The sequence below is a fragment of the Streptomyces sp. NBC_01352 genome (genome assembly GCF_036237295.1).
In the GTDB taxonomy this organism is placed as follows: domain Bacteria; phylum Actinomycetota; class Actinomycetes; order Streptomycetales; family Streptomycetaceae; genus Streptomyces; species Streptomyces plumbiresistens.
In genome coordinates this window covers 6,782,497-6,897,839 of record NZ_CP108354.1, presented here as the reverse complement: position 1 = coordinate 6,897,839, position 115,343 = coordinate 6,782,497, and the positions used below count along the sequence as shown (strand labels likewise).

Here is a 115,343-nt window from a genome sequence, read left to right as displayed (position 1 = left end):
TTCGGGACGGTGCCCTGGGCCGCGGGGGTGGTCGGGGTGAGCTTGAGTTCGGCCGCGTCGACCGCACCGCCGGTGGCGGTCGTGGTGTCGGCGCCGCTGCAGGCCGCCGTGAGCAGGCCGGTGGCGACGAGGGCGGCGGTCACCGCCGGCCGCTTGTTTCTGTTCATGTGCGTGGACTCCTGTGTCAGTTGAGGCTGTCGTCGCCGTGCGGGCCGTCGTAGAGGTTCCAGGGCAGGTGCTGGTAGTCGCGGTCGCAGGGGGTGCCCGCGGTCACGTGGTAGTCGCCGGTGGTCAGGTCGACGCAGGAGGACACGAGCGTGGTCCAGTGCTCCACGGCGGGCCTGCGGGCGTCGGGGTGGGTGCACAGGGACTCGGGCAGGCCCAGGTGGTCGGACATGGCCTGCTTGATCAGCTTGCGGGACTCGTCGGGGCCGGTGGAGCCGCGCAGGGCGCGCAGGCCCTGTTCGGCGCGGGGGACGCGGACCAGGGAGTCCGGGGAGAGGGGGCGGTAGTCGGCGGCGATCGCCGCGGGGACGCCCGCCTGGTAGTGGTTGCCGTGCACGAGCAGGCCGTCCGTCGGGTGCATCCAGCCGTGTCCGGCGGGCGTGGTCTCCAGGTCGACGGCGTAGCCCTCGCGGCAGGTCAGCAGCGCGTTGGAGGCGATGTGGGCGCGGGTGCGGCACAGCACTTCGAGGGCGTCGGTGATGGCCGGCTGGTCCAGGACGCTGCGGCGTACGACGGTCTGCGGCAGGCCGACGGCGTCGCTGAACCGGCCGCCGAGGCCGTTGGCGTTGAGCGCGATCCCGGCGGAGCTGGCGCCCTGGCGGCCCACCTGGCCCGCCTCCACCTGCATGATCAGGGTGGGGGCGGGCGGCTGGACGATCCGCAGCATGACGACCGTGTCGCCGACCGCGGCCCGCCAGTCCCAGTTCTGGCCGGCCCAGACATGGCCGTCGCCGCTGGCGGGGCCGTAGGCGGCGAAGGAGGTGCAGCCCTCGGCGGGCTCCTCGGGGACGTGGGTGTCCATCGCCGCGAACGAGTTGTCGTAGAGCACCTCGCCGCGGGCGTTGAGGGCGAGGACGTCCAGGAGCGTCACCCCGGCCCCGTCGGCGATGCCCCGCATCTCCTCCAGCAGGTGGGGCGCGTACGAGCCGACGGGCTCCTGCCAGCGGGCGGCGCGGGCGGTGACCTGGTCCCAGGTCAGCCCGGCGGAGTGACCGAAGGCCTCCTCGTAGTAGGCGAGCGCGGCGTGCAGTTGGGGGCGTACCGCCTCGCCGTACTGGCGGCCGCGCTCGGTGGGGGTGCCGGAGATCTCGACAAGGGGCAGGGTGCGGGGTGCCATTCTTCTCCTCGCGGTGGAGAGCCACTGGTGTGTAACGTTGGTTACGAGATGCTCTCCTCTTGGAATGCGTTGTCCAGGAGAGTAATGGCCGTCACAAGGAAGTCAATGTCTGTAATGAAAATTTCAGATCACGGGGACCTCGGAGAGGGCGTGGCCCGCCTCCGGACGGCCGTACGCGATCACTGGGAGACCCTCTCCGCGTCGGAGCGCGCGGTCGCCCAGTACCTGGCGAGCGCCCCCGTCGAGCAGCTTCTGTTCGCCAGTGCCCAGGAGTTGGGCACGGCCAGCGGCACCAGCAACGCCACGGTCGTGCGGGCGCTGCAGCGCCTGGGGTATGCCGGGCTGCCCGCCCTCAAGCGGGAGCTGGCCTCCGGCTTCACCTCCGCGGTGGCGCCCGAGGTGCGGCTCAAGCAGCGGATCGCCCATGTCGGGCGGGACCTGGAGGGCATCTGGGGCGATGTGATCGACGAGGCCCAGGAGCGCATCGAGCAGACCCGGCGGCTGACCGAGCCGGACGTGCTGCGGGCGGCGGTGGCCGCGCTCGGGGACGCCGAGGAGATCCACTGCTTCGGGATCGCCGCCTCCGAGCCGGCCGCCCGTCATCTGGCGCTGGCGCTCGGCCGGATCGGGCGCCGCTCCCGGTTCGCCGGCGCGACCGGGTTCGCGTTCGCCGACGCGCTGCTCGCGCTGCGCCAGGGCGACGCCGTGGTGATCTTCCAGCCCGGGCGGGCGCTGGCCGAGCTGACGGTGCTCGTGGAGCGGGCCCGGGCGGTCGGGGCGCGGATCGTGCTGGTCACCGACGAGCTGGGCGAGGAGTTCGGCGACCGCGTCGACGCCGTCCTGACCGCGCCGCACACCCCGACCGGGATCACCTCGGAGGCGCTCACCGCCCTCGTCGTCGCCGACGTGCTGCTGCTGGCGCTGACGGCACTGGACGAGACGCGGGCGGTGGACACCTCACACCAACTGACGGTGCTGCGGGAGCAGTTGCTGAAAGGCCGCAAGGGGTGAGCGGCCAGAGGGACAAGGGCTAGTCCCCCAGGTGCCTCGCCCGGCCGATGGTCTCGGCGAGCTCCCGTACGGACTTGTCCTCGGTGGTGTCCGCCAGGTCGTCGGCGCGTTCGGCCAGGTCGCTCAGGGGCCGGGCGCCCGGCAGTGAGGTCCAGCGGTCGTCGCCCCGGCGCAGGGCGTCGGCGAAGTAGGCGGCCACCGCGGTGACCTGGAAGCGGGGACTCGCGCTCCAGACCGAGTCGTCCAGGGAGTCGGACTCCAGCTGTCCGGACTCCTCGTGCGGGGTGCGGGTGTCCGGGTCCTGCCAGCGGACCGTCGCGGTGGCGAGGTGGCCGTCGGCGCCGGGCTCGGTGCGGACGGCGTAGAGGGCGGTGACCGTGTGGCCGGGGCCGACCTCGCCGCCGTCGACACGGTCGTCGCGGAAGTCCTCATCGGCGACGCGGCGGTTGTCGTAGCCGACCAGCCGGAACTCGGCGACCGTCTCCGGGTCGAAGGCGACCTGGGCCTTGGCGTCGCGGGCGGTGAGATCGATGTTCTTCGGGAGCTGCTCGCAGAAGACGGTACGGGCCTCGTCGGGGTCGGAGACGTAGGTCGTGTGGCCGTCGCCCTTGTCGGCGAGGCGTTCCATCAGGGCGTCGCCGTAGTCGCTGCCGACGCCGACGCCGAACAGGGTGATGCCGTGCTCGCGACGGGCGCCGTCGATGCGCTCCAGGATGGAGTCGGGGTCGGTGTCACCGTCGTTGGCGAGGGCGTCGGAGACGAGGACGACCCGGTTGGTGGCGCCCTCGCGCAGGCCCTCGACGGCGGTGGCGTAGCCGGTCTCGACGCCGGCGCCGAGGTTGGTGGAGAAGGTCGGCTCCAGGTCGTCGATCGCCTCGTGGATCTCGTCGCGGTTGCCGTCGAGGCGGGTCATCGGCAGGACGGTCTCGGCCTGGTCGCTGAAGGTGACGATCGCGACCGAGTCGTCGTCGCGCAGTCGGTCCGTCATCACGCCGAGGGACTCCTGGGCGAGGTCGAGGCGGCCCGGTTCGGCCATGGAGCCGGAGATGTCGATGACGAAGGTGAGGGCGGCGGGCGGGCGTTCGTCGCCCTGCTCCTGCGCACCGCGGGTGGCCAGGCCCACGCGGACCAGGGACCAGTCCTCCTTGTCGGTACGGGCGCCGTCGACGGTCACCGTGAAGCCGTTGCCGTCGGGACGCTCGTAGTCCTGGCGGAAGCTGTTGACGAACTCCTCGGGGCGGATCGTCGACGGGTCCGGCCGCTGCCCGTCGGCGAGGGTGCGGCGGGCGTAGCCGTAGGAGGCGGTGTCGACGTCGAGGGCGAAGGTGGAGAGGTAGTCCGGCGAGGGGGCGACCTCGCGGGACTCGTCGTCGGGGCTGTCGCTGTCCCTGTCGCCGTCCTGTTCGCCGGTGCCGCGGCTGTAGTCGGGGGCCGGGAAGCCGGTCGCCCCGTCCGCACTGCTGTGGTCGCCCGAGTCGCCCGTGCCGCCCGCGCCGCACCCGGTGAGCAGCAGGCCGCCCGCCGCGGTGAACGCGAGCAGGGCGGCGCGCAGCCGTCGTATCCGATACCGCTCCATCTTCGGTGCCCCCTTGGCCTGTTGACGCCTTGTCTGTGACTGTGACGGCGCAAGGGGACGGAACGTGCGTTACGGAGCGTTGCGGAAAGATCTCGAAGAGGGCACGGAAGGCGGCCGTCGAGACCGGTAGGTGATCCTCCGGTGACCTAGGACACCACGTCCTTGCGGGCGAAACCCCGGAAGGCCAGCGCGAACAGCACCACGGCGTACGTTATGGAAACGGCCGTGCCCTGGATCATGCCGGACCACTCGGCGTTCGGCTGGATGGCGTCGGCCCAGGCGAACTGCCAGTGCGCGGGCAGGAAGTCGCGCCAGTCGCCGAGGGCCGTCACGGCGTCCAGGACGTTGCCGACGATGGTCAGGCCGACCGCGCCGCCGACCGCGCCGAGCGGGGCGTCCGTCTTGGTCGACAGCCAGAACGCGAGCCCGGCCGTGACCAGTTGGGACACGAAGATGAACGCCACGACCACCACGAGCCGCTGCGCGGCCGTGCCCGGGGCGAGCGAACCGCCGGTGGGGATCTCCAGGGAGCCCCAGCCGTAGGCGGCCGTGCCGACGACCAGTGCCATCACCGGCAGCAGGATCATCGCGGCCAGGCTGAGGCCGAGCCCGACGACGAGCTTGGACCACAGCAGCCGGGCGCGCGGCACCGGAGCGGCGAGGAGATAGCGCAGGGAGGACCAGCTGGCCTCCGAGGCGACCGTGTCCCCGCAGAACAGGGCGACCGGGACGACCAGCAGGAAGCCCGCGGACACGAACAGGTTCACGGCGGCGAAGTTGGCGCCGGAGGCCGTCGCCGTGTCCATCAGCGTGATCCGGTTGCCCTCCGCGTCCGGCTCGCCGCCGATGGCGAACGCGATGACCAGGACGAACGGCAGGGCGGCGAGGATGCCGCCCATGACCAGGGTGCGGCGCCGCTTCAGCTGGCGGACCAGCTCCACCCGGAGGGGAAGCGTGCGGCCCGCGCGGTAACCAGAGGCGACCTCTGGGCGCTCGACGAGCGTGCTCATGCGGAGCCTCCGATCAGGGTGAGGAAGGCGTCTTCCAGGCGGCGGTGCGGGCCCACCGATTCGACGGGCACTTCGAGCCGGACGAGTTCGACGACCAGGCTCCGTGCGCTGCCGTCGGCGCCGAGGCGGACCAGGAGTCCGTCGTCGGTGCGCACGGCCGAGACCACGCCCGGCAGCGCGGCGATCTTCTCGACGACCGGCTCCTCCACGGGTGTTCCGGTGCCGACGAGCAGGGTGTCGCCGGAGCCGATGATCTCCTGGACCGGACCGGCCTGGACGAGCCTGCCCCGGTCCATCACCACGAGGTGCGTGCAGGACTGCTCGACCTCGGCCAGCAGGTGGCTGGAGACGATCACCGTGCGCCCTGCGGCCGCGTACCGGATCATCACCTCGCGCATCTCGCGGATCTGCGGCGGGTCGAGGCCGTTCGTCGGCTCGTCGAGGATGAGCAGGTCGGGCATGCCCAGCATGGCCTGGGCTATGGCCAGGCGCTGCCGCATGCCCTGCGAGTACGTGCGCACCGCGCGGGCCAGCGCGTCACCGAGGCCCGCGATCTCCAACGCCTCGTCCAGGTGGGCGTCCTCGGCCGGGCGGCCGGTCGCCGCCCAGTACAGCTCCAGGTTCTCCCGGCCGGACAGGTGCGGCAGGAAGCCCGCGCCCTCGACGAAGGCGCCGACCCGGGACAGCACCGGGGCGCCCGGGCCGATCGCCCGGCCGAAGACGCGGATCTCCCCGTCGTCCGGCTTGATCAGGCCCATCAGCATCCGCAGGGTGGTCGTCTTGCCCGCGCCGTTCGGGCCCAGCAGGCCGAGGACCTGGCCCTTCTCCACGCGGAAGGACAGCTCCTTGACGGCGTACCGGTCCGCCGACTTGGCGTACCGCTTGCTCAGGTCCGTTATCTGCAGGGGGACCTCGGCGAGCTCCGGGTCCGGAGGCGACGCCGAGGTACGGCGACGGCCGGTCAGCAGCAGGGCCAGGGCGATCACCGCGCCCGCCAGCGGCAGCCACCACACCCACGCGGGCAGCGGAGCGGCCGCGGTCGCCACGCCGGGGGCGGTCGGCACCTCCAGGTCGCCCTTCAGGGAGACGGTGTACGTCGCCGGGGTGGTCGGAGAGGCGTACCCGAGGTCGGTCGAGGCGAGGACCAGGCGCAGCCGGTGGCCCTGCTCGACGTCGTGGTCGATGGCGGGCAGCGTGATCGTCACGTCCTTGCCGGCCTTGGCGCCCTCGACCCTGAGGGGCGTGACCAGCTGGGAGGGCAGCACCTGCTGGGTGCCGCCCGGGCCGACGTCGTACACCTTCCCGAAGAGGACGGCGTCGTCGCCGGTGGACTTGACGTGGACGGTGACCGTCGGCGATCCGGTGATGCGGACGTCGTCGGCGACGGGCGCCGAGTCGAAGCGGGCGAACTGGCCCGGGAAGTCCAGCGAGACCCCGACACCGAGCGAGGAGAGCTGGGAGAGGCCGCCACCGCCGAGGCCGGGCAGGGCCGAGACGGCGGGCGGGTTGGCGCCCGCCGGGTTGGCGAAGCTCTGCTCGCGGCCGGTCAGGGCGAAGGACTTGCGTCCGCTCTCCAGCCCCGGGTACGTGTCGTCGCTCGCGCCCCGCAGCAGTGCCTGGCCGTCGGTGGAGTCGACGCCTCCGGTGCGGGTGACGCGGAAGGCGGGGCCGGTGTCGGTGCCCTTGTCGTCCTTCAGGTACCGGTCGAACCAGGACTGCACGCGGGCCTGGACGCGGCTGGTCTCCATGTCGCCGCCGTCATGGCCGCCCGCGATCCAGTCGACGTCGACCGGGGCGCCGTTGGCGCGGATCGCCTTCGCCGCCGCGTCGGCCTGGCCGAGCGGGAAGAGAGAGTCGGTCTGGCCCTGCATGAGGAGCGTGGGCACCTTGATGCGGTCACCGACGGCGGACGGCGACCGCTCCTCCAGGAGCTCGACGGCCTGCGCGTCCGGGGTGCCGGACTCGGCGACCCGCTCGTACATCTGGCAGATCTGGGTCTCGAACCTCTCGCAACCGCCGCCGGAGTTGACGAAGATGCCCGCCCAGAGCTTCTTGAACACGCCGTTCGGGAAGAGGGCGTCGGCGAGGTTCCAGTACGTGATCGCCGGGGCGATGGCGTCCACCCGGTCGTCGTACCCGGCGGTCTCCAGCGCGATCGCGCCGCCGTAGGACGCGCCCGCCATGCCCACGCGCGGGTCGCCGGTCTTGTCCAGCTCGACCTGCGGCTGCTTCGCCAGCCAGTCGATGAGCTTGCGGACGTCGGCGACCTCGCCCTTCGGGCCGTTGAGCCCGATCTTGCCGGTGGACCTGCCGAAGCTGCGCGCCGACCAGGTCAGGACCGCGTACCCGTCCCGGGCGAGGTCCTGGGCCTGCTGTCGTACGTCGTTCTTGCTGCCGCCGAAGCCGTGGGCGAGGAGGACGGCGGGGCGGCGTCCGGCCTCGGTCGAGGTGAAGTACGAGGTGTCGATGCGCACGCCGTTGAAGGCCATGACCTGGTCAGCCTGACGCACCGCGGGGGCGTTGTCGTCGGCGACGGTCGTCCATGTCCCGGCGCCGGCGAGCACTACGACGGCGGCCGCGGCGGCGCCGAGCCGTCGCGGCCCCCTCAGTAGGCCTCGCAGCCGGGGCAGTCGAAGATCCATGCGTCAACGGTACGGGGTGAAACTGTCGGGAAGTTATCGACCGGGGGGTGAACTGTGGGCCATCCCACTGGGGTACGGGGCCGATTCTGTGTACCGCGTCCGTGGTACGGCGGCTGAGAGCTCGGGGGGTTCTGTTGTCAGCCGAGTGCGGGCTCGTTGTGGCTGGTCGCGCAGTTCCCCGCGCCCCTTAGGTCTGCTGGTCCGCCGACTTGATACAAGCCACCGTGAGTTGCGGCACATCAGAAAAAACGGGGCCGTCCGTATGTCGGACGGCCCCTTAACGGTCGGCTCAGTGGTTGCGCGGGAAGCCCAGGTCGACGCCTGCCGGGGCGTCCGCCGGGTCGGGCCAGCGGGTGGTGACGACCTTGCCGCGGGTGTAGAAGTGCGTGCCGTCGTTGCCGTAGATGTGGTGGTCGCCGAAGAGCGAGTCCTTCCAGCCACCGAAGGAGTGGTAGCCGACGGGGACCGGGATCGGGACGTTCACGCCGACCATGCCGGCCTCGATCTCCATCTGGAAGCGGCGGGCGGCGCCGCCGTCCCGTGTGAAGATCGCGGTGCCGTTGCCGAACGGCGAGCTGTTGATGAGGGCCACGCCGTCGTCGTACGTGTCGACGCGCAGCACGCACAGCACCGGGCCGAAGATCTCGTCCTGGTAGGCCTTCGCGCTGGTCGGCACCTTGTCGAGGAGCGAGATGCCGATCCAGTGGCCGTCCTCGAAGCCGTCGACCGTGTAACCGGTGCCGTCCAGGACGACCTCGGCGCCCTCGGCCGCCGCGCCCTCAACGTAGGAGGCCACCTTGTCGCGGTGGACGGCGGTGATCAGCGGGCCCATCTCGGACGTCGGGTCGTTGCCGGGGCCGATCTTGATCTTCTCGGCGCGCTCGCGGATCTTGTCGACCAGCTCGTCGCCGATCGCGCCGACCGCGACCACGGCCGAGATGGCCATGCAGCGCTCACCGGCCGAGCCGTAGGCCGCGCTCACCGCAGCGTCCGCCGCCGCGTCGAGGTCGGCGTCCGGGAGGACCAGCATGTGGTTCTTGGCGCCGCCCAGGGCCTGGACGCGCTTGTGGTTCGCCGAGGCGGTGGTGTGGATGTGGCGGGCGATCGGGGTCGAACCGACGAAGGAGATCGCCTTGACGTCCGGGTGCTCCAGGAGGCGGTCGACGGCCACCTTGTCGCCGTGCACGACGTTGAAGACGCCGTCCGGCAGCCCGGCCTCCGCGAGCAGCTCGGCGATCTTCAGCGACGCCGACGGGTCCTTCTCGGACGGCTTCAGCACGAACGTGTTGCCGCACGCGATGGCCATCGGGAACATCCACATCGGGACCATCGCCGGGAAGTTGAACGGCGTGATGCCGGCCACGACCCCCAGCGGCTGGCGGATGGACGAGACGTCCACGCGGCTCGCGACCTGCGTCGACAGCTCGCCCTTCAGCTGCACGTTGATGCCGCAGGCCAGGTCCACGATCTCCAGGCCGCGCGCGACCTCGCCCAGCGCGTCGCTGTGCACCTTGCCGTGCTCGGCGGTGATCAGCTCGGCGATGGCGTCGCGGTTGGCGTCCAGCAGGGCGCGGAAGCGGAAGAGGATCTCCGTGCGCTTGGCGAGCGAGGACTGGCCCCAGGTCGCGTAGGCGTCCTTGGCGGCGGCGACCGCGGCGTCCACCTCCTCGACGGAGGCGAACGCGACCTTCGTGGTGACCGCGCCGGTAGCGGGGTCGGTGACCGGCCCGTACGTACCCGACGCGCCTTCGACGGTCTTGCCGCCGATCCAGTGGTTGACGATCTTCGTCATGACCGAGTACTCCTTCACAGATGGCGGCGTCGGGTGGAGACGTGCCGTTCGTACAGCTCACGTGCCTTCACCGCGGACGGTCGGGTCGCGGTTTCGGCCACAGGTACATCCCACCAGGCCTGCGCCGGCGGCGGGCCCGACACTGTGTCTGCCGTTTCCGTCTCGACGTAGACACATGTGGGAGTGTCGGCCGCCCGGGCCTCCGCGAGCGCCGCTCGCAGGTCCCGCACGGTCTTCGCGCGCAGCACGCGCATGCCCAGGCTCGCCGCGTTGGCGGCGAGGTCGACGGGGAGCGGCGCCCCCGTGTACGTACCGTCCTCGGACTGGTAGCGGTACGCGGTACCGAACCGCTCGCCGCCCACCGACTCGGACAGGCCGCCGATGGACGCGTAGCCGTGGTTCTGGACGAGGAGCATCTTGATCGCGATCCCCTCCTGTACGGCCGTCACGATCTCCGTCGGCATCATGAGATAGGTGCCGTCGCCGACCAGCGCCCAGACAGGCCGGTCAGGTGCCGCCATCTTCACGCCGATGGCGGCCGGGATCTCGTAGCCCATGCAGGAGTAGCCGTACTCCAGGTGGTACTGGTCCCGGGAGCGCGCCCGCCACATCTTGTGCAGGTCGCCGGGGAGCGAACCGGCCGCGTTGATGATCACGTCCGTGTCGTCGACCAGGGCGTCGAGCGCGCCGAGCACCTGGGACTGCGTCGGGCGTATGTCCGGCTCCTCCGCCTCGTAGCAGGCGTCGACGCGCTGCTCCCAGCGCTCCTTGTCCTCGGTGTACTCGCGGACGTACGTGTCCGGGACCCGGTGTCCGTGCATGCCCAGGGACTGGGTGAGCTCCTGGAGGCCGCTGCGGGCGTCCGCGACGAGCGGCATCCCGGCGAGCTTGTGGCCGTCGTACGGGGCGATGTTGAGGTTGAGGAAGCGCACGCCCGGGTGTTCGAAGAGGGTGCCGGAGGCGGTGGTGAAGTCGGTGTAGCGGGTGCCGACGCCGATCACCAGGTCGGCCAGGCGGGCGAGTTCGTCGGCGGTCGCGGTGCCGGTGTGGCCGACGCCGCCGACGTCCTGGGGGTGGTCGTAGCGCAGGGAGCCCTTGCCGGCCTGGGTGGAGGCGACGGGGATGCCGGTGGCCGCGGCGAACTCGGCGAGGGCCTCCTCGGCGCGGCTGTGGTGCACGCCGCCGCCCGCGATCAGCAGGGGGCGCTCGGCCGTCCTGATCGCCTCGACCGCCTCGGCGAGTTCGGTCGGGTCGGCGCCCGGACGTCGTACGACCCAGGTGCGCTCGGCGAAGAACTCGTCGGGCCAGTCGTAGGCCTCGGCCTGGACGTCCTGCGGGAGCGCGAGGGTGACCGCGCCCGTCTCCACCGGGTCGGTGAGCACCCGCATGGCCTGCAGGGCGGCCGGGATCAGGGCCTCCGGACGGGTGACGCGGTCGAAGTACCTCGACACCGGGCGCAGGCAGTCGTTGACCGACACATCGCCCGCGTACGGCAGTTCCAGCTGCTGGAGGACCGGGTCCGCGACCCGGGTGGCGAAGGTGTCGCCGGGGAGCAGCAGGACCGGGATGTGGTTGATCGTGGCGAGGGCGGCACCGGTGACCAGGTTGGTCGCGCCGGGGCCGATGGAGGTCGTGACCGCGTGGGTGGACAGGCGGTTCGACTGCCGCGCGTAACCGACCGCCGCGTGCACCATGGACTGCTCGTTGCGGCCCTGGTGGTACGGCATCTCGTCGGCGTACTCCACGAGCGCCTGGCCGAGCCCGGCGACGTTCCCGTGGCCGAAGATGCCCCAGGTCGCGCCGATCAGCCGCTGTCGTACGCCGTCGCGTTCCGTGTACTGGGCGGCGAGGAAGCGGACAAGAGCCTGGGCGACCGTAAGCCTGGTGGTCATCGGTAACCCCCTGTGCTTTCTACGTGGGCCGGGTGGAAGCAGATCCGCCACTCCCGGGTCTCGCCCGGGCCCGCCATGACGTTCAGGTAGTACATGTCGTGGCCGGGCTGGGCGATCGACGGGCCGTGCCATCCGTCGGGGACGAGGACGGCGTCGCCGGAGCGGACCTCCGCGAGGACGTCCGAACCGCCCTCACGGGAAGGGGATACGCGCTGATAGCCGAATCCGTTCGGGCCGTCGATCTCGAAGTAGTAGATCTCCTCCAGCTCCGCTTCCTCGCCCGGCCGGTGCTCGTCGTGCTTGTGCGGCGGGTACGAGGACCAGTTGCCGCCGGGCGTGATCACCTCGACGGCGATCAGCTTGTCGCAGTCGAAGGCGTCCGCCGAGGCGAAGTTGCGGACGTGGCGCAGGCAGTTGCCGCTGCCGCGCTGTTCCTGCGGGACCTCCGGCGCGGGGCCGTAGCGGGCGGGGAGTCGTCGCTCGCACTTCGCTCCTGCCAAAGCAAAGCGGCCGCCCGCGCCGGAGGCGATCTGTGCCCGGGCGTCACGGGGCACGTACGCGAAGTCGCTGACTCCGCTGAACACGCTTTCCCGGCCCAGGAGTTGGAACTCGCCACCCTCTGTTTGTACGGTACATCCGCCTTCCAGCGGGAGGACGATCCACTCGCTGTCCCCGGCGTCGAAGGCGTGCGTACCGCCCGCCTCCAGTTCGACGATCCGCAGGCTGCTATGGGTCCAGCCGGCCCGCTTGGGGTCGATGTCCACGGCGTACTCGGCGCCGGTCGTGGCGCCCTTCGCGAGGTAGAGGTCGTTGCTCGTCATGCGGCCCTCACAACAGTCCTACGGCGGTGTCCACGGCGGCGGCCACGTCGCCGTCCGCCGGGTACAGCAGGGAACGGCCGACCACCAGACCGCGCACGGTGGGCAGTTTCAGGGCGCCCCGCCACTTCTCGTACGCCCCGGCCTGCTCCTCGACGGTGCCCCCGACCTCGCCGCCCAGCAGCACGGCGGGCAGCGTGGAGGTCGCCATGACCTCGGCCATGTCGTCGGGGTTCTCGGTGACCGGCACCTTCAGCCAGGTGTAGGCCGAACTGCCGCCGAGCCCGGAGGCGATGGCGATCGACTTCGTGACGGCCTCGGCGGAGAGATCGTTGCGGAGTCTGCCCTCGGCGGAGCGTGCGCTGATGAACGGCTCGACGAAGACGGGGAGCCGGCGCGCGGCCATGTCGTCGATGGCGCGGGCCGTGGACTCCAGGGTGGTGAGGGAGCCCGGGTCGTCGTAGTCGATGCGCAGGAGCAGCTTGCCCGCGTCGAAGCCGAGCCGCTCGATGTCCTCGGGGCGGTGGCCGGTGAAGCGGTCGTCGAGTTCGAAGCTGGCGCCCTGGAGGCCGCCGCGGTTCATCGAGCCCATGACGACCTTGCCGTCGAGGGCGCCGAGCAGCAGCAGGTCGTCCAGGATGTCGGCCGTGGCGAGGACGCCGTCCACGCCGGGGCGGCTGAGCGCCAGGCAGAGGCGTTCGAGCAGGTCGACGCGGTTGGCCATGGCGAACTTGCGGTCGCCGACCCCGAGGGCGCCGCGGGCCGGGTGGTCGGCGGCGACGATCATCAGCCGGCCCTCGTCGTTGAGGAGCGACCGGCGGGGGCGGCGGGCTGCGGCCTCGGCCACGGCCTCGGGGTGCAGGGTGCGGAGACGGACGAGCTCCGCGATGTCGACGCTCACGTGACGGCTCCCGCCGCGAGGGCCGCTGTCACTTCGTCCGGTGTGGGCATCGCGGAAGAGCACTCCAGGCGGGAGGCGACGATGGCACCGGCCGCGTTGGCGTGCCGCATGATCTTCTCCAGGTCCCAGCCCTCCAGCAGGCCGTGGCAGAGGGAGCCGCCGAAGGCGTCGCCGGCGCCGAGGCCGTTGAGGACGGTCACCGGGAGCGGCGGGACCTCGGCGGACTCGCCCTTGCTGTTGACGGCGAGGACGCCCTTCGGGCCCTGCTTGACTACGGCGAGTTCCACACCGGCGTCGAGCAGTGCGCGGGCGGCGGCGTGCGGCTCGCGCACTCCGGTCGCCACCTCGACCTCGTCGAGGTTGCCGACGGCGACGGTGGTGTGGCGCAGGGCCTCTTCGTAGAAGGGGCGGGCGGACTCGGGACCCGTCCAGGCTGTGCTGTTCCAAAACATGGGACGCCAGTCCAGGTCGAAGACCGTCGTGCCGGCCTTGGCCCGGTGGGCGAGGGCCGCCAGGGTCGCCGTACGGCTGGGCTCCTCGCTCAGCCCGGTGCCGGTGACCCAGAAGATGCGGGCCTCGCGGATGGCGTCCAGGTCCAGCTCGTGGGCGTCGATCTCGAGGTCGGGCGCCTTGGGCCGACGGTAGAAGTACAGCGGGAAGTCGTCCGGCGGGAAGACCTCGCAGAAGGTGATCGGGGTCTGCAGGCCGGGGACCGGGGTGATCCAGCGGTCGTCGACGCCGAAGCCCCGCAGCTCCTCGTGCAGGTAGGTGCCGAACGGGTCGTCGCCGGTACGCGTGATCACCGCCGTGTCCCGTCCCAGGCGGGCCGCGGCGACCGCGACGTTCGTGGCGGAGCCGCCGAGGAACTTGCCGAAGGACGTCACCTGCGGCAGCGGGACGCCCGTCTGCAGCGGATAGAGGTCCACTCCTATCCGCCCCATGGTGATCAGGTCGTACGCCATCGAGTTCCCTTCGTGTCACGGCTCTCCACGGCTTTCTAGCCCCGCACAGTGAGTCCTGTCAATGCTTTGTCCAGACATTCGGACCAGGGCTTGACACCGCCGCTCGCGATCCGCACGCTGGCGGCCATGACGTCGTTGTCACCTCAGACCTCACTGTCCCGCATCCGGATCGGATCGGCCCCCGACTCCTGGGGCGTCTGGTTCCCGGACGATCCCCAGCAGGTGCCCTGGCAGCGCTTCCTCGACGAGGTCGCGCAGTCCGGCTACGAGTGGATCGAGCTGGGCCCCTACGGCTATCTGCCGACCGACCCCGCCGTCCTCACCGAGGAGATCTCCCGGCGTGGCCTGAAGGTGTCGGCCGGCACGGTCTTCACCGGCCTGCACCACGGCGAGGCCGTGTGGGAGAAGACCTGGGCGCATGTCGCGGACAACGCGCTCCTGGCCCAGGCGATGGGGGCATCCCACCTGGTGGTCATCCCGTCCTTCTGGCGGGACGACAAGACCGGCGAGGTGCTGGAGCCGGACACGCTCACGCCCGAGCAGTGGCGCAACCTCAGCTCGCTGACCGAGCGGCTGGGGCGTCGGGTGCGCGAGGAGTACGGCCTGCGGATCGTCGTCCACCCGCACGCCGACACCCACATCGACAGCGAGGAGAACGTCGTCCGCTTCCTGGACGGCACCGACTCCTCGCTGGTGTCCCTGTGCCTGGACACCGGGCACTACGCGTACTGCGGCGGCGACAGCGTCAAGCTCATCGAGACCTACGGCGAGCGGATCGGGTACCTGCACCTCAAGCAGGTCGACCCGGAGATCCTGGCGGACGTGCGGGCCAACGAGGTGCCGTTCGGGCCGGCGGTCGCACGCGGGGTGATGTGCGAGCCGCCCGCCGGGGTGCCCGCGCTGGGGCCCGTCCTGGAGGCCGCGCAGAAGCTGGACGTCGATCTGTTCGCGATCGTCGAGCAGGACATGTACCCGTGCGAGCCGGACCGGCCGCTGCCGATCGCGCAGCGGACGCGGGCGTTCTTGAGGTCGTGCGGGGCATAGCCCTCCGGGGGTGGGACGGGGCGCCTACGGGGGTGCCGGGTGCTGTGGGTGTGCGGGTGCGGCATGTATGTGGCTTGTCGCGCCGTTCCCCGCGCCCCTGGCGGCGCCGGCCACGCCGTAGCACCATGGAGCCCTCCCTGCAGGCGGCGCGGGTGGTGCGGATGGCGGCTGGTGCGGTACAGGTCCGGTCCGGACAGGGGCCAGGTGGCTCCTGGGAGTTCGCCCTCGCCCCGCCCCATCCTCGACTGCGGCCCGGCGTGATGAGCTACCGCGGGGTGCGGCTGGCGATGGACCGGCCCCGGCGCCGGCTGGAGACGCCCATCGGCGCGGCGACGCTGCTGCTGGGCTTCGACCAGCCGGTACGCATCTCACGGGCCGGCCGGCCCACGGCCACCCTCGTGTCGGTCTACTGCGGGCCCACGACCACACCGGCCGTCGGCGAGCACGCCGGACGGCTGTCCGGCGTCGAGGTGCTGCTCACGCCCTGGGCCGCGTTCACCCTCTTCGGCACCCCGCAGTGCGAACTCGCCGACCGCGCCGTCGACCCCGACGACCTTCCGCACGCCCTGGACCGACGCGTCGGCGAACTCTCCGCCGCCCTGGCCGCGTTGCCGACGTGGGAGGACCGTTTCGGGCTGCTCGACGACGTGTTCGCACGCTGGTGGGCGGCCGGTACGCCGTGTTCGGCCCGGGTGGTGCGGGCCTGGTCGGAGCTGGTGCGCACGGGTGGCTCGATGCCGGTACGACGGCTCGCCGAGGAGGTCGGCTGGAGCGTACGGCACCTGGAGAACCGTTTCCGGGAGCAGATCGGGCTGGGCCCGAAGGCGGCGGCACGGGTGCTGCGGTTGCAGCGGGCGCGGCGGCTGCTGGCGGCGGGACGGGGCCAGGCGGAGACGGCCGCGGTCTGCGGGTTCTACGACCAGGCGCATCTGAGCGGCGAGTTCAAGGCGATGACGGGGTGCACACCGAGGGAGTTCACAGCGGCCCGGCAGGTACCGGTCCAGGTGCCCTCCGGGTCCGGGGCACCGGCGATCGACCGGGTGCCGGGCGAGGCGACGAGTCTTGTCCTCGCATCCGGACGAAGTGCGGATTTTTCCAAGACCGCCGGACCTCGCTGACGGCACGCTGTGCGTCCCGGACGATCGACCGGGAGCCGCGCCGGGGGGATGCGGGGAAACGGCGGGCCGGACCCGACGCAGCGGGTCCGGCCCGCCTTCTGCGGTGTCTCCGTCCGCCGTATGTCAACGCGCCCCGCCCATGAGCCCGCGTACGCCTTTGCGTCACCTCTGTCACAAACACCCCCTTCGTGTCACACATGTCGCGTGTACGCGGGTCTTGCGTCACACCCGGCCCACAGGCCCTGCCCAGCTCTGACTCGCCGTCGTTCACCGGGCACAGGCTTTGTGATCGCCAGCGCAGTGCCCGGCTCCCCCGGACGGCCGCCCCCGGTCGTCGCCGCGGTACTCGCAGGGAGGTGCAACCCATGACCGACCGAAGGCTCTGGTCCTACAAGGACATCGCGGCGCACATCCGGGTGCAGCCCGACACCGTGCGCTCGTACCGCAAACACGGGCTGCTGCCGCCCCCCGACCACGTCGAGGGCGGCAAGCCCTACTGGTACGCGGACACGGTCCGGGCCTGGGTGGCGTCCCGCCCGGGGAACCGGGGCCGCCGAGAGGCCTGAGCACCGCGGGCTTCGCCGCGGGAAACAACCTGTACTCCACATGCTCCACATGCGGGTGGGGCACAGCCCTCCCATGAACCTCCCCGACAGGGCCGCTGTCAGCTCCACGGCTCGATGACCGTCACCCCCGCCCCCGGCGCCGTCCCCATCGCGGCCAGCGCCGCCGGTACCGCGGCCAGCGTGATCGTGGACGTGACCAGCAGGTCGGGCCGCAGCACTCCGGCCCGGACCAGTTCCAGCATCGGCGGGTAGGTGTGCGCGGCCATGCCGTGGCTGCCGAGGAGTTCCAGTTCCAGGCCGATCGCGCGGGCCATCGGCACAGGTGTCGTGCCGGTCGATGACGGCAGCAGGCCGACCTGGACGTGACGGCCGCGGCGGCGCAGGCCGTTCACGGAGGCCGCGCAGGTGGCGGGCGAGCCGAGGGCGTCGAGGGAGAGCTCCGCGCCGCCGCCGGTCAGCTCGCGGACGGCCGCCGCGGTGTCCTCGGTGCGGGACGCGTCCACGCACTCCGTGGCGCCGAACTTCCGCGCCAGGTCCAGGGCCCGGGGCGACACGTCGACCGCGACGACCCGCGCCCCCGACGCCGCCGCGATCATCACCGCGGACAGGCCTACGCCCCCGCAGCCGTACACCGCGACCCACTCCCCCGACGCCACCCGGCCCTGCTGCACCACCGCCCGGAACGCCGTGGCGAACCGGCAGCCGAGGGAGGCGGCCGTCGCGAAGGACATCTCCTCCGGTACGGCGACGAGGTTCACGTCGGCGTGGTCCAGCGCCACGTACTGGGCGAAGGAGCCCCAGTGGGTGAAGCCCGGCTGGGTCTGCCGCTCGCACACCTGCTGGTCACCCGCCGCACAGGACGGGCAGCTCCCGCAGGCGCACACGAAGGGCACGGTCACGCGATCGCCGGGGCGCCAGCCGGTCACCCGGGTGCCCACCGCCTCGACGACACCGGCGAGTTCGTGCCCCGGCACATGCGGCAGCGTGATGTCCGGGTCGTGCCCCTGCCAGCCGTGCCAGTCGCTGCGGCACAGTCCCGTCGCCTCGACCCGCACCACGACCCCGTGCTCCGCGGGCTCCGGGTCCGCCACCTCCCGCACCTCGGCCGGCTCCCCGTACCGCTCGAACACCACAGCCCGCATACGCCCGCCTTCGCTCCTGCGCCGATCCCCTTGCCGGCAGAACGCTAGCCGCGCGCCGCCACCTTGTCCCGGTCCTCTTCCACGGCCGACGTGGATCCCGCGCCGCCCTCGCTCAGTCCGAACCGCTCGTGGAACCGCCTGAGCGGCCCCGGGGCCCACCAGGTCGCCCGGCCCGTGAGCCGCATGACCGCCGGGACCAGGAGGCTGCGGACGATCATCGCGTCCATCAGGACCGCCAGGGCGATGCCCAGGCCGAGCATCTTGGTGTTGGTCACCCTGGACGTGCCGATCGCGACCATCACCACGGCGAGGATGACCGCGGCCGCCGTGATCAGCCCGCCCGTGCGCTGCAGCCCGTGCCGGACCGCCTGGTCGTGGTCGCCCGTCTTGTCGTACTCCTCCTTGATGCGGGAGAGCAGGAAGACTCCGTAGTCCATCGACAGTCCGAAGGCCACGCAGAACATCAGGACCGGCAGGGTCGTCTCTATGGAGCCGGGGCTGGTGAAGCCGAGCAGGCCGGACAGATGGCCGTCCTGGAAGACCCAGACCACCGCGCCGAACATCGCCGTCAGACTGAGCGCGTTGAGCACGACCGCCTGGATCGGTATCAGCACGCTGCCTGTCAGCAGGAACACCAGGAGCAGGGTGACGATCACGATGAAGGCGCCCGCTAGGGGCAGTTGCTCGGCTATCGCGTCCTTGGAGTCGACCAGGACGGCGGCCGTGCCGGTCACCTTGGTGTCGAAGGGGGCGTCCGTGGCTCGCAGTTCGTCCACCAGGCGCTGGGCCGGGTCGTCGACCGCCTCGCCCTTCGGCAGCACCGTGAAGTACGCCGAGTCGCCCTTGACGAGCGGGCCGTCGACCCGCTGCACCTCGGACAGGCCGGCGATCCGCTCCTTGTACGCGGCGTACTGCGCCTCGGTCGCCCGCCCTTCGGCGAGGACTTCGAGGCCGCCGCCGGGGCTGCCCGGGAAGCCGTCCCTGATGTGCTGCTGCACGACGTGGGACTCGGCGCTGGAGGGCAGTTGGCGGTCGTCGGCGGTGCCGAACTTCACGCCCAGGAAGGGCTGTCCGAGCAGGACGAGCACCGCCGTGGTGCCCAGGGCGAAGAAGGGGGCGCGGCGCATGACGAGGCTCGCGGTACGCGCCCAGGCGCCGCTCCCCTCCGCGGCCGCTCGTGGTTGCCTGCCGCGCCGGAACACGCGCCTCAGGTCCAGCGAGTTGACCCGGTGGCCCAGCAGGACCAGGGCCGCCGGCAGCAGGATCAGCGCGGCCGCCGCGGCCAGCAGGACGACCGCGATACCGGCGTACGCGAAGGACCGCAGGAAGTACTGCGGGAAGAGCATCATCGCCGCCAGTGAGACCGCGACCGTGAGCGCGGAGAAGAGCACGGTGCGGCCGGCCGTGCGCAGGGTGGTGCCGACCGCTGTCAACGGCTCGGCGCCGGCGGACAGTTCCTCGCGGAAGCGGCGGACGATGAAGAGGGCGTAGTCGATGGCGAGGCCTAGCCCCAGGGCCGTGGTGAGGTTCAGTGCGAAGACGGAGACGTCGGTGACCTCGGTGAGGCCGCGCAGCACCGCGTTCGTGCCGAGGATCGCGACGATGCCGATGCCGAGGGGCAGCAGGGCGGCGACCGCGCTGCCGAAGACCATCACCAGCAGTACCAGCGTGACCGGCAGGGCGATCATCTCGGCGCGGGTCAGGTCCTCCTGGATGATCGTCTGCATCTCGTGCCGCACGGCGACCGGGCCGCCGACCTTCACCTCCACCGGGCCGTGCACTCCCCGGTACGAGGGGGCGATGCGGTCCAGGGTCTCGCCCATCTCCTTCTCGTCGCCCGTGATCCGGGCGGCGATCAGCGCCTCGCGGCCGTCCTTCGCGCGCAGGGCGGGTGCGGCGCCGGCCTGCCAGTAGGAACTGACGCCTATGACGCCCTGCTCCCCGGCCAGTCGCCCGGCGAGCCGCTCGGCCTCGGCGGCGACCGCCGGGTCGTCGACCGAGGAGGCGCCCGAGTCCACCAGGAGCAGGAAGTTGGGCTGCGAGTCGGGGAACTCGCGCTCCAGGGCCTTGGTCGCATAGGTCGACTCGGCGTCCGGGTCCTCCCAGCCGCCGGCGCCCAGGCGGTCGGCCACCCCGCTGCCCGCCAGCACGGCGAGCACGGTGAGCACCAGGGCCGCGAGCAGCGACAACCGGGGGCGGGCGGTCACGAATCGGGTCCAGCCTCCGACGCGCGGCGGGCCGTTGACTTCGGTCATCGTGCGGTGTCCCCTTCACCGTGGAACGCATAAACTGGCAAACACGAGAGATCGCTCGCGTTCCACCAGAATGCGAGCGACCGCTCGTGTTTGTCAACCACGTGCGGAGAGTTGGGGAAAACCCGTGCCCGACAGCCCGGAGAAGCAGGCGCCCGAAAGCCAGGGGCAGGATGAACAGCAGGAGCAGCCGCCCCGCCGCCGTCAGGCCCGCGGCGAGCGCCGCATCACCCAACTCCTCGAAGCCGCCGCCACCGTCTTCAGCACCACCGGCTACACGGCCGCCAGCACCAACGCCATCGCCCGCGAGGCGGGCGTCTCGCCGGGCACCCTGTACCAGTTCTTCCCGAACAAGGAAGCGATCGCGATCGAGCTGGGCGACCGGCTCATGCACGAGATGCGGGACACCTACGGCGAGGCGCTCGCGCCGATCGACCCCGTGACCCCGCTGGAGGAGGCCGTCGGCGCGGCCGTCGAGCGGTTCATCGACTTCAACTGCCAGCACCCGGTGTTCTTCGCGCTGATGCACGGCCCCGACGTCCCCGGCCGGATCACCGAGGCGCACGACGCGCTGCACGCCACCCTGCACTCCCGCATCGAGGGCCTGCTCTCCTCGTTCCTGCCGGACGCGTCCCCGGCCGACCTCACGCGTACCGCGCACATGTGCCTGGGCATGTACAAGGCCGGCCTCGAACTGGTCCTCGCCCACGAGGGCGCCGAGCGCGAGGCCTACGTCCAGGAACTGAAGAACGCCCTGGTCCGCTATCTCGACCCGCTGGTCGGGGAGAGACTCGGCCGACCCGACGCCACCACGACCGCCTGACGGGGCGAAGACACGGGGCACGCATCTTTTGTGAATACCCCCTAGGGGTATAGTGTGGCCGTGGAAAGCAGAATTCCACTCGCCCCGACGAGGAGAACGACATGAGCGCCCAGACCGACACCCCGGGTTCCGTCACCGCCGTCTACAAGGTGACCGGCATGAGCTGCGGGCACTGCGAGGGCTCCGTCTCGAGCGAGATCTCCGAGCTCCCCGGCGTCAGCTCGGTGAAGGCCGTCGCCTCGACCGGCGAGGTCACCGTCGTGTCCGCGACGCCGCTCGACGAGGAGTCGGTGCGCGCCGCCGTCGACGAGGCCGGCTTCGAGCTCACCGGCAAGGCCTGAGACCGCCCGCCCGCCCCGGACCGTACCGGCCGACCGTCCGAACCGGTCGTGTACGGTCCGGGGCGCTCTGTTGGGTACGGGCATGTCCGGCACGCACGTTGCCCGCGAGGCCCACGCGGACCCATGGCGAGCCATGAGGTGACCTCAGGACGCCTCCCCCTGAACCTGCCGCACGAGTCGGCCCGCGCCGGCGACGAGGGCGGTCATGACGCTCGTACAGCCGCCGAGGTCCGCCGGGACGGATGCGCACGCGCCGTATCGCCGTCGGACGCGATCAAGGGACCAGCGCCGAGGCCGTGCGCGGCGCGCGACCGACGCCGGTGCGCGGGAGCCTGCGGGTGGCCGCTGACGCGATCCAGACGCCACACAGAACGCCGTCTCGTCCGCGTCCGCTGTGACGAACAGCCTCCGAGCCCGGACATTCGGATGCCGGACCCCCCTGGAGTCCGGCGCCAGCCTCACATAAGCTCTTCACAAGGCTCGCGCATCATCCTTACGCTTGGGTCCCGTTCGCAGTACCCGGCTCTTGCGTACCTAACGGACATATGCAAGAGACGCAGATCACAGTGATGCGAACGTAACCATCGAAGGGGTTCGAAGGTCTAAGTTGACGATGTCAGAAAGCGTCTTGGGGGGCGCTGACTGGCATCTGGGGATGTCTTGGGGGACTTCCTCAGAGATGCGTTGCCGGGGCACGCACACCGGGGAGCTTTGAGCGGCCCTCCCGTCCGTGCGCTGTCCCGGCAGATCGCACACAGCAGTAGTACGACGAGTTCTGCTCGTTTTGCTCAACCGAGCTTCGGCTCACAGCGATTCAGGCGCTGTTTTCTCACAGACGCCCGGCCGGATCCCGTGGGGGGAATCCGCACCGGGACATGGGAAGGCGCCCTGTACGCCGGCCCGTGGGGGGACCGGCGGCAGGGCGCCTTCCGTCATTTCACCAGGCGAAGTCTCCGCGCTGGGCGCCTGCGGCGGTCAGCGCTCCTCGACGGGAATGAAGTCGCGCTCGACGACGCCCGTGTAGATCTGGCGCGGGCGGCCGATGCGGGAGCCGGGCTCCTTGATCATCTCGTGCCACTGGGCGATCCAGCCCGGGAGGCGGCCGAGGGCGAACAGGACCGTGAACATCTCGGTCGGGAAGCCCATGGCGCGGTAGATCAGGCCGGTGTAGAAGTCGACGTTCGGGTAGAGGTTGCGCGAGACGAAGTAGTCGTCGGAGAGCGCGTGCTCCTCCAGCTTGAGCGCGATGTCCAGCAGCTCGTCGGACTTGCCGAGGGCGGACAGCACGTCGTGCGCGGCGGCCTTGATGATCTTGGCGCGCGGGTCGAAGGACTTGTACACCCGGTGGCCGAAGCCCATCAGGCGGACGCCGTCCTCCTTGTTCTTCACCTTGCGGATGAAGGAGTCGACATCGCCGCCGTTGGCCTGGATGCCCTCCAGCATCTCCAGGACGGACTGGTTGGCGCCGCCGTGCAGCGGGCCCCACAGGGCGTTGATGCCGGCCGAGATCGAGGCGAACATGTTCGCCTGCGAGGAGCCGACCAGGCGGACCGTGGACGTCGAACAGTTCTGCTCGTGGTCCGCGTGCAGGATCAGCAGCTTGTCGAGCGCGGAGACGACGACCGGGTCGAGGTCGTACTCCTGGGCCGGGACCGAGAAGGTCATGCGCAGGAAGTTCTCGACGTAGCCGAGGTCGTTGCGCGGGTAGACGAACGGGTGGCCGATCGACTTCTTGTACGCGTACGCCGCGATCGTCGGAAGCTTGGCGAGCAGCCGGATCGTCGAGAGGTTGCGCTGCTTCTCGTCGAACGGGTTGTGGCTGTCCTGGTAGAACGTCGACAGCGCGGAGACGACCGACGACAGCATGGCCATCGGGTGGGCGTCGCGCGGGAAGCCGCGGTAGAAGTTCTTGACGTCCTCGTGCAGCAGGGTGTGCTGCGTGATGTCGTTCCGGAAGACGGTGAGCTCGTCGACGGTGGGCAGCTCACCGTTGATCAGCAGGTAGGCGACCTCCAGGAACGAGGAGCGCTCGGCCAGCTGCTCGATCGGGTAGCCGCGGTACCGGAGGATGCCCTGCTCACCGTCGAGATAGGTGACGGCGGATTTATAGGCGGCGGTGTTCCCGTAACCGCTGTCCAACGTCACCAGACCGGTCTGGGCGCGGAGCTTCCCGATGTCGAAGCCCTTGTCGCCGACGGTGCTGTCGATCACCGGGTAGGTGTACTCACCGTCGCCGTACCGCAGTACTACAGAGTTGTCGCTCACGTCATCCCTCACCGACGTTGTGCCTCTTCTTCGAGGTTGCCCTGACTGTCTCTACCATCCCCCATTTGGCGCAGGAGAGTGCACTCGGGGTCGACCATTGGGCGTATCGGCGGCACTGAGTGCCGCCAACTCGCCCATCCTGCCCCTCCTCAACCCGCTTCCGGAAGAGCTCTGTGACCCACATGACTCATTTGATCGATCATTTTTTGCGGTCACAGTCCCGAGAGCCGGAAGTCGAGTGCCGTGCAGCGGCGTCCCGCGGACACCGTGCGCACCGCCTGGCCGATCGCTTTGCGTGAACCGACGAGGACGACCAGCTTCTTGGCCCGGGTGACCGCCGTGTACAGCAGGTTCCGCTGGAGCATCATCCAGGCACTGGTGGTGACCGGGATCACCACGGCCGGATACTCGCTCCCCTGGGAACGGTGGATGGTCACCGCGTACGCGTGGGCCAGTTCGTCCAGTTCGTCGAATTCGTACGGCACCTCCTCGTCCTCGTCGGTCAGCACCGTGAGGCGCTGGTCGACCGGGTCGAGCGAGGTGACCACGCCCACGGTGCCGTTGAAGACACCGTTGGTGCCCTTCTCGTAATTGTTGCGAATCTGGGTGACCTTGTCGCCGACCCGGAAGACCCTGCCGCCGAACCTCTTCTCCGGCAGTTCGGGGCGGCCCGGGGTGATGGCCTGCTGGAGCAGACCGTTGAGGTTGCCCGCGCCGGCGGGGCCGCGGTGCATGGGCGCGAGCACCTGGACGTCCCGGCGGGGGTCGAGGCCGAACTTGGCCGGAATCCGCCGTGCCGCCACGTCCACGGTGAGCCGGCCGACCTCCTCCGTGTCGTCCTCGACGAAGAGGAAGAAGTCCTTCATGCCGTCGGTGACGGGGTGCTGCCCGGAGTTGATCCGGTGCGCGTTGGTCACGACGCCGGACTGCTGGGCCTGGCGGAACACGCGCGTGAGGCGCACGGCCGGGATCGGGCCGCCCTGGGCGAGCAGGTCGCGCAGCACCTCGCCGGCGCCGACGCTGGGAAGCTGGTCGACGTCCCCGACGAAGAGGAGATGGGCGCCCGGGGGCACCGCCTTCACCAGCTTGTTCGCGAGCAGCAGGTCGAGCATCGAGGCCTCGTCGACCACCACCAGGTCCGCGTCCAGCGGGCGGTCCTTGTCGTAGGCCGCGTCGCCGCCGGGCTTCAGCTCCAGCAGGCGGTGGACGGTGGAGGCGTCGGCGCCGGTGAGCTCTGCCAGGCGCTTGGCGGCACGGCCGGTGGGGGCGGCGAGCACGACCTTGGCCTTCTTGGCGCGGGCCAGCTCCACGATCGAGCGGACCGTGAAGGACTTGCCGCAGCCGGGGCCGCCGGTGAGGACGGCGACCTTCTTGCTGAGCGCCAGCTTGACGGCGGCCTCCTGCTCGGGGGCGAGCTCGGTCCCGGTGCGCGAGGCGAGCCAGCCCATCGCCTTGTCCCAGGCCACGTCCTGGAAGCCGGGCATCCGGTCCTGGTCGGTGCGCAGCAGACGCAACAGCTGGGCGGAGAGGGAGAGTTCGGCGCGGTGGAAGGGGACGAGATAGACCGCGGTCACGGGGGCGCCGTCCGGACCGGGCACCTTCTCCCGCACGACCCCTGGGTCCTCGCCCTCCTCCCGGGGTGCCGCGAGCTCGGCGAGGCACTCGATGACCAGGCCGGTGTCGACCTGGAGGAGCTTGACCGCGTCGGCGATCAGCTGTTCCTCGGGGAGGTAGCAGTGGCCCTGGTCGGTGGACTGCGAAAGGGCGTACTGGAGGCCCGCCTTGACGCGCTCCGGGCTGTCGTGCGGGATGCCGACGGACTGGGCGATCTTGTCGGCGGTGAGGAACCCGATGCCCCAGACGTCGGAGGCCAGCCGGTAGGGCTGGTTCTTCACCACGGAGATGGAGGCGTCGCCGTACTTCTTGTAGATGCGGACCGCGATGGACGTGGACACCTCGACGGTCTGGAGGAAGAGCATGACCTCCTTGATCGCCTTCTGCTCCTCCCAGGCGTCGGCGATCTTCTTGGTGCGCTTGGGGCCCAGGCCCGGGACCTCGATGAGGCGCTTGGGCTCCTCCTCGATGACCTGGAGGGTGTCCAGGCCGAAGTGCTGGGTGATGCGGTCGGCGAAGACCGGGCCGATGCCCTTGACCAGACCCGAGCCGAGGTAGCGGCGGATGCCCTGGACGGTGGCCGGGAGGACGGTCGTGTAGTTCTCGACGGTGAACTGCTTGCCGTACTGCGGATGCGAGCCCCAACGCCCCTCCATCCGCAGGGACTCGCCGACCTGGGCGCCGAGCAGCGCACCGACGACCGTCAGGAGGTCGCCGGCGCCTCGGCCGGTGTCGACCCGAGCGACCGTGTAGCCGTTCTCCTCGTTGGCGTACGTGATCCGCTCCAGTACGCCGTCGAGCACGGCGAGTCGCCGCTCCCCGCTCCCCGTTTCCTGAGCCATGATCCGACGGTACCGCCCGGCACCGACAAGACCGTCCGGCACCGACGAGTCACCCGGCCTGCGCGGCCACGTGGTCGATGACCTTCTGGAAGTCCTCGGTCGGGGAGAACTCCACGAACTCGCAGTCCTCCAGGGCCACCGGGACATGGCCGGGTCCCCAGTAGTACGCCTGACCCGCCTCGTACTCCTCCTCGCCGTCGGCCGTGAGCATCTTCAGCCGCCCCTTCAACAGGTAGCCCCAGTGGGGGCACTGGCACGCGTCGCCGGGCATGCCCTTCAGGGCCGGACCCATGTCCGTGCCCTGCGGCAGGCTGATGTAGCCGACCGACATGCCGCCCCCGATCGGCTTGATGCGCAGCTCCACTCCATCGCCTTCGAGCGCGAGGGGAACGTCGTTCCGAGTCGCCGATGTCATGGGTCCTCCGTTCCGGCCCACCGGGCCCTTGAGGAAACGACTCCGCACATCCAGCCTGAACCGCCCCGGAGCGCCCCGCGACATCACGATCCGGTCTCGGGGTCTTGTTTCCTCTCGTGTAATCGATTCCAATCCTTTCTACGCAGGGATGTAATCGATTCCATGCGCCCATGAGGTCCACAAGGAGGTGGAGCCGCGATGGCGAGCATCAAGGACGTCGCCGGCCAGGCCGGCGTGTCCGTCGCCACGGTCTCGCGTGTCCTGAACGACCATCCGTCGGTCAGCGCGGACGCACGCGCACGCGTGCTGGCCGCCGTCGAGTCGCTGGGCTACCGCCGCAACGCCGTCGCCCGGTCGCTGCGCACCGACCAGACCCACACCCTCGGCCTGGTCATCAGCGACGTGATGAACCCGTACTTCACCGAGCTGGCCCGCTCCGTGGAGGAGGAGGCCCGCGCGCTGGGCTACAGCGTCATCATCGGCAACGCCGACGAGCGGCCGGACCTCCAGGACCACCACGTACGGAACCTGCTGGACCGCCGTATCGACGGCCTCCTCGTCTCCCCCACCGACGGCGGCTCGCCGCTGATGCTCGACGCCGTGCGCGCAGGGACGCCGATGGTCTTCGTGGACCGGTGGATTCCGGGCGTGGAGGTGCCGGTCGTCCGGGCGGACGGGCTGGAGGCCGTGCGCGACCTCGTCGCCCATCTGCACGGCCTCGGTCACCGGCGCCTCGCGATCATCGCGGGGCCGGCGGCGACCACGACCGGTCAGGAGCGTGTGACGGCCTTCAGGGAGGCGCTGCACGCGTACGGTCTCGATCTCCCCGAGGTCTACATCGGCCAGGGCGACTTCCAGGCCGCCAGCGGGCGGCGGGTCACCGAGGGCTTCCTCGACCTGCCTGAGCCGCCCGAGGCCGTCTTCGCCGCGGACAACCTGATGGCCCTGGGCGCGCTGGACGCGATCCGCGCGCGCGGGCTGCGGGTTCCCGAGGACATCGCGCTGGCCGCCTTCGACGACATCCCCTGGTTCGTGCACACCGATCCGCCGATCACCGCGATCGCCCAGCCCACGGGCGAGCTGGGGCGGGCCGCCGTGCGCGCACTGGTCGACCGCATCGAGGGTCGGATCCCCGAGTCCGTCACCCTCCCCGCCCGTCTCGTCGTACGCCGCTCGTGCGGCGAACCGGCCCTTCAAGAGCAGCCCGCACAGTTCCCCGCAAGAAGGAGCCAGTCGTGAGCAACGAGGACGAGTTGCTGCGCATCGAGGGCATACGGAAGACCTTCCCCGGCGTGGTCGCGCTCGACGGCGTCGACTTCGACCTGCGCGGGGTGATCGACCGGAAGAAGACGGAGGCGGATGCCGCCCTCGTCCTGGAGCGGGTCGGCGTGAAACGTGGCCGAGTTCAGCGGCTGACATCACTCAGTTCACCCACTTCACCCACTTCACCCACTAGGGGAGTCCACTCATGAGCGACTACGACCTCCTGGTCGTAGGGTCGGCCAACGCCGACCTGGTGATCGGCGTCGAACGACGCCCCACAGCCGGAGAGACGGTCCTCGGCTCCGACCTGGCCGTCCACCCCGGTGGCAAGGGCGCCAACCAGGCGGTCGCCGCCGCCCGCCTGGGCGCCCGTACGGCCCTGCTGGCCCGGGTCGGCGACGACGCGCACGGCCGGCTGCTGCTCGACTCCCAGCGGGCGGCCGGCGTCGACACGGTGGGCATCCTGGTGGGCGGCGCGCCGACCGGCGTCGCACTGATCACGGTGGATCCGTCCGGCGACAACAGCATCGTGGTCTCGCCGGGCGCGAACGGCCGGCTCACCCCGGCGGACGTACGGGCGGCCGGCAGCCTCTTCCGGGCCTCCCGCGTGGTCTCGACGCAGCTGGAGATCCCGCTGGAGACGGTCGTGGAGGTCGTACGCGCTCTCGCGCCGGGCAGCCGCTTCGTACTGAACCCGTCACCGCCGCGGCCGCTCCCCGCGGAGCTGCTGGCGGCCTGCGACCCGCTGATCGTCAACGAGCACGAGGCGAAGGTGATCCTGGGCGAGGCCTGCGTGAGCGACGTACCGGAGGACTGGGCGCGGATCCTGCTCTCGAAGGGCCCGCGGTCGGTGGTGGTGACGCTGGGCGCGGAGGGGTCGCTGGTGGCGTCCTCGGAGGGCATGACCCGGGTCCCGTCCGTGAAGGTGGCCGCCGTGGACACGACGGGCGCGGGTGACGCGTTCACCGCGGCGCTGGCGTGGCGGCTCGGCGCGGGCTCCTCGCTCGCGGAGGCGGCGGCGTACGCGTCCCGCGTGGGGGCGGCCGCGGTGACGAAGCGGGGCGCCCAGGAGTCGTTCCCCACGGCGGCGGAGGTGGCCTCTCTTTGAATGCTCTCCTCCCTGAAGCGTCCCCTGCCGGGATACCCGTGGCATCCCGGTCCCTCCGAGAGGACCGTACGTACGACGGCCGCACGCGCGTGCCCGATCGCGCAGCCGCCACCCCAACCGGTGATCGCAGGAACGCGCGTTCGTGTCCTTCGGGGTGCCGGACAGCCGTTCAGGGCGCTCCGCGCCCTGAACCGGATACGGCGACGCTCCGCGCCGCAGCGCCCGGATGCGATCCCGCGTGAACGCCGGGGCATCCTCGCAAGAACCAGGTGAAGAAGGCCGGAATCCTCTACCTCCATCTCGCCGACGCCCTCGCCGAGCTGGGCCGAGGGGACGGCGTGCTGGTGTGCGACGCCGGGATGCCGGTACCCGACGGGCCCCGGGTCGTCGACTTCGCCTTCCGCGCCGGGGTGCCGCCCTTCGCCGAGGTACGGCCTCGGTCACCGACATCACGAGGACCTCGCTGATGTCGCGGCCGCCGAGGTGGTACGGCTCAAGGAGCTGTCGGGGGACGCGCGTCTGGTCGTACGGACCGGGGAGGCACGGCCGCAGGCGAACGTGCTGCTGCGGTGCGGGGTCTTTTTCTGAGCCACCGGTGATCATGGCCGCGAAAACCTTCGAGGGGGCTCGGTCCGCAGACCGCGCCCCCTCGGGTTTCCCCTCCACATCAGAACCCCCGCGATCCCCCCAGATCCCCCTCCGAGAAGTCCTGATGCCAAGTACGACCCGCGGGGTGGGGGGAGGGTTGTACGGGATCCTCAAGATTTTTTCGCTTGAAGAGTCGTCGTCCGGGAGAGCGAGTGCACACTGCCCGACGGGGGCGGCTACTGGCGACGATGGCGCGCTCCCCGGCTCTCGGCGACCCGGCTGACGTCCCGCAGGGACTCGGCAAGGCAACGGGCGAGGTAGCGCAGCTCGCCATGGGACACATCCCGCCCAGCCAGGAGTTCCGCGGCATGGCCGAGGAGGGCACCGGCCATGGCGAGTTGGACGCATTCGGTCTCGTCGGCAAGGCGTGAGACGTACCCCGTGCCGTCGCCTACGACGTAGCAGGGCTTGCCCTCCGAACCCCGCCAGGGCAACAGACGTGGGGCCAACCCCTCGCATCCCGTGCCGCTCACCGGCCGCTCCCCACGCGAGGGAAGAACACCGAACCGACACCTACCCCACGAACCTCGGGCGCTTTGCCGGCGGCCCGGCCGACGTGCGGGCACGAGTACGGGCAGACAGGCGACGCGGACTTTGTGCGGCGGCGCCCGCGCGCCGCGGGGAGCAACCTCAGCAGCTGCTTGAAGAGTCGGGTAATGGCGGCGACCACGTCGACCTGCTTTCTTTCGACTGCGTTCTGTGATGAATCACTCACAGAGTGGGGTCGGCCGTGGCTACGCTTCCAGTACCTGGGAGTTGACACGGCGCACGTCAAGTTGGGAGCCAGCAGCATGGCGAAGCCTCGTACACCGCGGACGCAACGGGAGAAGTACGGAGAGGAACTGAGGCTGCGGCGGGCGTCGGCCGAACTCACTCAGGAGCAGCTGGGCGACCAGGTGGTGTGTTCACCCACTCTCATCAGCCACTTCGAGGCGGGACGGCGGCTGCCTAGGCCCGACGACGCGCAGCGGATCGATCGGGCGCTGGGGACGGACGGGTTCTTCGCGCGGTGGCTGGAGGACCTGCAGAGCAAGTACGACGACTGCTTCGCCGCCGCTGCCCAGCTGGAACAACAGGCCACGCTGATCCAGCAGTTCGCGCTCACGCTGGTTCCCGGCGTACTCCAGACACCTGCCTACGCAAGGGCCGTGTTCAGCGCGTACCGGCCCAACCACACGTCCGAGGAACTTGACAGGGAAGTCGTCATCCGAACAGAGCGTGCCCGGATTCTGGACGGGCCGTCGAATCCGGTCATTTGGACACTCCTCGACGAGGCCGTCCTGCGGCGCCGGGTCGGCGGCTCCCAAGTCATGGCCGAGCAGCTGCACAAGATCGCGGACGTGGCCGAGGCCGGACGACTACGCCTGCATGTGCTGCCCTACAGCGTTGGCGCACACCCGCTTCAGCAGAGCCTGCTCACACTGATGAGCTTCGAGGACTCCGCTCCGGTGGCGTACGTCGAAGGCTTCCTCACCGGCAACTTGATCGACGATCCAGCGCTGGTGACCGCGAGCCAGACGGCTTACGCTCTTGCGCTGAGCGACGCGTTGTCGCAGCAGGAATCACTGGCCCTCGTCAGAGCGGCAGCGGAGGAACACGCACATGGTCAGCACTGAGCACACGGTCCCCGACTCGTCCGTTCTGACCGGATGGTTCAAGTCCAGCTACAGCGGCGGCAACCAAGGCGAATGCCTGGAAGTCGCCCGTGGCCACGCCGACGTGCCGATCCGCGACAGCAAGGCCGACAGCGGACCGGCACTGGTCTTCTCGGCGGGCGGCTGGGCGTCGTTCGTCTCCGCCGTCAGGGAGGGCCGTATCGGCCCTAACTCGCCCGCCACCTGAGCGGCTTCACACCCGTGCCCTCTCCCTCGAACGACACCATCGCCGGGCGGTCGCCCTTCGGGAGCAGGTAGATCGTGCACAGGGTGAGTGTGTCGTTCGGCTGCAGGCGGGTGTTCGAGACGCTGCCCCGGCACTGGTCGATGCCCTCTCCCTTCTTGGAGGCGGAGATGGACAGGTCGAGCAGGGGCCGCACGTCGCGGCCCCCGGCGCTGCGCAGGGCCACGCCGTCGTCCATGACCGGGAGGAGCTTCTCCTTGCCGACGTTGCGGTACTCGACCGACACGTACCAGGGCACGGTGTTCTTGGACGTGTCGGTCAGGTCGTAGTCGCGCAGGTCGGCGAGGCTTCCGGCGCGCACGCTCTTCGGTGTGACGCGGATCGGGACGGCAGCGCCCTTCGTCGTGACGTCCTCCCAGGACGAGTCGGCGGTCGTGCCGGCGGCCAGCAGTCCGTCGTCGTCGCCCTTGCCGTCGCCGACCTTCCACAGCAGGGTGCCGCCGGTCTCGTCGGAGTAGGCGACGGTCGCGGGCTCAGGTCCCTTGGGCATCATGACCAGTTGGCACACGGTGGCGGTGCCGCCCGGCGGGACGGAGGCGGGTCCGGCCTTGTCGCAGTCGTCCGGCAGGTTCGTACTCGATGCGGTGGCAAGCGAGTTGGAGTTCCACAGGGTCACCGGTGTGCCCGGCGTCCCGTCGGCGAGGGTGACCGTGAAGTTCGCCTCGGGTCCCCGGCCGGTCACCGCGTCCGAGCCGGTGTTGGTGTATCCGACGGTCAGGTAGTACGGGACCATCCCCTGGAGGTCCTTGTCCATGTTCACGTCTTCGAGGTCCGCCGCCGTACCACGCGTGAGCCGCTTGGGGGCGATCTTCACCTGCTGCGTCGCACTGGAACTGGTCCATGTCCCTTCGCGTACGGTCGACTCGACCGTCAGCGCCACGGGTTTGCTGGTTCCCTTGGCGGAATCGGCGCCCTCGCCGTCACCGGATCCGCCCGAGTCGGTGCCGTCCGCCCCACAGGCCGTCACCACCAGCGCGAGCACACCGGCCCCCGCAATTCCCGCCATCGATCTGCGCGTACGCATCCGCACCCCGTGTTTGCTCTCCGCTGTTCTGTTCACAACGCGAACAGCCTATACACAGGGGATCTCTCGCGATCCGGCCGCCGGGGGTCTCCCCCACCCGGCGGCCGTCGATCGCTTCCGGCGAGACCGGTGGCGCGTTCGCCTCCGCTCGCTCACCCACTCATCGGATCACGTGCTCCACGAACCGTGCCGCGGTCTCCGCGAGCACCTCTCGGCCGTCCCGTGCCCACAACGTGTCGTTGAACAGTTCGACTTCGATCGGCCCGGTGTAGCCGGCCGCCTCCACGTGGCCCTTCCACTCCCGCATGTCGACCGAGCCGTCGCCGATCTGGCCGCGGCCGTTGAGGACGCCCTCCGGCAGCGGGGTGGTCCAGTCGGCGAGCTGGAAGGTGTGGATGCGGCCGCCCGCACCCGCGCGGGCGATCTGCGCGGGTGCCGTGTCGTCCCACCAGATGTGGTACGTGTCCACCGTGACGCCGACCTGGTGGGCCGGGAAGCGTTCGGCGAGATCGAGGGCCTGGGTGAGGGTCGAGACCACGCAGCGGTCGGACGCGAACATGGGATGCAGCGGCTCGATGGCCAGCTTCACGCCGTGCCGCTCCGCGTACGGGCCCAGCTCGGCCAGCGCGTCGGCGATCCGCTCCCGGGCGCCGTGCAGGTCCTTGGAGCCGGCCGGCAGGCCGCCGGAGACCAGGACCAGGACCTCGGTGCCGAGGGTGGCGGCCTCGTCGACCGCGCGGCGGTTGTCGTCCAGCGCCTTGGCGCGCTCGTCCGGGTCGGTCGCCGTGAGGAAGCCGCCGCGGCAGAGGGTGGTGACGGCAAGACCGGCGTCGCGGACCAGCTTCGCCGTCGCCTCCACACCGTACGACTGGACCGGTTCACGCCAGAGGCCCACCCCGGGGACGCCCAGTTCCACGCAGGCGTCGACCAGTTCGGGCATCGACAGTTGCTTGACCGTCATCTGGTTGATGGAGAAGCGGGAGAGATCTGCGGTGCTCACTGGGTCACTCCGTACAGGCTCAGCAGGTTCTTCATGCGCTCCTGGGCCAGCTTCGGGTCCGGGAACAGGCCCAGGCCGTCGGCGAGTTCGTAGGCGCGGGCGAAGTGCGGGAGGGAGCGGGCCGACTGGAGGCCGCCGACCATCGTGAAGTGGCTCTGATGGCCCGCGAGCCACGCCAGGAACACCACGCCGGTCTTGTAGAAGCGGGTCGGCTTCTGGAAGAGGTGGCGGGACAGCTCGACGGTGGGGTCGAGGAGTTCGCGGAAGGCGGCCACGTTGCCGGTGTCCAGCACCCGTACCGCCTCGGCGGCCAGGGGCCCGAGCGGGTCGAAGATGCCGAGCAGCGCGTGGCTGAAGCCCTTCTCGTCGCCCGCGATGAGCTCGGGGTAGTTGAAGTCGTCGCCCGTGTAGCAGCGCACGCCCTTCGGGAGCCGGCGGCGCAGGTCGACCTCGCGCTGGGCGTCCAGGAGGGAGACCTTGATGCCGTCCACCTTGTCGGGGTGGGCGGCGATGACCTCGAGGAAGGTGTCGGTGGCGGCGTCCAGGTCGGACGAGCCCCAGTAGCCCTCCAGCGCCGGGTCGAACATCGGGCCGAGCCAGTGCAGGATCACCGGCTCGGTGGACTGGCGGAGCAGGTGGCCGTAGACGTCGAGGTAGTCCTCGGGGCCCTTGGCGGCCGCCGCGAGGGCGCGGGAGGCCATGAGGATCGCCTGGGCGCCCGACTCCTCGACGAGGGCCAGCTGCTCCTCGTAGGCCGCGCGGACCTCGTCCAGTGTCCCGGCGGCGATCTGGTCGGTGCCGACGCCGCACGCGATGAGACCGCCCACCGCCTTGGCCTCGGCGGCGCTGCGGCGGATCAGCTCGGCCGCGCCCGCCCAGTCCAGGCCCATGCCGCGCTGGGCGGTGTCCATGGCCTCGGCGACGCCGAGCCCGTGGGACCACAGGTGGCGGCGGAAGGCGAGGGTGGCGTCCCAGTCGACGGCGGCGGGCGAGTCCGGCGACACGTCCGCGTACGGGTCGGCCACCACGTGGGCCGCCGAGAAGACCGTACGGGAGGTGAAGGCGGCGCCGGAGGTGACGGCGAGGGGTTCGGGGCGGGGTTCGTAGGTCCGCAACCCGCCCTTGAAGTCGGGGAGTCGGATGGTCACAGGGAGACCTCCGGCACGTCGAGGCGACGGCCCTCGGCCGAGGACTTCAGGCCCAGCTCGGCGAGCTGGACGCCGCGGGCGCCGGCGAGGAGGTCCCAGTGGTAGGGGGCGTCGGCGTAGACGTGCTTGAGGAAGAGCTCCCACTGGGCCTTGAAGCCGTTGTCGAACTCGGCGTTGTCGGGCACCTCCTGCCACTGGTCGCGGAAGGCCTCGGTGGCGGGGATGTCCGGGTTCCAGACCGGCTTGGGGGTGGCGGACCGGTGCTGGACCCGGCAGTTCCTGAGTCCGGCCACCGCGGAGCCCTCCGTGCCGTCGACCTGGAACTCCACGAGCTCGTCGCGGTTGACGCGGACCGCCCACGAGGAGTTGATCTGGGCGATCGCGCCGCCGTCGAGCTCGAAGATGCCGTAGGCGGCGTCGTCGGCCGTCGCGTCGTAGGGCTTGTCGTTCTCGTCCCAGCGCTGCGGGATGTGGGTGGTGGCGATGGCCTGGACGGACTTCACGCGGCCGAACAGCTCGTGGAGCACGTACTCCCAGTGCGGGAACATGTCGACAACGATGCCACCGCCGTCCTCGGCGCGGTAGTTCCACGAGGGGCGCTGGGCCGCCTGCCAGTCGCCCTCGAAGACCCAGTAGCCGAACTCGCCGCGGACGGAGAGGATCCGGCCGAAGAAGCCGCCGTCGATGAGGCGCTTGAGCTTGAGCAGGCCGGGGAGGAAGAGCTTGTCCTGGACCACGCCGTGCTTGATGCCCTTCGCGTTGGCCAGGCGGGCGAGCTCCAGGGCGCCTTCGAGACCGGTGGCCGTCGGCTTCTCCGTGTAGATGTGCTTGCCCGCGGCGATCGCCTTCTTGATCGCCCCCTCGCGGGCGGAGGTGACCTGGGCGTCGAAGTAGATGTCGACGGTCGGGTCGGCGAGGACCGCGTCCACGTCCGTCGAGATGTGCTCCAGGCCGTGCCGCTCGGCCAGCGTCCGCAGGGCGTGCTCACGGCGGCCGACCAGGATCGGCTCCGGCCACAGCACAGTGCCGTCGCCGAGGTCGAGGCCGCCCTGCTCGCGGAGGGCCAGGATGGAGCGGACCAGGTGCTGGCGGTAGCCCATGCGCCCGGTCACGCCGTTCATGGCGATACGCACCGTCTTGCGTGTCACGTCATTCCCTTCGTAGGCGTCGTACGCGTTTCGTACGCGGTTGTGCGCGCCGCGTACGCCTCTACTGATGAGCGTTACAGCAAGCGCTTTCTATCTGATGAGAAGCTAGCCTCTGAGCAGCGGTCCAGACAAGACCGTGACGGGGTTGAGTTGTTCGAGGGGGCGAACAACTGGGGGTGGGGGCTTTAAGGTCTGGTCGACACCATTGGCTTACCCATGGCTTACCCACGGCTTGCCCACAGCTGCGGGAACCGGTGGGGGCCGTTGGCCCGTGTACGACGAGGTAACCGGCCTTGGTCGGTGTGTGTACGACGAGGTACGACGAGAAGCGCGACCGGAGGACGACGAGATGACGGTGACCCTGGCGGACGTGGCGGCCCGCGCCCAGGTCTCCCCCGCGACGGTGTCGCGCGTGCTCAACGGGAACTACCCCGTCGCCGCCTCCACCCGTGAGCGGGTGCTGCGGGCGGTGGACGAGCTGGACTACGTACTGAACGGCCCCGCTAGCTCACTGGCGGCGGCGACCTCCGACCTGGTCGGGATCCTGGTGAACGACATCGCCGACCCGTTCTTCGGGATCATGGCGGGCGCGATCCAGTCCGAGATGGGCGGGCCCGGCGGGCGGGCCGGCGGCGAGCGGCTGGCGGTCGTGTGCAACACCGGGGGCTCACCGGAGCGCGAGCTGACCTACCTCACGCTGCTGCAGCGGCAGCGGGCGGCGGCCGTCGTACTGACCGGCGGCGCGATGGAGAACGTGCCGCACGCGGCGGCCATGACGTCGAAGCTGCGGAAGATGGCGGACGCGGGGACGCGGGTGGTGCTGTGCGGGAGACCGCCGGCGCCGGACACCCGGGCGATCGCGCTGACCTTCGACAACCGCGGGGGCGGGCGGGAACTCACCGAGCACCTCATCGGGCTCGGGCACCGGCGGCTGGGCTACATCGCGGGCCCCGAGGAACGGACGACGACCCGGCACCGGCTGGAAGGCCACCGGGAGGCGCTGAAGGCCCACGGCATCCACGAGGACCCGCGCTGGACCGTCCACGGGCGGTACGACCGGCGCTCGGGCTACGAGGCCACGCTGGAGCTGCTCCGCCGGGACCCCTCGCTCACGGCGGTGGTGGCGGCGAACGACTCCGTCGCGCTGGGGGCGTGCGCGGCGCTGCGGGACTCCGGGCTGCGGATTCCGGACGACGTGTCGGTGGCCGGGTTCGACGATCTTCCCTTCAGCATCGACGCGGTGCCCGCTCTGACGACGGTTCGGCTGCCGTTGGCCGAGGCGGGGGCGCGGGCGGGGCGGATCGCGATGGGGCGGGAGGAGCCGCCGCCGGGAGGGATCGCGACGGTGCGCGGGGAGTTGATGGTGCGGGGGTCCTCCGGGGTGCCGCGGGGTTGAGCTCGCCGGTGCTTGTTCGGTGACCCGGCGTTGGGGCTTCTGGGGGCTCCGCCCCCAGACCCCCGGCCTTTGCCCACCCACCACCCGTCTCGGTCGGTCGAGAAGGGGGCCCACCCCCTGGGGGCTGCGCCCCCAGACCCCGCTGAAGACGGTGACCGATGAGTTTCGCGGCGTGCCCCGGTCTGTACAACCGAGATCGCCGAGATCGCCGAGCACGCCTGTTCGGCGTCCGTGAGGAAACTGGAGTGGGTCCCATGCGCATCGTCATCACCGCTTTCATCAGTCTCGACGGAGTCGTCCAGGCGCCCGGCGGGCCCGAGGAGGACACCGAGGGCGGGTTCGCGCACGGTGGCTGGACGCACCCGTTCTTCGACGCGGAGGTCGCCGGCGGGGCCTTCGACGCGGCGATGGCGGAGGCGGACGCGCTGCTGTTCGGGCGGCGTACGTGGCAGATGATGGCGGGGGCGTGGCCGGAGCGGGCCGGGGATCCGTTCGCGGACCGGATGAACTCCATCCCGAAGTACGTGGTGTCCCGGACGCTCTCCGATGAGCAGCTGACCTGGAACAACACCACCCGTATCCCCGGTGACGAGGCCGTCGCGCACCTCCGCAAGCTGCGCGACAGCGACGGCGGCAGCCTCTTGATCATGGGCAGCCCCTCGCTCGCCCGCACGCTGCTGAGCGAGGGACTCGTCGACGAGCTGCGGCTCATCGTCATGCCGGTGATGCTCGGCGGCGGCAAGTCGATCTTCCCGGAGGACGGGACCAAGGCCGCCTTCGAGCTGGTGTCGACGACGGCCGCACCGACGGGGACGCAGGTGTGCGTGTACCGGGCCGCCAAGGAGGCGTGACGAACCGAGGGAGCGGGCGCCGCACGGCCATGGACGGACGGCGCCCCCGCGTCCTACGCTCGACCCAGCGATATCTCTGACTGAGTCAACCATCGGACCTTCGGGGGTGGGTCGACATGACCGTCCAGGACATCCGCGCCTTCAACCGCTTCTACACGAACGTCATCGGTGCTCTCGACTACAGCCGTCAGCTCTACGCCCCCTACACCCTCACCGAGTCCCGGGTGCTGTACGAGCTCGCGCACTCCACGCGCACGGACGCGGCCGACCTGCGCGGCGAACTCTCCCTGGACGCCGGGTACTTGAGCCGGATCCTGAACAAGTTCGAGCAGGACGGCCTGATCGAGCGCGCGCCCTCCCGGCAGGACCCGCGCCGACGCCGTGTCACGCTCACCGCACGCGGCCGCGAGACCGCCGCTCTGCTCGCGGAGCGCGCCAACGAGAGCGTGGGCGCCCTGCTGTCCACCGTCCCCGCCGCCGACCGGCCCCGCCTCGCCGACGCGCTGCGCACGGTCCGCACGATCCTCGCCGACGGCCACCGGCCCCGGCCCGAGGACGTCGTCCTGCGCGAGCCCGGCCCCGGCGACCTCGGCTGGATCGTGCAGCGCAACGCCGCGCTGTACGCGGCCGAGTACAGCTGGAACGCCGACTACGAGGGGCTGGTCGCGAGGATCGTCGCCGACTTCGCGGAGGACCACGATCCGCACCTGGAGCGGGTGTGGATCGCCGAGCTGGACGGGCGGCCGGTGGGCTGCGTGATGTGCGTACGGGACGAGGCGCCCGCCACCGCCCGGCTGCGGCTGCTGCTGGTCGAGCCGGACACGCGGGGGCTCGGCATCGGTGACCGGCTGGTGGGGGCGGTCGTCGACTTCGCGCGCGGGGTCGGCTACCGCGACCTGGTCCTGTGGACCAACGACGTCCTCTCCGCCGCCCGCCGCATCTACCGGCGGCACGGTTTCGTCCTCGTCGCCGAGAAACCCCACCGCTCGTTCGGAAAGGACCTGATCGGCCAGGACTGGCGCCTGGACCTCAGCGGCACCGGCGAGTGACAGTAGGGACCATGAAACTGGCGTTCTCCACCCTCGGTGTCCCCGGCCTGCCCCTCCCCGAAGTGCTGCGGCTCGCGACGACGTACGGCTACCACGGTGTCGAACTGCGCGCGGATCCGGAGGAGCCGGTCCATCCCGGCCTCGACCTGGCCCGACGCACGGACGTGGCCGCCGAGTTCAAGGCGGCGGGCGTGGAGGTCCTGGGGATCGCGGGGTACGCGCGGGTGGCCGCGCCGGGCGACGACGCGCCCGTGATCGAGGAGATGCGCCGCCTGCTCGACCTCGCCCGCGACCTGGGCGCCCCCTTCATCCGGGTGTTCCCCGGCGGCAGCGCCGAGCAGAGCCGGGAGGAGGCCGACGCCACGGCCGCCGGCCGCCTCGGTACGGCCGCCGAGTACGCCGCCGACCTCGGCGTCCGCATCCTCCTCGAGACCCACGACTCGCACCGCACCGGCGCCGACGCGATCCGTGTCCTCGGCCGGGTCGGCCACCGCCAGGTCGGCGCCCTCTGGGACGTCATGCACACCTGGCTGGGCGGCGAACAGCCCTCGGAGACCTACGCGGCGCTCTCCCCCTACCTCGGATACGTCCAGGTCAAGGACATCGCCTCCCCCGACGACACCACCCCGCTCCGCCTCGGCGCCGGCGTCCTCCCCCTCACCGAGTGCGTCGACGTCCTCTCCCGCCACGGCTGGGACGGCTGGCTGTGCTGGGAGTACGAGAAGCGGTGGTACGAGGCGGCCGCCCCGCTCCCCGACCTGCTGCGCGCGGGCCACGACCATCTGGCCCGGCTGCTCAACGACAGCGCCTGAATCACCCCCCGGACCGGGCCGCCGGACGCGCCGTGATCTTCGCGTCCGGGTCGAGGCACCAGTCCAGTACCGCGGGCCAGGGGCCGTAACCGGCGTCCAGGTCGAGGTGGGCGGCGCCGGGGAGGATCTCGGCCGGGATGCCGAGCGGGTCGCCGAAGAGCGTGCGCGCGCCCTCCGGGCAGTACGGGTCGTCGTCGCCGGCGACGAGGAGGGTGGGCGTGGGGAGGGCGAAGTCGAGGGGCGGCGCGGCGAACGCGGCGACCTCCGGGTGCCGTACGAGTACGGAGGCCGAGGGTGGGGCGACGAGGAGCACCCGGTCGACGTCCCCGGCACCCGGCACGGCACGGGCGACGGCGTGCAGCCACAGCAGGGCGGAGGCGCTGTGCGCGACGACGACCCGCTCGCCGGCCCCGCGGAGCGCGCCGAGGTGCCGGGCCAGCTCGCCCAGCCAGACGTCCAGGTCGGGGTCGTCGGCGTCGGGCAGCTGCGGGTAGGTGACGTGGTGGCCGAGGGCGGTGAGCCGGTCGGCAAGCCAGTGCTGCCAGTGGTCCTTGGGGCGGTGGTTCTGCCAGCCGTGGAGGATGAGGTAAGTGGCGTCGGCGGTCATGGGCTCGATGCTTTCCGATTCCCGCCACCCAGGTCCAGTTAATCTTTTGCGGTGGAACAGGTAAGTGAGACCTTCACAGTTGACCTGCGTCGTCTGAACGTCCTGCGCGAGCTGCAGCGCCGGGGCAGTCTGGCGAGTACGGCGGCGGCCCTGCACCTGACGCCTTCGGCGGTCTCCCAGCAGCTCGCGACGCTGGCCCGCGAGGCGGGCGTACCGCTGACGGAACGGGACGGGCGGGGCGTACGGCTGACCGGGCAGGCCCGGGTCCTGCTCGCCCACGCCGATCTGATCGCCGCCCAACTGGAGCGGGCGCGGGCCGACTTGGCGGCGTACGGGGAGGGCGGCCGGGGTGCGGTGACGGTCGGCTGCTTCTCCAGCGGCATCCTGGGCCTGCTGCCGGCCGCGTTGTGCGCCCTCGGCGATCGCCTCCCCCACGTCCGTATCGACGTCGTGGAGGCGGAACCGCCGGACCTGTTCACCGCGCTCGACGGGGGCCAGGTGGACGTGGCCGTGGCCGTGGACTTCGCGGCGGCGCCGCCGCACACGGACCGTCGCTACAGCCGGGTGGACCTGTTCACCGACGTCCTGGACGTGGCGCTGCCGACCGGGCATCGTCTCGCCGGCCGCGAGCGAGTGGCGTTGCGGGAGCTGGCCACCGAGGCGTGGATCGTCGGGGACGCCCGGAGCTGCTGCGGTGCGGTGGCCCGGTCGGTGTGCGCGGCGGCCGGGTTCACGCCGGACGTGCGGCACGCGGTGAACGACTGGGGGGCGCTGGCGGCGCTGGTGGAGGCGGGTCAGGGGGTGGCGCTGGTGCCGCGCCTGGTGCGGCCGTTGCACGCCCACCGGGACCTGGCCGTGCGCCCGGCCGACGGCGAGCCGCCGTCGCGGAACGTCTTCGTGGCCGTTCGGACGGGGGCGGAGGGGGATCCGGTGCTGGCGGCGGTGCGGGAGGAGCTGCGTAGGGCGGCGGCGGCCGTCGTAGGCGCGTGACCGCCGGTCACCGACAGGCCGCCGGGGGACGTCAGGTGACGACCGCGACGACGACCAGGGCCGCCCATACCGCGGCCAGCGCGCCCACTCGGATCAGGGGCACCCCGTCGAGGATCCTGCCCAGCCGTCCGGCCTCTTGGACCCGGACGGCCGGGAGGCGGCGCAGGGCCCACGTGAGCAGCAGCGACGCCCCGGTCGCGTAGGCGAGCAGGAAGAAGGGGCGGGCGCTGGGGTAGTCCGGGTCCCAGGGCTCGTGGGCCTCGTTCTCCATCCACAGGAGCGCGGCGACGGCGTACCACAGGAGTGCGCTGCCGCCCGTGACGACGGTGTCCAGCTCGGTGGACAGCACCGGCCTGCGGATGGTGACTCGGCCCGGCGTCATGGGGAGTTCCTCGGGGTCATGGCCAACGCCTCTCTCAGTCCCACCAGTTGAACAGCAGGTCGCTCAGCGTATCCGGCCGCCAGTAACGCAGCTGCGCCAGCTCGGCCTCCGCGAGCCCGGCCAGGTCCACCCTGCTCATCGGCGTGCTCAGCTCGTCGGCCCGCAGGGCCCGGAGGCCGGCCGCCAGGAAGGCCTCGGCCCAGCTCGGCGGGTCCACGAACCCCGACAGCGGGCGTCCCGGCTCCGGCGGGGTGTCCGTGAAGGCGACGAGCGGCAGGTGGGCGTGGCACAGGACGGTGCGCGACTCCCCGCGTCCGGCGATCGTCACGGCCTCGAAGCTCGACGTTCCGGGGACCGTCAGCACGTCGACGCGACGCCCGCCGCCTTTCCCGGCGGCCTCGAAGCACGCGGCGCGGAACAGCCGCACGTCCGTCGTCGGCAGGGGCTCGCCGCCCCCGTCCCGGAAACCCGTCGCACCCCGCGCGGGTCGTATCGGCGCCTCCCCGGCCCCGGACGGCCCTCCGCTATTCACGCGCCGCCAATCCCGCCAGCCGCTCCTCCAGCCGGCCCCGGCACTGGGGCCACTCCGCCGCCGTGATCGAGAAGATCGCGGAGTCGCGCAAGCGGCCGTCCTCGCCCGGCGCCCAGGAGCGGGACCAGTTGCGCAGGACGCCCTCGAAGCGGGCGCCGGCCTTCTGGATGGCCGCGCGGGAGCGGTCGTTGCGGGCGTCCGTCTTGAGGTCGATCCGGGCGACGCCCCACTTCTCGAAGGCGTGCCGGAAGAGCAGGAGCTTGGCCTCGGTGTTGATGCCCGTGCCCTGGGCGGAGGCGGCGAGCCAGGTGAAGCCGACCTCGACGGCGTCCAGTTGGTCGTCGGTCAGCCAGCAGCGGGGCTCCCAGAAGGACGTGGCGCCGACCACCCGGTTCGTGCGCGCGGAGATCTGGACGTACGGCGCGAGTCGTCCCGTGGCCGCGCGGGCGAGCTGTGCGTCGATGTACGCGGGGACCTCGTCGGCCCGGGGGACCCAGGTGAACGCGTAGGTGTCCCGGTTCTCCTCCGCCGCCTGCGCCAGCCCGGCCGCGTGCCGGTGCTCCAGCGGTTCCAGGCGGACCAACGCGCCCTCCAGGACTGGACCCTCCAGCTTGAAGCTCATCCTCGCCGTCCCTCACAACCGTGCGCGCAGCGCCCCGAACTGCTCATGGAAACCGGGGAAAGTCTTGCGTACGCAGCCGGGGTCGTCGAACGAGATTCCCGGCGTGCGCAGTCCCGTCACCGCGAAGGACATCACGATGCGGTGGTCGCCGTACGACGTGATCTCGGCACCCACCAGGCCGTCGGCCGCTCCACCCGGCCGGATCTCGATCCAGTCCGGGCCCGTCTCCACCGTCGCCCCCAGCCGTCGCAGGTTCTGCGCGCAGGCCTCCAGGCGGTCGCACTCCTTCACGCGGGTGTTGGCCACGTCCTCGATCCGTACCGGGCCGGAGGCGAAGGGGGCGATCGCGGCCAGGGTCGGCATGGTGTCGGAGATGTCCCGCATGGCGACCGTGAGGCCGTTCAGGCGGCCGGTTCCCCTGACCGTCGTGGCGTCCGCACCGATCGTCACCTCGGCGCCCATCCGCCGCAGTACGTCGACGAAGCCGAGGTCGCCCTGGAGCGCCCCCGCGCCGAGGCCGGGGACCGTGACCTCGCCGCCCGTCAGGGCCGCCGCCGCGAAGAAGTAACCGGCGGTGGAGGCGTCGGGCTCGATCGCGTACGTCGTGGCCCGGTAGCCGCCCGGCGGGACGTCGAAGACGTTCCCGTCCCGCCGCACCTCGACCCCGAACTCCCGCATCATCGCGAGCGTGATCTCCACGTACGGCGCCGAGACGAGGTCCGTCACCGCGATCCGCAGACCGGTCCGCGTCAGCGGGCCCAGCAGCAGCAACGCCGTCAGGTACTGCGAGGACTGGCCCGCGTCCAGCGTGACCTCGCCGCCCTCGACGCCCGCCGCCACCACCGTCAGCGGGTGGTGGCCCTCGGCCTCCTCGTGCCGCAGGTCCACGCCCAGGTCGCGCAGGGCCCGGGTCAGCGGGAGCAGCGGGCGCCGTCGCATCTGGGGCGAGGCGTCGAAGCGGTACGTGCCGTGGCCGGCCGCCGCGAGGGTCGGCAGGAAGCGGGCGGTGGTGGCGCCGTCGCGGCAGTACACGTCGGCCTCGGTCACCGCCGGGCCCTGCGGGCGGCCGTCGACCTGCCAGGCGTCCGGGGTCCGGCCGACCCGATAGCCGAGCCGGACCAGTCCCTCGGCGAAGCCCTCCGTGTCGTCCGAACGGAGCGGGCGCAGCAGGGTGGTGACACCGTCGGCCGCGGCCGCCAGGAAGAGGGCGCGGGCGGTGACGGACTTGGAACCGGGGATCTGCACGACGGCCATGGGGCCATGCTGACCCGACCCCCGGCCCACGTGCCGGAACGTCCGCGGAGTGGACCTTGGAAGGGACCCTGCAAGGGACCGTGGAGGGGACCTTGAACGGTCCGCGGTCCCGGCCGGTCAGGAGAAGAGCAGCCGCCAGGTCAGCGGGCCCGGACTGCCGTCCGCGTCGCCGCGCAGTTCCTTGCGGGACTTCTGGAAGTCACGCACGTTGAGCCGGTCCGCCTCGCCCCAGGTCCGGCTCGGGCCCACCTTGTAGTGGTCGCCGAAGCCGCGCTTCACCAGCTGCTTGCCGAGCTGGAGGACGTGCGCGTTCGAGGCCCCCTCCCTGAAGTACTTGCGCCCGGGGAACGCCGGGACCGTGGGCTTCGACGGCTTGGACGGCTTCGACGGCGTGGTCTGCGGCGGGGTGTCGTCGCCGAGGTCGAGATCGTCCTTGGCGTACTTGACCACCCGGGCGAAGTCGATCGCGCCGGGGTCGCCGTGGCTGTTCTCCGGCACGTGCATGTGGCCGCAGACGCCCTTGAACCCCTTCCACTCGGCGAACGACATCCGCTGGTCGCCGCCGTTGGCGTACGACGTGGGGTACGCCGGCCACGCCTTCGGGCCGGACAGCGCCACGCCGTGCTCCTCGTGCATCCACGCCAGGAACCGCGCGACTTCCCGCAGGGCCCAGTCGGGGGCGTCCGGCCAGTAGATGTGGGCCTGGCCGGCGGCCTTCCACTTGGCGTGGGTCTTGGGGTCGCAGGTGCCGACCAGTTCCACCTGGCAGACGTTCAGGGTGTTCGTCTCGACACCCTGGGCCTTGTTGGCGAGGGCCCTGGACGAGCTCTCGATGTCGAAGTGCTGGTACCACTTCAGCTTCTTGGCGGCGAGGTCCGGCACCGCCGTCAGGTTCGGCGCCATCGAGCCACCGCTGTAGCCCGGCAGGCTGCGCCCCTCGGTGGTGTGCAGGACGACGACGTTGACCTCCATCGCCGAACCGGGATAGTCGTCCTGGTACCAGTTCGCGCGGCTGGCGCCGGGGTATCTCTGAGGGCCGGTCTTCGTGCTCACGTGCTGCCTCCTTGTGTTGGCCGGTTTCGGCTCCCTGGGGCAGATCATGAGGCCAACCCGCGTGGAATGTGCGGGGGTTGGGGAAATTCGGCGCGCCGGGCGGGTCGGCGGCCCCCCTGCCCCTCCCGTCCCCCCGCGCACGCCCGCACCAACTTCCGGAAACCGGGAACCCCGCCCCGATCCCGCTCGTCCAACCCGCAAGCTGCCGGAGAGTCACCGTGGTCCGGTGTCGGCCTCGCTGCTGGCTGCGAACGCTGACTTACCCTCTCCGCCGAACCGCGGCCGGCAGCATGCCGCCATCGGCGCGCCCCCCTCCAACTGCGCCGATGGCGGCCCCTCTCCCGACCGTGCCGCCTGCCCGGCCCGGGGCCCTGCCCGCGTTACCGTGCGCTCCCTTGACTGGCAGAAACTTCCCGGATATTGCTGACAGCTCGGAAGTTTCCTTCACGAGGGAAGGAGCGCACGTGCGCGACTCCAGCACCGCAGGCACGGGAAACACCGCAGGCACGAGAAACACCGCAGGCACGGAAAACACCGCACGCCCCTCCAGACGTACCGTCCTCGCCGCCTCCGCCGGCGCCACCGCCGCGCTGACGGTCGGCGGGACCTCGTACGCCGCCCCCGACGACCGGCATCTGAGCACCCTCGTCTCCCGCATGACGCTGGAGGAGAAGGTCGGCCAGCTCTTCGTGACGCGGGTCTACGGCCACTCCGCCACCGCCCCCGACCAGGCCGACATCGACGCCAACCTCGCGGAGCTCGGCGTGCGGACGGCCGCCGAGGTGGTCGCCAGGTACCGGGTCGGCGGGATCATCTACTTCGCCTGGGCGCACAACACCCGCGAGCCCCATCAGATCGCGGACCTGTCGAACGGGATCCAGCGGGCCTCCCTGGAGCAGCCGCGCGGGCTGCCCGTGCTGATCTCCACCGACCAGGAGCACGGCATCGTCTGCCGGGTCGGGAAGCCCGCCACCCTCTTCCCGGGCGCGATGGCCATGGGCGCCGGGCGCTCCCGCACCGACGCCCGCACCCTCGGCCTCGTCGCGGGCCGGGAGCTGCGGGCGATGGGCATCCGGCAGAACTACTCCCCCGTCGCCGACGTGAACGTCAACCCGGCGAACCCGGTGATCGGCGTACGGTCCTTCGGCGCCGAACCGGGCGCGGTGGCCGGGCTGGTCGCCGCCGAGGTCGCCGGCTACCAGCGCTCCAGGGTCGCCGCGACCGCCAAGCACTTCCCGGGGCACGGCGACACCGCCGTCGACAGCCACTACGGCTTCCCGGTCATCAACCACACGCGCGCACAGTGGGACGAGCTGGACGCGCCGCCCTTCCGGGCCGCCGTCCGCGCCGGCATCGACTCCATCATGACCGCGCACATCATGGTCCCGGCCCTCGACAGCTCCGGCGACCCGGCCACCCTCTCCCACCCGATCCTCACCGGCATCCTGCGCGAGAAGCTCGGCTACGACGGGGTGGTGGTGACGGACGACCTCGGCATGCAGGGCGTGCGGGAGAAGTACGGCGACGACCGTGTGCCGGTGCTCGCGCTGAAGGCGGGGGCGGACCAGCTCCTCGACCCGCCCTCCCTGGCCGTCGCGTGGAACGCCGTCCTGAAGGCCGTACAGGACGGGGAACTCACCGAGGCGCGGCTCGACGAGTCGGTCCTGCGGGTGCTGCGGCTGAAGGCGAAGCTGAGCCTGTTCGAGGAGCCCTACGTCAGTCAGGCCGGGGTCACCGACACCGTCGGGGCCAAGGGGCATCTGGCGGCGGCCGACCTGATCGCCGAGCGGACGACGACCTTGCTGGTGAACGAGGGGCGGCTGTTGCCGCTGTCCCGGCGTACGCATCCCAGGGTGCTCGTCGTCGGCGCCGATCCGGCCTCGCCGTCCGGGACGACCGGGCCGCCCACCGGGGTGCTGGCCGGCGCGCTCACCGAACTCGGCTTCACGGCCACCGCGTTGTCGACGGGCACGGCCCCCTCGGCCGCCACGATCGCCCGGGCCGTCGCGGCGGCCCGGGACGCGGACGCGGTCGTGGTGGGGACGTACAACGTCGGCGCGACCAGCGCCCAGAAGACGCTCGTCGAGCAGCTGGTGGCGACCGGGAAGCCGGTGGTGGCGGTCGCGATCCGGAATCCGTACGACGTGGCCCACCTGCCCTCCGTGCCCGCCTGCCTGGCGGCGTACTCCTGGACCGACGTCGAACTGCGGGCCGCCGCCCGGGTGATCGCGGGCCGGGTGGCGCCGCGCGGGAAGCTGCCGGTGCCGGTGCAGCGGGCGGACGATCCGGCGCGGGTGCTGTATCCGGTCGGGCACGGGTTGTCGTACCGGACGTAGACCAGAGGGAGCCGTCCCGGGCAGCGGAGCTGGCCGCCGGACGTAGCGCCCGTACGTCACACAACCGGCGCACGCCCCCCAAAAGGCTCAAAGCACCCTGCATGTCTGGCGTGCGCCCGCCGTGGCGGGTCACGCTGGGCGGGGGACCCGGGGGGATGGCGATGCGCGAGAGATGTTCCGTGGGGGCGGTGTGCGCACTGCTGGCGGTGCTGGCCGTCCTGTTGTCGGGATGTTCGGGGCCGGCGTCCGGTACGGGCGCCGGCGAGGAGGACGGGCGGCTGGGCACGGTGGTGACGCCCTCGTCGTCCCGGACTTCGGGGTACGGCGCGGTGTTCCTCGCCGTCGACGAGTGCAGCTCCTTCGGCACGACCAGCTTCACCGAGGTGGCGTGCGACGGCGAGCGGGCCGCGGCCCGGGTCGTGGCCCGGCACGACGGCACGGTCGGCGACGGGCCCCAGTGCCCGGGGACCACGGACTTCGTGCTCCACATCAGCGAACAGAGCCAGGCCTCCGACGAGGACGGCGACGGGGCGATCCCGCAGGGCTACGCCTGCATGCGCAACCTGGGCCCGCCGCATCCCGGCGACCCGGGCGGCGGGGGCGGGCCGCGCACCATCGTCGGCGACTGCGTCTACGGCCTGGGCGACGGCCAGGTCCGCGAGACCGCGTGCGACGGCAAGGGCGGCAAGAAGCCGGAGCACAAGGTGACCAAGGCGGTCGACAAACGCAGCCAGTGCCCGCTGTCGACCGCCCTGTACGTCCAACTGGGCGGCGAGCACCCGGTGGGCTGCGCCCGGCCGGTGTGACCCACGAGGGAACCGACGGCCGGGCGCAGCACGGTGGTTACGGACGCAGCGTGGGCTCGCGCTCCACGTCCCGCTTGTCCAGCTTGGCGTCGAACTTCGCCAGCGGCTTCGCCGTCGACGGGTCCGCCTGGACGGTGGCGGACGCGACGCCGGCCCACTCGAGGATCCGGGCGGTGGCGAAGGCCTTCTGGTCGGGAACCAGACCGGCCACGTTCGCGCCGTGGTTGAGGCCGGGGGCGGTGAAGACGTACGAGTCCTTCGCGCCCTTGCCGAGGCGGAACGGCTCCGCGCCCCACGGGTCGTTCTCGCCGTAGACGTAGAGCATCTGGCGGGCGTTGTGCTTCACCCAGGTGTCCACGTCACGCATCGCGTACGGCTGGAACTTCATCGAGATGTCCCGCGGGACGAAGTACCGGGGCGGCAGGTAGCCGTAGCGGATGTACTTCTTCTCGATGTGCGGGAACACGATCGTCGGAGCACCGAGCTGGGTGCCCGCCTGGTAGAAGTACGGCGTGTACGGCTCCAGGCCCTGATCGGTGTAGAAGGAGAACCCGGCGATGGTGTCGATCGAGGTCCAGATGTCGTCGTCGGTCGCGTTCTTCGCGTCCGCCGGGATCGAGTCGCAGTCGGAGAGCAGGCTGTACTGCCAGAAGCCCCAGACGTAGTCCAGCACCGTCGCCTCGTACGCCTTGTCCAGGCTGCCGATGGTGTCGAAGGTGAAACCGTTCTCGGCCGCGTACGCCGCGTACCTCTTCTCCAGCGGCTCCCGGCGCACCAGCGCCTCGCGCTGCACCCCGTTCAGCCGGTCGCGGCACTCCTTGGTGCCGACGGTGGCGAAGAAGCGGTCGTACGCCGAGTCCTCCTTGTTGACCACGTCGTTGGGGGCGACGTACGCGACGACGCCGTCCATGTCCTTCGGGTAGAAGCGCTCGAAGTAGGTGGCGGTCATGCCGCCCTTGGAGCCGCCGGTCGAGATCCACTTCTTGGTGTAGATCGGCTTGAGGGCCTTGAAGATGCGGTGCTGGTCGCTGGCCGCCTGCCAGATGTCCAGCTTGGTCCAGTCGGCCGGGTCGGGCCGGGACGGGGTGAAGAAGCGGTACTCCATGGAGACCTGGTTGCCGTCCACGATCTGGGTGGGCTCGCGGCGGCCCGGGTTCGTGGAGACGTTGTAGCCGCCGGTGTAGAAGACCGTCGGGCGGGAGACGTCCTTGTGCAGCACGGTGATCCGCTGCTGGAACGTGCCCTTGGACGGGTTCCGGTGGTCGACCGGCTGGGTGTAGTTGAGGACGAAGAAGCGGTAGCCGGTGTAGGGCTTCTCCTCGATCAGGCTCATCCCCGGTATGGAGAGGAGTTGTTCCTTGATGTCCGCGGCCGCGGTGGTGCCGGTGGTGCCGGTGGCCTCCGGCTCGGCGGCGGTGGCCGCGCTCGCCGTGCTCAACGTGCCTATGAGCACCGTGAGCGCCAGCAGCCATCTGAGCGCCTTGCGCATGCACCCTCCCCAGTAATGACAGATGTGCGCCGGAAGCTAGCGGAGCAAGTCGCCTCAGCACCAGGGGAGATGGGCCTTTGGTGGGGAAAACCCTGTACGAGGGCTGTGATTCAGAACCGAATCCAGCCGGAACTGACCGACCCCCCGCCCACCGCGCCCTTCACCCGCACCTTCCGCTGACCGGCGTGCGTCTTCCTGGGCCCGGCGAGGCGCGAGTACATGCCCTCGTCCACAACGGCACGGAGTCCACGCGCCTGCACGCTGACCATCATGTACCGCTCGACACCGGGCCTCTTGGCCAGGGTGATCGCGCAGATCCAGCCATTTCGCTTGTAGACCTGCACGGACCCGGTGGAGAACGACAACGTCCTGACCTTGCGTCCCGCGCAGGACGTCTCGGCGGCCTGCGCACTGCCCGGCGCGGCGAGGGCCAGCACGCCGGACGCGGTCACCACGGCCAGCCCGAGCGCCACCCGCCGACGCATCGCAGCACCTCTGCTCACAATCGCCCCTCCCGTATCGCGCGATGAGCGTACTGGTGTACGGACGCGGGACGTATGTCGGATGGTTGCGCGGTCGTCACCGAAGCGCGTGACCGGGTTCGGTCAGGCCGCCGCGGGTGCGTCCTCGCCCACGAACGTGCGCCACAGCTCGGCGTAGCGGCCGTCCCGCGCGAGCAGTTCCTCGTGCGTGCCGTCCTCGGCGACCTGGCCGCGGTCCATGACGACCACGCGGTCCGCGCGGGCCGCCGTGGTGAGCCGGTGGGCGACCACGAGGGTCGTACGGCGGCCCGCGATGCGGTCGGTGGCCTGGTTGACCTGGGCTTCCGTGGCCAGGTCCAGGGACGCGGTCGCCTCGTCGAGGAGGAGGACGTCCGGGTCGACCAGCTCGGCGCGGGCCAGCGCGATCAGCTGGCGTTGGCCCGCGGAGAGGTTGCGGCCGCGTTCGGCGACCTCGTGGAGGTAGCCGCCGTCCAACGTGGCGATCATCTCGTGGGCGCCGACCGCGCGGGCCGCCGCCTCCACCTCGGCATCGGTGGCGTCCGGGCGGCCGTAGGCGATGGCGTCGCGGACGGTGCCCTGGAAGAGGTACGCCTCCTGCGGGACGACTCCGAGGCGGTGCCGGTAGGAGGTGAGGTCCAGGGTCTTCAGGTCGGTGCCGTCGACGGTCACCCGGCCGCCCGTCGGGTCGTAGAAGCGGGCGACCAGCTTGACCAGGGTCGACTTGCCCGCGCCCGTCTCACCGACGAAGGCGACCGTCTGGCCGGCCGGGATGCGCAGGTCGATGCCCGTGAGGGCCTCCTCGGGTTCGTCGGTGGAGCCGTACTTGAAGTGCACGTCCTCGAAGGCGATCTCGCCCCGCAGGGAGAGGACCTGGAGCGGCTCGTCGGCGTTCTCGGTCGACGTCGGCTCCTGGAGCAGCTCCTGGATGCGGCCCAGCGACACCGTCGCCTGCTGGTAGCCGTCGAAGACCTGGGAGAGCTGCTGGACGGGCGCGAAGAACAGGTCGATGTAGAGGAGATACGCGACCAGGGCGCCGGTCGTGAGCGTCGCCGCGTCGACCCGTCCCGCGCCCGCGATCAGTACGGCCGCCGCGGCCACCGACGACAGGAACTGCACGAACGGGAAGTAGATCGAGATCAGCCACTGACCCCGGATGCGGGCGCGCCGGTAGCTGTCGCTGCGCTCCGCGAACCGCGCCGCGCCGTCCCGCTCGCGCCGGAAGGCCTGCACGATCCGGAGCCCGGACACCGACTCCTGGAGGTCGGCGTTGACCAACGACACCCGTTCACGGGCCAGTTCGTACGCCTTCACGCTCGCCCGGCGGAAGAAGAACGTGGCGACGATCAGCGGGGGCAGGGTCGCGAACACGACGAGCGCGAGCTCCACGTCGATCACCAGCAGGGCGACCATGATGCCGAAGAAGGTGACGACCGAGACGAACGCGGTGACCAGGCCGGTCTGCAGGAAGGTCGAGAGGGCGTCGACGTCCGTCGTCATCCTCGTCATGATCCGGCCCGTCAACTCCCGCTCGTAGTAGTCGAGTCCGAGCCGCTGGAGCTGGGAGAAGATCTTCAGGCGCAGGGAGTACAGGACCCGTTCGCCGGTCCGCCCGGTCATCCGGATCTCGCCGACCTGCGCGGCCCACTGGACGATCACACTGAGCAGGGCGAGCAGGGAAGCGGCCCAGACCGCGCCCAGCGCCATCTGTGTGACGCCGTCGTCGATGCCGTTCCGGATCATCACCGGGAGCAGCAGGCCCATGCCGGCGTCCACGGCGACGAGGCCGAGGCTCACCAGCAGGGGCAGGCCGAAGCCCCGCAGCAGCCTGCGCAGACCGTACGACTCCTCGGCGGCGACCGCCCGTGCCTCGTCGATGCCCGGGGTGCCGGTCGCCGGGGGCAGCGCATCGACCTCGGCGAGGAGTTCGGGGGTGGCCGGGGTGCCGTCCATGGCGATGTCCCGGCGCTCGCGCTCTCCCGCCCAGAGTCGGGGCGTGATGCCGCGCTCGGCGTCGAACTCGGCGTCCAGTTCGTCGCGTACGGAGGTGTCCTCCTGCGGGCAGGCGGGCTTGGCGTGGCCGGGTGAGACGCCGCCGAGTTCGTCCGGGTCGGTGAGGAGGCGACGGTAGAGGGCGGACCGCTGCTGGAGTTCCTCGTGGGTGCCGAGGTCGGCGAGCCGGCCGCCGTCGAGGACGGCGATGCGGTCGGCGAGGTTGAGCGTGGAGCGGCGGTGGGCGATGAGCAGGGTCGTCCGGCCCTGCATGACCTGCCTGAGGGCCTCGTGGATCTCGTGCTCGACGCGGGCGTCCACGGCGGAGGTGGCGTCGTCGAGGACCAGCAGGCGCGGGTCGGTGAGGATGGCGCGGGCGAGCGCGACGCGCTGGCGCTGGCCGCCGGAGAGGGTGAGGCCGTGCTCGCCGACCGTGGTGTCGTAGCCCTCGGGGAGCTCCCTGATGAAACGGTCCGCCTGGGCGGCGCGGGCGGCGGCCTCGATCTCCTCCTGGGTCGCCTCGGGACGGCCGTACGCGATGTTGTTGCGGACCGTGTCCGAGAAGAGGAAGGAGTCCTCGGGGACCAGGCCGATCGCGGCCCGCAGCGACTCGAGGGTGAGCTCGCGGACGTCGTGGCCGCCGATGAGGACGGCGCCGCGCGTCACGTCGTAGAAGCGGGGCATCAGCAGCGACACGGTCGACTTGCCGGAGCCCGACGATCCGACGACGGCGAGGGTCTCGCCCGGGCGGATCTCGAAGCTCAGCCCGTCGAGAACCGGGCGCTCATGGTCGTAGCCGAAGCTCACGTCGTCGAACTCGACGGTCGCCGGGGCGTCGGCGGGGAGCTCCTTCGTGCCGTCCTTCATGGAGGGCTCGGTGTCGATCAGCTCCAGGACGCGTTCCGTGCCCGCCCGGGCCTGCTGGCCGACCGTGAGGACCATGGCGAGCATGCGGACCGGGCCGACGAGCTGGGCGAGGTAGGTGGAGAAGGCGACGAACGTGCCGAGCGTGATGTGGCCGCGGACCGCGAGCCAGCCGCCGACCGCGAGCATCGCGACCTGGCCGAGGGCGGGGACGGCCTGGAGGGCCGGGGTGTACCTGGAGTTGAAGCGGATGGTGCGCAGCCGGCCCGCGAAGAGACGGCGGCCGACCTCCCGGAGCTTCCCGGTCTCCTGGTCCTCCTGGCCGAAGCCCTTCACCACGCGTACGCCGCTGACGGCGCCGTCGACCACGCCCGCGACGGCGGCGGCCTGGGCCTGGGCGTACCAGGTGGCGGGGTGGAGCTTGCTGCGGCTGCGCCTGGCGATCCACCACAGGGCCGGGGCGACGGCCAGGGCGACCAGCGTGAGCGGCAGCGACAGCCACGCCATGATCACCAGGGAGATCAGGAAGAGCAGGATGTTCCCGATGGTCATCGGGAGCATGAAGAGCAGGCCCTGGATCAGCTGGAGGTCGCTGGTGGCACGGCCGACGACCTGGCCGGTGGACAGCTCGTCCTGACGGCGGCCGTCGAGGCGGGTGATCGTCCCGTACATCTCGGTCCGCAGGTCGTGCTGGACGTCCAGGGCGAGGCGGCCGCCGTAGTAGCGGCGGATGTAGGTGAAGACGTAGACGGCGACGGCCGCGACGATCAGGGCGCCGGCCCAGGGAGCCATGTCCCGGCTGTGGTCGCCGATCACGTCGTCGATGATCACCTTGGTGACCAGGGGGACCAGCGCCATGACGGCCATGCCGCCGAGGGAGGAGCCGAGGGCGAGGACGACGTCCGTGCGGTGGCGCCATGCGTAGCCGGCCAGTCTGCGGGCCCAGCCCTGTGTCTCCCCCTGCTGCGCTGCCACGCCGGTGCCTTCCGTTCGTTCTGATCGTCCGTCCTGATCGTCCGGAAGGCACCAACGCGAAAGGAAGCGGATTTCATCCCTCCGCAACAAAACGGAGGAAGCGGTCAGACTCGTACCCGCAGGTAGTAGAAGCGGGTCGTCTGTACCGCGTTCTGGTTGTCGTCGCTGACCAGGAGGACCTTCAGGCCTCCCTTGCCGATGCCCGTGACCACCATGCCCTCGATGTTGTCGAGGAGTGGGTTCGGCTGGGGCTGCTTGGCCGTGGCGCCCAGGGTCGGGCAGGCGGCGATGTCCGTGAGCAGCGTCTTCTTGATCAGCCGTACGCCGTCCTGGCCGGTGAGCGTGTCGACACCGCTCGTGTCCGTCGCGCGGCGCGGGTCGGCCAGGTAGAGGCGGACGGTGTTGCCGACGCCGGAGGTGAAGCCGCGCTCCAGGACGAGGAGGCGGCCGTCGGGAAGGGCCTGGATCTCGGGGACGCCGAGGCCGGTGTCGGTGCGGTAGGCGTACTGGGCGCCGAGCTCGAAGGTCGTCCCGTGCCGCTCCCAGGTCTGGAGGCGGACGATGCCCGCGCTGTCGCCGGACAGGGCGTACTCCATCGACGCGAGCAGGGTGCGGCCGCCGGGGAGCATCGTCAGCCCCTCGAAGGTGCCGTTCGACACCGCACGGCCGGCCGGGGCGACCTGGAGGGAGGAAGGGACCGGGAGGCGGTCGAGGATCTCGCCCTGGGGGCTGTAGCGACGTACCGACGGCTCGGTCTCGGAGGTGATCAGCCGGGTGCCGTCACGGTCGATCACCAGCCCCTCGGAGTCGAGGGCGGTGCCGTTCTCGTCGGCGAGCGGGACGACGGACTTCGGTGCGAGCGTCCTCGGGTTCAGGGCGAAGAGGGCCGACCGGTCGGAGAGGGCGGCGAGAGAGCCGTCCCGGTCCACCGCGAGGGCGGAGAAGTTGCCGACGAAGGTGCCGTCGTACGTCGTCTTGTCGAGCGCGTCGGAGAAGCGGTCGATCGAGACGGACGGCGAACAGGCGTGGCTCTCCCCGGCGGCGGCGGGCGAGGCGGCGGTCAGGCAGGTGGCCGCCGCCAGGGCCGCGGTGGTGGTGGCGAGTACGGTTCTCAGGCGCATACAAATCACCGTAGGACGAGCCGGTGACGGACGGGCGACAGGGTGGTGAAGCGTCAGCTCGCGGCCAGGTCCCTGTGGACGACCTTGGCGACGCCCTGGATGGTCGTGATCCCGTAGTTCATGGTGCTGTTGCCGTGGGTGAGCACGGTGATCATGTAGTCGTGGCCGTTGCCCTTGAAGGCTCCGACGCTGTGCACCCGCCAGCCGTGGGTGGCCCGCTGCAGCCAGCCGTTCTTGACGGCGACGGAGACTCCGGAGGGCACTCCGTACGGCGTTCCCCAGCGCTGCGAGGAGACGACCTGGCCCATCAGCTTGCGGATGTAGGCGCGGGCGTTGTCGCTCAGCACCGTGTTGCTCGCGGTGACCAGCTTGAGCAGCTTCTGTTCGTCGGTGACGGTGATCTGGGTCAGGCCCCAGTAGCCGTTCGCCCCCGGCTTGGTCTGGGTCATGCCGGCCGCGGTGAGGAAGCCCCTGATCTTCGTCAGGCCCAGCTGCTTCCAGAGTGTGCTGGTCGCGGCGTTGTCCGACTTGGTGATCATGGCCTTGGCGAGGGTGGCCTCGCGGTCGGTGAGGTAGCGGTTGTGCTTCTTCGCGTCCCACAGCAGCGTGGCGAGGACGGTGACCTTGACGACGCTGGCCGAGTCGAAGGCCGTCGAGGGGCGCAGGGTGCAGGTCGTCTTGGTGGTGCGGTCGTAGACGCCGACGGCGACCGTGCCCTTGCGGGTGGCGAGGGCCGTGGTGATGTCCTTCTTCAGCTTGGCGGCGAGGCCCGCCTTGGCGGACGTACAGCTGACGGTCGGCGTGGCCGCGGCGGCGGGCGCGGCGGCGGCGGCGACAGGGAGGAGCACGCCCGCGCCCACGCCTGCCGCGAGCACTCTCGCGCGTCTTGATATCCCGTGAGTCATGCCCATGTTGACTCACAGGTTCGAGTGAATGGTTGTACGCATCGGCGTACGCATTGGGCAAAGGCTGCGGCTTGGAGGCGTCCGCTTGTCCGCCGGACAAAAGGAGAAGCGGCCGGTCGCGTGGTGCGACCGGCCGCCTCGTTCCGCAGTCCGGCAGTCCGGGTCAGGAGATCGACTTGATCGTCTGCCAGCCGGCGCCGCCGACCACCGCCGAGGGGCCCACCAGGCCGCTCCTGCGGCCGGGCACGAACGCCAGGCCCTCCGTGGTGTTCGCCGTCGTGGTCCACAGGTCCGGGACGCCGTCACCGTCGGTGTCGCCGGAGGCGGTGAACAGCGGACGGGCCGCCATGGTCCAGCCGGTGGCGTACGGCGTGCGGTTGGGGCCGAGGCCCAGGGACGCCGGATCGGTGCCGCCGTCGGCGACCCCGTCGCCGTCCGCGTCCCCCCGGCTGCGGCCGTGGTACAGCCACAGCTCGCCGTTCTCGGTGTTGCGGGCGATCAGATCGGTGAAACCGTCGCCGTCGACGTCCCCGGGCGAGGCGAGCTGCATCTTGGCCCAGCCGACGGCGCCGATGAGGTATCCGGAGTCGAGCGTGCCGTACGTGTAGCCCGGCAGGAACCACAGCTGGTCGCCGATGACCGCGACGAAGTCGGGGTTGTACGCCTCGCTGTCCGGCGTGACGTCGCCGATCGACACGATCTGCTTGATCGTCGAGGGGTCGAGCGCCACGTCCGTCTCCGCGTCCGGGAAGACGTACACCTCCTGTTTGGTGTCCTCGGTGAACTCGCCCTGGCCGTCGTTGGGGTAGAGCCACAGCTTGCCGTCGGAGCGGCGGGCCACCAGGTCCTCGTAGAAGTCCTCGGTCCAGTCTCCGCGGTGGGTCAGCAGGGAGCCGTTCCAGCCGCCGCCCGAGGAGAGCGGGAGCATCGTCGCCACCTTGCCGCCACCGATGCCGCCGTACAGACGCAGGTTGTCCGTGGCGTCGACGGCGAAGAAGTCGGGCATGCCGTCGCCGTTGACGTCTCCGGGCTTGTCCATGACGCCCGGACTCTTCACATAGAAGCGGTACGGATAGACCGGGCCGACGTTGCCGCCCGCGTCCACCATGCGCACGTATAGCGTGTGCGGTCCCGGCGTGAGCGGAGTGATCTTCGCCTGGGCCGCGCCGCCCTTGGCCGCGGGCTTCGCCGAGATGTTCGGCGGCGTCCGGTCCAGGCCGTACAGGTACTCGGTGGTGTCCGGCACGCCGTTGGCGCCGAACTCGAAGAGGCCCTCCGTGCGGGCCAGCGCACCCTCGACCGGCTCGATGTCGGGCGTCGTCTCCGGGTACAGGTCGTCCTTGGAGTCGACGACCGGCATCACGGTCGGCGCGTTCGGGTCGAAGCCGAAGCGGCAGCCCGGAGCGCCCAGCGTCGGCGTCCAGTCGGAGGCGAAGGCGGCGTCGGCGGTGTCCTCCGCCTGCGCCTTCCAGGAGAACTGCCCGTTGCTGGCGGTGATGTACTTGGCGAGCAGGTCCTTGCCCACGGTGACCTGGGCTCTCGCGCCCTTGGAGTCACTCGCCTTGACGGTGACCTTCACCCGTTTGTCGAAGATGATCCCGGGCGAGGTGCCGTGCTTGCCCGTCGCCCACAGGTGGAACTGGACGTTGACGTCACCGCCGTCCTGGTCCCAGACCTGCGCGGTGAGCTTCACGTCCGTGTTGCCGAGGGTGACGTACGACGAACCGTTCCCGCAGTCGGTGCTGCTGACCTTGGTGCTGGGGATGGTGTCGAGCGACCAGGGCGCCTTCGGCAGGCGGTTGAACTCGACGATCAGCTTGGCGTCCGGCTTGAACTTCTTCCAGCTGTACTCGTCCTTGTTGTCCTCCGCGCTCTGCGGGGCCCGCAGTCCGAAGGTGATGTTGGGCCACTTGGCGGCCGCCGCCTTGACCGCCGCGTCCTTGGCCGCGAAGTCGACCGGCGCGTTCGCGCAGCCGTAGTCCTCGTTGCCGTGGGCGACGCTGCGGCTGTCCTGGCGGGTGGACCAGGACGGCTGCTTGTTCCAGGTGGTCGCCGAGCTGATGGAACCGGTCAGGTACAGCTCGACCGGCTTGGGCGTGCAGGACCACGAGTGCGTCTCGGTGATCTGGAACTGGGCGTCGATCACCTTCACGCCCGCGAGGAACTTCGAGCCGACGCGGAAGAAGGAGCGGGCCGTGCCGCCCGTGGACGACTCGTAACCGACGCGCGCCTCGCTCGTCGTACCGCCGTCCCAGCCGGTGCCGTTCCAGTAACTGCTGGTCGGATGCGGCTTGTAGGCGATCGTCCAGGCCTCGCGGGTGCCGGTCATCCGCGGGTCGATGTAGACCGGGAACTCGGTGTCCGCGGCGTTCAACAGCTTCTGGTCCGGCGTCAGCGAGATCCGGTCGTCGGTGACTTCGACGCCGACCTCGCTGCTCTTGGTGCCGGGGGTGAGCGGGGAGGGCTCGGCGTCGGCGGCCGCGGCCTGAACCGTGGCGGCACCCTCCGTACGCGGCGACTTGGCGCTGCCGGACGAGGAGGCGGTCCGGGCCTTGGTCCCGGACGAGGCCGTCTGCGGCGCCGTCTCCTCCTCCGCCGTGCCCGAGGAGTCCCACATCCGGGCCGTGGACGACGCGAACACCGTCTGCCCGGCCGCGTTGACCGCCCGGAGCGTGCCCGTCTCGGCGTCCTTCTGGACGTCCAGGCCCTCGGTGCGCAGACCGAAGCCGATCTCCGCCAGCTCCGGACGGTCGGCCGCCTCGGGCGTCTTCACGATCAGCGCCTGGCTGAAACCGTCCAGGCTCGCCCGGACCGCCAGGTCGACGCCGGGGAACACCTCGCGGTAGGTCGCGGTGGAGCCGTCGAGAACCGGCTCCGGCAGGGCTTTCGGCCAGGTCAGGGCCAGTTCGCCGCCCTGGTCGGCGAGGGTCACCAGACGGGTGTCGCCGCCGGCGGAGAACGTGACGTGACCGGGTGCCGCCTTGGGCGAGATCCGGCCGGTCACCTCGGTGAGCGTCGTGTCCACCGGGGTCCAGGCGCCCTCGCGCTTCACGCGGACGGGCAGGGTGTGCTGGGTCTGGCGCAGGTTCCCGTTGGGTAAGGCGTGTGTCTCGCTGGTCTCGGTGCGGGCGGACGCCACCTCCACGGGCTCCCCGGTCCGGGCGGCCTCCTGGAGCGCGTGCTCCTCGGCGTTCGTGGCGGTCTCGGCCACCGTGGTCGAGTCGGTGTCGGCCGCCGCGTCCGTGAGCGATGTCATCGGTGTCAGCGGTGTCAGACCAAGCGTCCCGCCGGCGAGCGCCGCGACGAGTGCGGCTCGCACTAAGCGCCTGGTCGGGCGCTGTCTTCGGGATGGTTGTGGCATGGGCGAATCCCCCCGGAGTCGTTGCCGTGCGAGCCCCTTCCGGGGGTCGCTGCGCGCCCTTTCACGCGGGCCGCGACGCCGAACAGTACACGTCAACAGGGGAATTCTTTGCGGACCCATGGGAGAAGTGGGGGTTGTCGCATTGCCTTGGATTTACTTGTCAGGATGATCGTGAGCGCTTACTGTCTGACCGTTCAACGGTCACACAGAGTGAGGGGGAGGTCCTTTAGTGGACCATTTCATAAGACAGTTACGCTATCTCGGCCACTGGCACAGATCCGTTTCCGTGTTCGTGGGGCTCGTGCTGTTCGTCGGACTGATACCCGACGACGCGAGCGCCGCCTCCGGGAGTACCCGGATCTCCGATGTGAAGCGCGATCCGTCCGTTCCCGGGCGGGAGTTCAGCAAGAAGCGCCCGAAGGTCCGCGACGACGTGGCGGGCGACTTCAGACCGGCGGCCGGCAAGGTCGCGACCGGCACGTTCACGACGCTGGTGACCAACAGCCGTGACAAGTTGCCGCAGCGCGCGTCGCTGACCACCGACGCAGCGCCGGGCTCGACCGCCGTGCGGACCAGCATGGTGAAAGCCCGTCAGACATCCACCGCGGCATCCACCGCCAAGAGGGGCGTTCGGGCCCGCGGCCTGACCCCGAAACAGGCGCCCGCGGACGTCGGCACCGCCGTTCAGGTCGAGGTCCAGGACCCGGCCGCCGCCCGCAAGGCGGGCGTACAGGGAGTGCTGTTCACCGCGGCACCCGCGGCCGAGAGCACGACTCCCGCCGCATCCGGCTCCGTCGAACTGGAGTTGGATTACAAGACCTTCAAGGACACCTACGGCGGTGACTGGGGCTCCCGGCTCCACCTCTACCGGCTTCCCGCCTGCGCGCTGACCACGCCCGAGCTGGAGAAGTGCCGTACCCGCACACCGTTGACCGGCGCCAACGACCCGGTCGCGAAGACCGTCACCGGCACCGTCGACCTCGCCGCCGCAAACGCCGCGCCCACTGTCCTCGCCGCGACTGCCGCCGCCTCCGGGCCGGGCGGCAGCCACGAGGCCACCTCGCTGTCGCCGTCCGGTTCCTGGATGGCCGGTTCGTCCTCCGGCGGCTTCTCCTGGGCGTATCCGATCGAGGCTCCCGAGGTGCCCGGCGGCCCGCAGCCCGAGGTCGAACTCTCCTACTCCTCGCAGGCCGTGGACGGCCGTACCGCCTCCACCAGCGCGCAGTCCTCCTGGATCGCCGAGGGCTGGGACTACGAACCCGGCTTCATCGAGCGGCGCTACCGCTCCTGCTCGGACGACAAGGGCGAGGTCGACGGAAAGAAGCCGAACAACACCGGCGACAGCGGAGACCTGTGCTGGGGATCCGACCACGTGGTGATGTCGCTGGGCGGCAACACCACCGAACTCGTCAAGAAGGACGGCACCGACGAGTGGCGTCCCGCCGACGACGACGGCTCCCGCCTGCAGCGCAAGAGCGGCGCCGCCAACGGCTCGAAGGACGGCGAGTACTGGGTCCTGACGACCACCGACGGCACCCAGTACCACTTCGGCCTGAACAAGCTGCCCGGCGCCCCGGACGGCACGGTCACCAACTCGGCCCTCACGGTGCCGGTGTTCGGCAACCACCCGGACGAGCCGTGCCACGCCACCGCGTTCCTGGACTCCGACTGCAAGCAGGTCTACCGCTGGAACCTGGACTACGTCGTCGACCCGCTCGGCGACGCCATGACCCTGTGGTGGACCAAGTGGGCCAACTTCTACGGCCAGAACATGAAGGCCGACCAGCAGGCGTCCTACGACCGCAGCGCGCAGCTCTCGCGCATCGACTACGGCCTGCGTTCCGACAAGCTGTTCGGCGTCCTGCCGGCCGGCCGGGTCGCGTTCACGCTGGCCGAACGGTGCATCGCCGACGCCGCGTTCGACTGCGCGGAGTCCAAGCGGACCACCGCCAACGCCAAGCGCTGGCCGGACACCCCGCTGGACCAGGAGTGCGCGTCGGGCGCCAAGTGCACCGACAAGTACTCGCCGACGTTCTGGTCGACCAAGCGCCTGACGAAGATCAGCACCAGTGTGCTCTCCGGCACCGCGCTGAAGCCCGTCGACTCCTGGGCGCTGGACCAGTCCTTCCCGGCCACCGGTGACGGCACCTCGCCGGCGCTGTGGCTGGAGTCCATCGCCCGCACCGGCCACGGCGCCGGCGCCACCGCCGCCATGCCTAAGGTCACCTTCTCCGGCCTGCAGATGGACAACCGCGTCGACAAGGTGGAGGGCCTGCCGCCCTTCTCCCGCTACCGCGTCCACGCCATCGACACCGAGACCGGCGGCCGCATCGGCGTCACCTACTCGCCACGCGACTGCCAGGCGCTGGAGCCGAAGCGGATGCCGGCGTCGCCCGAGTCCAACACCATGCGCTGCTTCCCGCAGTACTGGACGCCCAAGGGCGCTCTCAACCCGGTGAAGGACTGGTTCCACAAGTACCTCGTCACCGAGGTCCGCGAGGAGGACCTGGTCACCGACAGCCCCGCCAAGGTGACCTCGTACGAGTTCCTCGGCGGCGCCGGATGGGCGTACGACGACAGCGAGTTCACCGAGAACAAGCACCGCACCTGGTCGCAGTACCGCGGCTACGAGCGGGTCCGCACCCGCCAGGGCGGCCAAGACGACGTCAAGCAGCTCACCGAGCACCGCTACTTCCGCGGCCTGCACGGCGACAAGCTGCCCTCAGGCACCCGGTCGTCCACCGTCACCACCAGCGACGGCGCGAACCATGACGACCTGCCGCAGTACCAGGGCCAGTTGCTGGAGCAGATCACCTACGAGTCCGACGGCGGCCCCGTCGACTCGGCGACCGTCACCACCCCCTGGGCGGTGAAGACAGCCACCCGGACCCGTGCCGGAACCACGCCGCTGGAGGCGTGGATGGCCCGCCCCGAGACCGTCCGCACCCGCGAGCGCGTCAAGGGCGACACCTGGCGCACCTCCACCGAGACCACCAAGTACGACAGCTACGGCCTGCCGTACGAGGTGGAGGAGAAGACGCCCGGCGGCAAGGTCCGCTGTTCCACGGTCGGCTACGCCCGCAACACCACGGCGTACCTGATCGAGCTGGAGTCCCGCGAGAGGACGACGCTCGGCGCCTGCGGCACCACCGGCGGCGAGGTCGTCGAGGACACCCGCACGCTGTACGACAACCTGGCCTTCGGCGCGGCCCCCACCAAGGGGCTGCCCACCGAGATCCAGGAGATGAACGCCACCGGCGACGGCTACGTCACCATCGACAAGACCGAGTACGACATCCACGGCCGGGAGACCGCGACCTGGGACACGGACAACCGCAAGACGTGGATCGAGTACACGCCGAAGACCGTGGCGCGTCCGCTCAAGCAGGTCTCCCACGACCCGCTCGAGCACACCGAGACCACGGTGTTCGACGACGTCCGCGGCCTGCCGCTGACCGAGGAGGACGCCAACGGCAAGAAGGCCACGATGGAGTACGACCCGCTGGGCCGGCTCCTGAAGGTCTGGGAGATCGACCGCGACCCGGCGACCCAGACCCCCACGGCCACGTACGACTACACCGTCCGCCGCGACGGCCCGACGATCGTCACCTCGCGCACGCTGAAGGACAACGGCGAGTACGCCGTGTCCTACGAGATCCTCGACGGCCTGCTGCGCGAGCGGCAGACGCAGGACGAGGCGATCGGCGCGGGCCGGATCGTCAACGACACCTTCTACGACAGCGCCGGGCGCCAGTGGAAGGAGAACGACGGCTACTTCAACGACGCCGAGCCCGAGGCGGTCCTCCTCAAGGTCGGGGACAACGCGGTCCCGTCCCAGAACCGCATCACCTTCGACGGCATGGGCCAGCCCACCGCGGAGATCACGTACTACCGCGGCACGGAGAAGCTCCGCACGACGACCGAACGTGACGGGGACGTCTCCACGACGATCCCGCCCAAGGGCGACACGGTCACGGCGACCTTCGAGGACGCCGAGGGCCGCCCGGAGCGGCTGCGCGAGTACACCGACAGCGCGCGTACGAAGTGGCGGGACACCGTCTACGAGTACGACGACCTCGACAACCTCCGCAAGGTGACCGCCCCCGGCGGCGCCGTCACCTCCTTCGAGTTCGACAAGCGGGGCCGCCAGACGGCGGTCACGGATCCCGACGGCGGCCGTACCGAGATCCGGTACGACAACTCCGACAACGTGATCGCGACCGTCGACCCGTCCCAGCGGGCCCTGTACACCACGTACGACGCGGGCGGCCGTCCGACCTCCGTGCGCGAGGGCAGCGACACCGGCCCCAAGCGCCTGGAGTGGACGTACGACACCCTCGCCAAGGGCCTGCCCACGGCGCAGATCCGCTACGACAACGGCCGTGAGTACCGCGAGGAGATCACCGCGTACGACAACGCCTACCGGGTGAAGTCGTCGAAGACGGTGATCCCCGTCGAGGAGACGGGCCTGGCCGGCACGTACGAGTACGAGTACTCCTACACGCCGACCGGCAACCTCGCCTGGGTGTCCGTGCCAGGTGTGGGCGGTCTGGTCACCGAGCGGGTCGTCTTCCGCTACAACTCCGACGACCTGCCGATCGCCATGGGTGGCGCGTCCACGTACCTCGCGGACGTCGAGTACTCGGCGTTCGGCGAGATCCTGCGCACGGACGCGGGTCCGGCCGGCAAGAAGCTGTACGGCACCTACGTCTACGACGAGTTCACGCGTCGGCTCCAGACGGCCACCTTCGACCGCTCGGTCGCCCCGGGCCGCATCAGCGAGACGCGGTACGGGTACGACGAGGCCGGCAACGTCACCAAGATCACCGACGTGCCCGGCAGCGCGGCGCCCGGAGCGGGCGGGACGGACACGCAGTGCTTCGTCTACGACCAGCTGCGCCAGATGTCCTCGGCCTGGACGGCGAAGACGGACGACTGCACGGCGGCTCCGTCCAAGGACACCGTCGGCGGTCCGGACGCCTACTGGAACACGTACGCGTACGACACGGCGGGCAACCGCAAGACCCTCGTCGAGCACGACCCGACGGGCGACACCACCAAGGACGTCACCCGCTCGTACGTGTACGGCAAGGCGGGCGTCGGCGGCCCGAACGCGCTCGCGGAGATCAAGTCCGTGGGCCCGCAGGGGGAACGCCTCAACACCTTCTCCTACGACAAGGCCGGCAACACCACGGGACGCCAGCACGGCGGCACCAACCAGACCCTCGAGTACGACATCGAGGGCCAGCTCCGCAAGGTGACCCAGCCCGTCGAGGGCGGCGGCACGAAGACCACGTCGTACCTCTACGGGGCGGACGGCGATCGCCTGATCCGCACCGGCGCGGACGGCAGCCGCACCCTCTACCTCGCCGACGCGGAACTGACCGTCAACGCGGCCAACACCAGCGCGAAGGCGGAACGGTTCTACGGGAACCCGGACGGCTCGACGACGGTCCGTGCGACCGGCGGTGTCCGTCAGATGATGCTCGCCGACCACCACGGCACGTCCCACACGGTCGTGGACATGGTGGACCCGGCGATGGGCGTCACTCGGCGCAAGTCGACGCCGTTCGGTGAGGCACGGGGGCAGCAGCCCACCACCTGGCCGGGACAGCGCGGCTTCGTCGGCGGCACGGTCGACCAGGACACGGGTCTGACCCGGCTGGGCGTTCGTGACTACGACCCGGTGACGGGCCGGTTCATCCAGGTCGACCCGATGGTCGACTACGGCAATCCGGGCACGATGAACCCGTATGCCTACAGCAACAACGCGCCGGCCACGTTCTCCGATCCGTCCGGGGCGTTCTTCCCGATCCTGATCGGCATCGCGGCCCGTATCGCCATCCAGGCGGCGATCCGCGCGGCGGCCCGTCGGGCGGCGATCATCGCGGCCCGCAAGGCGGCCCAGGCGGCGGCCCGTCGTGCCGCGGCCCTGGCCCGCAAGCGGGCCCTCGAGGCGGCCAAGCGCGCCGCGGCCAAGGCCCGCCGGGAGGCGGCCCGCAAGGCGGCTGCCGCCAAGCGGGCGGCGGCCAAACGGGCAGCGGCCCGGGCGGCGGCCAAGCGTGCGGCGGCGAGAAGAGCGGCGGCACAGGCGAGGGCCCGCGCGGCCCGAGCGGCGGCCAGGAAGGCGGCAGCCCGTAGGGCCGCGGCCCGCAAGGCGGCGGCCCGCCCGAAGCCGCGCGCCAAGCCGCGTTCCCAGCCGAAGCCGCGTCCGAAACCGTCGCAGGTGAAACGGGCGGTGAAGAAGGTCGCGAAGGAGGTCCGGGAAGAGGCAAAGGAAACGGTCAAGGACGAGGCCGAGGGTGCGGCCTGCGAGGCCAACAGCTTCACGCCCGGCACGAGAGTCCTGATGGCCGACGGCACCACGAAGGCGATCGAGAAGGTCAGAGCCGGCGACAAGGTCATGGCCACCGACCCGAAGACGGGGAAGACCTCCGTCCAGACGGCCGCGGCGACGATCATCGGCAAGGGCGCCAAGCGACTGGTGAAGGTGACGCTGTCGATCCACGACGGCTCCACCGCCGCGGCCAGAACCACCACGGTCACCGCCACCGCCGGACACCCCTTCTGGGTCCCGTCGCTGCGGGAGTGGATCGATGCCGACGAACTGAAGCCGGGCCAGTGGCTCCTGACAGCCTCGGGCACCTGGATCCAGGTCGACGCGGTCCAGGCGTGGACGGCCACGAAGGCGACGGTGCACAACCTGACCGTCACGGACGTCCACACGTACTACGTGCTGGCGGGTGCCGAACCGGTCCTCGTGCACAACTGCTCCATCAGCCCTCACCAACTTGAGCGGACGGAGCAGCTCGGGGGCAAGGCCGACCGGGCGATCGTCGACACGATCGCCGACAGCATGTCCAGGGACGGCTGGGTCGGTGCGCCCATCGAGGTCTTCGAGCACTTGAACAGGCGCTACATCATCAATGGCCACCATCGGGTCTCGGCGGCCAAGAAGGCGGGGATCGACGTTCGCTATCGAGCCCTTACGCTTGACGAGGTCAAGGCCTACAACTACAAATCCGCCGACGAAGTAGTCTGGGCGTCTGTCGAAGTGGGCGGGGACTTCCCCGAGGAGCGCAGAGGACGGAGGCGACGGTGAGCCAGTCGGGCGAAGCCGAGACCTGCGTGCGTTCCTTCCTGCACGCGCACAAGCTCATCAGAACCGAATTGGCGGGCACCTACCCCCAGTTCGACCGGCTGAAGAACGTCCTCAAGGCGGTCCGGGCGGGAGAGCTCGACCGAAGGGCCCGCTCGGACACCGGCTTCTCGTACGCGGTCCACGGCCGCGGATGCCGGATGACCGGAGCCGATGGGACCGAAGTCGACATGGACCTGCTCCTGGACGGGTCGGAGGCATTCGACGCCTGGCGCCTGGAGGTCTTCGCGCGAAGCGCCGACTGGGACCCAGTGCCGTCCAGAGAGGGCCTCGTACAGGCGTGCCGGGACATGGTGCGTCAGGGAATCCTCGACGAGCCGGAGTCGGAATGGTTCCGCATCATCGAATGACGGGCCATCTCTGAAGAGGAAGCTCCCGGCCGACACCTCGTCGGCCGGGAGCTTCGTCGCCTTACGAAGAGTGTCCGTTGCGTGCCCCCTCCGCAACCTCCCGGGACAGAGCACCTGGTGCACCGAGCCGCACACTCTTACCGGTATCTCATCCATCCACAGGCTCCCCCCAGGCAAGGCACAGTCCGCGCCCATCCGGCGCAGGCATCGTGCCCGGGTGACATCAGCCACCGATCCCCACCTCCACCCGACCGTGACCCCCGACCTGCCGCCGCCGGCCCCGCCCGCGGCGCCTGAGGACACGGCACCCCGCTGGTCGCTCCCCGCGCTGATCGCGATCATGATCCTGGCGGCGGTGCTCTACGCCTGGAACCTGTCCGGCTCGGGCCTGAACAGCTTCTACAGCGCGGCCGTGCTGAGCGGCACGCAGAGCTGGAAGGCCTGGTTCTTCGGCTCGTTGGACGCCGGGAACTTCATCACCGTCGACAAGCCGCCCTTCGCGCTGATGGTCATGGGCCTGTCGTGCCGGATCCTCGGGTACGGCACCTGGCAGATGATGGCGCCGGTGATCGCGGCCGCGCTCGGCACGATCTGGATCCTGCACTCGTCCGTGAAGCGGGTGTTCGGGCACGCGGCGGCGGCCGTCGCCGCGCTGGTCCTCGCCCTGACCCCGATCACGGTCGCCATCAACCGCGACAACAACCCCGACACGCTGCTGGTGCTGCTGATGGTGGGCGGTGCGGCGCTGGCCCTGCGGGCGGTCCGCACCGACCGGCTGTTGCCGCTGATCGGCTCCGCGGTGTGCTTCGGGCTCGCCTTCAACACCAAGATGCTCCAGGGCTACATCGCCCTGCCGGCCGTCTTCGCCGTGTACGTGTACGCGTCGAGGCTCGGCTGGAGAAAGAAGGCCGTGCACCTGGCTCTGGCGGCCGTGGCACTCGCCGTCTCCAGCTTCTGGTGGGCGGCGGCCGTGTCCTTGGTCCCCGCCTCCTCGCGGCCGTACATCGGCGGCTCGACGGACGGCAGCGCCTGGAACCTGATCATGGGTTACAACGGCCTGGGCCGGATCTTCGGCGGCGAGGGCAACGGCGGGGGCGGAGGCGGCGGGGGCGGCGGCTTCTCCGGTACGGCGGGCCTCGGGCGCCTCTTCAACGACGTTCTCGGCGGCCAGATCTCCTGGCTGATCCCCTTCGCGGCGATCGCCTGCGCCGGCGGCCTGGTGCTGTGCGGCCGAGCGCCACGTACGGACGTGACACGGGCCGCGCTGGTGCTGTGGGGCGGCTGGACCGCGCTGCACTACCTGACGTTCGCCATGGCCGAGGGCACCATGCACCCGTACTACACAACCGCGCTCGCCCCGGGCATCGCGGCACTGTGCGGGGGCGGCGGCGTCCTGCTGCTGCGCGCCTTCCGCGCCGACCGGCGCTGGGTGTGGGTGCTGCCGGCGGCGCTGGCCGTCACGGCGCTCTGGTCCGTCGTACTGCTGCGCCGGGCCTCCGGCTGGAACACCTGGCTGTGGCCGACGGTCGCGGTGGTCATGGCGCTGGCGATCGCGGGTCTGCTCGTCTTCCGCTCCGGCAACCGGGTACGGCTGCTGGCGGCCTCGGTGGTCGCGGCGATCGTCGCCGCGGTGGCGGGCCCGGCCGCGTACGCCTGGTCGGTGCCGTCCGGGTCGGGCGGCGGAGGCGGTATGGGCGGGGGTACGAACCCGACGGCCGGGCCGTCGACGGGGAGCGGCTTCGGGGGTGGCCCCGGTGGGGGCGGTGCCGGCGGCCGGGGTGACTTCGGTGGCGGTGAGCTGCCGGGCGGGCAGGCGGGGGGACAGCAACAGGGCGACAGCGGCGGTCAGATGACGCCCGGCGGCGGCAACGGCGAACTGCCCGGCGGCCAGAGCGGCGACCAGAGCGGCGGCCAGGCTCCGGGCGGTGCCGGTGAAACAGGCGGTACGCCGCCCGGGGGCACCGGCGTTACCACCGGCCGCGGTGGCATGGGCGGCGGTGGCATGGGCGGCGGTGGCATGGGCGGCGGCGCGAGCAGCGAGCTCGTCGCATACCTGGAGAAGCACCAGGACGGCGCCAAGTGGCTGTTGGCCGTGTCGAGTTCGCAGAGTGCCGCGCAGCTCATCGTCAGCAGCGGCGAGCCCGTCATCTCCATGTGGGGCTGGTCCGGCAGCGACAAGGCGATGACACTCGCCAAGCTCAAGGAGCTGGTGAAGAAGGGCGAGTTGCACTACGTCCAGCTCGGTGGCGGCGGCATGGGCGGCGGTATGGGTGATTCCGGCGTCAGCTCGGCGGTCACGGCATGGGTGCAGAAGAACGGGACGGCGGTGAAGGAGAGCGAGTACAACTCGGCCTCCTCCTCGCAGAGCAGCACGTCGACGGTCTACCGCCTGGACGCGTCGGACGTCGGCTGAGCCAAGCCCCGACACAACGCCCCCTGGCCACTGGTCAGGGGGCGTTTTGGTATGTCAACTCGCGTAGACAAGGGGCAAATTGCCGGTTTCGGTCATCTGATCGACATGTTCAGTTCATGGACACGGCCGCATGTCCATGTCACGCTCCCGATTGCCCGCTCAATCAACCCGCGTAGAACGGACACCCCCGATGCCCGTCACCTCCATACGCACGCGCCGCTGGAAGCCCGTGGCGTTCGCCGTCTCCGCCGTCCTGGTCGGCCTCGCCGCTCCCGCGCTGACCGCGACCCCGGCCGCGGCCACCACGACCGCGTACGACGCGACGTACTACAAGAACGCGATCGGCAAGACGGGGACGAGCCTGAAGTCGTCCCTCCACACGATCATCACCCCCCAGACGAAGCTCTCGTACTCGGCCGTCTGGGAAGCGCTGAAGGTCACCGACCAGGACCCGAACAACAGCAGCAACGTCAAGCTGCTCTACTCCGGGATCTCCCGCAGCAAGACCCTGAACGGCGGCAACACCGGCAACTGGAACCGCGAGCACGTGTGGGCGCAGTCCCACGGCGACTTCGGCACCTCGGCCGGCCCCGGCACCGACCTGCACCACCTGCGCCCCGAGGACGTCCAGGTCAACAGCATCCGCGGCAACAAGGACTTCGACAACGGCGGCAGCAGCTTCACCAACTCCGGTGGCAGCCTCACCGACTCGAACTCCTTCGAGCCCCGCGCCGCCGTCAAGGGCGACGTGGCCCGCATGATCCTGTACATGGCCGTCCGCTACGAGGGCGACGACAGCTGGCCCGACCTGGAGCCCAACGACGCGGTGACCAACGGCAGCGTCCCCCTCCACGGCCGACTCTCAGTCCTCAAGGCATGGAACGAGGCGGACCCGCCGGACGCCTTCGAGGAGCGCCGTCAGAACCTCATCTACTCCAACTACCAGGGCAACCGGAACCCGTTCATCGACCACCCGGAGTGGGTCGAGGCGATCTGGTAGCAGCACGGCGGAAGGGGCCCGGCCGAAGAGACCGAGATCAGGCCGGGCCCTCGATCGCTTCCGCCAAGCGCGCTACGGCGGCCAGGCCCGGCAGGCTCCGCAGAGAAGCGACGACCCGATCGCTGCCGAACGCGCGCTGCGCGGCGGTCACGGTCGGATCGACCGCGCACTCGGCCTGTACGTAGACGAAGTTCAGGTCCGTCGCGAAGAGCATCGAGAAGGACTCCAGGCCCTTGACGGCTCCGGGGCCTCCGGCATCCCGATACGCCCGCACCAGCTGCCGTGCGGAATCGGCGTGGAAGTCGTTCCCGCCCGCCCATACGTACACGGCACGGGCAAGCTCCCGCTCCGCCGATATGACCCCGGCGTTGTCCCAGTCGAGGAGCACCGGCCCGGCCGGACCGACCAGCACGTTCTGGGGCTGCATGTCGAGATGGGACGTCACCAGACCTCCGGGACCGGACGGCGTGACGTAGCGCGCCAACTCCGCCGCCGAGGTGGCGATGAACCGGCCCAGCGCGTCCGCCCACGGCATGCCGGCCCGCTGAGTCTCCTTGTGCAGCTGCTCCCAGTCGGCTTCCTGCGGGCACTGCTCGTACCAGTCACTCGGCGCCCCGGCGGCGGCGCCCTCCCCTGCCCTGTGCAGCAGGGCCAGCGTCCGGCCGCACCAGCTCAGCATCTCCGGCTCGGAAGGGTCCGCCCGCGTCCCCTCGACCCAGTCGTACAGCTTCACGTACGACCCGCCGAGCGAGGGCGTGAGCTGTGAGACGTACGCGCCATCGCGGTTCGGCATGAGCCGCGGTGAGGAGATCCCCAGCTGCTCCGAGGCGTTCCGCAGTGCGGCTTCCCGGCCGACCTGCCGCTCGTCACAGCCGAAGAGCAGCTCCTTCACCGCCCAGGAGGTGCCGGTCCCGTTCGCGTTCCCGGGCGCCGACAGCTTCCAGATCTGCCCCAGCGCGCCACGAGTGACCGGTGTCATCGTCCACGGTCCGGGGCCGAGCGCGTAGGTGTCCGCGATGAATTCGGCTGTGCTGTGCATGGAGGCGCCTCTCCGGCTGCGTGGTTGGGCTCTCAAGACTCGCGTGATCGCTGCCGGCCCTCTCAACTGGCCCCGGCAATTGGCTTGTTCCGGGACGACGTATGGCCGAGCCCGTTACTGTCGAGGGCATGGCAATCAATGAGGATGCCCTGCTGGCGGAGCAGATTGCTTACTACCGGGCCCGTGCGCCCGAGTACGACCGGGTCTATGCCGAGCGTGCGGACCTGCGCGAGCTTCTGACCGCGGTCGACGACCTCCCGATCGCCGGGGACGTCCTGGAGCTGGCCTGCGGAACGGGGCAGTGGACCGGGGCATTGGCCGCGCGGGCGCGCTCGGTGACCGCTGTCGACGCCTCACCGGAGGTGCTGGGCATCGCCCGGGCTCGGGCGGCCTCCCCGGACGTCCGGTTCGATCAGGCCGACCTGTTCCGGTGGCGGCCGCCGCGCCGCTACGACACCGTGTTCTTCGCCTTCTGGCTCTCCCACGTCCCGCCGTCCCGGATGGGCGACTTCTGGGACACCGTCGCCGCCGCGCTCGCACCGCACGGCAAAGTGGTCTTCATCGACGAGGGCCCCGCCGCGGCCGCCCGTGAGGACGTGGCCGCGGAGGTGCGTCGGCTCGACGACGGCAGCCGGTACCGCATCGTGAAGGTCTTCCATGACCCTGGGCAACTGACCAACACACTCGCCGCGTTGGGGTGGTCGGCCGACATCCGGCCGCGGGGAGAGTTCCTGGTCGGCATCGCGGAACCGCGTTCCGCGACCGCCGGCTGACCGTCGCCTCAGCCCAGATGCGTCGCCGCGAACATCCGCAGCACCGCCGGGAGGACGACCACCGCGGGCCCGGGTGACGCCAGCGCCTTCGACAGGTCGTCCGACAGGGTCTCCGGGCTCGTGCGGACCCCGGGGACGCCGAAGGACTCGGCCAGGGCCACGTAGTCCGGGCGGGTCAGTTCCGTCGCCGTCGCCTCGCCGAAGGCGTCCGTCATGTACTCGCGGAGGATGCCGTAGCCGCCGTCGTCGACGATCAGCCAGGTGACGTTCAGGTCGTACTGGCGGGCGGTGGCCAGTTCGGCGATCGAGTAGAGGGCGCCGCCGTCGCCCGAGACCGCGAGCACCGGTCGGGTAGGGTCGGCTGCCGCCGCGCCCAGGGCGGCCGGGTAGGCGTAGCCGAGGCCGCCGGCGCCCTGGGCGGAGTGCATGTGGTTCGGGCCCTTGGCGTCGAAGGCCGACCAGGCCCAGTAGGCGAGGATCGTCATGTCCCAGAAGGACGGGGAGTCGGCGGGCAGTGCCTTGCGGACGGACGCCAACACGTCCTGTTCCAGGGTGAGTTCCTGGGAGGCGAGGCGTTCGGCGACCTTTGCGAGGAGCTCACGGACACGCTCCGGCGCGGAAGCGTCCGAGCGCTCGGACACCGTCTCCAGCAGCGCCTGCAACGCCAGTCGCGCGTCCGCGTGGATGCCCAGCGCCGGGTGGTTGGACTCCAGTTTGCCGAGGTCCGCCTCGATCTGGACGACCCGGCCGCGCGGCTTGAACGTGTGGTAGTTGGAGGAGAGTTCGCCGAGGCCCGAGCCGACCACCAGGAGTACGTCCGCGTCCTCGAGGAAGTCGGTCGTGTGCCGGTCCTCGATCCAGGACTGGAGGGACAGCGGGTGCTTCCAGGGGAACGCGCCCTTGCCGCCGGGTGTGGTGACGACCGGGGCCTTCAACACCTCGGCCAGCAGCTTCAGCTTGCCCGACGCGTCCGCCCGTACGACTCCCCCGCCCGCGATGATCGCGGGCCGCTCCGCGCGCGACAGCAGGTCGGCCGCCACCGCCGTCAGTTCGGGGCGCGGCGGCAGCTCCTCGGGGAAGGCGTCGCCGCCCGTCACCACCGGGATGGTCGTCTCGGCCAGCAGCACGTCCTGGGGGATCTCCACCCACACCGGACCGTGCGGGGCGGAGAGCGCCGACTTCCAGGCCGCCTCGATCGCGGACGGGATCTGGGACTGGGCGCGAACCGTGTGAACCGACTTCACGACCCCCCGGAACGAGGCCGACTGGTCCGGCAGTTCATGCAGATAGCCATGGCGGCCGCCGCCCAGCCCCGCCGTCGGGATCTGGCTGCTGATCGCCAGGACGGGGGCGGACGCGGCGGCGGCCTCTTGGAGCGCCGCCAGCGACGTCAGCGCACCCGGCCCCGTCGACAGCAGCAGCGGGGCCGCCTCGCCCGTGATCCGGCCGTACGCGTCCGCCGCGAAGCCCGCGTTGTTCTCCACCCGCAGGCCGATGTACCGCAGGTCGGAGCGGCGCAGCGCGTCGAACATCCCCAGCGCGTGCTGGCCGGGCAGACCGAAGACGGTCGTCGTGCCGAGCGCGGCCAGGGTCTCCACGACCAGGTCTCCGCCGTTGCGGCCGGGAGGAGGGTTCAGCGCGGCGGAGATCTGCCCCTCCGTCGGGCGGAGCACCAGGTCGTGGTCGTGAGTCACTTCGCTTCCGAGTCCTTCCGGGCGGTTGCGATCTGCCGGGACATGATCGTGGTCAGTTCGTACGCCGTGTGGGATGCCGCCACCGACGTGATCTCCGCGTGATCGTACGCGGGGGCCACCTCGACGACATCCGCCGAGACCAGGTTGCAGGACGCCAGGCCCCGCAGGATCTCCAGCAGCTCGCGGGAGGTCATGCCGCCCGCCTCGGGGGTGCCGGTGCCGGGCGCGTGCGCCGGGTCGAGGCAGTCGATGTCGATGGAGATGTAGAGGGGACGGTCGCCGATGCGCTGGCGGAGCTGGTCGGCCACCTCGTCGGCGCCCCGCCGGTAGACATCGGAGGACGTGACGATGCCGAAGCCCAGCTTCTCGTCGTCGGTGAGGTCCTGCTTGCCGTAGAGGGGGCCGCGGATGCCGACGTGCGACAGCGCCGACGTGTCCAGGATCCCCTCCTCCACCGCCCGCCGGAACGGCGTGCCGTGCGTGTACTCGGCGCCGAAGTACGTGTCCCAGGTGTCGAGATGCGCGTCGAAGTGCAGCAGCGCCACCGGACCGTGCTGCTTGGCGACGGACCGCAGCAGCGGCAGCGCGATGGTGTGGTCGCCGCCCAGGGTCATCAGCCGGGCGCCGGTCCCCAGCAGATCGTCGGCGGCGGCCTCGATCGTCTCGACCGCCTCGTTGATGTGGAACGGGTTCACGGCGATGTCGCCGCCGTCCGCCACCTGGGCGAGGGCGAAGGGGGACGCGTCCTGCGCCGGGTTGTACGGCCGCAGCAGCCGGGACGCCTCGCGGATCGCGTTGCCGCCGAAGCGGGCGCCCGGCCGGTACGAGACGCCCGAGTCGAACGGCACCCCGACCACGGCGACGTCGGCACGGCCGACCTCGTCGAGGCGGGGCAGCCGGGCGAAGGTCGCGGGACCGGCGTACCGCGGGATGCGGGACGAGTCGACGGGGCCGCGGGGGGTCTCGTTGCTGCTCATGAGGTACTGCCTTCTTTCTTACGCTTCATCCGCTTCATCGCGTATGGAGTGTTATGTACTGCTTCTCGTACGACTTTACGGGGCCGGGCTACTGGGGAGCCGGGACCGGCGTGGTCGCGACGTCGGGCGCCCGCCCGGCGAGGCGCTCGCGCCAGGCCGCGAGGACGGCGGCGTCGGTGGGCTTCGTCGCCAGGGAGACGACGAGGTACACGGCCAGGGAGGACAACAGGCCGTAGTAGACGGGCTCGTTGGCGAGAATGCCGTAGGACGCCATCAGGCCGATGACCGCGATGCCGCCGACGATCACGGAGGCGAGGGCGCCCTGCACGGTGCCGCGCTTCCACAGGAGGCCGCCGAGGATCGGGACGAGGAGGCCGCCGACGAGGAGGTTGTAGGCGACGGTCAGCGCCTCGACGACGTTGTTCAGCGCGATGGCCGTACAGATCACCGCCACGCCCATGACGAGGATGAAGGCGCGGTTGCCCCTGACCTCGTCGTGCTCCTCACCGGGCCCCCGGACCATTCCCCGCAGCCGCGACCAGATGTCGTTGTTGGCGACGGTGGCGCAGGCGATGAGCGCGCCGGAGGACGTCGACATGACGGCCGCGAGCGCGGCGGCCAGCACCAACCCCCTCACGCCCATCGGGAGTTCGTCCTTCACGATCGTCGCGAAGGCGTCGTCCGCGTTGGCCAGGTTCGGGTAGAGCACCTTGGCCGCCGTACCGATGACGGCGCCGGCGAGGGCGTACACGAGACAGTAGGTACCCGCGACCGTACCGCCCCACTTCGCCGTCGTGTCGCTGCGCGCGGTGAACACGCGCTGCCAGATGTCCTGCCCGATGAGCATGCCGAACGTGTAGATCAGCACGTAGGTGAAGATCGTCTCGCCGCCGATGCCCAGCGGGTCGAAGTACTCGGTGGGCAGCTGCGCCTTCATCTCGCTGAAGCCGCCCGCCTTCACGACGGCGATGGGGAGCAGCAGGAGCAGGACGCCGACGGTCTTCACCACGAACTGCACCATGTCCGTCAGCGTGATCGACCACATGCCGCCGAGGGTCGAGTACGCGACGACGATCGAGCCGCCGAGGACGATCGCGACGGTGCGGTTCATGTCGAAGAGGACGTCGAAGATCGTGGCGTACGCGATGGTCGAGGTGACGGCGAGCATGAGGGTGTACGCCCACATGACCACGCCGGAGATGACCCCGGCCCGGCCGCCGTAGCGAAGGTCCAGCATCTCGGAGACGGTGTAGACCTTGAGGCGGGCGATGCGGGCGGAGAAGAAGACGGACAGGGCCAGCAGCCCGAGGCCGATGGTGAAGACCATCCAGGCGCCGGAGAGGCCGTACTGGTAGCCGAGGCCCACGCCGCCGATGGTGGAGGCGCCGCCGAGGACGATGGCGGCCATGGTGCCGGAGTACATGGCGGGGCCCAGCCGCCGTCCGGCGACCAGGAAGTCGCTCTTCGACTTGGCGCGGCGCATGCCCCACCAGCCCATGGCCAGCATGCCTGCCAGATAGACGACGATCACTGCGTAGTCGACGGCCACGGGGCCCTCCTTCACTCGGTGTCGCCTGCGGGTGACGAGCACCGACACTAGGTGGCCGGAAAGCGACTGCGAAGTGTACGTTTCATCCATTCGAGCAACTCCGAGTGGAGGGAACGTCCACCATGTCGGACCCCGCTGTCCCTCCCACCCCACCGGTCCCGCTGGCGGCTCTCCTGGCCCGTGAGGACCTCGCCCTGCGGCAGATCGCGGGGCCGTCCGACCCGGACATCGTCATCCACTGGGCGCACACCTCTGAGATGGCGGACCCGTACCCGTACCTGCTGGGCGGCGAGCTGCTGCTGACGGCCGGGGTGCACATCCCGGAGGCGGCCGGCTCGGGCACGTACTTCGACGACTACGTCGCCCGGATCGTCGCGGCGGGCGGCGCGGCCCTCGGCTTCGGGGTGGCGCCGGTGCACGACACGGTGCCGCGGGCGCTGGTCGCGGCCTGCGAGGCGTACGAGCTGCCGCTGGTGGAGGTCCCGCCGCAGACCACCTTCTCGGGCGTGGCCCGCGCGGTCTGGCAGCTGATGGCCCAGGCCCGCCTCGCCGAACTCCGCCGCGTCACCGAGGCCCAGCAGAGCCTGGCCGCCGCGGCCTCCCGCCCCGACCCGATCCCCTCCGTCCTGCACCGGCTCGCCCAGCGCGTGGGCGGCCGGGCGGTGCTGTACGGGCCGGAGGGAACCGAGATCGCGGCGGCGGGACGGGCGGAGCCGGGGCGCGGGGTGCCGGAGGCCCTGGCCGGATTGGCGGAGGTCGTGCGACCGAGCACCGCGTCCGAGCGGCCCGGCGGGGCGCCGCCGACGGCAGGCGGGGTGCGGGAAACCCCCGCCGGGTTGGCGGAGGCGGTGCGGCCCGGTACTGCCTCCCGGCGGCCCGGCGGGGCGCCGCCACCACCGGCAGGCGGGGGGCGGGAAACCCCGGCCGGGACGGCCGAGACCGTGCGACCCGGTACCGCCTCCCGGCGGCCCGGCGGGGCCCCACCGCCGGCAGGCGGGGGGCGGGAAACTCCGGCCGGGACGGCGGAGGCCGTGCGGCCGAGTACCGCCTCCCAGCGGCCCGGCGGGGCACCGCCACCACCGGCAGGCGAGGTGCGAGAAACCCCGGCCGGGACGGCGGAGGCCATGCGACCCGGTACCGCCCCCCAGCGGCCCGGTGGGGCGCCGCCGCGGCAGGGCGAGCCGCTCGCCGCGGACCGCACGGCCCCGGCCGCCGGCGGCTCGGCGGGCTCTGATGCCACCGGCGGCTCGGCGTTCTCTGATGCCACCGGCGGAGCCGCGGGTCCGGGTGCCACCCGCGGCTCCGCGGGCCCTGGTGCCACCCACAGCTCCGCCGGCCCCGGTGCCACCCGCGGCACCGCGGGCCCCGGTGCCACCGGCGCCCGCATCACTCCGGTCGCCGGCGGCTCGTCGGCCTCTGGTGCCGCCGGCGCCCGTCCCGCGACCAGCCTCCCCGCCGCCGCCCCCACCCCCACCTCCGCCACTGACACCATCGCCGGCACCCACCTCTCCGCCTACGCCCTCGGGGCCGGTCAGGGCTTCGTGCTCGGCGTCACCGCCCCGCGGCGACAACCCGGGGATCACGCCATCGCGTCCGTCGCCGCCGTGCTGCTGGCCCTGCTCACCGGCGAGCACCAGAGCGGTACGGGGGCGGCCAGATCCTCCGCGCTGGTACGGGTACTGCTGGGCGCCGCGCCGGAGGCGGTCGCGCCGCTCCTCGGCGGGGAGCGGTGGGTCGTCGTGCACGCGCGGCCGGACGGCCACGCTCCCGACGCCGTGGCGTCCTCCGCGCTGGGCGCATCGCTCGGCTCGCCGCTGGTCGACCTGGCGCGGGACGTCGTACGGGTGCTCGTGCCGGCCGAGCGGGAACCGGCGCCGCAGCCCGGCTGGACGCTGGGCGTCAGCGCCGCCGTCGGTCCGGGCGAGTGGGCCTCCGCCGACGCCCAGGCGGGCCGTGCCCTGGCCAGGGCCCGGGCCACCCGCACGCCGCTGGTCCGGCACGGAGCCCGCCCGGCCCTGGCCGACCTGGTCCCTGAGGAGGAGGCCGAGGCGCACGCCCGGGCGCTGCTCGCGCCCCTCACCCCCGTGCTCGCCGAGACGCTGCGCACCTGGCTGTCGCTGCACGGCAGTTGGGACCGTACGGCGGTGGCGCTGGGCGTGCACCGCAACACCGTGCGGCAGCGCATCGCCCGGTGCGCGGCGCTGCTGGCGGCGGACCTGGACGAGCCGGACGTACGGATGGAGCTGTGGTTCGCGCTGCGGCGGCTCTGACCACCACGTGACCCACGTCCCAGCGTGCGGGACGACGGGTGTTCGCACGGAGGTCTGCCTCACAATGGGGGACATGCCGATATCCGGGACCCCCAGCCGCGACGAGCTCGTCGAGCACCTTGTGAAGACCCGTATCGCGGGCGACGTCGCCACCCCGCGTGAGAACAACCTCTCCCACTACCGCCAGCTCGCCAACGGCGTCCGCAACTTCTGGCTCGGCCTGGAGCTCGGCGACCGCTGGACCGACGAGCAGGACGTGCTCGCGGTGATGGCGGAGCGGGTGGGTGTGAACGACGACCCGGAGTTCCGCTACGGCCAGGACACCATCGACCCCCAGCTGACGGTGGCCGGCCTGGAGCGCATGGCGGGCCGACTGCGCAAGGCGGCCGACGGACAGCAGCGGGTCCTGTTCGCCACCGGCCACCCCGGCGGCCTGCTCGACGTGCACCGGGCCACGGCCGACGCCCTGCGCACGGCCGGCTGCGAGATCGTGGTCATCCCGGACGGGCTGCAGACGGACGAGGGCTACGTCATGCAGTTCGCGGACGTGGCGGTCCTGGAGCACGGCGCCACCCTGTGGCACACCCACTCGGGCGAGCCGATGAAGGCCATCCTCACCGCCCTGGAGCGCGCGGGCCGCCCGCTGCCCGACCTGGTCGTCGCCGACCACGGCTGGGCGGGCTACGCCGGGCAGCACGGCGTCGACTCCGTCGGATACGCCGACTGCAACGACCCGGCGCTGTTCCTCGCGGAGGCGGAGGGCACGGTCCAGGTGTCGGTCCCGCTCGACGACCATGTGGTCAGCCCGCGCTACTACGACCCGATGACGGCGTATCTGTTGGCGGAGGCGGGGCTGGCCTAGGGCCGGTCGTCACCGAGGGGCGCGGACCACGCCTTCCTGGATGACCGAGATGGCCAGCTGCCCGTCCTGCGTGTAGATGCGGGCCTGGCCGAGGCCGCGGCCGCCGTGGGCCGAGGGCGACTCCTGGTCGTAGAGGAGCCATTCGTCGGCGCGGAACGGGCGGTGGAACCACATCGCGTGGTCCAGGGAGGCGCCGACGACGTCACCGACCGCCCAGCCGCCGCGGCCGTGCGCGAGGAGCACCGAGTCGAGGAGCGTCATGTCGGAGACGTACGTGGCGAGGACGACGTGCAGCAGCGGTTCGTCGATGGCACCGCCGAGTTTGCCGTTGGTGCGGAACCAGACCTGGGAGTGCGGTTCGCGCGGCTCGCCGAAGGTGCCGTACGGCGGCTCGTCGACGTAGCGCAGGTCGATCGCCTCGCGCGCCTCCAGGAACCTCTCCACGACCTCCGGGTCGAGGTGGCCGTAGCCGCGTAGCCGCTCCTCGGAGGTGGGCAGCGTGACGGGGTCGACGGAGAGCGGCATCGGAGCCTGGTGTTCGAAGCCCTCCTCGTGCCGCTGGAAGGAGGCGGACAGCGCGAAGATCGGCTGTCCGTGCTGGACGGCGACGACGCGGCGCGCGGTGAAGGAACGGCCGTCGTTCATACGGTCGACCGTGTAGACGATCGGCGCGCCGGGGTCGCCGGGACGCAGGAAGTACGCGTGGAGCGAGTGGGCGAGGCGGTCCTCGGGGACCGTTCGCCCGGCGGCGACGAGCGCCTGGGCCGCGACCTGCCCGCCGAAGACGCGTGGGACGACGGCGGACCGGGACCGGCCGCGGAAGATGTCCACCTCGATCTGCTCGATGTCGAGCAGATCGAGGAGACTCTGTAGTGCCTGACTCATGCAGTCATTTCTACTGGTCAGTGTTTTCCGGAGCCTTACAGGCCCATGTCCTTCGCGATGATCGTCTTCATGATCTCGCTGGTGCCGCCGTAGATGCGGTTGACGCGGTTGTCCGCGTACAGGCGGGCGATCGGGTACTCGTTCATGAAGCCGTACCCACCGTGCAGCTGGAGGCAGCGGTCGATCACGCGGTGCGCGACCTCGGTGCAGAACAGCTTGGCGCTGGCGGCCTCGGCGGGGGTCAGCTCGCCCGCGTCGAGGGCCTCGAGCGCGCGGTCGGCGACGGCCTCGGCCGCGTCCACCTCGGCCTGGCAGGCGGCCAGTTCGAACTTGGTGTTCTGGAAGGAGGCGACGGTCTTGCCGAAGACGGTGCGGTCCTGCACGTACTCCTTGGCGAACCGGACCGCGGCCTTGGCCTGGGCGTAGGCGCCGAAGGCGATGCCCCAGCGCTCGGAGGCCAGGTTGTGGCCGAGGTAGTAGAAGCCCTTGTTCTCCTCGCCGAGGAGGTCCTCGACGGGGACCTTGACGTCTACGAACGCCAGCTCGGCGGTGTCGGAGGTCTTCAGGCCGAGCTTGTCGAGCTTGCGGCCGATGGAGTAGCCCTCGGACTTGGTGTCCACCGCGAAGAGGGAGATGCCGAAGCGGCGGTCCTCGGCGGTGGGCGCGGAGGTGCGGGCGCAGACGATCACGCGGTCGGCGTGGACGCCGCCGGTGATGAAGGTCTTGGAGCCGTTGAGGACGTAGTGCGTGCCGTCCTCGGAGAGCTTGGCGGTGGTCTTCATGCCCGCGAGGTCGGAGCCGGTGCCCGGCTCGGTCATCGCGAGCGCCCACATCTCCTCGCCGGAGACGAACTTCGGCAGGAAGCGCTTCTTCTGCTCGTCGGTGGCGAGCATCTTGATGTACGGCAGGCCGAGCAGCACGTGCACGCCGGAGCCGCCGAACTGGACGCCCGCGCGCGCGGTCTCCTCGTACATCACGGCTTCGAACTTGTACGAGTCGATGCCGGCGCCGCCGTACTCCTCGTCGACGCGGATGCCGAAGACGCCGAGCTCGGCGAGCTTGTAGTAGAAGTCGCGCGGCGCCTGGCCTGCCGCGAACCACTCGTCGTAGACCGGGACGACCTCGGCCTCGATGAAGGCGCGCAGGGTCTCCCGGAACGCCTCGTGATCCTCGTTGAACACCGTACGGCGCACCGCGCCACCTCCACGTACTCTCGGCATGTCTAAGCGCTTGCTCACTTACCGTACCGGTGAGTAGGAAGGCGCGTCCAGGTAACGCTCGTCACGTAAACCCCGGAGCCCCGCACAAGCCCGCAGCCGCCGACGGTGCTCCGCCCCCATGAGGGCCACCCGCACCCGACGATGAAGGTTGTACGGGTGGTGCGGGTGGGAACAACAAAACCCGGCCGGAGGCCGGGTGCACCCTCACCCACCCGCAGCCGCGAACGCCCCCCGAGCCATCCGATGCAGCAACCCCGCGGTGACCCCCCGCCCCGGCAACGCCCCCGCCCTCCCCAGATGCGGCGTCGAGTTCAGCAGCCCGAACACCGAGTGCACAGCAGACCGTGCCGTCGGCTCGCCGAGCGCCGGGTACACCTTCCGCACCACCTCCACCCACAGCTCGACGTACTGCCGCTGAAGCTGCCGCACCAGCTTGCGGTCACTGTCGCGGAGGCGGTCCAGCTCACGGTCGTGCAGGGTGATGAGGGGACGGTCGTCCAGGGCGAAGTCGATGTGGCCCTCGATCAGGGAGTCGAGGAGGACCTCCGGGTCGACCCCGTCCGCCTCCTGGGCCCGCCGCTTCGCCCCCGTCAGCAGCTGCCCGCTGATCCCCACCAGCAGCTCCGCCAGCATCGCGTCCTTGCCCGCGAAGTGCCGGTACAGACCGGGCCCGCTGATGCCGACCGCGGCACCTATCTCGTCGACGCCGACGCCATGGAAGCCGCGTTCGGCGAACAGTCGCGCGGCCTCTTTGAGGATCTGCTCGCGGCGGGTGGGGGCGTCGGTTCTCGTGGCCATGAAAGTAATTCTAGACAGGGAGGTTAGCGGTCGTTAACCTGATGGAAATGGTTAACGCTCATTAACAGTCGATCGCTGGGTGAGGGGACCGCAGGATGCAGGAGGCAGCAGAGCTGACGAGCGCGGCAGATCCCGCGTCCGAGGCCTGGCGGGCCAACGAGAAGGGCCACCTCGCACTCGTCGGGGAACTGCGCGGCAAGCTCGCCGCGGCCCGCCTGGGCGGCGGCGAGAAGGCACGGGCACGGCACACCGCGCGCGGCAAGCTGCTGCCCCGGGACCGGGTCGACGCCCTCCTCGATCCCGGCTCGCCCTTCCTGGAGCTGGCGCCCCTCGCGGCCGAGGGGATGTACGAGGGACAGGCCCCGGCCGCCGGCGTCATCGCCGGGATCGGCCGGGTCGGCGGGCGCGAGTGCGTGATCGTCGCCAATGACGCCACCGTCAAGGGCGGGACGTACTACCCGATGACGGTCAAGAAGCACCTGCGCGCGCAGGAGGTCGCCCTCGAGAACCGGCTTCCGTGCATCTACCTCGTCGATTCCGGCGGCGCCTTCCTGCCCATGCAGGACGAGGTCTTCCCCGACCGCGAGCACTTCGGGCGGATCTTCTACAACCAGGCCCGGATGTCCGGCGCCCGGATTCCGCAGATCGCCGCGGTGCTCGGGTCGTGCACCGCGGGAGGGGCGTACGTCCCCGCCATGAGCGACGAGGCGGTGATCGTGCGCAACCAGGGGACGATCTTCCTGGGCGGCCCCCCGCTCGTGAAGGCCGCCACCGGCGAGGTCGTCACCGCGGAGGAGCTCGGCGGCGGCGAGGTGCACGCGCGCGTGTCCGGCGTCACCGACCACCTCGCGGAGGACGACGCGCACGCCCTGCGGATCGTGCGCACCATCGCCGCCACGCTCCCCGCGCGCGGGCCCCTCCCCTGGGAGGTCACGCCCGCCGCGGAGCCCAAGGTCGACCCGTACGGGCTGTACGGCGCCGTGCCGGTCGACTCCCGTACCCCCTACGACGTACGCGAGATCATCGCGCGCGTGGTCGACGGCTCCCGCTTCGCCGAGTTCAAGTCCGAGTTCGGGCAGACCCTCGTCACCGGCTTCGCCCGCATCCAGGGCCACCCGGTGGGGATCGTCGCCAACAACGGCATCCTGTTCTCCGAGTCCGCCCAGAAGGGCGCCCACTTCATCGAGCTCTGCGACCAGCGCGGGATCCCGCTCCTGTTCCTGCAGAACATCTCCGGCTTCATGGTCGGCAAGGACTACGAGGCCGGCGGCATCGCCAAGCACGGCGCCAAGATGGTCACGGCCGTCGCCTGCACGCGCGTGCCCAAGCTGACGGTCGTCGTCGGCGGGTCGTACGGCGCCGGGAACTACTCCATGTGCGGCCGGGCCTACTCCCCCCGCTTCCTGTGGATGTGGCCCAACGCCAAGATCTCCGTCATGGGCGGCGAACAGGCCGCGTCGGTCCTGGCCACGGTGAAGCGGGACCAGTTGGAGGCCCGCGGCGAGCAGTGGCCCGCCGAGGAGGAGGACGCCTTCAAGGCGCCGATCCGCGCGCAGTACGAACGCCAGGGCAACGCCTACTACGCGACCGCCCGGCTGTGGGACGACGGGGTCATCGACCCGCTCGACACCCGGCAGGTACTGGGGCTGGCCCTGACCGCGTGCGCCAACGCGCCACTGGGCGACCCCCAGTTCGGCGTCTTCCGGATGTGAGGGGCGCCATGACGACGAGGGGCTTCACCACGATGTTCGACACAGTCCTTGTGGCCAACCGGGGCGAGATCGCCGTCCGCGTGATCCGTACGCTGCGGTCGCTGGGCGTGCGCTCGGTGGCCGTCTTCTCCGACGCCGACGCGGACGCCCGGCACGTCCGGGAGGCCGACACGGCCGTACGGATCGGTCCGGCGCCCGCCGCCGAGAGCTATCTGTCCGCCGAGCGGCTCCTGGAGGCGGCCGCCCGCACCGGCGCCCAGGCCGTCCACCCCGGCTACGGCTTCCTCGCCGAGAACGCCGGCTTCGCGCGCGCGTGCGCCGACGCGGGGCTGGTGTTCATCGGGCCGCCGGCCGACGCCATCTCACTCATGGGCGACAAGATCCGCGCCAAGGAGACCGTGCAGGCAGCAGGAGTGCCGGTCGTCCCCGGCTCGAGCGGCAGCGGGCTCACGGACGCCCAACTCGCCGACGCCGCCCGGGAGATCGGCATGCCGGTGCTGCTGAAGCCGAGCGCGGGCGGGGGCGGCAAGGGCATGCGGCTGGTGCGGGACCCGTCGGTCCTCGCCGACGAGATCGCCGCCGCCCGCCGCGAGGCCCGCGCCTCCTTCGGCGACGACACGCTGCTCGTCGAGCGGTGGGTCGACCGGCCCCGGCACATCGAGATCCAGGTCCTGGCGGACGGCCACGGGCACGTGGTCCATCTCGGCGAGCGCGAGTGCTCCCTCCAGCGCCGCCACCAGAAGATCATCGAGGAGGCGCCCAGCGTGCTCCTCGACGACAAGACCCGCGCGGCGATGGGCGAGGCGGCCGTGCAGGCGGCGCGTTCATGCGGGTACGCGGGCGCGGGGACGGTCGAGTTCATCGTCCCCGGGAACGACCCGGCGTCGTACTACTTCATGGAGATGAACACCCGCCTCCAGGTGGAACACCCGGTCACCGAGCTGGTCACCGGCCTCGACCTGGTGGAGTGGCAACTGCGGGTCGCGGCCGGTGAGCGACTGCCGTACGAACAGGACGACATCGGGCTCACCGGTCACGCGATCGAAGCCCGCCTCTGCGCCGAGGACCCCACCCGCGGGTTCCTGCCCTCCGGCGGCACGGTGCTGAAGCTCCACGAGCCGCAGGGCGACGGCGTACGCACCGACTCCGGGCTCAGCGAGGGCACCGAGGTCGGCAGCCTGTACGACCCGATGCTGTCCAAGGTGATCGCGTACGGCCCGGACCGGGCGACCGCGCTCCGCAAGCTCCGGGCGGCCCTCGCGGAGACGGTCACGCTGGGCGTGCCGACCAACGCCGGGTTCCTGCGGCGGCTGCTCGCGCATCCGGCGGTGGTGGCGGGCGAGTTGGACACGGGGCTGGTCGAGCGGGAGGTCGAGGGGCTCGTACCGGCCGAGGTGCCGCAGGAGGTGTACGTGGCGGCGACGCTGCTGCGCCAGGCCGCACTCGGCGCGGACGGGCCCGGCTGGGCCGACCCGTTCTCCGCCACGGACGGCTGGCGCCTGGGCGGCGAACGGGCCTGGACGGCGCACCACCTGCGGGTGGCGGGGCACGACCCGCTCACCGTCCGCGTGCGCAGCACACCGGGCGGCGGGGCGGAGGTACTGCCCGACGGCGCGGAGACGCCCCTCCCGGTACGCGCGGGTCCGCCCCCGGGCCCGGGCGCCGAGGCACGCTTCACCGTCCACCTCGACGGGATCGCCCACACCTTCGCCGCGCTGCCGGACGGCACCTGGCTCGGCCGTGACGGCGACGCGTGGCACGTGCGCGACCACGACCCGGTCGCCGCCTCGCTCACCCGGGCCGGGCACGCGGGCGCCGACTCCCTCACCGCGCCGATGCCCGGCACGGTCACCGTCGTGAAGGTCGCCGTCGGCGACGAGGTGACCGCCGGACAGAGCCTGCTGGTCGTCGAGGCGATGAAGATGGAGCACGTCATCTCCGCCCCGCACGCCGGCACGGTCACCGAGCTGGACGTTGCCCCGGGCTCGACGGTCGCCATGGACCAGGTACTGGCGGTCATCGCCCCCGTGGAGGAGGAGACGGCATGAGCACTCCGGAACTGGGCCTCCCTATGGTCGTACCGGCCCCGGGCCTGCCCGCGCGCGTCCGCATCCACGAGGTCGGCGCGCGCGACGGCCTGCAGAACGAGAAGGCGACCGTGCCCACCGAGGTCAAAGCGGAGTTCGTCCGCCGGCTGGCCGAGGCCGGCCTGACGACCATCGAGGCCACCAGCTTCGTCCACCCCAAGTGGGTGCCCCAACTGGCCGACGCGGAGCACCTGTTCCCGCTCGTGAGCGACTTGGAGGTGGCGCTCCCGGTCCTCGTGCCGAACGAACGCGGCCTGGACCGGGCCCTCGCGCTGGGCGCCCGTCGCGTCGCCGTCTTCGCGAGCGCCACCGAGTCCTTCGCCAAGGCCAACCTCAACCGCACGGTCGACGAGGCGCTGGCGATGTTCGAGCCGGTGGTGGCGAGGGCGAAGGCCGAGGACGTCCACGTGCGCGGCTACCTGTCGATGTGCTTCGGCGACCCGTGGGAGGGCGCGGTCCCGGTCCCCCAGGTCGTCCGGGTCTGCCGGGCCCTCCTCGACATGGGCTGCGACGAGCTGAGCCTGGGCGACACGATCGGGGTGGCGACGCCGGGCCACGTCCTGGCGCTGCTCACCGAGCTCACCGAAGCCCGGGTCCCCACGGGCGCGTTGGGCGTGCACTTCCACGACACGTACGGCCAGGCGCTCTCCAACACCCTGGCCGCCCTCCAGTACGGCGTCACCACGGTCGACGCCTCCGCGGGCGGCCTCGGCGGCTGCCCGTACGCGAAGTCCGCGACCGGCAACCTCGCCACCGAAGACCTCGTGTGGATGCTTCAGGGCCTCGGCATCGACACGGGAGTCGACCTCGCCCGCCTCGTCGCCACGAGCACGTGGATGGCCGAACAACTGGGCCGACCCAGCCCTTCTCGTACCGTCCGAGCCTTGTCCCACAAGGACCCCAAGGAGCAGTGACCTGCCATGGACCACCGTCTCTCCCCCGAGCTGGAGGAACTCCGCCGCACCGTCGAGGAGTTCGCTCACGACGTCGTCGCCCCCAAGATCGGCGACTTCTACGAGCGGCACGAGTTCCCGTACGAGATCGTCCGTGAGATGGGCCGCATGGGCCTGTTCGGGCTGCCGTTCCCGGAGGAGTACGGCGGCATGGGCGGCGACTATCTCGCCCTCGGCATCGCGCTGGAGGAACTCGCGCGCGTCGACTCGTCGGTGGCGATCACACTGGAGGCGGGCGTCTCGCTGGGCGCGATGCCGATCCATCTGTACGGCACGGAGGCCCAGAAGCGGGAATGGCTCCCGCGCCTCTGCACGGGCGAGATGCTCGGCGCGTTCGGCCTCACGGAGCCGGACGGCGGCTCCGACGCGGGGGCGACGCGTACGACGGCCCGGCTCGACGCGGAGACGAACGAGTGGGTGATCAACGGCACCAAGTGCTTCATCACCAACTCCGGCACGGACATCACGGGCCTGGTGACGGTCACGGCGGTCACCGGCCGCAAGCCGGACGGCAGGCCGCTGATCTCGGCGATCATCGTCCCGTCCGGCACGGCCGGCTTCTCGGTCGCGGCACCGTACTCGAAGGTCGGCTGGAACGCCTCGGACACCCGCGAGCTGTCGTTCTCCGACGTCCGGGTCCCGGCGGCGAACCTGCTGGGCGAGGAGGGCCGGGGCTACGCCCAGTTCCTGCGCATCCTCGACGAGGGCCGCATCGCCATCGCGGCGCTGGCGACGGGGCTCGCCCAGGGCTGTGTCGACGAGTCGGTGACGTACGCGAAGGAGCGGCATGCCTTCGGCCGCCCCATCGGCTCGAACCAGGCGATCCAGTTCAAGCTCGCCGACATGGAGATGAAGGCCCACACGGCCCGCCTCGCCTGGCGCGACGCGGCGTCCCGCCTGGTGTCCGGCGACCCCTTCAAGAAGGAAGCCGCCCTGGCGAAGCTGTACTCCTCGACGATCGCGGTGGACAACGCCCGCGACGCCACCCAGATCCACGGCGGCTACGGCTTCATGAACGAGTACCCGGTCGCCCGCATGTGGCGCGACTCCAAGATCCTGGAGATCGGGGAGGGGACGAGCGAGGTGCAGCGGATGCTGATCGCGAGGGAGTTGGGGCTGGTGGGCTGAGCGCGGCGAGGCTCACCCGTTTCCTACCTAACGCCCCAACCGCCGCCGTACACGCCGGACCTGACGGTTGTCGGCGACCGCGTCCCGGAGCCGACGCCCAGTGCCGGCCTCGTACGCCGGGCCCTCCAGACGCAGCAGGGCGCCGTCACGGACGACGGCGTACGCGACCGGGGTGTCCGCCTTCAGAAGGGTGACCGTCCTCTGCTCGACCTGGAACCGTGCCTCACGATTTCTTCCTCACCGGTCCCCCTCATGTTGTGCTTGCCGATCGCTGCGCACGGTGGCGTACCCGCGGGCTCTCTCTTTCGCCCGGAGAACGGCACCCCCGCAGGCCGGCCACCCGGGCAGGAAACACGGGCGACCTCTCCCGGCCACCGGAGACCGGCGTCCGGAAGGAAGAGGTTTACGGGATGTGGCGCGCCACTCGACACGCCGACGGTCAAGGGCACGGGGCCCGGCTTGAGGGTCAAGCCGGGCCCCGTGGCCCAACGCACGGCCGGGTATCCGACCGGGTCCTACTCTGCGGGGTCTCCGAAGCGATAGAGCTCCACCTGGACTCCGCGTCGACGGGCGAAGTCCGCGATTCCCTCCACGGCGTCCGTCAGAGCAGTCGCGAGCCTAGGCAGCTCCCGGGCGCGCTGCTCCCTGTCGGGCGCGGCGTCCACCGCCCGCCAAGCGGCCTGGTAAGCCTTCTCCAGCGGGGCGACCGTGTCTTCGAGGTCGACGATGTCGTCCAGTCCGAAGCCCGGTAGGCGGCGCTGGGCGGCCATGTCCATCTGGGCGGTGACCGAGACGAGATCGCCCACCAGCCTCACATGGGCTGCCCCGATCTTCCGGCTCAGCAGGATTTCGGCCAGCACCCCGTTCCAGTGGTCTTCCTGGTCCAGCATCCGTTCCCCATTCAGGATTCTCTTGCCATTCTGGCAAGTCTCGCAGCTCCGGCCCTGCCCGCGGGTATGGCGACCCCACCCTCTCTCAGAATCCCCACGCAGTAGGTCACGCAACTGTTGCTTCCATAGCTGTACGGGCCGAGATCCGCACCGATGGACTTGAGCTGAGCCTTGACGGCCGCTCGCGCGTCAGGAAGCCGGAACGTCAACTGCCGCATGTTCGGGCCAGGCTTCTCGGTGACGACCTGAGCCGACGTGTTGTAGCCGGTGTAGTCGTCCAGGCCGGCCGGGGCGTCGATCACCTGCTCCGTTTCGAGTGACCGCCCGTCGTCGAGCTCCACCTTGATCGTCGCATGGTTTGCGTCCTCGTCCCAACTGACCGTCGCAGTACCGCAGTTGTGGACGAGTAGCGACGTTCCACCGGCGAACACGTAGTACGTGTGGACGTCCTCGACCGTCAGGTCGTGCGTGCGCTGGCGCTTGTCGAAGGCGCGGATGGCCGTCAACTGGACGGCCTCGCCGTCCGCCGTGTGCAGACGCATGCCCGGTTTGAGGTCACCGGCCTCGATCCACGCCTGCTCGGAGTCCGACCAGAAGGGGTGGGTCGTGGTGGAGACCAAAGCCTCGGCCTTGCCGGAGCTTGCCTTGATCGTCAGATCGACGAAGTTCTTGTCGTCTTCGGTGACGATCGTGCCGACAACCTCACGGACCGTCTTACCGCCGGTCTTCGGGTCGGTGACAGTGATCTTGTCGCCGAGCTTCACCTTCTCGATCGGCTTGGTCTTGCCGTTGGCGAGGAGCACCTTCGTGCCGGGCAGGAAGCTGTGCTTGCCCTCGACCGGGCAGGAGCCGGCCTCCTCGTTCTTCTTCCGTTTCTTGAGGGCCTCGGCCGCCTTCTTCCTGGCGTCCTTGAGCTTGTCCCCGGCCTTGGCCAGCCCGGCCTGGGCCTTGCCCACCGCCTTGTTGGCCTTCCACAGGTCCTTGGCCCCACCGATCAGGTCACCGACCAGGCCGGTGACCCTCTTGGCGAGCTTGATGCCCTTGGCCCAATTCCACGGGGCGCCGTACTTGGCGAGGATCTTGCCGGCCAGACCGCCCGCGAAGCTGCCGGCGATATTGAGCAGGGTCTCGCCGCAGGCACCGACGTCACCCGTGGAGATGCAGTCGAGGGCGGCGTCGACACCGAGGATGTCCCGGACGATCTTGACCAGGGCCTTGCCTGCGGACTTGATCCGCTGCTTGGCCGCGGACTGCTGCCCCTGGGCTTGCGTGACGTTCCAGGACGCCTTGTCGTAGTCCGACTGCGCCTCTTCCTCATTGGTCTTCGGGAAGTACGGCTGGCCCCCTCGGCACTCGATCAGCCCTTCCCGGCACTCCGGGATGATCAATCCGCTGGGGTCGGCATGCGTGACCGGCGAGTTGTTCGCGTACGAGTAGCCGTTGATCTGCTGGGGCTGCGTCTGGTCGATGATCGGGTCGACCGAGATGAACTTGCCGATCGTGGAGTCGTACTCGCGCGCCCCCAGATGCGTCAGCCCGGTCGAGGCGTCGATCGTGCCACCGACGTAGCCCTTCTCTCCGGGCCAGACCCCGGTCTTCTCGCCGCGCTCGACGCCGAAGGGGTCGAAGCGGCGCTGGCTGATCGCACCGGTCGCGGCGTCGATCGCCACCTCGCCCGTGCCGTGGTGGTCGGAGGCGACGAAGGACAGCTTGCCCGCCGTGCGTACGGCGACCGCCTGGCCGGCGTACTCGTAGTAGCGGGTGGCCTCCGTCTTGGTGCCGTCGGCCGACAGCTTCAGCTCGGTGCCGGGCAGGTAGACGGTGGTGCCCGACGGCGCCTTGCGCACTAGACGGTTGCCCGAGCCGTCGTAGAGGTAGCTGGTCTTCGAGCCGTTCGCCTCGGTGGCCTCGCCGAGCTTGCCCTGGTCGTTCCAGACAAGAGACTGGGCGTTGCCTCCGATGGTGCGCTTGGTGGTGTTGCCCGAGTCGTCGTACTCGTACGTCGACTGCCGGTCACCGGTCGGCGTGTTCTCGACGATCTTGGTGACCTGGTGGGGACCGTCGCCCAGCGTGCCCGCGGTTCCGTACTCGTAGCTGCGGGTGATGTTCTTCGCGGCGTCGAGCCCAGTGTCATGGACGGTCTCCGAGAGCCGGTTGCCGATGGCGTCGGTCTCGTAGGACTTCCAGTACGGGGACGGGCCACCCAGGGAGCCGGTACCGGCGGCGGAGTCACAGGCCGTCGGACCGGAACCCTCCACCGGGATGGCGGAGCCGCGGGTGCCCATGCCGGCCGCGCTCGTGGCGGTGGCCGCCGGGGTCCAGGCGTCCTTCAGCCGCTGACGGGTGTCGTAGGCGAAGCACTGCACGTCCGGCGAGGCGGAGTTCGCGGTGTCCGCGATGGACAGGACATTGCCGGCCTGGTCGTATGAGTACCGGGCGTCCTTGGCCGGGGCGGTCGCGCCGTAGACGTCGACCACCGAGCGGGTCAGCCGGTCGGTGCCCTTCTCGTAGTTGTAGGTCTGCCAGACCTTCTTGCCGCTGCCGGTGTTCAGCTCCAGCTGCTGGATGAGGCTCTTGCCGGAGTAGACGGTGTTGGTGACGTACGAGGTGGAACCCGTCATCGTCTTGGGACGCTGAAGGCTGTCGTACGTGTAGGTCAGCGGCTCCTCCGAGAGGTCGCCGACGGCCGGAAGAGTGGTTCCCCGGACTGTCCCGTCCTGGTTGTAAGAGGTGCTGAAGACATAGGTTCCCGCCAGGGAGCCCTGCGAGGCGGGGATCTGGTAGGCGGTCTTCAGCGGCCGGTAGAACTCATCCATCGACTGGACGGCCGTGGCGAAGTACTCGGTCGGCGAGGTGTAGTTGAGGAAGCCATAGGCCTGGCCCAGCCAACCCGCCTTGTCGTACCTCGTCTCGGTGAGCTTGGTGCCGGTGCCGGCGTCACCCTGCCAGGTCGTCAGGACGCGGCCAAGACTGTCGTAGACGGTTGACGTCTTCTTGTTCCGGCCGTCATACGCGGCGATCGGCCGGTCCAGCTCGTCGTACTCCACGCGCGAGGTGCCCGCGTCGGGGTCGATCGACTTGGTCTGCCGGCCGAGCTGGTCGTACTCGTACCGCCACACGTTGCCCTTGGCGTCCGTGACGGTCTCCAGCTGACCCGCCACGGTGTACGTGTACTTCATGGAGTCGTACGGCACGCCTGCGGCCGGTGAAGCGCCTCGGTAGTGGCGGATCTCGGCGACTTTGCCCTGGCCATTGGTGACCGTGGTTGTGGGTACACCGCCAGTCGGAGGGTCGACGTGCGTCAGCTCGCCCTCATAGCTGGTCGTGGTCCGCCACTGCTCGCCGCCGCCGACGGCGAGGATCTGCGCGGTCGGCCGGCCCAGACCGTCGTACTCCATCAGGCTCTGCTGGCCGACCTGGCCGTTGCTGACGAGCAGCAGTTCGTCCGAGGCGGTGCCGGCCGCGTTGTATGTGGTGTTGGTCTTCTTGACGTTGCCCGTGCCGTCGTACCAGGTGTCGGCGACCATGCGGGTGCCGTCGGGCCCCTCGGTCTGGATCTGGCGGGGCCTGAGCATGCTGTCGTAGAGCTGGTACTCGGCGCCGTAGCTGCCGTCGTTCTCGATCTTCTCGGTCTTGATCGAGGTGACCTTGTCCTTGCGGACGTTGTAGGAGTACTTGATGCTCGGCGTCTGCGCCGTCGTGCGGTCCGCCAGCCAGACGGAGGTCAGCCGACCCATGGCGTCGTACGCGAGGTCCGTCCGCTGCCCGTTCGGGTCGGTCTGGCCCTTGGACATGCCCCAGGCGGGGGCGTAGTCGGTGGTGGTGACGTGACCGGCGGCGTTGGTGACGGTGGTCTTCGTCAGCAGGCCGTTGGTCTCGGTGTAGGCGGTCTTCGTCTCCTGCGTCGTGCCCTGCTGCTTGGCGTCCTTCTGGGACAGCGGGCGGCCGAAGGCGTCGTAGGTGGTGGTGCCGGTGACCTGGTACGTCGCCGTGGTGCCGTTGTGCGACGTCATCCGCTCGGTCTTGGTGGCGTCACCCTTGGTGGGCGCCGCGCCGAACGCTCCGCCGTCGTAGGAGGTGCGCTCGTCCGCCAGGACCTGGGTCTTGCGGTCGGGCGTGGTCGCGCACTTCACCGACACCGACTCGCTGCGCGCGGGCAGCGCGAGCAGGTTCTTCGCCGTGTTGTCCGCGTACGTGGTGCGGGTGCAGGTGTCGTCCCTGGTGGTGGAGACGTCACCCTGGTCGTCGACCGTCAGCACCCGGCCGGTGCCGTTGGACGTGTCGTACGTGGTGGTCGACTTCGTCTCCAGCCAGGTGCCGTCCGACTTCAGATTGAAGCCGCGGCCGGTCTGGGAGCGCACGATCACCGCGCGGGTGGTGCCCCAGCTCTGGGCCTGGGTGGCGGAGTAGTGCTTCCACGGGGTCTGGATGGACTTGGAGATCAGCTTGGCGCCGTCGTAGGTGGCGACCTCCAGCTGGTGACCCGTGAACTCCTCGTCGTCGGAGTACGACGCCCCGGTCGAGTCCTTCACCGTCACCGAACGCGCGTTGCCCGCCGCGTCCTTGTCGCCGTCCATGCCCTGCATGAACGTGTAGTCGACGCGGGTCTTCTGCACGTCGGCCGTGCCGCTGGTGACCTTGACCTTGCCGTAGCCCTGCCAGCCGCCCCAGGTCAGGTACTTGGCGTCGGTGATGCCGTCCGGCTTGGCCTTACGCCAGGCCGCGTCGCCCTGGTAGTCGTAGCGGGTGACCATGCCGTCGCTGCCGCCGGTGCGGTCGGTCTCGATGACCGCCGACACGACGTACTTGTGGAACCAGTCCGTGATCGGGTCGACATAGCCCGGCGGGGCCCACTTCACCGGGTAGCAGCGCTTGGTCGACTCGCCCGGCGTCGGCAGTGTGGCCTTGGTGCAGTCGGTCGGCGCGTAGTTGACGTCGAGCTGGGCACCGGTCTCGCTGAGGACCATCGAGAGGCGGAAGCGGTGGAACGGCGCGATGTTGTCGCCGATCGCGTCGACGCGGTTGGCGAGCTGCTCGCCGAACAGGTCCACGGAGGGCAGTTTGATCGCCGTACCGGCGCGGCCCTCGTGCTCGATCTTCGACAGCCACAGCGTCTTGGAGTCGTCACCGTTGTCGGTGAACAGGTGCGTCAGGCTCCAGGCATCCACGTCCTGGTAGGTCGTCGCGTCCTTGCGCATCTGCGTGACGACCGAGGTCAGCCGCTTCGTGGTGAAGAACGTCTGCACCGGCGAGGTGCACTTCGTGCTCGCCTTGCACTCCTGATCGACCGGGACGTCGGGCCAGTGAGCGGCGTTCGCCTTGGTGCGCTTGCTCTCCGCGCAGTCGAAGTCGGCGGTGGGCAGGCAGCGTTCGGCGGTGTTGAGGACGATCCGGGCCGGCGCCTTGGCCGCGTAGACCTGGCCGTCGCGCTGGCCGTAGTCGATGCGCTTGAGGTAGCCGCCGCGGTGGTAAGCGGTGCCGTTGACGTCCGTCTTCGCGTTGAGCGCGTAGTAGTTGGTCTCGCGGTCGTAGAAGTAGGACATCACGTTGCCGTGGCTGTCCTTGACGTAGTCCAGGCTCCAGCGCCAGGCCTGCTGGCAGTGGGCGCTGGTGAACGTGGCGTTGTAGCAGGGCTCGCCGGAGTCGTCGCCGAAGACCGGCGCGGTCCAGGTGGAGTTGGTCTCCTCGTTGCCCGTGGCCCAGCCCGGAAGGCGGTTCTGACCGAAGTAGTACTCGGTGCCGTCCGAGGTGGTGATGCGCCAGTACTCACCGTCGTTGTCGCCGTTGGTGGCACCGGTCAGCTTCTCGACCTTGCTGCCGTCGTCGGACGACATGTGCCACTTGCCGGTGGTGTCGTCCTTGACCAGCTCGCCGGCGGAGCCGTTGAGCATGACCGTGGCGTTCTCGAACGCCCAGCACTGCTCGCCGGAACCGGAGTGGCCGTCGTCCGCGCACGGCTTGTAGCGGCGCTCGATGTAGCCGGGGTCGTAGGAGAAGCCCTCGCCGATCCAGGAGCCCTGGTTGTTCGTCGCCGAGGTGCGGCCGTCCGCCGACTGGGACGAGTAGCCGAGGCCGACGGTCGGCGTGAGGCCGCCCGGGGTCGGCACTGAACGGAAGGGGTAGTTCCAGTTGAACGCGCCGGAGGAGGTGGCGACACTCCAGCTCGACGACGGGGCGAGGGCAGTGGCCTTGTAGGTGCCCTGGGCGCTGGAGGGGCCCGCCGCGACGGCGACCAGGGAGGTCGCCTCGCCCGCCATGGTCGACACGCCCTCGGCCGGGGCCGGAGCCGCGGTCACGTCGGCCGAGACGGTGCCCATCTTCAGGTCGTTGACCGTGGGCAGCACCTTGGGCTGCTCCGGGCACTCCTTGCTGCCGGGCACGGCGACCGTGGCGCAGGAGGGAAGCTGGACGAGCTGGAGACGCGAGGCGTAGGAACCGCCGAAGCCCTCGGCGAACTCCGAATAGTCCACGGTCAGGCGGACCTTGGCCGCCTTGTCCGCGCCGTCGGCACGCTCCACGCCCAGCAGGACGCCGGCGCCGAGCCGTGCGGCCCGCTTCGGGTCGAGGACGTCGACGCGGACCTTGCCCGCCGCCGTCGCCGCCTTGGCCTTCGCCTTGGCGACCTTGACCGGCAGGCCGCCGGCCTCGGTCGCGGCGGCCGCGCCGACGGCCATCTCGGCGCCGCCCTGCTTCGGCCACACCGCCTTGTCGAGGCCCTTGACCGCGGCCTTGTGCGCCGGGTCGGAGGGGCGAGTCTTGGACTTGGCATCGCGCCCCTTGGCGGGATCGCCGTCGTCCTGGACGCCGGGGCGGCTGGTGCGGCCCCGATCGCCGTCGTCGAGCGCCACTGCCTGGACCGACGAGGCGGACAGCGCGAGGGAGAGCCCCATCACTGTCGCGACCAGTGTCTGTCTGGGCATGCGGCGGCTCAGTGAGCGGCCACGGAAGAACATCTGCCAACTTCCTGATCGTAGGAAAGGGAGAAGGAAAGGTGTGCAAAACAGGTGTGCAGGACAGGTGTGCCGGGCCTCGGAGGGCCCGGCACACCTGCGAAGCGACGCCTCGTCACATGTCCGGCACGGCCGCCAGAAGGCTCATCTGCTGTACCGCGATCACATCTGCGGCTCCGCTGTAGATGCGCACCTCATCGATGGCGCCCGCGAAGTACTCACTCGCCCCGCGCAATGAACGACCCACCTGGAGACCGCCGGTGGCGGACCACAGGGTGTCGTCCGTGCCGTGGGCGCCGGCGACGAGCTGGCCCTCGACATACAGGCGGATTGAGTTGGCGAAGGCGTCATACACGACGGCCAAATGCTGACCGGAGCCACCGGTGTCCGCCAGTTGCTGATCGTCGGTGAAGGTGACGACTTCAGGGGCGGCCACGTCGGTCTTCGCCACGGCCAGCTCCCACTGGCCCGTGGTGGCCTGGTAGCGGACCTGGACGCGGTTGGCGTTGGTGCCCGGCAGGGACAGCACCGTCTGCGACTTCTCCGGGTCCAGCGAGGTGAGCTGGGCGCGGGCGGTCACGGTGAAGCTGCTGTTGCCGGTGACCGGGGCGGTGGCGGTGGACGCGTAGTCACCGTCGCCGTCCAGGACGAGGTTGCCGTCGCCGACCAGGGCGGCCGTGTCGAACAGCGGGTCGGCCGGGCGGTAGATGGAGGCGTTGCCCGCGAGGGTCAGCGCCTGGCCGCCGCCGGTCTCGGTCACCGAGCCGTTGGTGGCCTGGTCCAGCTGCCAGTAGCCCTTGCGCTCCGGCTTGATGGTCATCAGCTCGGCGACCTGGGCCGCCGGCAGAAGGCGGTCGAAGACGCGGATCTCGGCGAGGTCACCGACGAAGTTGTCGCGGTAGCCGCTCTTGGCCGTCGAGCGGCCGATCTGCAGCGGGCCGTACGACTTCCAGACGGAGCGCCGGGTGGCCGATCCCTTCAGGTCCTTGTTGACGTAGAGCTGGAGCTGCGGGCCGCCCGTCTTCTGCGCGTCGTACACGCCGGTCAGCAGGACCCACTGGTCCTTGACCACGGAGATGCCGGTGGAGACGGCCTTCCACTCGCCGAGCGAGTCCACGTCGTTGACCGGGACGGAGAACTTCCAGGTCTTCGCGGTGGCGTCGTAGCCCAGGGTGAAGCCGGGCTCGCCGGTGCCGTCCTGGCTGACGACCGTCATGTCCTTGTCCAGGGCGGTGGGCCGCACCCAGGCGCTGACGCTGAAGCTCTTGGCGGTGTCCAGTACGGTCTCGCTGGCGTCGAGGTAGGACTCGGCGCTGCCGTCGAAGCGGGCCGCCTTGTCGACCTTGCCGCCAGGGCCGTCCGCGCCGAAGGTGACGGCGGTACCGGCGGTCGCCGAGAACTCTCCGCTCTCGTCGTGCGCCTCGGTGTCACCGGCCTGGTCGGCCAGGTTCCACTGGGCCACGACCGGCCTGCCCTCGCTCACCAGGAAGTCGTACGGTGTGCTGCTGGCGTGGGCCGCCTTGTCGATGGCGACCACTTCCAGCACCTGGCGCCCGGAACGGGTCGGCAGCCACTGGACGGAGACCGATCCGCCCGGCGAGGCCGGGGTGAGGGTGGTCATCGCCGCGCCGTTGAAGGAGTACTGGTACTTGACGACGTCGTTGTCCGGGATGGCGTCGTTCGGGTTGGGCGAGAAGGTGAAGGTGCCGTAGGTGCCCACGCCGTCGTGGTAGACGGTGTTGGACGGGTACTGCTTGGACAGCACGAGAGGCTTGCCCGGCCAGGTCTTGTCGTAAGTGAACTCGCAGCGCTGCGGGGTGTCGCCCTCCGAGCTCCACGGGCCGTAGCCGTCACCGTCGTAGGCCCGCGCGCTCCAGTAGATGGGGGTGTTCTGCGGGATCGACGACTTCACGGTGTGCACGAACTTGGTGCCGGTCGTCGGGGAGAGCCAGTCCGGCGTGGTGTACGTGTACGAGCCGGGCGTGGTTCCGCCCCACTCGACCTTGAACTGGACCTTCACCTTGTCGGTCTGGCCGTTGCCGTGGTCCGGGTCGCTCGCGATGGCCTGGAGCTTCGGCGGCACGTCGGTGGTGGCACGGCCCGTGCCCCATTTGCACACGCCGCCCGGGTCCGTGGACATGTCCGAGATCTTGATCTGCCGGGGCAGGTTGTTGTACTTGATCGACAGGTACGCGTTGCCGCAGATCCGCTTCCACTCCGCGAAGCGGGACTCGTCGGCCGCGCGCAGGCCCAGTGTCATCGCGTTCCAGCCGCCCGCGGCGGCCGTCTTGATCTCGCTGGTCAGCTCACCGGTCGAACCGCTCTCGAAGTGCAGGTTGGCCTGGCTGGAGCAGGAGGTCGGGGAGATCGCCTTGTCGACGGTCTGGAGATAGTCGTCCCAGTCGTCCGAGGTGTTGGACCAGTTGCTGGACGAGGTGAGGCCGTAGTTCGCGCCGCCGATCCGGTAGAGCTGGATGGGCTCGGCGGTCGGGGATGCGCTGTAGATGTGCTCGACGCGGGCGGAGAAGGTCGCGCCGAGGATCTGCTTCCCCTTGTAGAAGGAGAGCGGCATCGTGAACATCACGCGCCGGGAGCCGACGCCGTTGCAGGAGACCGGGTTGTAGTCGGTCGGGCACTTGCCGACGCCCGCGCTGCCCGAGTACTTCCAGTCCTGCTCGCCCGGGATGCCGGACATGACGCCGGTCCAGGCGGTGCGCGAGGTGGTGCGCTGGATCGGGTCGATGACGACGGGGAAGACGGTGTTCTCGCCCTTGAGGAACTTCTGGTCGGGGACGAGGCTCAGCTTGTCCTTGCCGACCTCGACGCCCAGCGGGGCCACGCGGCCACCGCCGCCGGGACCGTCGAGGGCGGGCTCGGGTGCCGCCTCCGGTCCAGGAGTGGCGGCGCTCGTGTCGGCCGCGCCCGCCGTCGCCGACTTCAGCGCCTTCGCGACCGCCTTCGGGCCCTGCTTGCGGGCTGCGGTCTCCTCGACCGCCGCCGAGTCCCACATGGTGGGCTTGCCGGCCTGGAAGACGGTGCCGCCGACGACGGCGTCCTCCGCGAGGATCGCGCCGGTGGCGTCCTCGGTGACCTTCAGACCGTCGGTGGTCATGCCGAGGTCGAGCCGGGCCAGCCGGGAATCGGCCGCCGCCTCGGGCGTCTTGACGACGATCAGATGGCCGAAGCCGTCCGCCTCCGCCCGTACGGTCAGGTCGACGCCGGGCAGGACCTCGGCGTAGGTGGCGGTGTCGCCGTCGACGCTGGGCGCGGGCAGCTTGCCGTACGGCCAGGTCAGGGCGAGTTCGCGGCCCGCGCGCCGCATGGTGACGAAGGGCTTGCCCGCCTGTCCGGCGGAGAAGGCCAGGTCGACGGTGGCGGCCTTCGGCCCCCAGGTGCCGTCGGCGCGCTTGACGAGCGCCGGGTCGACGGAAACCCACTTGCCGCCCTGGACGGTACGGACGGGCTCGGTGTACTCACGGGCGGTGAAGGTGCCGTCGGGCTCGGCGAAGATCTCCCTGCGCTCGGTGCGCAGTCCGACCACCTCGGCCCGCTTGCCGCTGTCCTTCGCGGAGGCCATGGCCTGCTGCTCGGTGACCAGCGGCTGGTCGGCCGCGACCGGGGCGGGGCCCTGGCCCGGTCCCCCGGCACCGTTCGGGAGCGCCGCGGCGCCGGCCACCACGGCGCCGGTGACGGCTGCCGCTACGGCGGCGCGCAGCACGAGGCCACGCCGTATCGGTCTGGGTCTGTCTGCGGACACGCGTCCACTCCCGTCGTTCATATCTGTCTGGGAAGTCGAGGGGCCGAAGGCACCGGGCCGTCACCGCGAAGGTGAGCCCTGCCTCGGGAAGCCGTGCCTGGCGCGGCTCGTGGGGGTGAGGTGTGACGCGGCGGCCGGCCGTTCCTAGGCCGGCCGGCCACCGCGCGGACGTCGTCAGCGGACGATCGCCCCGAAGGCCACACCGGTCGCCGGGAGGCCGCCCTCGCCGGGCTTGATCGTCACCGTCGGCGCGCCGCCCGAGGCCACGTTCCACGGGAAGCCGTGGACCCCGCGGGCCTCGGCGGGGCCGTAGGGCATGCCGACGTACAGCACCGAGGGGGTAGCGGCCAGGGAGAGGCCGGCGAGCTGGCGTGGGGCGGGGGCGCCCGGCACGCCGTAGCCGGGGTCGATCCACTGGTCGGAGACGCCGGGCGCGCCGACCAGCGGAGCGATCTGGACGCCGCCCTTCTCCGCGTGCTCCTCGGACGACTCCTCGCCCGGCACGCCGATGGCAACGCGGGTGGTGGTGGCCGTGGAGGTGGCGTTCGGCGAGGTGTTGACGGCGGCGAGCTCCTTGCCGAAGAAGTCGCCGGCCTCGGACTCCTGGCTCATCTCGGGCATGTTCTGGTCGATCCAGGCGGTCTCGGTGAACGTGCCGTTGGCCGCGAGCTTGAACACCTGGACGGCGCCCGCGTCGACGGTGGTCACCAGGTCTTCGCCGGGCACGCCGACCGCGAGCAGCGACTCGGTGGTGGAGGTGGCGCCGGAGGCCCGGTACGGCACCATGGCGAGCGCGGCGCCGAACTGGTCGTCCACCTCGGAGGCCCCGGTGATCACGTCCTGGTCCTGGCCGAGGCCGCCGAGCGGCTTCGGGGAGTTGGAGGTGAGCGCGTGGCTGAAGAAGCCGACGCCGCCGGCGAAGGCGGCGGCGTCGAGCGCTTCGCCGGGGGTGCCGACCGCGAAGTGGGTCGGGGTCGCGGCGAGGGTGGTGCCGAAGCGGTCGTCCTGCTCGGCCGTGCCGGACACGGCGCCCGCGGTCTCGGTGTCCTGGCTGACGAAGGCGACGGTCTGCGCGGTGCCGCCGACGTAGGAGAAGCCGCCCGCGTCCTCGACGGTGCCGATGGACTCGCCGGGACTGCCGATCAGCAGATACGGCGCGCCGGCCGAGGTCTTGCCCGCGGCGAGGGAGTAGCCGACCCAGTCGTCGGTCTCTGTTGCGCCGCCCAGGGGCTTGTCGGTGCCCTGGTAGAACTCCTTCACCGGCTTGGTGCCGGCGTTCAGCCCGCTCGTGGAGCCGTAGATGAGATGCACGACCCCGGCGTCGGGCACGGTGCCCATGTCCTCGTACGGCGTGCCGACCACGAGGTCGCTGCATCCGTCGAGGTCGGCGTCGTAGACGGCCAGCGCGTAGCCGTACTGGTCGTTGACCTCGGGTACGCCGGGGATGTTGTCGGGCGCCTGCGAGAAGGTGAGGGTGCCCTTGTCGCCGCCGTACACGACGTGCACCGCCCCCGCCTTCTGCACGCCGTCGACGCTTGCCTCCGGATCGGCGATCGCCGTGTCCCTGACGCCGTCGCCGTTGAAGTCCGAATCGGTCCCCGACGGGCACGCGACGGCGGCCGCGGCGGGCGTACCGCCGGATGCGCCCGCTAAGCCCAGCAGTGCCCCTGCCAGAACAGTGGCAGCACTACGCCGCCATGCTTTCCCCACCCTGGTCACCTATGCCCCGTACATAAAGAGAATCTAAAAAAGGTCAAGGGATCATGGCTTCACTTGAGGTGCACATGCAACACACTTCCCACTCATCAATGCGTGATATGAGTCACACTGGTCACACTCCACCCACAGGGCATGCGTACGCCCCATACGCCGCGAGGGAGGCGCGGGACGCCCCCTGTACTGACCGGGAGGCCCTCGGCACTTGGTGTTACGTCTCGGACGTCTCCTACTCCCCGACCTCCAACCTGGAGCGGTTGGAGCTGTCCACGGGTGTCTCGTCGACACCCAAGAAAGGGCGCGTCGAGCGTCGCGTACGACTCGACGGTCGGGGGAGTGTCCCCGTCCTGGACGGAGTACGGCTACGACTCGATCGGCAACCGCACGAGCGAGGTACGGCATGGAGTGAACGGCGGCGCGACCTCGACCCGTTCGTACAAGCTCGGGGAGGCGGGCGCCGGCCCGTCCGGGGCGAAGTCCGGCCCGCACACGGTCCCGAGGAGGACTTGGGAGGGATCATCCGGTGAGCGGTGATCAAAAGCTAGCGGACTTTCGCCAGTGGACTCCGGCTGTCTTGGGCTTGCTCAGCGCTACATCAGACCGTCAAGCCGCGTACTTGCAGGATTCGGGCGTGGGGACAGATGAGCTTTTGCTTCAATTCGATGATTTGCTGCATGTGGCTCGCGCCAGAGTGGCCGATGGTTCACTCGAAAAAGAAGATTTCTTCCTGCTTCTGAGAGTCGACGAAAGAGTAGCCTCCGTAAACTCGGGCCCAGATTCCATCTGGGGTGAGGGTGCTCTCGAAGCGGCAGTTGAGTGGAGAGAGCTGCGGGTCGCTGCTGGGGTGGCGAAGGCGAGTTTTGAGAGATCCTGGAACCCGAGTTCCGGAAATTAGTCAGGCCGTCTACCAAATCACCCATAACAGAACCCGTTTTTCGGTCACCGGAACCTAGGCGCCGTCAGATCCGTCAACCGAGCGACCTGCGCCCATAGACCCTCCTCCAGCGGGAGCTTTCGAAGACATGCTCCGGATCGTCGAGGAACTGGACACACCTGACGGCTACAAGGCCGAGCCCATCCGGGAAAAGATCGTCGTGTCGCCGCGTTCGCAACTGCGCTACCTCCGCCCCATGCGCAGGCTGCACGCCCAGTTTGAGGCCCACGCCCCCGACGGGCACGTCACCGAGACCTCGCCGTTCCTTTTCGTATTTCCTCCCGCTGAGCGCGGTTTCGGCCCCGACCTCTTCGTCGCCGACGAATCCGCATTCGACGCCGAGGGCCGCCACGCCAACGCCTTCCCGCGCGCCGTCGAGCTGGACACGTACGGGCGGATCGTGCCGGTGTACCTCGCGCTCGACATGCAGGTGCAGGAGGTTTCGGTTTTCTGGGACCCGTCGCCCAAGGGTTACCGGTCGCGGACCAACGTCCCGTTCGGGCGGCCTGTACAGGTTCCCGCCCCTTTCAACTTCGAGCTGGGCACTGCGGAGTTCATTCGCCGCGCACCTGAAGCCGAGCCCGAAGCCGATTCCGGTCACACCCCCGTGAGGCCGACGGGATGAAGGCGCAGGCGGAGTACGGGAGTTCACCGAAGCCCCCCAACAGGGCCCGTTTCACCGCCCCTTGACGACTGTGACCCGCATCACAGAATGCGCAAGCATCCCTCCCCGCGAGCCGGGAACAGGTACCGGGTGCCCGCTGGACAAAATAGAAGGTTAGGCTAACCTAAGCCTGATTCCAGCCACCCGCAGGCGCGGACCCCCCAGTGGCCCCCGTACGCACGAAAGCAGACCCATCCCATGTCGAACGCCAGAACCGCCAACTTCTCCCGCCGCGGGCTGCTCGCCACCGGTGGCGCGCTCGGCCTCGGCGCCTTCCTGGCCGCGTGCGGCGACAGCGACTCGGAGAGCAGCGGCTCGGACTCGACGGCGTCCGCCAAGGCCTCCGGTCCCTGGAGCTTCAAGGACGACCGCGGCACGACCGTGAAGCTGGACAAGGCCCCCGCGAACATCGTCGCGTTCACCGGTGTCGCCGCCGCCCTCTTCGACTACGGCATCTCGGTCAAGGGCGTGTTCGGCCCGACCAAGACCTCGGACGGCAAGGCCGACGTCCAGGCCGGCGACATGGACATCAGCAAGCTCACCGTCCTCGGCAACGCCTGGGACCAGTTCAACGTCGAGAAGTACGCGGCCCTCGCGCCCGACGTGCTGATCTCCACGATGTTCGACGACGCCGGCACCCTCTGGTACGTCCCGGAGGCGTCCAAGGACAAGATCGCCCAGCTCGCCCCGAGCGTCGGCATATCCGTCTACGACCGCCAGCTCACCGCGCCGCTGCAGCGCATGTGGGAGCTCGCCGAGTCGCTGGGCGCCGACATGAAGGCCGCCGCGGTCGCCGACTCCAAGAAGTCGTTCGAGGAGGCCGCCACCCGTCTGCGCGCGGCCGCCAAGGCCAAGCCCGACATCAAGGTGATGGCCGGTTCCGCCAGCGCGGAGCTGTTCTACGTCTCCGGCACCAACCTCTCCATCGACCTGGAGTACTTCAAGGCCCTCGGCGTGAACTTCGTCGAGCCGCCGGAGAGCGCCAAGAAGGTCGGCGGCGGCTGGTTCGAGTCGCTGAGCTGGGAGAACGTCGACAAGTACAAGGCCGACATCATCATGATGGACGACCGTTCCTCGACCATCCAGCCGGCCGACATCACCGAGGCCACCTGGAAGCAGCTGCCCGCGGTCAAGGCCGGCCAGATCATCGCGCGCTCCCCCGAGCCGATCCTGTCCTACGCCAAGTGCACCCCGCTGCTCACCGGCCTCGCCGAGGCGCTGGAGAAGGCGAAGAAGGTCAGCTGATCAGGGTGGCTGAGCTCTATCGGGTAACTGCGGGCCGTCTGTGGCTGGTCGCGCAGTTCCCCGCGCCCCTGAGTACGTATCCCTGACGTCGATTCAGGAGTTACCCCATGGCCACCGCCGTAGCCGCCCCGTTCCGTTTCTTCTCCCTCCAGGTCGTACGGACGAGGCGGCTCGGCCCGTCCCTGGTCCGGGTCACCTTCGACGGCTCCGACCTCCGCGACTTCCACTCCGACGGACAGGACCAGTCCCTGTCGCTGTTCATCCCGCACCCCGGCCAGAGTGAGCCCCGCGTGCCGATCGAGCTCGGCGACGGCTGGTGGCAGGGCTGGCGCGAACTCCCGGAGGACGTCCGGGCGGTGATGCGCTCGTACACGCTCCGCTCCCTGCGCCGGGACGCAGACGGCCACACGGCCGAGATCGACATCGACTTCGTGCTGCACGGCGTCGAGCCGGACGCGGCCATCGAAGCGGGCCCCGCCTCCCGGTGGGCCGCGGGTGCCGCGGCCGGCGACAAGGTCGTGCTGCTGGGCCCGGCGGTCGCGGACAACCGGGCGATCCGCTTCCGGCCGCCCGAGGACACCGACCTGGTGGTGATCTGGGGCGACGAGACCGCCGTACCGGCCGCCTGCTCCATCGTCGAGTCACTGCCGGCCGGCACCCCCGCCCGGGTCTGGCTGGAGGTCCCGCACGCCGGTGACATCCAGGACCTGGTGACGGAGGCGGACGCCGAGATCACCTGGCTGGTGCAGGAGGAGAGGGCCGCCCAGAGTCCGCCCCTGGCGCTCAGCGTCCTCCGCGACACCCAACTCCCGCCCGCCGAGCACCCGTACGTCTGGATCGCGGGCGAGTCCGGGTGTGTGAAGGAGCTGCGCCGGCACTTCGTGCGTGAGCGCGAGTTCGACCGTCGAAGAGTCACCTTCGTCGGCTACTGGCGGCAGGGCCTGACCGAGGAGCAGCTGCGCGAGCAGGAGTGACGCTCGGCGGTGGACACCCGTAGGACCCCAATCGGCTGACGCCAGGCCTGTGTTCGGAGTGACGGCAGTCACGGCAGGGGCCGGGTTTCACTCAAGTTAATTAGGTTAGGCTAACCTAAGTTGAAGCCGAGGCTCCGCCCCGCTCCCCAGCCCACGGACTGTCCCCACCGGAGGACCCGCACATGCGCTCGCACCTGCTCAACGACACGACCGCGGAGCACTACCGCCGCTCCGTGACCGAAGGAATAGAGCGGGTGGCGGCCAAACTCGCCACCACCTCCCGTCCGTTCACCGGCGTCACCGTCGACGCCCTCTCCCCCCGCATCGAAGAGATCGACCTCGACGAGCCGCTGCACGACACCGCGGCGGTGCTCGACGAACTGGAGGACGTCTACCTCCGGGACGCGATCTACTTCCACCACCCCCGCTACCTCGCCCACCTCAACTGCCCGGTCGTCATCCCGGCCGTGGTCGGCGAGGCGGTCCTGTCCGCCGTCAACTCCTCCCTGGACACCTGGGACCAGTCGGCCGGCGGCACCCTCATCGAGCGCAAGCTCATCGACTGGACCACCGCCCGCATCGGCCTCGGCGAGAACGCCGACGGCGTGTTCACCTCCGGCGGCACCCAGTCCAACCTCCAGGCGCTGCTCCTCGCCCGCGAGGAGGCCAAGACGGACACGGCAGCCAAACTGCGCATCTTCGCCTCCGAGGTCAGCCACTTCAGCGTGAAGAAGTCCGCACAGCTCCTCGGGCTCGGCCAGGACGCCGTGGTCTCCGTCCCCGTCGGCACCGACAAGCGCATGCAGACCGTCGCGCTCGCCCGTGAGCTGGAGCGCTGCAAGCAGGACGGCCTCGTCCCCATGGCCGTCGTCGCCACCGCCGGCACCACCGACTTCGGCTCCATCGACCCGCTGCCCGAGATCGCCGAGCTGTGCGAGCAGTACGGCGTGTGGATGCACGTCGACGCCGCCTACGGCTGCGGGCTGCTCGCCTCGATCAAGTACCGCGGCCGCATCGACGGCATCGAGCGCGCCGACTCGGTCACCGTCGACTACCACAAGTCCTTCTTCCAGCCGGTCAGTTCGTCCGCCGTGCTGGTCCGGGACGCGAGCACCCTGCGCCACGCCACCTACCACGCGGAGTACCTCAACCCGCGCCGCATGGTGCAGGAACGTATCCCCAACCAGGTGGACAAGTCCCTGCAGACCACCCGCCGCTTCGACGCGCTCAAGCTGTGGATGACGCTGCGCGTGATGGGCGCCGACGGCATCGGGCAGCTCTTCGACGAGGTCTGCGATCTCGCGGTCGAAGGCTGGCAGCTCCTTGCCGCCGACCCGCGCTTCGACGTCGTGGTCGAGCCGACCCTCTCCACCCTCGTCTTCCGCTACATCCCGGCCGCCGTCACCGACCCGGCCGAGATCGACCGCGCCAACCTGTACGCCCGCAAGGCCCTGTTCGCCTCCGGCGACGCGGTGGTCGCGGGCACCAAGGTGGGCAGCCGCCACTACCTGAAGTTCACCCTGCTCAACCCCGAGACGACGACCGACGACATGGCCGCCGTACTCGACCTGATCGCCGGCCACGCCGAGCAGTACCTGGGAGAGTCCCTTGACCGCGCTTCCTGAATCCGCCCGCAGTTACGACTTCGTGGGGATCGGGCTCGGCCCGTTCAACCTCGGCCTGGCGTGCCTCACCGAGCCCATCGACCAGCTCGACGGCCTCTTCCTCGACTCGAAGCCCGACTTCGAGTGGCACGCCGGCATGTTCCTGGACGGCGCCCACCTCCAGACCCCGTTCATGTCGGACCTGGTCACCCTCGCCGACCCGACCTCGCCGTACTCCTTCCTCAACTACCTGAAGGAGAAGGGCCGGCTGTACTCGTTCTACATCCGCGAGAACTTCTACCCCCTGCGGGTCGAGTACGACGACTACTGCCGCTGGGCCGCGAACAAGCTGAGCTGCGTCCGCTTCAACACGACGGTCGAGGAAGTGACGTACGACGAGGGGGCCGAGCTGTACGTCGTGAAGACCACGGCCGGCGAGACCTTCCGCGCCCGCCGCCTCGTCCTCGGTACCGGCACCCCGCCCTACATCCCCGAGGCCTGCCAGGGGCTGGGCGGCGACTTCGTGCACAACTCCCGGTACATGCGGCACAAGGAGGAGTTGCAGAAGAAGGAGTCGATCACCCTCGTCGGCTCCGGCCAGTCCGCCGCCGAGATCTACTACGACCTGCTCAGCGAGATCGACGTCCACGGCTACCGGCTGAACTGGGTCACCCGCTCGCCGCGCTTCTTCCCGCTGGAGTACACGAAACTCACGCTGGAGATGACCTCCCCGGAGTACATCGACTACTTCCACGCGCTGCCGGAGGACACCCGCTACCGCCTCACGGCCGAGCAGAAGGGCCTGTTCAAGGGCATCGACGGCGACCTGATCAACGAGATCTTCGACCTGCTCTACCAGAAGAACCTCGGCGGTCCGGTGCCCACGCGGCTGCTCACCAACTCCTCGCTGAACAGCGCCACGTACGAGAACGGCACGTACACGCTGGGACTGCGCCAGGAGGAGCAGGAGAAGGACTACGAGCTGGCCTCCGAGGGCCTGGTCCTGGCCACCGGCTACAAGTACGCCGAACCGGAGTTCCTCAAGCCGGTCCGCGACCGGCTGTGCTACGACTCGCGGGGCAACTACGACATCGCCCGCAACTACGCGATCGACGTGACGGGCAGAGGCGTGTTCCTGCAGAACGCCGGCGTCCACACGCACAGCATCACCAGCCCCGACCTGGGCATGGGCGCGTACCGCAACAGCTCCATCATCCGTGAGCTGCTCGGCAGCGAGTACTACCCGGTCGAGAAGACGATCGCCTTCCAGGAGTTCGCGGTATGAACACCACCACCACTGACCTGGGCACCTTGACGCTCCGCCCCCTCGATCCGCTCAAGGACGCCGAGCTGGTGCACTCCTGGGTCACCCATCCCAAGGCGGCCTTCTGGATGATGCAGGACGCCAAACTGGAGGACGTCGAGCGCGCGTACATGGAGATCGCCGCCGACGAGCACTGGCACGCCCTGCTGGGCCTGCACGACGGTGTGCCCGCGTTCCTGATGGAGAAGTACGACCCCGCCCACCGCGAGCTGGTCGGCCTGTACGAGCCCCAGCCCGGTGACGTCGGCATGCACTTCCTGGTCGCCCCCACCGACCGGCCCGTGCACGGGTTCACCCGCGCGGTCATCACGGCCGTGATGGCCCACCTCTTCGAGGACCCGGGCACCGTCCGGGTCGTCGTCGAACCGGACGTGTCCAACAAGGCCGTCCACGCCCTGAACGAAGCCGTCGGGTTCGTGCCCGACCGCGAGATACAGAAGCCGGAGAAGAAGGCGTTGTTGAGCTTCTGCACCCGGGACCAGTTCTACGCGGCTACGGCGGTGACGGCATGACCCTCGCCGACGCCGTGGCCCACCTCTCCCCCGAGCGCTGGGAGACGGCCAACCGCCAGCTGGTCCGCAAGGCCCTGGCCGAGTTCGCGCACGAGCGGCTGCTCACGCCGGAGAAGGACGGCGACGAGTACGTCGTCCGCGGCGACGACGGCCTGACCCGCTACCGCTTCACCGCCACCCGCCGCGCCCTGGACCACTGGCAGGTGGACGCCGACTCGATCACCCGCACCCGGGATGGCAGCCAACTCCCGCTCGCCGCCCTGGACTTCTTCATCGAGCTGAAGAACACCCTGGGTCTGAGCGAGAAGATCCTGCCGGTCTACCTGGAGGAGATCTCCTCCACCCTCTCCGGCACCTGCTTCAAACTCACCAAGCCGCAGATCCCGGTCGCCGAGCTGGTGAAGAGCGACTTCCAGGCCATCGAGACCGGCATGACCGAGGGCCACCCCTGCTTCGTCGCCAACAACGGACGGCTCGGCTTCGGCATCCACGAGTACCTGTCGTACGCCCCCGAGACCGCGAGCCCGGTCCGCCTGGTCTGGCTGGCCGCGCACCGCTCGCGGGCGGCGTTCACGGCGGGGGTCGGCATCGAGTACGAGTCCTTCGTGCGGGACGAGCTGGGCGAGGCGACGGTCGAGCGGTTCTCCCAGGTGCTCAGGGACCAGGGACGGGACCCGGACGACTACCTCCTCATCCCCGTCCACCCCTGGCAGTGGTGGAACAAGCTCACCGTCACCTTCGCCGCCGAGGTCGCCCGCGGCCACCTCGTGTGCCTGGGCGAGGGCGACGACGAGTACCTGGCCCAGCAGTCCATCCGGACCTTCTTCAACAAGTCGAACCCCGAGCGGCACTACGTGAAGACGGCCCTGTCCGTCCTCAACATGGGCTTCATGCGCGGGCTGTCGGCCGCCTACATGGAGGCGACCCCGGCGATCAACGACTGGCTGGCCCAGCTCATCGAGGGCGACCCGGTGCTGAAGTCGACGGGCCTCACGATCATCCGCGAGCGGGCGGCCGTGGGCTACCGGCACCTGGAGTACGAGCAGGCGACGGACCGCTACTCGCCGTACCGCAAGATGCTCGCCGCGCTGTGGCGAGAGAGCCCGGTGTCCTCCCTCCAGGACGGCGAGTCCCTCGCGACCATGGCCTCCCTCGTCCACGTGGACCACGAGGGCGCGTCCTTCGCGGGCGCGCTGATCGAGCGGTCCGGGCTGACGCCGACGGAGTGGCTGCGCCGGTACCTGCGGGCGTACTTCACCCCGCTGCTGCACAGCTTCTACGCCTATGACCTGGTGTTCATGCCGCACGGCGAGAACGTGATCCTGGTCCTGAAGGACGGCGTGGTCCAGCGCGCGATCTACAAGGACATCGCCGAGGAGATCGCCGTCATGGACCCGGACGCGGTGCTGCCGCCGACGGTCGAGCGGCTGCGCGTCGAGGTCCCCGAGGACAAGAAGCTCCTGTCGATCTTCACGGACGTCTTCGACTGCTTCTTCCGCTTCCTCGCCGCGAACCTCGCCGCCGAGGGGATCCTGGAGGAGGACGACTTCTGGCGCACGGTCGCCGAGGTGACCCGCGACTACCAGCACTCGGTGCCCGAACTCGCCGACAAGTTCAAGCGGTACGACATGTTCGCCCCCGAGTTCGCGCTGTCCTGCCTCAACCGCCTCCAGCTGCGCAACAACGAGCAGATGGTGGACCTCTCGGACCCGGCCGGCGCCCTCCAGCTGATCGGCAACCTGGAGAACCCGATCGCGGGCCTGTAGCCACCGCACCGCCCCCCACAGACAGACGGGCACCTCGGAGTACGGTCCTCCGAGGTGCCCGTCGCCGTGCCCGCCGTCGTGTCCGTACTACCCGGCGGGCCAGGGGACCTGCGGCGACCGGTAGTACCCGATCCCCAGCGCGTCCCACCGCGGGCCCTGCGCGGCGAGCCGCACCTTGTAGTCGTCCCAGTCGTGCGTGGCCGCCGGCGACCAGCCGAGCTCGGCGGCGCCCGCGAGCCGCGGGAAGGCCATGTACTCGATGTCCGCGCCGGTCACGATCGTCTCGGTCCACAGCGGCGCCTCGACGCCCCGCACGGCCTCGGGCGGCGCCCCCGGCAGATAGCTGCCCGGATCCCAGTCGTACGACCGCTTCACGTCGACGTAGCCCGCCCAGGACAGCCCCAGCGGGGTGTTCGCGTCGTACTTCATGTCGAGGTAGATCCGGTCGGCCGGGGACAGGATCAGCCCGGTCCCGTTCTGCGCGGCCTTGGCGACCTGCGCCTTCTCCGCCTCGCTCGTGGAGTCCAGGCCCCAGTACTGGGCGAGCGCCCCCTTGGCCGGGGTCGCGCCGGTCAACTGGTGCCAGCCGACGACCGTCTTGCCGTACTCGGCGACGATCGGCTGCACCCGGTCCATGAACGTGACGTAGTCCTCGTGGCTGGTGGAGTGCGCCTCGTCGCCGCCGATGTGGAGGTAGCGGCCGGGTGTGAGGGCGGCCAGCTCCCGGACGACGTCGTCCACGAAGTCGTACGTGATCTCCTTCTCCACGCACAGCGAGCTGAAGCCGACCTCGGTGCCGGTGTAGAGCGGGGGTGCGACGCCGTCGCAGGTGAGGTCGGCGTAGGAGGCGAGGGCCGCGTTGGTGTGGCCCGGCATGTCTATCTCGGGGACGACCTCCAGGTAGCGGGAGGCGGCGTGGCCGACGATCTCCTGGTAGTCGGCCTTGGTGTAGTAACCGCCGGGGCCGCCGCCGACCTGGGTGGAGCCGCCGTACGTGGCCAGGCGCGGCCAGGAGTCGACGGCTATGCGCCAGCCCTGGTCGTCACTGAGGTGCAGGTGCAGCTTGTTGACCTTGTAGAGGGCCAACTGGTCGATGTACCGCTTCACTTGGTCGACGGTGAAGAAGTGCCGGGAGACGTCGAGCATCGCGCCGCGCCAGCCGTAGCGCGGGCTGTCCGTGACGGTGCCGCCCGCGACCAGCCACGGGCCGGGCTGGACGGAGTCCTTCTCGACGGCCGCCGGGAGCAGCTGGCGCAGGGTCTGCACCCCGTGGAAGAGCCCGGCGGGCTTGGCCGCCGTGATGGTGACGCCCTTGCCGCCGCTGTCGAGGCGATAGCCCTCGGCGCCGAACGGGCCCTTGGCCAGCCTGAGTCGGATGCCGCCCTTGCCGTGCGTGGTCACCGGCAGGCGGTAGCCGGTCGAGGGGCGCAGGACGTCCGCGAGGTAGGCGCCGATACGGCGGGCCTCGCGGGAGTCGTCGACGCGGATGTGCGTGTCGCGGGTGAGGCGGTACGGCGATCCGCCCGGGGCGACCGACGCGGGGGCCGGGACGATCCGGTCGAGCGGAACCGCGTTCTGCGCGGTGGGAGTCGGGGTGGCGCCGACGGCGGAGACACCCGCCGCCGCGACGAGCAGCAGCGAGCCGAGAAGGCGGGTCGTTCTGTGGTGCTGTCTCACCTACGGTCCCTTCCTTGAGCCCGGACAGGTATGGACCAACTCTCCCTCAGAAGCAGTGAAACAATCCCCTCATGGCGGAAATCCTCCAGAAGGACGGCACTTGGGTCTTCGACGGCGACGCCCTGCGGCTGACGCCGGGAAGAGACAAGAACGTCAGCCTGCTTCGCAAGGCCCTGGGCGAACTCGTCGTCCCACTGGGTGCGTTGGCGGGCGTCTCGTTCGAGCAGGGGAAGAAGACCGGACGGCTCAGGCTGCGCCTGCGCGACGGCTCCGACCCGCTGCTGCACGCCACCGGCGGCCGGCTCGCCGAGCCCCACGACCCGTACCAGCTGGTCGTCGAGTCCGACCGGTACGGCGTCGCCGAGTACTTCGTGGACGAGGTCCGCAACGCCCTGCTCCTGGACCAGGTTCCGGCCGACCCGGTCGACGCCTACCTGCTGCCGGGCCCGGCCGTGCCGCTCTCCGTCTCCGCCGGGGACGGCACCGCGAGCTTCGACGGCGAGCAGATCCGCCTGGAGTGGAACTGGAAGACCGAGGACGCCAAGGCCGCCGCCGGCGCCCGCACCCTCGCGCTCACCGACCTGACCGCCGTGGAGTGGCATCCGGCGGCCGGCCTGGAGAACGGCCACCTCCGGTTCACCGTGAAGAACGCCCCGACCAAGGCCCCGCCCAAGTACGACCCCAACTCCGTGGAACTGTGGGGCTTCAAGAAGGACCCGCTGATGGCCCTGGTCGCGGCGGCCGTCCAGGCCCGGCTCCCGCACCCGGCGACCGCCTCCAAGGACGTACGGCCGCCGGAACCCCAGGCTCTCGCCGCGCCCGCGACCGCCGCCGAGGACAGCCACGACGCCCTGCTGCGACGCCTGCGCGAGCTCGGCGAGCTGCACCGCACGGGCGTGCTGACGGACGAGGAGTTCACGCTGGCCAAGCAGGCGATCCTCAAGCGGATGCGGTGAGTCATCCCGCCTTGCGCGCCACCGTGAAGTGGTCCACCTGCTCACCGGTCTCGGCGATGCCCCGCACCGTCAGCGTGGCGGTGCGGCCCGTGGCGGCCGGGGTGACGTCCACGCGCAGGAAGGAGTAGTCGAGGTAGCGGACCCGGGACCAGGTGACGGTCTCGTCCTGCTTGCCGTCCTTGACGTTGACGAACGAGGCCACGGACTCCACGTCGTTCTCGTGACCCTCGTAGGACAGCGGGGCGCTGAACGCGTACAGGCTGCGGCCCGCGGCCCCCGCCGTCACGTACACCACGCCCTCGGTCTCGGGGTAGGCCGTGCCGCCGATCGGGAGCTTCTTGGTGACCGCGCCCGCCTTGATGACGTCCGTGCGCTCGTACTGGTGGTTGTGGCCGTTGATCACCAGGTCGACGGTGTACTTCTCGAACAGCGGCACCCACTCCTGGCGCACGCCCCCCTCCGAGGCGTGCGAGGTGGACGTGCAGTAGGCGCAGTGGTGGAAGAACACGACGACGAAGTCGATGTCCCGCGCGGCGCGGTACTTCTTGAGCTGCGCCTCCAGCCACCTGGTCTGGGTGCCGCCCGAGATGCCGAGGTTGGCCGGGATCTCGAAGGAGATGTCGTTGGCGTCGAGCGAGATGACCGCGGTGTTGCCGTAGACGAAGGAGTAGACGCCCGGGAGGTTCGTCCTGTCGGGCCCGTTGTCCGGCAGGTTCCAGCGGGCCTCTTCGCCGCCGTAGCCGTTGGGCGAGTACCAGGCCTCCATGTCGTGGTTGCCGTAGGCCGGCATCCACGGGACGGACTTGGCGACGGACTCGGTCTGGGCGAGGAACTGGTCCCACACCCGCGAGTCGAAGCCGGTGTCGGCGGTCTTGCCCTGGCCGGCCGGGTCGGCGTAGGCGATGTCGCCGGCGTGCAGGTGGAAGGCCGGGTTCTGGCCGAGCAGCAGGCTGTTGTTGCCCAGCGCGTGATAGCTGACGCCCTCGTCGCCGAAGGCGGTGAAGGTGAACGGCGTCTTGTGGGCGGGGGCGGTGGTGAAGGTGCCGAGGGTGCCGAGCAGGTGCGGTTCGGCCGGGTCGAAGCCGGCGTGGCCGACGCCGTAGTAGTACGTCTGGCCGGGGCGCAGGTTCGTGAGCTTGGCGTGCAGGTAGTACTGGGTGTGGTCGGCGCTCGCGCCCACGCCGGCCGGGGTGTACAGGGTGCGCACCTCGGCCTCGATCCTGCGGGAGAGGTCCCAGGGCCGGACGCCGACCCGGATGAAGGGCCGCTTCACGGCGACCGGAACCTGCCAGGAGACGGTCATCTCGGTGCGCGGGTCGTTGCCGTAGGCGAGGTGGCGGCCGAAGGGGGCGACGAGGGCGCCGTCGACGGTCTCGGTGCTCGGGGCCGTGGTCGGGGTCGGGGTCGCTGCCTGTGCGGTGGCGCCCGGTACGAACGCGCCGCCCGCGACGGCGCCCAGGGTGACCGCGCCGCCCCTGATCATCGTGCGCCGGGAGAATCTGGCGCGCAGGTATTCGTGCTGCTCGGCCATGCTCATGCGCTCGGCGAGCCGGTCGGGTACTCCCATGCGAGGAATGTCCATGGCGTCTGAAACTCGTCCCCTCAGGCGACGAGTTGCCGGACGCGGGATGGACGGCTCACGAACAGGCACTCATGACAGATTCAACGTTCTCCCAAAGAGTTCCAACAGACGCTTGCCCGAAATCGGGCAGCTTTCTTGCGAAAGTGCTGCCGGTACTCCAGGATCTACCGGGTGCACGACGAACTTGTTGATCATCTGACGCGGTCCACGCCCCTCAGCCGGGGCGAGGCACTGCGGGTGGTCCAGGACGTGCTCGCCTACTTCGACGAGACGACCGAGGAGTACGTCCGTCGCCGCCACCGCGAGCTCCAGGCCCAGGGCCTGGTGAACGCGGAGATCTTCGGACGGATCGAGGCGGACCTGAAATACCGGGCGGTGGCACCACCGGAGCTCTCGCTCCGACAGCTGCGCCGCATGGTC

General features: G+C 70.6%; 84 protein-coding genes and 1 pseudogene (2 of these 85 only partly in view). 41 read left to right on the top strand and 44 right to left on the bottom strand.

Features of this window, described 5'->3' with window-relative positions:
* On the bottom strand, nt 1–167 hold the beginning of the coding sequence (locus OG252_RS32040) for an ABC transporter substrate-binding protein (protein WP_266439355.1). The gene continues 1,477 nt to the left of window position 1, outside the view; the window shows 167 of its 1,644 coding nt (coding positions 1–167); the start codon lies at nt 165–167; its stop codon lies off the left edge, out of view.
* Between the two features lie 17 nt (nt 168–184).
* Nucleotides 185–1,342 (bottom strand): C45 family autoproteolytic acyltransferase/hydolase, encoded by a 1,158-nt coding sequence (locus tag OG252_RS32035; RefSeq protein WP_266439353.1) that lies wholly within the window; start codon nt 1,340–1,342, stop codon nt 185–187.
* A 114-nt stretch (nt 1,343–1,456) separates the two neighbouring features.
* Here OG252_RS32035 and OG252_RS32030 point away from each other — a divergent pair, with 114 nt between their 5' ends.
* Nucleotides 1,457–2,353 carry a MurR/RpiR family transcriptional regulator gene (locus OG252_RS32030; RefSeq protein WP_266439352.1) on the top strand — a complete coding sequence of 299 codons (897 nt, stop codon included), beginning with the start codon at nt 1,457–1,459 and terminating at the stop codon, nt 2,351–2,353.
* 19 nt (nt 2,354–2,372) lie between these two features.
* Here OG252_RS32030 and OG252_RS32025 read toward each other — a convergent pair whose 3' ends face one another.
* The 8 genes from OG252_RS32025 to iolC form a co-directional block, all read right to left on the bottom strand.
* A complete protein-coding gene (locus OG252_RS32025) occupies nt 2,373–3,929 on the bottom strand; it encodes a vWA domain-containing protein (RefSeq protein ID WP_266439351.1) in 1,557 nt (518 codons plus the stop codon).
* A 146-nt stretch (nt 3,930–4,075) separates the two neighbouring features.
* Nucleotides 4,076–4,939, bottom strand: a complete 864-nt coding sequence (locus OG252_RS32020; protein ID WP_329340422.1) for an ABC transporter permease — start codon at nt 4,937–4,939, stop codon at nt 4,076–4,078.
* Nucleotides 4,936–7,581, bottom strand: a complete 2,646-nt coding sequence (locus OG252_RS32015) for an alpha/beta fold hydrolase (RefSeq protein WP_329340420.1) — start codon at nt 7,579–7,581, stop codon at nt 4,936–4,938. The genes OG252_RS32020 and OG252_RS32015 overlap by 4 nt, the downstream gene beginning before the upstream one ends.
* A gap of 289 nt (nt 7,582–7,870) precedes the next feature.
* The gene (gene mmsA, locus OG252_RS32010) at nt 7,871–9,373 is read right to left on the bottom strand and encodes a CoA-acylating methylmalonate-semialdehyde dehydrogenase (RefSeq protein WP_266439346.1); all 1,503 of its coding nucleotides are present in this window, start codon (nt 9,371–9,373) and stop codon (nt 7,871–7,873) included.
* 14 nt (nt 9,374–9,387) lie between these two features.
* Nucleotides 9,388–11,265, bottom strand: a complete 1,878-nt coding sequence (iolD, locus tag OG252_RS32005) for a 3D-(3,5/4)-trihydroxycyclohexane-1,2-dione acylhydrolase (decyclizing) (RefSeq protein ID WP_266439345.1) — start codon at nt 11,263–11,265, stop codon at nt 9,388–9,390.
* Nucleotides 11,262–12,086, bottom strand: coding sequence for a 5-deoxy-glucuronate isomerase (gene iolB / locus OG252_RS32000; RefSeq protein ID WP_266439344.1), 825 nt, complete (start codon nt 12,084–12,086; stop codon nt 11,262–11,264). Before iolB ends, iolD begins: the two co-directional genes overlap by 4 nt.
* Nucleotides 12,087–12,093: 7 nt before the next feature.
* Nucleotides 12,094–12,984: a Cgl0159 family (beta/alpha)8-fold protein gene (locus OG252_RS31995; protein WP_266439343.1), complete on the bottom strand. Its 891-nt coding sequence runs from the start codon at nt 12,982–12,984 to the stop codon at nt 12,094–12,096.
* On the bottom strand, nt 12,981–13,946 hold the full coding sequence (gene iolC / locus OG252_RS31990; RefSeq protein ID WP_329340417.1) for a 5-dehydro-2-deoxygluconokinase: 966 nt from the start codon (nt 13,944–13,946) through the stop codon (nt 12,981–12,983). Before iolC ends, OG252_RS31995 begins: the two co-directional genes overlap by 4 nt.
* Nucleotides 13,947–14,072: 126 nt before the next feature.
* On the opposite strand from iolC, the gene OG252_RS31985 reads away from it, so the two are divergent.
* The 3 genes from OG252_RS31985 (at nt 14,073) to OG252_RS31975 (ending at nt 16,674) form a co-directional block, all read left to right on the top strand.
* On the top strand, nt 14,073–14,990 hold the full coding sequence (locus OG252_RS31985; protein WP_329340415.1) for a sugar phosphate isomerase/epimerase family protein: 918 nt from the start codon (nt 14,073–14,075) through the stop codon (nt 14,988–14,990).
* 287 nt (nt 14,991–15,277) lie between these two features.
* Entirely contained in the window at nt 15,278–16,108 is an 831-nt protein-coding gene (locus OG252_RS31980) for a helix-turn-helix domain-containing protein (protein ID WP_266448480.1), read from the top strand.
* Between the two features lie 365 nt (nt 16,109–16,473).
* The gene (locus tag OG252_RS31975) at nt 16,474–16,674 is read left to right on the top strand and encodes a helix-turn-helix transcriptional regulator (RefSeq protein WP_266439339.1); all 201 of its coding nucleotides are present in this window, start codon (nt 16,474–16,476) and stop codon (nt 16,672–16,674) included.
* 98 nt (nt 16,675–16,772) lie between these two features.
* Here the strand turns inward: OG252_RS31975 and OG252_RS31970 are convergent, their stop codons facing one another.
* Together OG252_RS31970 and OG252_RS31965 are read right to left on the bottom strand one after the other, a co-directional pair.
* Nucleotides 16,773–17,816 carry a zinc-dependent alcohol dehydrogenase family protein gene (locus OG252_RS31970; protein ID WP_329340413.1) on the bottom strand — a complete coding sequence of 348 codons (1,044 nt, stop codon included), beginning with the start codon at nt 17,814–17,816 and terminating at the stop codon, nt 16,773–16,775.
* Between the two features lie 44 nt (nt 17,817–17,860).
* Nucleotides 17,861–20,071 carry an MMPL family transporter gene (locus OG252_RS31965; protein ID WP_266439336.1) on the bottom strand — a complete coding sequence of 737 codons (2,211 nt, stop codon included), beginning with the start codon at nt 20,069–20,071 and terminating at the stop codon, nt 17,861–17,863.
* A 124-nt stretch (nt 20,072–20,195) separates the two neighbouring features.
* Here OG252_RS31965 and OG252_RS31960 point away from each other — a divergent pair, with 124 nt between their 5' ends.
* Complete coding sequence (locus OG252_RS31960) at nt 20,196–20,891, top strand: TetR/AcrR family transcriptional regulator (protein WP_266439335.1); 696 nt, start codon at nt 20,196–20,198, stop codon at nt 20,889–20,891.
* A gap of 101 nt (nt 20,892–20,992) precedes the next feature.
* On the top strand, nt 20,993–21,232 hold the full coding sequence (locus tag OG252_RS31955; RefSeq protein ID WP_266439334.1) for a heavy-metal-associated domain-containing protein: 240 nt from the start codon (nt 20,993–20,995) through the stop codon (nt 21,230–21,232).
* 975 nt (nt 21,233–22,207) lie between these two features.
* On the opposite strand, the gene OG252_RS31950 is transcribed toward OG252_RS31955, so the two are convergent.
* The 3 genes from OG252_RS31950 to OG252_RS31940 form a co-directional block, all read right to left on the bottom strand.
* The gene (locus OG252_RS31950; protein ID WP_266439333.1) at nt 22,208–23,497 is read right to left on the bottom strand and encodes a citrate synthase; all 1,290 of its coding nucleotides are present in this window, start codon (nt 23,495–23,497) and stop codon (nt 22,208–22,210) included.
* 212 nt (nt 23,498–23,709) lie between these two features.
* Nucleotides 23,710–25,953: an SF1B family DNA helicase RecD2 gene (gene recD2 / locus OG252_RS31945; protein WP_329340410.1), complete on the bottom strand. Its 2,244-nt coding sequence runs from the start codon at nt 25,951–25,953 to the stop codon at nt 23,710–23,712.
* A gap of 49 nt (nt 25,954–26,002) precedes the next feature.
* Entirely contained in the window at nt 26,003–26,368 is a 366-nt protein-coding gene (locus tag OG252_RS31940) for a hypothetical protein (RefSeq protein WP_266439330.1), read from the bottom strand.
* A gap of 198 nt (nt 26,369–26,566) precedes the next feature.
* Here OG252_RS31940 and OG252_RS31935 point away from each other — a divergent pair, with 198 nt between their 5' ends.
* The 7 genes and pseudogenes from OG252_RS31935 (at nt 26,567) to OG252_RS31905 (ending at nt 31,229) form a co-directional block, all read left to right on the top strand.
* A complete protein-coding gene (locus OG252_RS31935) occupies nt 26,567–27,607 on the top strand; it encodes a LacI family DNA-binding transcriptional regulator (protein ID WP_329340407.1) in 1,041 nt (346 codons plus the stop codon).
* Nucleotides 27,604–27,840 carry a hypothetical protein gene (locus OG252_RS31930; RefSeq protein WP_266439326.1) on the top strand — a complete coding sequence of 79 codons (237 nt, stop codon included), beginning with the start codon at nt 27,604–27,606 and terminating at the stop codon, nt 27,838–27,840. Before OG252_RS31935 ends, OG252_RS31930 begins: the two co-directional genes overlap by 4 nt.
* The gene (locus OG252_RS31925; protein WP_329340405.1) at nt 27,837–28,739 is read left to right on the top strand and encodes a ribokinase; all 903 of its coding nucleotides are present in this window, start codon (nt 27,837–27,839) and stop codon (nt 28,737–28,739) included. Before OG252_RS31930 ends, OG252_RS31925 begins: the two co-directional genes overlap by 4 nt.
* Nucleotides 28,740–29,008: 269 nt before the next feature.
* Nucleotides 29,009–29,327 (top strand): annotated as a pseudogene (locus OG252_RS31920) (RbsD/FucU domain-containing protein).
* Nucleotides 29,328–29,717: 390 nt separating this feature from the next.
* Nucleotides 29,718–29,789 (top strand): CRISPR-associated protein Cas5, encoded by a 72-nt coding sequence (cas5, locus tag OG252_RS52395; protein WP_354006257.1) that lies wholly within the window; start codon nt 29,718–29,720, stop codon nt 29,787–29,789.
* Between the two features lie 389 nt (nt 29,790–30,178).
* On the top strand, nt 30,179–31,003 hold the full coding sequence (locus tag OG252_RS31910; protein WP_329345229.1) for a helix-turn-helix domain-containing protein: 825 nt from the start codon (nt 30,179–30,181) through the stop codon (nt 31,001–31,003).
* Nucleotides 30,990–31,229: a DUF397 domain-containing protein gene (locus OG252_RS31905; protein WP_266439322.1), complete on the top strand. Its 240-nt coding sequence runs from the start codon at nt 30,990–30,992 to the stop codon at nt 31,227–31,229. Before OG252_RS31910 ends, OG252_RS31905 begins: the two co-directional genes overlap by 14 nt.
* Here the strand turns inward: OG252_RS31905 and OG252_RS31900 are convergent.
* The 4 genes from OG252_RS31900 to OG252_RS31885 form a co-directional block, all read right to left on the bottom strand.
* Complete coding sequence (locus tag OG252_RS31900; RefSeq protein WP_329340401.1) at nt 31,210–32,310, bottom strand: hypothetical protein; 1,101 nt, start codon at nt 32,308–32,310, stop codon at nt 31,210–31,212. The genes OG252_RS31905 and OG252_RS31900 overlap by 20 nt on opposite strands.
* A gap of 160 nt (nt 32,311–32,470) precedes the next feature.
* Entirely contained in the window at nt 32,471–33,271 is an 801-nt protein-coding gene (locus OG252_RS31895; RefSeq protein WP_406498956.1) for a sugar phosphate isomerase/epimerase family protein, read from the bottom strand.
* Nucleotides 33,272–33,306: 35 nt separating this feature from the next.
* The gene (locus tag OG252_RS31890) at nt 33,307–34,458 is read right to left on the bottom strand and encodes a dihydrodipicolinate synthase family protein (RefSeq protein ID WP_329340399.1); all 1,152 of its coding nucleotides are present in this window, start codon (nt 34,456–34,458) and stop codon (nt 33,307–33,309) included.
* The gene (locus OG252_RS31885) at nt 34,455–35,606 is read right to left on the bottom strand and encodes a Gfo/Idh/MocA family protein (protein WP_266439316.1); all 1,152 of its coding nucleotides are present in this window, start codon (nt 35,604–35,606) and stop codon (nt 34,455–34,457) included. Before OG252_RS31885 ends, OG252_RS31890 begins: the two co-directional genes overlap by 4 nt.
* Before the next feature lie 349 nt (nt 35,607–35,955).
* Between OG252_RS31885 and OG252_RS31880 the strand changes: the two genes are divergently transcribed.
* The 4 genes from OG252_RS31880 (at nt 35,956) to OG252_RS31865 (ending at nt 39,714) form a co-directional block, all read left to right on the top strand.
* On the top strand, nt 35,956–37,002 hold the full coding sequence (locus OG252_RS31880) for a LacI family DNA-binding transcriptional regulator (RefSeq protein WP_266439315.1): 1,047 nt from the start codon (nt 35,956–35,958) through the stop codon (nt 37,000–37,002).
* A 254-nt stretch (nt 37,003–37,256) separates the two neighbouring features.
* Nucleotides 37,257–37,853, top strand: coding sequence for a dihydrofolate reductase family protein (locus OG252_RS31875; RefSeq protein ID WP_329340397.1), 597 nt, complete (start codon nt 37,257–37,259; stop codon nt 37,851–37,853).
* Between the two features lie 116 nt (nt 37,854–37,969).
* Nucleotides 37,970–38,902 carry a bifunctional helix-turn-helix transcriptional regulator/GNAT family N-acetyltransferase gene (locus tag OG252_RS31870; protein ID WP_329340395.1) on the top strand — a complete coding sequence of 311 codons (933 nt, stop codon included), beginning with the start codon at nt 37,970–37,972 and terminating at the stop codon, nt 38,900–38,902.
* 11 nt (nt 38,903–38,913) lie between these two features.
* A complete protein-coding gene (locus OG252_RS31865) occupies nt 38,914–39,714 on the top strand; it encodes a sugar phosphate isomerase/epimerase family protein (RefSeq protein ID WP_329340394.1) in 801 nt (266 codons plus the stop codon).
* Between the two features lies 1 nt (nt 39,715).
* Here the strand turns inward: OG252_RS31865 and OG252_RS31860 are convergent, their stop codons facing one another.
* Complete coding sequence (locus OG252_RS31860) at nt 39,716–40,321, bottom strand: RBBP9/YdeN family alpha/beta hydrolase (RefSeq protein WP_329340392.1); 606 nt, start codon at nt 40,319–40,321, stop codon at nt 39,716–39,718.
* A 51-nt stretch (nt 40,322–40,372) separates the two neighbouring features.
* Here OG252_RS31860 and OG252_RS31855 point away from each other — a divergent pair, with 51 nt between their 5' ends.
* Complete coding sequence (locus OG252_RS31855; RefSeq protein ID WP_266439308.1) at nt 40,373–41,311, top strand: LysR family transcriptional regulator; 939 nt, start codon at nt 40,373–40,375, stop codon at nt 41,309–41,311.
* Between the two features lie 31 nt (nt 41,312–41,342).
* Here OG252_RS31855 and OG252_RS31850 read toward each other — a convergent pair whose 3' ends face one another.
* From OG252_RS31850 to OG252_RS31830, 5 genes are all read right to left on the bottom strand, one after another.
* On the bottom strand, nt 41,343–41,693 hold the full coding sequence (locus OG252_RS31850) for a hypothetical protein (protein WP_266439306.1): 351 nt from the start codon (nt 41,691–41,693) through the stop codon (nt 41,343–41,345).
* Between the two features lie 34 nt (nt 41,694–41,727).
* On the bottom strand, nt 41,728–42,225 hold the full coding sequence (locus OG252_RS31845) for a hypothetical protein (RefSeq protein WP_266439305.1): 498 nt from the start codon (nt 42,223–42,225) through the stop codon (nt 41,728–41,730).
* Nucleotides 42,218–42,847 (bottom strand): GNAT family N-acetyltransferase, encoded by a 630-nt coding sequence (locus tag OG252_RS31840; RefSeq protein WP_329340388.1) that lies wholly within the window; start codon nt 42,845–42,847, stop codon nt 42,218–42,220. The genes OG252_RS31845 and OG252_RS31840 overlap by 8 nt, the downstream gene beginning before the upstream one ends.
* Nucleotides 42,848–42,859: 12 nt before the next feature.
* Complete coding sequence (aroA, locus tag OG252_RS31835) at nt 42,860–44,101, bottom strand: 3-phosphoshikimate 1-carboxyvinyltransferase (RefSeq protein WP_329340386.1); 1,242 nt, start codon at nt 44,099–44,101, stop codon at nt 42,860–42,862.
* Between the two features lie 117 nt (nt 44,102–44,218).
* Nucleotides 44,219–45,154 carry a peptidoglycan-binding protein gene (locus OG252_RS31830; RefSeq protein ID WP_329340384.1) on the bottom strand — a complete coding sequence of 312 codons (936 nt, stop codon included), beginning with the start codon at nt 45,152–45,154 and terminating at the stop codon, nt 44,219–44,221.
* Nucleotides 45,155–45,618: 464 nt separating this feature from the next.
* Between OG252_RS31830 and OG252_RS31825 the strand changes: the two genes are divergently transcribed.
* Nucleotides 45,619–47,490, top strand: coding sequence for a glycoside hydrolase family 3 protein (locus OG252_RS31825; RefSeq protein WP_329340382.1), 1,872 nt, complete (start codon nt 45,619–45,621; stop codon nt 47,488–47,490).
* A 161-nt stretch (nt 47,491–47,651) separates the two neighbouring features.
* The gene (locus tag OG252_RS31820; protein ID WP_329340380.1) at nt 47,652–48,296 is read left to right on the top strand and encodes a hypothetical protein; all 645 of its coding nucleotides are present in this window, start codon (nt 47,652–47,654) and stop codon (nt 48,294–48,296) included.
* A 37-nt stretch (nt 48,297–48,333) separates the two neighbouring features.
* Here OG252_RS31820 and OG252_RS31815 read toward each other — a convergent pair whose 3' ends face one another.
* The 6 genes from OG252_RS31815 to OG252_RS31790 form a co-directional block, all read right to left on the bottom strand.
* A complete protein-coding gene (locus tag OG252_RS31815) occupies nt 48,334–49,785 on the bottom strand; it encodes a S28 family serine protease (protein ID WP_329340378.1) in 1,452 nt (483 codons plus the stop codon).
* A gap of 110 nt (nt 49,786–49,895) precedes the next feature.
* On the bottom strand, nt 49,896–50,270 hold the full coding sequence (locus OG252_RS31810; protein ID WP_266439294.1) for a hypothetical protein: 375 nt from the start codon (nt 50,268–50,270) through the stop codon (nt 49,896–49,898).
* Nucleotides 50,271–50,390: 120 nt separating this feature from the next.
* Nucleotides 50,391–54,116 carry an ABC transporter ATP-binding protein gene (locus OG252_RS31805; RefSeq protein ID WP_329340376.1) on the bottom strand — a complete coding sequence of 1,242 codons (3,726 nt, stop codon included), beginning with the start codon at nt 54,114–54,116 and terminating at the stop codon, nt 50,391–50,393.
* Between the two features lie 104 nt (nt 54,117–54,220).
* A complete protein-coding gene (locus OG252_RS31800) occupies nt 54,221–55,237 on the bottom strand; it encodes an esterase-like activity of phytase family protein (protein ID WP_266439292.1) in 1,017 nt (338 codons plus the stop codon).
* Between the two features lie 53 nt (nt 55,238–55,290).
* Entirely contained in the window at nt 55,291–56,142 is an 852-nt protein-coding gene (locus OG252_RS31795; RefSeq protein ID WP_329345228.1) for a serine hydrolase, read from the bottom strand.
* A gap of 163 nt (nt 56,143–56,305) precedes the next feature.
* Nucleotides 56,306–59,398, bottom strand: coding sequence for a VCBS repeat-containing protein (locus OG252_RS31790; protein ID WP_329340374.1), 3,093 nt, complete (start codon nt 59,396–59,398; stop codon nt 56,306–56,308).
* A 391-nt stretch (nt 59,399–59,789) separates the two neighbouring features.
* Between OG252_RS31790 and OG252_RS31785 the strand changes: the two genes are divergently transcribed.
* The 4 genes from OG252_RS31785 to OG252_RS31770 all read left to right on the top strand — a co-directional run bounded on the left by OG252_RS31785 (nt 59,790) and on the right by OG252_RS31770 (nt 70,425).
* Complete coding sequence (locus tag OG252_RS31785) at nt 59,790–66,605, top strand: polymorphic toxin-type HINT domain-containing protein (protein ID WP_329340372.1); 6,816 nt, start codon at nt 59,790–59,792, stop codon at nt 66,603–66,605.
* Entirely contained in the window at nt 66,602–67,012 is a 411-nt protein-coding gene (locus OG252_RS31780; protein WP_266439288.1) for a DUF6896 domain-containing protein, read from the top strand. Before OG252_RS31785 ends, OG252_RS31780 begins: the two co-directional genes overlap by 4 nt.
* Before the next feature lie 217 nt (nt 67,013–67,229).
* Nucleotides 67,230–69,425, top strand: coding sequence for an ArnT family glycosyltransferase (locus OG252_RS31775; RefSeq protein WP_329340369.1), 2,196 nt, complete (start codon nt 67,230–67,232; stop codon nt 69,423–69,425).
* A gap of 190 nt (nt 69,426–69,615) precedes the next feature.
* Nucleotides 69,616–70,425, top strand: coding sequence for an endonuclease I family protein (locus OG252_RS31770; RefSeq protein WP_266439285.1), 810 nt, complete (start codon nt 69,616–69,618; stop codon nt 70,423–70,425).
* A gap of 37 nt (nt 70,426–70,462) precedes the next feature.
* Here OG252_RS31770 and OG252_RS31765 read toward each other — a convergent pair whose 3' ends face one another.
* Complete coding sequence (locus tag OG252_RS31765; RefSeq protein WP_329340367.1) at nt 70,463–71,464, bottom strand: phosphotransferase enzyme family protein; 1,002 nt, start codon at nt 71,462–71,464, stop codon at nt 70,463–70,465.
* 128 nt (nt 71,465–71,592) lie between these two features.
* On the opposite strand from OG252_RS31765, the gene OG252_RS31760 reads away from it, so the two are divergent.
* On the top strand, nt 71,593–72,237 hold the full coding sequence (locus tag OG252_RS31760; protein ID WP_329340365.1) for a class I SAM-dependent methyltransferase: 645 nt from the start codon (nt 71,593–71,595) through the stop codon (nt 72,235–72,237).
* 8 nt (nt 72,238–72,245) lie between these two features.
* On the opposite strand, the gene OG252_RS31755 is transcribed toward OG252_RS31760, so the two are convergent.
* The 3 genes from OG252_RS31755 to OG252_RS31745 all read right to left on the bottom strand — a co-directional run bounded on the left by OG252_RS31755 (nt 72,246) and on the right by OG252_RS31745 (nt 76,457).
* Nucleotides 72,246–73,931, bottom strand: coding sequence for a thiamine pyrophosphate-binding protein (locus OG252_RS31755; protein WP_329340363.1), 1,686 nt, complete (start codon nt 73,929–73,931; stop codon nt 72,246–72,248).
* On the bottom strand, nt 73,928–74,908 hold the full coding sequence (gene speB / locus OG252_RS31750; protein WP_329340361.1) for an agmatinase: 981 nt from the start codon (nt 74,906–74,908) through the stop codon (nt 73,928–73,930). The genes OG252_RS31755 and speB overlap by 4 nt, the downstream gene beginning before the upstream one ends.
* A gap of 88 nt (nt 74,909–74,996) precedes the next feature.
* The gene (locus OG252_RS31745) at nt 74,997–76,457 is read right to left on the bottom strand and encodes a sodium:solute symporter (protein ID WP_329340359.1); all 1,461 of its coding nucleotides are present in this window, start codon (nt 76,455–76,457) and stop codon (nt 74,997–74,999) included.
* Nucleotides 76,458–76,579: 122 nt separating this feature from the next.
* Between OG252_RS31745 and OG252_RS31740 the strand changes: the two genes are divergently transcribed.
* Nucleotides 76,580–78,727, top strand: coding sequence for a PucR family transcriptional regulator ligand-binding domain-containing protein (locus OG252_RS31740; protein ID WP_329340357.1), 2,148 nt, complete (start codon nt 76,580–76,582; stop codon nt 78,725–78,727).
* Between the two features lie 73 nt (nt 78,728–78,800).
* Complete coding sequence (locus OG252_RS31735) at nt 78,801–79,589, top strand: phosphatase (protein ID WP_266439272.1); 789 nt, start codon at nt 78,801–78,803, stop codon at nt 79,587–79,589.
* A gap of 9 nt (nt 79,590–79,598) precedes the next feature.
* Here OG252_RS31735 and OG252_RS31730 read toward each other — a convergent pair whose 3' ends face one another.
* From OG252_RS31730 to OG252_RS31720, 3 genes are all read right to left on the bottom strand, one after another.
* Complete coding sequence (locus tag OG252_RS31730) at nt 79,599–80,474, bottom strand: acyl-CoA thioesterase (RefSeq protein ID WP_266439270.1); 876 nt, start codon at nt 80,472–80,474, stop codon at nt 79,599–79,601.
* Nucleotides 80,475–80,509: 35 nt separating this feature from the next.
* Nucleotides 80,510–81,667 carry an acyl-CoA dehydrogenase family protein gene (locus OG252_RS31725; protein WP_266439268.1) on the bottom strand — a complete coding sequence of 386 codons (1,158 nt, stop codon included), beginning with the start codon at nt 81,665–81,667 and terminating at the stop codon, nt 80,510–80,512.
* 231 nt (nt 81,668–81,898) lie between these two features.
* A complete protein-coding gene (locus OG252_RS31720; protein ID WP_266439266.1) occupies nt 81,899–82,492 on the bottom strand; it encodes an SACE_7040 family transcriptional regulator in 594 nt (197 codons plus the stop codon).
* A 95-nt stretch (nt 82,493–82,587) separates the two neighbouring features.
* Here OG252_RS31720 and OG252_RS31715 point away from each other — a divergent pair, with 95 nt between their 5' ends.
* From OG252_RS31715 to OG252_RS31700, 4 genes are read left to right on the top strand one after another with little or no spacing between them, the layout of a single operon-like run.
* The gene (locus tag OG252_RS31715; RefSeq protein ID WP_266439265.1) at nt 82,588–84,204 is read left to right on the top strand and encodes a carboxyl transferase domain-containing protein; all 1,617 of its coding nucleotides are present in this window, start codon (nt 82,588–82,590) and stop codon (nt 84,202–84,204) included.
* A 32-nt stretch (nt 84,205–84,236) separates the two neighbouring features.
* On the top strand, nt 84,237–86,252 hold the full coding sequence (locus OG252_RS31710) for an acetyl/propionyl/methylcrotonyl-CoA carboxylase subunit alpha (RefSeq protein ID WP_329345227.1): 2,016 nt from the start codon (nt 84,237–84,239) through the stop codon (nt 86,250–86,252).
* On the top strand, nt 86,249–87,205 hold the full coding sequence (locus tag OG252_RS31705) for a hydroxymethylglutaryl-CoA lyase (protein ID WP_329340352.1): 957 nt from the start codon (nt 86,249–86,251) through the stop codon (nt 87,203–87,205). The genes OG252_RS31710 and OG252_RS31705 overlap by 4 nt, the downstream gene beginning before the upstream one ends.
* Nucleotides 87,206–87,211: 6 nt before the next feature.
* Nucleotides 87,212–88,372: an acyl-CoA dehydrogenase family protein gene (locus OG252_RS31700; protein ID WP_266439261.1), complete on the top strand. Its 1,161-nt coding sequence runs from the start codon at nt 87,212–87,214 to the stop codon at nt 88,370–88,372.
* 515 nt (nt 88,373–88,887) lie between these two features.
* Here the strand turns inward: OG252_RS31700 and OG252_RS31695 are convergent.
* The 4 genes from OG252_RS31695 to OG252_RS31680 all read right to left on the bottom strand — a co-directional run bounded on the left by OG252_RS31695 (nt 88,888) and on the right by OG252_RS31680 (nt 101,679).
* On the bottom strand, nt 88,888–89,262 hold the full coding sequence (locus tag OG252_RS31695; protein ID WP_266439260.1) for a hypothetical protein: 375 nt from the start codon (nt 89,260–89,262) through the stop codon (nt 88,888–88,890).
* An 11-nt stretch (nt 89,263–89,273) separates the two neighbouring features.
* Complete coding sequence (locus OG252_RS31690; RefSeq protein ID WP_329340348.1) at nt 89,274–96,182, bottom strand: polymorphic toxin-type HINT domain-containing protein; 6,909 nt, start codon at nt 96,180–96,182, stop codon at nt 89,274–89,276.
* Between the two features lie 145 nt (nt 96,183–96,327).
* Entirely contained in the window at nt 96,328–99,969 is a 3,642-nt protein-coding gene (locus tag OG252_RS31685; protein ID WP_329340346.1) for a LamG domain-containing protein, read from the bottom strand.
* A gap of 174 nt (nt 99,970–100,143) precedes the next feature.
* The gene (locus tag OG252_RS31680; RefSeq protein WP_329340345.1) at nt 100,144–101,679 is read right to left on the bottom strand and encodes an FG-GAP repeat domain-containing protein; all 1,536 of its coding nucleotides are present in this window, start codon (nt 101,677–101,679) and stop codon (nt 100,144–100,146) included.
* A 342-nt stretch (nt 101,680–102,021) separates the two neighbouring features.
* On the opposite strand from OG252_RS31680, the gene OG252_RS31675 reads away from it, so the two are divergent.
* The 8 genes from OG252_RS31675 (at nt 102,022) to OG252_RS31640 (ending at nt 110,708) form a co-directional block, all read left to right on the top strand.
* Entirely contained in the window at nt 102,022–102,219 is a 198-nt protein-coding gene (locus OG252_RS31675; protein ID WP_329340343.1) for a hypothetical protein, read from the top strand.
* Between the two features lie 488 nt (nt 102,220–102,707).
* A complete protein-coding gene (locus tag OG252_RS31670; protein ID WP_266439253.1) occupies nt 102,708–103,244 on the top strand; it encodes a Uma2 family endonuclease in 537 nt (178 codons plus the stop codon).
* Between the two features lie 237 nt (nt 103,245–103,481).
* Nucleotides 103,482–104,528 carry an ABC transporter substrate-binding protein gene (locus tag OG252_RS31665; RefSeq protein WP_329340341.1) on the top strand — a complete coding sequence of 349 codons (1,047 nt, stop codon included), beginning with the start codon at nt 103,482–103,484 and terminating at the stop codon, nt 104,526–104,528.
* A 107-nt stretch (nt 104,529–104,635) separates the two neighbouring features.
* Nucleotides 104,636–105,502 carry a siderophore-interacting protein gene (locus tag OG252_RS31660; protein WP_329340340.1) on the top strand — a complete coding sequence of 289 codons (867 nt, stop codon included), beginning with the start codon at nt 104,636–104,638 and terminating at the stop codon, nt 105,500–105,502.
* Between the two features lie 182 nt (nt 105,503–105,684).
* Entirely contained in the window at nt 105,685–107,127 is a 1,443-nt protein-coding gene (gene desA / locus OG252_RS31655) for a lysine decarboxylase DesA (protein ID WP_266439249.1), read from the top strand.
* Nucleotides 107,111–108,391, top strand: coding sequence for a lysine N(6)-hydroxylase/L-ornithine N(5)-oxygenase family protein (locus OG252_RS31650; RefSeq protein WP_329340338.1), 1,281 nt, complete (start codon nt 107,111–107,113; stop codon nt 108,389–108,391). Before desA ends, OG252_RS31650 begins: the two co-directional genes overlap by 17 nt.
* The gene (locus OG252_RS31645) at nt 108,388–108,942 is read left to right on the top strand and encodes a GNAT family N-acetyltransferase (RefSeq protein WP_266439247.1); all 555 of its coding nucleotides are present in this window, start codon (nt 108,388–108,390) and stop codon (nt 108,940–108,942) included. Before OG252_RS31650 ends, OG252_RS31645 begins: the two co-directional genes overlap by 4 nt.
* Nucleotides 108,939–110,708 carry an IucA/IucC family protein gene (locus OG252_RS31640; RefSeq protein WP_329340336.1) on the top strand — a complete coding sequence of 590 codons (1,770 nt, stop codon included), beginning with the start codon at nt 108,939–108,941 and terminating at the stop codon, nt 110,706–110,708. The genes OG252_RS31645 and OG252_RS31640 overlap by 4 nt, the downstream gene beginning before the upstream one ends.
* An 87-nt stretch (nt 110,709–110,795) precedes the next feature.
* Here OG252_RS31640 and OG252_RS31635 read toward each other — a convergent pair whose 3' ends face one another.
* Entirely contained in the window at nt 110,796–112,385 is a 1,590-nt protein-coding gene (locus OG252_RS31635) for a beta-N-acetylhexosaminidase (protein WP_266439243.1), read from the bottom strand.
* A gap of 71 nt (nt 112,386–112,456) precedes the next feature.
* Between OG252_RS31635 and OG252_RS31630 the strand changes: the two genes are divergently transcribed.
* Nucleotides 112,457–113,341: a DUF4429 domain-containing protein gene (locus OG252_RS31630; protein ID WP_266439241.1), complete on the top strand. Its 885-nt coding sequence runs from the start codon at nt 112,457–112,459 to the stop codon at nt 113,339–113,341.
* 1 nt (nt 113,342) lies between these two features.
* On the opposite strand, the gene OG252_RS31625 is transcribed toward OG252_RS31630, so the two are convergent.
* On the bottom strand, nt 113,343–114,908 hold the full coding sequence (locus tag OG252_RS31625) for a purple acid phosphatase family protein (RefSeq protein ID WP_266439238.1): 1,566 nt from the start codon (nt 114,906–114,908) through the stop codon (nt 113,343–113,345).
* Between the two features lie 186 nt (nt 114,909–115,094).
* Here OG252_RS31625 and OG252_RS31620 point away from each other — a divergent pair, with 186 nt between their 5' ends.
* Nucleotides 115,095–115,343, top strand: the 5' portion of a protein-coding gene (locus OG252_RS31620) for a hypothetical protein (protein ID WP_266439235.1). Its footprint extends 9 nt past the window's final position; only the first 249 of its 258 coding nucleotides appear in the window; it begins with the start codon at nt 115,095–115,097; the stop codon falls past the right edge of the window.

Excerpts from the sequence above, each read along its gene's own strand:
- OG252_RS31790 (WP_329340374.1), bottom strand. The coding sequence starts at position 59,398 with ATGACATCGCTCACGGACGCGGCGGCCGACACCGACTCGACCACGGTG.
- speB (WP_329340361.1), bottom strand. The coding sequence starts at position 74,908 with ATGAGCAGCAACGAGACCCCCCGCGGCCCCGTCGACTCGTCCCGCATC.
- iolC (WP_329340417.1), bottom strand. The coding sequence starts at position 13,946 with ATGGCGTACGACCTGATCACCATGGGGCGGATAGGAGTGGACCTCTAT.
- desA (WP_266439249.1), top strand. The coding sequence starts at position 105,685 with ATGCGCTCGCACCTGCTCAACGACACGACCGCGGAGCACTACCGCCGC.
- OG252_RS32025 (WP_266439351.1), bottom strand. The coding sequence starts at position 3,929 with ATGGAGCGGTATCGGATACGACGGCTGCGCGCCGCCCTGCTCGCGTTC.
- OG252_RS31970 (WP_329340413.1), bottom strand. The coding sequence starts at position 17,816 with ATGCGGGCTGTGGTGTTCGAGCGGTACGGGGAGCCGGCCGAGGTGCGG.
- OG252_RS31765 (WP_329340367.1), bottom strand. The coding sequence starts at position 71,464 with ATGCACAGCACAGCCGAATTCATCGCGGACACCTACGCGCTCGGCCCC.
- OG252_RS32020 (WP_329340422.1), bottom strand. The coding sequence starts at position 4,939 with ATGAGCACGCTCGTCGAGCGCCCAGAGGTCGCCTCTGGTTACCGCGCG.
- iolD (WP_266439345.1), bottom strand. The coding sequence starts at position 11,265 with ATGACCACCAGGCTTACGGTCGCCCAGGCTCTTGTCCGCTTCCTCGCC.
- OG252_RS32035 (WP_266439353.1), bottom strand. The coding sequence starts at position 1,342 with ATGGCACCCCGCACCCTGCCCCTTGTCGAGATCTCCGGCACCCCCACC.
- OG252_RS31910 (WP_329345229.1), top strand. The coding sequence starts at position 30,179 with ATGGCGAAGCCTCGTACACCGCGGACGCAACGGGAGAAGTACGGAGAG.
- OG252_RS31870 (WP_329340395.1), top strand. The coding sequence starts at position 37,970 with ATGACCGTCCAGGACATCCGCGCCTTCAACCGCTTCTACACGAACGTC.
- OG252_RS31700 (WP_266439261.1), top strand. The coding sequence starts at position 87,212 with ATGGACCACCGTCTCTCCCCCGAGCTGGAGGAACTCCGCCGCACCGTC.
- OG252_RS31740 (WP_329340357.1), top strand. The coding sequence starts at position 76,580 with ATGTCGGACCCCGCTGTCCCTCCCACCCCACCGGTCCCGCTGGCGGCT.
- OG252_RS31820 (WP_329340380.1), top strand. The coding sequence starts at position 47,652 with ATGCGCGAGAGATGTTCCGTGGGGGCGGTGTGCGCACTGCTGGCGGTG.
- OG252_RS31840 (WP_329340388.1), bottom strand. The coding sequence starts at position 42,847 with ATGAGCTTCAAGCTGGAGGGTCCAGTCCTGGAGGGCGCGTTGGTCCGC.
- OG252_RS31800 (WP_266439292.1), bottom strand. The coding sequence starts at position 55,237 with ATGCGCCTGAGAACCGTACTCGCCACCACCACCGCGGCCCTGGCGGCG.
- mmsA (WP_266439346.1), bottom strand. The coding sequence starts at position 9,373 with ATGACGAAGATCGTCAACCACTGGATCGGCGGCAAGACCGTCGAAGGC.
- OG252_RS31665 (WP_329340341.1), top strand. The coding sequence starts at position 103,482 with ATGTCGAACGCCAGAACCGCCAACTTCTCCCGCCGCGGGCTGCTCGCC.
- OG252_RS31760 (WP_329340365.1), top strand. The coding sequence starts at position 71,593 with ATGGCAATCAATGAGGATGCCCTGCTGGCGGAGCAGATTGCTTACTAC.
- OG252_RS31810 (WP_266439294.1), bottom strand. The coding sequence starts at position 50,270 with ATGCGTCGGCGGGTGGCGCTCGGGCTGGCCGTGGTGACCGCGTCCGGC.
- OG252_RS31925 (WP_329340405.1), top strand. The coding sequence starts at position 27,837 with ATGAGCGACTACGACCTCCTGGTCGTAGGGTCGGCCAACGCCGACCTG.
- OG252_RS31965 (WP_266439336.1), bottom strand. The coding sequence starts at position 20,071 with ATGACCGAAGTCAACGGCCCGCCGCGCGTCGGAGGCTGGACCCGATTC.
- OG252_RS31815 (WP_329340378.1), bottom strand. The coding sequence starts at position 49,785 with ATGCGCAAGGCGCTCAGATGGCTGCTGGCGCTCACGGTGCTCATAGGC.
- OG252_RS31730 (WP_266439270.1), bottom strand. The coding sequence starts at position 80,474 with ATGAGTCAGGCACTACAGAGTCTCCTCGATCTGCTCGACATCGAGCAG.
- OG252_RS31795 (WP_329345228.1), bottom strand. The coding sequence starts at position 56,142 with ATGACTCACGGGATATCAAGACGCGCGAGAGTGCTCGCGGCAGGCGTG.
- OG252_RS31770 (WP_266439285.1), top strand. The coding sequence starts at position 69,616 with ATGCCCGTCACCTCCATACGCACGCGCCGCTGGAAGCCCGTGGCGTTC.
- OG252_RS31875 (WP_329340397.1), top strand. The coding sequence starts at position 37,257 with ATGCGCATCGTCATCACCGCTTTCATCAGTCTCGACGGAGTCGTCCAG.
- OG252_RS31645 (WP_266439247.1), top strand. The coding sequence starts at position 108,388 with ATGAACACCACCACCACTGACCTGGGCACCTTGACGCTCCGCCCCCTC.
- OG252_RS31865 (WP_329340394.1), top strand. The coding sequence starts at position 38,914 with ATGAAACTGGCGTTCTCCACCCTCGGTGTCCCCGGCCTGCCCCTCCCC.
- OG252_RS31860 (WP_329340392.1), bottom strand. The coding sequence starts at position 40,321 with ATGACCGCCGACGCCACTTACCTCATCCTCCACGGCTGGCAGAACCAC.
- OG252_RS31690 (WP_329340348.1), bottom strand. The coding sequence starts at position 96,182 with ATGCCCAGACAGACACTGGTCGCGACAGTGATGGGGCTCTCCCTCGCG.
- recD2 (WP_329340410.1), bottom strand. The coding sequence starts at position 25,953 with ATGGCTCAGGAAACGGGGAGCGGGGAGCGGCGACTCGCCGTGCTCGAC.
- OG252_RS31660 (WP_329340340.1), top strand. The coding sequence starts at position 104,636 with ATGGCCACCGCCGTAGCCGCCCCGTTCCGTTTCTTCTCCCTCCAGGTC.
- OG252_RS31715 (WP_266439265.1), top strand. The coding sequence starts at position 82,588 with ATGCAGGAGGCAGCAGAGCTGACGAGCGCGGCAGATCCCGCGTCCGAG.
- OG252_RS31695 (WP_266439260.1), bottom strand. The coding sequence starts at position 89,262 with ATGCTGGACCAGGAAGACCACTGGAACGGGGTGCTGGCCGAAATCCTG.
- OG252_RS31895 (WP_406498956.1), bottom strand. The coding sequence starts at position 33,271 with ATGACGGTCAAGCAACTGTCGATGCCCGAACTGGTCGACGCCTGCGTG.
- OG252_RS31980 (WP_266448480.1), top strand. The coding sequence starts at position 15,278 with ATGGACCGGCCCCGGCGCCGGCTGGAGACGCCCATCGGCGCGGCGACG.
- OG252_RS31975 (WP_266439339.1), top strand. The coding sequence starts at position 16,474 with ATGACCGACCGAAGGCTCTGGTCCTACAAGGACATCGCGGCGCACATC.
- aroA (WP_329340386.1), bottom strand. The coding sequence starts at position 44,101 with ATGGCCGTCGTGCAGATCCCCGGTTCCAAGTCCGTCACCGCCCGCGCC.
- OG252_RS32030 (WP_266439352.1), top strand. The coding sequence starts at position 1,457 with ATGAAAATTTCAGATCACGGGGACCTCGGAGAGGGCGTGGCCCGCCTC.
- OG252_RS31940 (WP_266439330.1), bottom strand. The coding sequence starts at position 26,368 with ATGACATCGGCGACTCGGAACGACGTTCCCCTCGCGCTCGAAGGCGAT.
- OG252_RS31640 (WP_329340336.1), top strand. The coding sequence starts at position 108,939 with ATGACCCTCGCCGACGCCGTGGCCCACCTCTCCCCCGAGCGCTGGGAG.
- OG252_RS31735 (WP_266439272.1), top strand. The coding sequence starts at position 78,801 with ATGCCGATATCCGGGACCCCCAGCCGCGACGAGCTCGTCGAGCACCTT.
- OG252_RS31905 (WP_266439322.1), top strand. The coding sequence starts at position 30,990 with ATGGTCAGCACTGAGCACACGGTCCCCGACTCGTCCGTTCTGACCGGA.
- OG252_RS32015 (WP_329340420.1), bottom strand. The coding sequence starts at position 7,581 with ATGGATCTTCGACTGCCCCGGCTGCGAGGCCTACTGAGGGGGCCGCGA.
- iolB (WP_266439344.1), bottom strand. The coding sequence starts at position 12,086 with ATGACGAGCAACGACCTCTACCTCGCGAAGGGCGCCACGACCGGCGCC.
- OG252_RS31710 (WP_329345227.1), top strand. The coding sequence starts at position 84,237 with ATGTTCGACACAGTCCTTGTGGCCAACCGGGGCGAGATCGCCGTCCGC.
- OG252_RS31955 (WP_266439334.1), top strand. The coding sequence starts at position 20,993 with ATGAGCGCCCAGACCGACACCCCGGGTTCCGTCACCGCCGTCTACAAG.
- OG252_RS31850 (WP_266439306.1), bottom strand. The coding sequence starts at position 41,693 with ATGACGCCGGGCCGAGTCACCATCCGCAGGCCGGTGCTGTCCACCGAG.
- OG252_RS31880 (WP_266439315.1), top strand. The coding sequence starts at position 35,956 with ATGACGGTGACCCTGGCGGACGTGGCGGCCCGCGCCCAGGTCTCCCCC.
- OG252_RS31670 (WP_266439253.1), top strand. The coding sequence starts at position 102,708 with ATGCTCCGGATCGTCGAGGAACTGGACACACCTGACGGCTACAAGGCC.
- OG252_RS31720 (WP_266439266.1), bottom strand. The coding sequence starts at position 82,492 with ATGGCCACGAGAACCGACGCCCCCACCCGCCGCGAGCAGATCCTCAAA.
- OG252_RS31625 (WP_266439238.1), bottom strand. The coding sequence starts at position 114,908 with ATGGGAGTACCCGACCGGCTCGCCGAGCGCATGAGCATGGCCGAGCAG.
- OG252_RS31935 (WP_329340407.1), top strand. The coding sequence starts at position 26,567 with ATGGCGAGCATCAAGGACGTCGCCGGCCAGGCCGGCGTGTCCGTCGCC.
- OG252_RS31900 (WP_329340401.1), bottom strand. The coding sequence starts at position 32,310 with ATGCGTACGCGCAGATCGATGGCGGGAATTGCGGGGGCCGGTGTGCTC.
- OG252_RS31630 (WP_266439241.1), top strand. The coding sequence starts at position 112,457 with ATGGCGGAAATCCTCCAGAAGGACGGCACTTGGGTCTTCGACGGCGAC.
- OG252_RS31705 (WP_329340352.1), top strand. The coding sequence starts at position 86,249 with ATGAGCACTCCGGAACTGGGCCTCCCTATGGTCGTACCGGCCCCGGGC.
- OG252_RS31985 (WP_329340415.1), top strand. The coding sequence starts at position 14,073 with ATGACGTCGTTGTCACCTCAGACCTCACTGTCCCGCATCCGGATCGGA.